This window comes from Photobacterium kagoshimensis, assembly GCF_050337045.1.
Taxonomy (GTDB): Bacteria; Pseudomonadota; Gammaproteobacteria; order Enterobacterales; family Vibrionaceae; genus Photobacterium; species Photobacterium kagoshimensis.
The window spans coordinates 1-114,794 of sequence record NZ_JAKJSO010000011.1 but is presented as its reverse complement, the minus strand read 5'-3'; the positions used below and the strand labels follow the sequence as shown (position 1 = coordinate 114,794).

The window sequence follows — 114,794 nt, the reverse complement described above, 5'->3', positions numbered from 1 at the left end:
ATAACTATTAGAAGTTATATTTCACAGAGTAGATAACAGCATTGCCGTAGTTAGTTTGGCCAAGCTTATTGTTTGAGTAACGGTATTGGATACCAGTTGTTACGTTATCCGTAACATTCCACCATGCCGCTACAGCACCGTTCATAGATAACTTGTCTGTTTCACTAGCTGCTTTTGCGTATGCTTCTTTACGAGCAAACTCTGTTTCGTGCCAGTTGCTTAGAGAGAAACTCTGACCGAATGCATCAAAGTTATAACCAGTAACCCAACCAGCCATACCACCGTTCATACCAACGAAACCAGCAGTATTTGTGTGGTGGAAGCCAGCCCAAGGGTTGAAGAACCAGTTTTCACCAGTTAGCTTGTAAGATAGACCTACAACGTTGTTACGAACGTGCCAACCGCCATTCTCTGTTGAATAAGTTTGTGCGAATAGACGAACTTCATCTAAGCCAGTTTTGTACTGGATTGAACCTTTGCTTGCAGCGCGTGTTTTATCAGCACCGTCTTGTACGTTTTCAAGATCGAAGAAACCGTATAGCTCACCCCAATCAAAACCCGCACCACCTTCAAGTTCAATGTAAGCGAAATCTTTTTTACCGCCATCTGAACGAGCTTCAGTACCCTTAGACCAATCTAGGTAGTTCACGCTTACGTTACCGAAGCCGTATAGGTATTCAGCTTGTGCTGGAAGTGCTGCTGCTGCAGCCAGTACGCTCATTGCTACTAGTGATTTACGCATTGTTCAAACTCTCGTTGATTATGTCGTCGTTATTTCAGGCTGGTTTAAAAGGGTTGCCCGATTCGATGGCGAGCATTTTATGGGTTTATGTCACCATTGTGAATGTAACGATTGCGCAAACCTTTGCTAAATGTGATCCAGATCGCCTGTAATCGGTTACATTTGGCGTTTTTTTGTGAGCTATTCGGGGAAATAATTTGAACTTTTTGAAAATAGTATGAGGTCGATGCGTTTTGTGGTGGTTTTTTGTGCGGTTTTATCGTTAGGTTAGACGGCATGAATGCCGAGATGGTTTGACATCAACAAGAATGAGCGTCTTGTTGATGCCTATTTGGGGTTATCTCTGGTTAAAGGGGCATGGCGAGCAAAAAATGTAATTGTACATCGTCTAACTAACTAGTCATTTACGACGAAAATTGCAGACATTATTTTGCATGGCTAGCTTCTGTTTGCCCCTTGTTGACTAAGTAAATCAGTACCAGCACGGGTAAACCGATTAATGCCGTCGTAAAGAAAAAGGTGTTATAACCAAAGTTATCGACATACATGCCAGAAAAACCGGCAATAAACTTAGGGAAAAGCAGCATGATTGAACTAAACAATGCGTATTGGGTTGCTGAAAAAGCGACGTTGGTGAGGCTCGACATGTAGGTGATGAAAGCCGCTGTTGCAATTCCTGCACTCAGATTATCAAGCGAGATAACAGCGGTTAGCATAGGAATGCTGTTTCCCATATAGGTAAAGGCAACAAAGAGTAAGTTAGTAAATGCAGAGAGTACTGCGCCCAAGGCTAAAATACGCATGGTGCCGTATTTGCTTACCATGATCCCACCCAGGCCTGCTCCCGCCAAGGTCATAATAACGCCGTACACTTTAGAGACTGAAGCAACTTGAGTTTTGGTAAAGCCCATATCGACATAGAAGGCATTAGCCATGACACCCATCACGACATCTGAAATACGGTAACAGCCGATCAATACGAGGATAAGTAGGGCATGGCGTCCGTAGCGTGAAAAGAAATCTTGGAACGGCATAATGGCAGCGGTATAGAACCAAGCGACCCCTTTTGCAGCCAGCGGATTCATCCCTTTGTTGAGTAAAGACAGACGGAATGTTTTTTCAACATTATCGATTGCGCTCGAGTCTATGCTTGGTTCTTTTATGCAAAGGGCGGTGATAAGCCCAACTAACATAAAACCAGCCATGATGAAGTAGGCCATTTTCCAGCCTGTTACATCGTAGAGGGTATCTGAACCAAACCAGGCGGCAAATGCCAGTGCCCCCGCACCTGCCATGATCATGGCAAGGCGGTAGCCTGTCATGTAGGCCGCAGCCAAGGCGGCTTGTAAGCGCTCTGTGGCTAACTCAATGCGGTATGCATCTATCACGATATCTTGCGAGGCTGAAGCAAAGGCAACAATCACAGCGAAAATCGCCAGTTGCATGAGGTCAACCTGCGGGTTACTGATAGCCATACCGCACAATGAGGCAATAATCAGCAATTGAGAAAATACCATCCAGCCACGACGGCGGCCTAAGAGATGTGAAAATAGTGGGATAGGGAAGCGGTCGATCAGTGGTGACCAGATCCATTTGAAACCATAAGCTAAGGCAACCCAACTAAAGAAGCCAATGTCGGTACGGCTGACTTCGGCTTCACGTAGCCAAAACGACAGGGTCCCGAAAACAAGCAAAATAGGCAGGCCCGACGAGAAGCCCAATGCCAGCATGATGAGAACTTTACGTTCTAGGTATACTCGCCATCCTAATTTTGTATTGTTTTCTAATGATTGATCCATATTTACCTCAATGACGAATAGGTACTCAGCCAATCGAGTGTAACGGATGATCAGCCTTTATCTGTAACGCTCGGTGAATAGAGCGCTACAGAGGTAATCTATTGTGAATTAAGGCAATAAAGCAAGGATGTAACGGTTATTTTTACGTTAAATGATATTTATGGTCTAGCGCCATGCGTATTTTTAGGCGCTGGCCCCAACCCGAGCAGATAATTTGCACAGCTAGTTACTTTATGCTGAACAAACATATTGCCCAGAAGTTGGTGTTCTTCTATCGCTTCGAGTAAGTGAAGTAAGTACCAGTAAGTTGATTCATAATGGTTATCGGGTTGGCCTGTTGTAATGGCGAGTCCCCACCATTCATGCAGGTGTTCAGTGCAGATCTCTTCGAGTGAGGAGAAACAAGTACGACCATGGATGGTGTTGAGTGTGGTAAGCGCAAGGGCAGGGGCGAACTCTTCCACATGAGCATGCACAGCTTGCGTAATAGCGTTGCGCGAAAGGCTGTTATCGGAGATTAATGTAAGCATAAAGTCACCAGAGTGTCGGATCACACTCTGGTGATCGTCACTTAGTTATTAATAGTTTTAATTGTCTTAATAACTATAGGTTGTTGCGGCACATCTTTCATACCCATTGAGCGAATAGTCGTGGTAGGAATTGTCGCCATTTTTTCAATTACTGAGAAGCCCTTCACAACTTTACCGAATACCGCATAGCCAGCTTGGTTAGCATTGGCATTCAGGAAGCCGTTATTTTGGTAGTTAATGTAAAATTGACGGGTCGCAGAATTTGGATCTTGGGTACGTGCCATCGCGACAGTTGCACGATCATTTTTCAGACCATTAGCCCCTTCGTTTTTGATTGGCTCGTAAGATGGACGGCGAGTTAAGTCTTCATCAAAACCGCCACCTTGGGCCATGAAACCTGGGATCACACGATGAAAAATCGTACCTTCGTAGCTACCATCTGCAACGTAACGCAAAAAGTTTTTGCTACTCACTGGCGCTTTTTGTTCGTCAAGTTGAATAGTGAAATCACCAAGGTTGGTGCTGACTTCCACTTGCGTTGCCGCTTGCACCGATAGCGGTATTGTTGCTGCCATAATGGTTAAGGCCGCTAAAAATTTGCGCATTATAGGTTTTCCTGCATGTAATTATTCAGTTCCGCATCCGCGTAAATATCGTTAAGTACGGCAGTCATCAGGCCGTTTAGTGCCAGTTCCATATCTTCAGTCGACGCACTCATCGCCCCAGTTTTATCAGATTTACCTGCGTAGCGTTTAACGAACTTACCTTTAGGCGAATCTACCACTAGTTGTAGTTGTAGCTTGCTGCTTAATTCATGGCTCATTACGCTGTGTTTAACGTTTACCATGGCTTCCAGAATATCAAGGCGCAACGTGCCTTTACTGTTTTTATCTAATTTATAGCCTTGTGCGGTTAGCTGACGCGCTAATGCATCTTCCAGTGTGACTCGTAAGTTTTGAGAAGCATGAATTGGCTCTACATTTTGGCGGCCGGTATCAACCACAGCGATAAATTGTGCAGGGCGCAAATCTTGGCTCGTCAAATTAACATGCGTACCGTTAACACTCGCTTGGGTTGCAATAACTGGTGTCGGTGCAAGTGTGAGTTGCGGTGCTTGTGGGGCGGAACATGCTGATAGCGCAAGAACAGATGCCACTAAAAAAAACTTCTTCATTTTCTTATCCTTAGCTGAAGTATCGACTGCCATGACACATAAGTACGTCGGCAAATCATAAATGCTTGTTGTTCTGGTTATTTGCCAGATTGGTAAATAATAAATTTGCTATTTTGGGCAATCTTTTTCACGTTGCCAAATATGCGTTTCATTTTTTCATCGTATCCCAGTTGGCGATTACCGATGACGATTAACTGTCCATTAGGACGAAGAACTTGCTGTGCATCACAGAACATCTGCCAAGCAATATGATCTGTGACCGCATTCTGCTGATGGAAAGGTGGGTTACATAACACTAAATCTGCCCAGTCAGCTTCCAAACCATCTAAACAGTTATTGACGATAGCATGAATTTGTTCTGGGTTATCAAGGTTTAACTTGGCATTTTCTCGGCAAGATGCCGCAGCCATATAACTTTCATCAACGCTAGTAATGTTTGCCTGTGGATTCAGTTGTGCCGCTTTTAAGCTAATAACACCATTGCCACAGCCTAGGTCGATAATTTGTTTGAGATTCGGGTCTTGTGGAATGTGATCCAACAAAAAGCGCCCACCGATATCTAAGCTTTCACCGGAAAAGACATTGGCGTGATTGGTCAGCGTAAAACCATGCTCTGGTACATCCCATGTTTTTGGGGTTGGCATCGGTTTAGCGAGTGTTTTATCTGCCTTTATAAAGACTAAACGCGCTTTTTTAACCGCTAATGATGTTTTGGTTTCACCTAAGAACTTTTCACACAGTTTTAATGTTGATGTATGGATCTCTTTGGCTTTACCTGCCCCGATGATGACACAATCATCGGGTACTAAATGACACAGCTGCTGAAGTTGCCATGTTAGCAAGCGGTTGTTTTTCGGCAGTTTAATGAGTACCAATTGTGGGTTGGCTGGCAGCGTGGCAAGGCAATCGAGTTGGGTGATTGCTGGCAGTTCGTTTGCGGCCAAATTTTGGCGACAACCTTGCTGGGCCACATAAGAGTCGCTAATGCTGGTGACTTGGCCTTTTTCAGCAAACCAACAGCTTAATGCGCCAAAGCTATCATTGAGGATGAGGATTGGCCGTTGAGGGTCTAGCGCCATGTCATGAGTATGATTGATCAGGTACTCATCTGCAGCATCCCATGCTTGCAGGGTTTCGTTTTTACGTTGCGGGTAACGGGAAAGGTGCAAGGTACGATCAAGCAGAGTTAGCGCTGGTTTCATTACGGATAACTTTCAGGTATGTTTACGAATTACTGCTATTGTCGCAAAACCTTTGGGATGCGTCACATAGATTTTTCAGCCCGTCGTCCTTTTCGGTGATTTAGATGTTGCAAGAACGTATTATTGAAAAACTAGAGCACGCATTTTCACCTGCTCATCTTGATGTAGTGAATGAGAGTTACATGCATAATGTACCTGCAGGCTCGGAAAGCCATTTCAAAGTGGTGATTGTATGTGCTGAATTTGAAGGTAAACGCCTTATAGCGCGTCATCGTGCGGTAAATAGCGTGTTAGCCGATGAGTTAGCTAACCATATCCATGCACTGGCTATTCATACTTACACTGAGGTTGAATGGAAGAAGATGATGGATGGCGCACCATTATCACCAGCTTGCCACGGTGGTGGTAAGTAAGGCGAATATGTCCTAATAAATACCTTATTAGCAAACGAATTTAGAACGAAGCACGCCATTATCGCGTGTGACAAATCAGCTGCTGTGAAGTGGCTGATTGTGCATTAAGCGAAAAACCTCTTCTTTTTCATTCCCTATTTTCTCCCTCATTACTCACTGTAATGAAAGACCATGTGTGTATTGGTACTTTTTTGTGTGTTATCGCTCAATTTGAGTTAAATGTAGACAATCTTTTTATCTTCAAGAGAGGGATCTTTGATGCCTCAAGCATTATTGCGCTAAAACATCTTCTATCATCAAAAACGAATCGTCATTCACTGGCTATACTGAGCGGGTAACGCTGTACAGCAATCTCGTCTCGATAATTATAAAAAGTGCGATACAAGGAAGATTGAATGATAAAGCGACTTTTCCGCGTAGCCCTTATAGTAGCTACTGTCTTCATTTTAGGTGCATGTGATCGTGAAGCTTCTTCCGATAGCAGTGCTGATACTCCGCTCGTTGAATGGAAACTAGTGACCTCATGGCCTAAAGGGTTCCCTGGATTAGGTTTTGCCCCTGAGTATTTTGCTGAGCAAGTCGCACGGTTAAGTGCTGGGAAAATGGTGATCAAAGTTTACGGTGCGGGGGAGTTAGTGCCTAGCTTTGAAGTCTTTAATGCGGTATCTAAAGGGACAGCGCAAATGGGACACTCTGCGGCTTATTATTGGGAAGATAAGATACCAGCAGCGCCTTTTTTTGCCGCGGTGCCCTTTGGAATGACAGCGCAAGAAATGAATGCATGGCTACACTATGGTGGCGGGTTAGCATTGTGGCAAGAATTGTATGCGCCTTATGGGGTGATCCCACTGGCTGGGGGAAATACTGGCACCCAAATGGGGGGCTGGTTCAATACCGAGATAAAAGATATTAGTGATCTTAAAGGGCTGAAAATGCGTCTGCCTGGCTATGGTGCCGAGGTATTAAAACGTGCTGGAGGCATCCCCGTTAGCTTACCGGGAGGGGAGCTATTTACGGCATTAGAAACGGGGGCGATTGATGCAACCGAGTGGGTAGGCCCTTTCAATGATCTTGCTTTTGGGCTTCATAATGCTGCACGTTATTACTACTACCCAGCCTGGCATGAGCCAAGTACCAATATGGAATTTTTAATCAACAAAGATGCGTTTCAAGCACTGCCCGCTGATCTTAAAGCCATTGTTGAAACAGCTGCGCGTGCAACAAGCCAGAATATGCTGGATGAATACACGGTCAAAAATGTTAACGCGCTTAGCGTGTTGCTCAATGAGCATGATGTTCAGTTAAAAGCCTTCCCTGAACCTGTTCTGTCGCACTTAAAAACGATCAATAAGCAGCTGCTACAGGAACGGAGCCAACAAGATCCAAGCATTAAGAAAATCCATGAGTCGTACCAGCAGTTTTTAATCGCAGTACGTGAATATGGCAGGGTGACCGATAATGCAGATGTGAATATCGATTAACAATTTGTAAAAGTTGAGACACATTCTCCCAAGCCGATTGCTGAGCACTTGTTGCCGGTGTTTAAAACTTGTTTGTTTGTTGTGGATGTTTGGCTTCAAGTGCAAATGAGATGTACAAAAGCACTATCAGTTCGAAATGTGCATTAGTTCAAATTTATTCGCTACTGAAAGTATTGCCATCTCATTCATTGCCGATTTTCGCCCCGATAAGTACGGATTAACATAGTAAAAACCGTTTGATTAATGATAGAATCGCGGGCTTGAAAAAAGCTTATCGCAATAAGTTGTGATGAGCTGGTTAATAGGATGTTGCGGCGTCGGTGTAGGATATGAAGCCGGCTTCGGACGATGGAAAGTCGTGTCTTAATTGCGCAATAGAAAATTTCTTTTTTCCCGTTAATGTAGTGCAAGTGCGTATGATTACAATAAAAAAGGGTCTGGATATCCCAATTTCAGGGACTCCTACCCAGGCGATAAATGATGGTAATGCCATCACACGTGTTGCCTTGCTTGGCGAAGAATATGTTGGTATGCGTCCTACAATGCATACTCGCGTAGGGGATGTAGTGAAGAAAGGTCAGGTTCTTTTTGAAGATAAGAAGAACCCTGGCGTTAAATTCACTGCTCCGGCCGCTGGTAAGGTTACTGAAATCAATCGTGGTGCTAAGCGTGTTCTACAATCGGTTGTTATCGATGTAGAAGGCAACGAGCAAATCACATTTAACAGCTACAATGCAGACCAACTAGCACAACTCGATCGTGCTGTTGTGGTTGAGCAGTTAGTAGAATCTGGCATGTGGACAGCGCTTCGTACCCGTCCATTTAGCAAAGTGCCTGCTATTGATGCTGAAACAAAGGCTATCTTTGTTACGGCTATTGATACCAACCCACTAGCTGCAAACCCTGAGTTAATTATCAACGAACAAAGCGATGCGTTTGTTGCTGGTCTAACTCTGCTTTCTCGCTTAACAAGCGGCAAAGTAATGGTTTGTAAAGCAGGTTCGAGCCTACCTCGTAGCTCTGAAGCAAATGTTGAAGAGCATGTATTCAACGGCCCACACCCATCAGGCCTTGTTGGTACTCACATCCACAAATTGTTCGGTGCTGATGCAGCGAATGTTGCATGGCACATCAACTATCAAGACGTTATCGCGTTCGGTCAGCTTTTCCTAACGGGTGAGCTATACACAGATCGCGTTATTGCCCTTGGTGGTCCTGTTGTGAACAACCCGCGTCTTGTGCGTACTCAAATTGGTGCTGCTATCGAGCAAATCACTGATTCTGAGATGATGCCAGGTCAAATCCGTGTGCTATCAGGCTCTGTTCTGAATGCAACGAAAGCGGTTGGTCCACATGCATACCTTGGTCGTTACCACCTTCAAGTAACGGCACTTCGTGAAGGCTATGAAAAAGAATTCATGGGCTGGATCGCACCAGGTAAAAACAAATTCTCTGTAACACGTTCGTTCTTGAGCCAATTCTTCCCTGGTCAGTTGTTCAACATGACAACCACGACTAACGGTAGTGAGCGTTCAATGGTGCCAATTGGTAACTACGAAAAAGTAATGCCACTAGACATCGAACCAACACTGTTACTTCGTGACCTTTGTGCTGGTGATAGCGATAGCGCGCAACTACTGGGTGCGCTTGAGTTAGATGAAGAAGATCTGGCTCTATGTACGTATGTATGCCCAGGTAAGTATGAGTTTGGTCCATTGCTACGTGAGTGCTTGGACAAAATTGAGAAGGAAGGGTAATTCATGGGTCTCAAGAATTTCCTCGAAAACGTTGAACATCACTTTGAACCGGGTGGTAAACATGAGAAATGGTTTGCGCTTTTCGAAGCATTTGCCACTCTTATGTACACTCCAGGTCAAGTGACGCGTACTGGTTCACACGTCCGTGATAGTATCGACCTGAAACGTATCATGATCATGGTATGGTTCGCGGTATTCCCAGCAATGTTCTGGGGTATGTACAACACGGGTCATCAAGCAATCTCTGCACTTAACCACATGTACGTTGGTGAGCAACTGGCGACGGTACTTGCAGGTGATTGGCACTACTGGCTAACACAAATGTTAGGCGGCACCCTTACAGCTGACGCTGGGTGGGGTAGCAAAATGCTACTTGGTGCAACTTACTTCCTACCTATCTACGCAGTAGTATTTGCTGTTGGTGGTTTCTGGGAAGTACTTTTCTGTATGGTGCGTAAGCACGAAGTGAACGAAGGTTTCTTCGTAACTTCTATCCTGTTTGCACTGATCGTTCCAGCAACACTTCCACTTTGGCAAGCAGCACTAGGTATTACCTTTGGTGTTGTGGTTGCGAAAGAAATCTTTGGTGGTACTGGTCGTAACTTCCTTAACCCTGCGCTTGCAGGTCGTGCCTTCTTGTTCTTCGCATACCCAGCTCAGATCTCTGGTGATCTAGTATGGACTGCGGCTGACGGTTTCTCTGGCGCAACTGCTCTTAGCCAATGGGCGAACGGTGGTCAAGCTTCTGTAATCAACACGGTTACTGGCGAAGCGATCACTTGGATGGACGCGTTTATCGGTCGTATTCCAGGTTCTATCGGTGAAGTTTCTACGCTAGCTATCATTCTTGGTGGCGCAATGATTGTGTACATGGGCATTGCTTCATGGCGCATCATCGCGGGTACTATGATTGGTATGGTTGCAGCAGCGACTCTGTTTAACATTATCGGTTCTGACACTAACGCAATGTTTAGCATGCCATGGCACTGGCACCTAGTTCTAGGTGGTTTTGCATTCGGTATGATGTTCATGGCGACTGACCCTGTATCAGCGGCATTTACCAATAAAGGTAAGTGGTGGTACGGCGCGTTAATTGGTGCAATGGCTGTGATGATTCGTGTAGTTAACCCAGCGTACCCAGAAGGTATGATGCTGGCGATTCTATTCGCGAACCTATTCGCACCGCTATTTGACAACCTAGTTGTTCAGGGCAACATCAAACGGAGACTAGCTCGCCATGGCAAGTAATAACGATAGCATTAAAAAAACGCTGATTGTTGTTGTCGCGCTGAGCCTAGTCTGCTCGATCGTGGTATCAACTGCAGCTGTTGCACTGCGTCCACTACAGCAAAAAAATGCGGTAGAAGACGTTCAGCGTAACATCTTGTCTGTTGCTGGCCTGCTTGACGGTGCTGCAAACATTCAAGAAGCATACGGTCAGTTCATCGAGCCTAAGCTTGTTGACTTAAACACTGGCGAGTTTGTTGATCAAACGCAAGCAGGTCAAACACCTGCACAGTACGACCAACGTTCTGCTGCGAAAGATCCAGCGCAATCTGTGAAGCTAACTGCTGATCAAGATCTGGCTAAGATCATTCGTCGTGCAAACGTGGCAACTGTTTACCTAGTTAAAGACGCTAACGATAACATCGAGAAGCTGATCCTACCGGTTCACGGTAACGGTCTGTGGTCTATGATGTACGCATTCGTAGCGGTTGAAACTGACGGTAACACTGTTTCTGGTATCACTTACTACCAACAGGGTGAAACTCCTGGACTGGGTGGTGAAATCGAAAACCCGAACTGGCGCGCACAGTTTGAAGGTAAGAAACTGTTTGATGACAACAACCAACCTGCTATTCGCGTAGTGAAAGGTGGTGCAACCCCTGGTGATATCCACGGTGTTGACGGTCTTTCTGGTGCGACGCTAACTGGTAACGGTGTACAACACACCTTCGACTTCTGGTTAGGCGACATGGGCTTCGGTCCTTTCCTAGCTAAGGTTCGTGAGGGAGGCCTGAACAATGGCTGATACTAAAGAAATGAAAAAGATCCTGTTTGCGCCGTTTATCGACAACAACCCGATCGCGCTTCAGGTCCTTGGTGTATGTTCTGCACTGGCGGTAACTACGAAACTAGAAACAGCGTTTGTAATGACGCTAGCGGTAACTTTCGTTACAGCATTTTCTAACTTTTTCGTATCGTTAGTTCGTAACCATATCCCTAACAGTGTACGTATCATCGCGCAGATGGCGATCATTGCATCACTAGTAATCTTGGTTGACCAAGTACTAAAAGCATTTGTTTACGATATTTCTAAACAGCTTTCGGTATTCGTTGGCCTGATCATTACTAACTGTATCGTAATGGGTCGTGCTGAAGCATACGCAATGAAGTCTGCACCGCTACCATCACTAATCGATGGTATTGGTAACGGTCTTGGTTACGGTTTCGTACTAATTACTGTTGGCTTCTTCCGTGAACTACTAGGTTCAGGCAAGCTATTTGGTATCGAGGTTCTGCCTCTAGTATCTGACGGCGGTTGGTACCAACCAAACGGCATGATGCTACTAGCACCATCAGCTTTCTTCCTGATCGGTTTCATGATCTGGGCTATCCGTATTGTTCGTCCAGAACAAGTAGAAGCGAAGGAGTAAGGGGAACATGGAACATTATCTAAGCCTTTTAGTTCGTTCGATTTTTATCGAGAACATGGCACTTTCGTTCTTCTTAGGTATGTGTACATTCCTTGCGGTATCTAAGAAAGTAAAAACCTCTTTTGGTCTAGGTGTTGCGGTAATCGTTGTACTAACGATTGCGGTACCAGTGAACAACCTTGTTTACAACCTACTGCTAAAAGATGGTGCGATTGTTGAAGGTGTGGACTTAAGTTTCCTTAACTTCATCACGTTCATCGGTGTTATTGCAGCGTTAGTACAGATTCTAGAAATGATTCTGGACCGCTTCTTCCCGCCGCTATACAACGCACTAGGTATTTTCCTTCCGTTGATCACAGTTAACTGTGCAATCTTCGGTGGTGTTTCTTTCATGGTACAACGTGACTACAACTTCCTTGAATCTGTAGTTTACGGTTTCGGTTCAGGCACCGGTTGGATGCTTGCAATCGTAGCCCTAGCGGGTATTCGTGAAAAGATGAAGTACTCAGACGTACCTCCGGGTCTACGTGGTTTGGGTATCACATTCATCACTGTTGGTCTTATGGCGTTAGGCTTTATGTCTTTCTCTGGCGTACAGCTGTAATCAGGATAATAGGAATAGTCAATGGATATTATTCTTGGCGTAGTCATGTTCACTCTGATTATCCTGGCTCTAGTTTTAGTGATTCTTTTCGCTAAATCTAAGCTAGTACCATCAGGCGACATTACTATCTCAGTAAACAACGATCCGGAAAAAGCGATTACAACCGCTGCCGGTAGTAAACTACTTAATGCTCTTTCAGCAAGTGGTATCTTCGTTTCTTCTGCTTGTGGTGGCGGTGGCTCTTGTGGCCAGTGTCGCGTTAAAGTGAAATCGGGTGGTGGTGACATCTTACCGACTGAACTTGACCACATCACAAAAGGTGAAGCACGTGAAGGCGAACGTCTAGCATGTCAGGTTAACGTTAAATCTGATATGAACATCGAGCTTCCAGAAGAAATCTTTGGTGTTAAGAAGTGGGAATGTGAAGTTCTTTCGAATGACAACGAAGCAACGTTCATTAAAGAACTTGTGCTTAAAATCCCAGAAGGTGAGGAAGTTCCTTTCCGTGCTGGTGGTTACATTCAGATTGAAGCTGAACCGCATCACATCAAATACTCTGACTTCGATATTCCAGAGGAATACCGTGGTGATTGGGACAAGTTCAACCTGTTCCGTTACGAGTCAGTAGTGAAAGAGCACTCAATCCGTGCTTACTCTATGGCGTCATACCCAGAAGAGAAAGGCCTGATTAAGCTTAACGTGCGTATCGCAACGCCGCCGCCAAACAACCCAGACGTACCACCTGGCATCATGTCATCGTACATCTGGTCTCTTAAGGCTGGTGACACTTGTACTATCTCTGGTCCATTCGGTGAGTTCTTCGCGAAAGAAACTGACAACGAAATGGTATTCATCGGTGGTGGTGCAGGTATGGCGCCTATGCGTTCTCACATCTTCGACCAGCTTCTACGTCTTAAATCTAAGCGTAAGATGACTTACTGGTACGGTGCACGTTCTAAGCGTGAAATGTTCTACATTGAAGATTTCGATACGCTTGCAGCGGACAACGAGAACTTCGAGTGGCATGTTGCACTGTCTGATCCATCTCCAGAAGATAACTGGGATGGTTACACAGGCTTCATTCACAATGTGATTTACGAGAACTACTTGAAAGATCACGAAGCTCCAGAAGATTGTGAATACTACATGTGTGGTCCACCAATGATGAACGCAGCTGTTATCGGTATGCTTAAAGATCTTGGTGTAGAAGACGAAAACATCCTACTGGATGACTTCGGTGGCTAATTAGCCCTTCGAGCACAATAAATTGGCTGACCCCATACAGGGTCAGCCTTTTTTCATCTTGGCGCTAGTTATACCAATCTACATAAGTACTTGATCATTCTCAGTAAGTTCGCTGACCAATTACTTATCCAGATTTGTATTATTGAGCAAAAATACTTTTACCCGTTCTGCCCACTATCAGAACAAGGGTGATTGGCTTAAATAGCAACAGATAGAATGTCTATTTTGTCGTGTATATACATGCAAAATATCCCCCTTCATTTTGGAGTTGATTAAATGAAGAAAATGTTAAGCCAAGCTATCGTTATGATAGCAATGGTTCTTACCTTAGCGGGCTGTGGTGACCAGCGTGAGCTGATCCATTTAAATGGCTCAACCATGGGCACCTATTACTCAATCAAGTTGATTAAGCAGGAAGGCTTACCTGATGCGGAAACCATTCAGGCGGAAATCGATCGTCGACTAGAATTAGTTAACGATCAAATGTCGACTTACCGTAAGCATTCCGAGCTCAGTCAATTTAATCAACATACTGATGGTACGCCTTTTACTGTGTCGGCTGACACCGCTAAAGTGATCAAAGAAGCCATTCGTTTGTCCAAGCTTACCGATGGTGCACTGGATGTCACCGTTGGCCCTGTGGTGAACTTGTGGAGCTTTGGCCCTGAAGCACGCCCAGAGCACACGCCAACCGCTGCTGAGATTGCAGAACGCAAGAAGATAGTGGGCATTCACCATTTAAGTGTTGAAGGTAATACCTTAACGAAAGATATTCCAGAGCTTTACGTTGATTTGTCTTCGATTGCAAAAGGCTTTGGTGTTGATGTGGTTGCCGATTACTTTGATGATCTTAATGTTGCTGATTATTTGGTTGAGATCGGTGGTGAGCTAAGCCTAAAAGGAAACAACCTTGAAGGTGTGCCATGGCGTATTGCGGTGGAAAAACCAACTGATGATGGTTCGCGTGCGATTCAAGAAATTATCGAACCGGGTGACATGGCAGTGGCAACATCGGGTGATTACCGAAATTATTTTGAAGAAAATGGCGTTCGTTATTCTCATCTAATTAACCCGAAAACCTGCAAACCAATTGATAACCATGTAGTTTCAGTCACTGTGTTACATGAATCAAGCATGACAGCAGATGCATTAGCAACAGCATTCTCTGTTATGGGTGAAGAGAAAGCGATAGAATTAGCAACAGCAGAAAATTTACCCGTTTTGTTAGTGGTGAAAACCGAACAAGGCTTTAAAGAATTCATGACAGATGCGTTTAAGACGTACCTGAAGACAAAATAGAGAAGCGTTATGGCGGTATATTTAACAACCTTCGCGGTCTTTTTATTGGTTATTGCAGCAATGGCTGTTGGCTACATTTTCCAACGTAAGACGGTAAGTGGTAGCTGTGGTGGCCTTGATGGCATCGGGATCGCTAAAGAGTGCGATTGCCCTGAGCCGTGTGATGCGCGTAAAAAACGTGAAGCGCGAGAAGCTCGTCAAGAAGAGTGGAAAAAGAACCAGATTCTTTAATTGCGCTCTCATAGAATACAAAGCCTGAGTGTTGACTCAGGCTTTTTTGTTTCACCGTCTATCCGCTCCCGCTTTATTTTTCGGAAACGATTTGGTTACGGCCATTTGCTTTGGCGCAATATAACCGATCGTCAGCAATAGATATCAGTCCATCAATATCAACACAGTCAGTATTTGCTGATACAGCCCCTATACTCATTGTGACTTGGATTTGACTATTGTTGTAACTGATTTGCAGCCCTTCGATGTCACGATGTAAAAACTCTAGCCGCTGCAGGAAGGAATCAAAAGGGCCACAGAGTTGAATACAAAATTCTTCGCCCCCAAAGCGTGCCACAATGGCGTCTTTAAAGTGCTTTTTTAATAACTGGCTAATCTGTATTAATACCGTATCACCACCATCGTGGCCGTAGGTATCATTGACCTTTTTGAAAAAATCGATATCCATCATCGCGATATTAGGCTGGTGACAGTGCGGGGTACAGTGCTGATTAAAAAAGTAGCGACGATTCCACAACCCGGTTAATGCGTCTTGATTTGCCATTTTATAGAGTTTATCTGCGGTATCTTTCATCGTTAGAATATGGTGAAGGCGACAGTTAAATTCTTCTTGATTAAAGGGCTTATAGAGAAAGTCGTTAGCTCCCGCTTTAAGAAATTGTGCTGTCATTGAGTCATCATTGCTAGCGGATAAACCTAAGATCGCAATTTGATTACGGTTATGTAATTTGCGCACCTCTCGGGTAAGGGTGATCCCATCTTTTTCTGGCATATCGTTGTCGGTAATGATCAAAGAGATGTCAGAATGTTTACTCAGTTGTGCTATCGCATCATTGCCATTTTCAGCTTCAACTGTGGTTAGATTTTGTCGTTCTAATAGGTTGACCAAGTAATTACGTACAAGGGTTGAGTCGTCGACCACTAACACTTTATGTTGGTCATTGGCTTGAAGGCGTTGTAATAGCGGCACTAAATAGGAAACAGATTCAGCACTGTCTTTGAGTAAGTAGTCCAGTACGCCTTTTGCGAGTACTTTTTCACGAATAGCTTTACTAAAATGCGCAGTAAGCACCACAGATTTAATATTACACCCTAAGACAAGATCAATAATCTCACCGTCTTGGCCATCAGGTAAGCAGTAATCGAGCACGGCGCAGAGAAAATCATGATCTTGAGCTATGAGGCTTTTTGCTTCAGCAACAGTAGCGGTGAACACTGGGGTAAACCCACCTTGTTGAAGTTGTTGTTTGAGAAAGTTACGGAAAGTTTTACTGTCTTCAACAACCAGAATTCTACTGCACAAACGACGCTCCTTGTTCTATTAGCATATCGACTCGATCCTAAGCGCGTTTATACCTGTAATGTAACTGATAAAGTGCTTTAGTTTGATGTTGGTCACAAGAAAGGGGGCTATTTCAGAGGGTGAAATCATTTCACCTTCCTGCGACTTCAGGTTTGAGCCCCGTTGCCATCAAGTGTTTACCCTTAAGCTGAAAATTGGATCCTTGCTGCTCTTTTTATGAGCGGCTTTGTTGGTTTTGTTACTTTCATTCCTGTTGGAAGTGCTTATAATTACACTGTATATATAACCAGTCTGCTTATCAGTAGGCATAGCAGTAGGTGGACCTAGGTGCAAGAAACACGGCAGCGGAAAATTATTCATGTAGACATGGACTGTTTCTACGCAGCGGTTGAAATGCGCGATGATCCTAGCCTGCGAAATATACCGATTGCAATTGGTGGCCGCTCAGAACAGCGAGGTGTGATCAGCACTTGCAACTATCTCGCCCGTGAATATGGGGTGCGTTCAGCGATGGCAACAGGTCATGCAATGAAGCTATGCCCAAGTCTGACGCTGGTTCCCGGACGAATGGCAGTATATAAAGAAGTCTCCCAGCATATTCGAGAAATTTTTTCCCGCTATACCGATAAAATCGAGCCTCTGTCGCTCGATGAAGCTTACCTTGATGTGACGGATTGCGAATTAATGCATGGCTCTGCCACTTTAATCGCTAAAGATATTCGTCGAGCCATCGAAGATGAACTACATCTCACTGCATCAGCAGGTATTGCTCCTGTTAAATTTATTGCCAAAGTCGCATCGGATTTAAATAAGCCCAACGGCCAGTTTGTGGTAACGCCTGATCAGATCCCTGATTTTGTGGCTGAGTTAAAGTTAGAGAAGATCCCCGGTGTTGGTAAAGTGACGATCCAAAAATTGCACGACAAAGGGATGTATACAGGTAAAGACGTGCAAGCTTACGATCGCCATTTATTATTACAGCAATTTGGCAAGTTTGGTCAGTCATTGTGGTCACGTGCGCATGGCATCGATGAGCGTGAAGTGATTGTTGAGCGTCAGCGTAAATCGGTAGGGGTTGAGCGGACGTTTTCGGTCAATATCAGTGAATACCACGAATGCTGGCAAGTGATTGAAAAACTGTACCCTGAACTTGAAAAGCGGTTGGCTAAGGTACGGCCTGAGCTGAATATTGCCAAGCAGGGCGTGAAGATAAAATTTGCTGATTTTCAACAAACCACTGTTGAGCATGTGCAAGCAACATTAGATAAAGCGCAGTTCGTGGGTTTATTGCAAGAGGCGTTGACGCGCCAGCAAGGGCGAGAGATCCGTTTGATTGGATTAAGTGTCGGGCTAGAAACGGGCACCAAAGCACAACAGCTATCATTTGATTGGAATTAGAAATTGCTGAGTAATAATGGTTTCAGACCAGCATAAAAAACGCCCGCCAACTGAGTTAACGGGCGTTTTTGTTTCAGTTGAGCGATTAAGCTTTAACTGGGATGTTCTTCAGAATCGCCACCATTTGCTCCCAGAATAGGGCAACAGTTTCAATCTGCACTTTCTCGTCTGGCGAGTGTGGGAACTTAATCGTTGGACCGAAAGAGATCATATCCATGTTCGGGTATGGTTCTTTAAACAGACCACATTCAAGACCGGCGTGGATCACCATGATGTTTGGTGTGCGGCCGTAAATGTCATTGTAAGTTTCACGGAATAGCTTCATCACTTCAGAATCTGCATCTGGTTTCCAGCCTGGGTAAGCACCAGAGAACTCACATTGTGCGCCAGCAAGGTTAGCAACGGCTTTTAGCATGCCTTCAACATTGCTACGACCAGAGTCGATCAGTGAGCGGATCAGGCAAAGAATGGTTACCTTGTCTTCTTCAGTTGTAATCACACCCACGTTTAGTGATGTCTCAACCACACCTGCAATGTCATCGCTCATGCGAATAACACCATTCGGGCAAGCATTTAGCACTGCCAGTAGACGCGTTTGGTCTGCTGCGGCAAATACATTGGCAGGAAGTTCAGCTTGCTCAGTAAACAGTGTAATGTCAGTTTCTACACGGCCAAGTTCTGCTGTTAGCAGCTCTTGGTAGTGGCTGAATAGGCTGTTTAGCTTATCGACGTTTGCTGCTGGTAGTGTAACCACTGCGTTAGCTTCACGAGGAATCGCGTTACGAAGACTACCACCAGTGAAAGAAGCAAGGCGAAGACCCAGTTCTTCAGCGTGAGAGAATAGGAAACGACCTAGTAGTTTGTTTGCATTACCACGCCCAGTGTGAATGTCACAACCAGAGTGGCCGCCTTTAAGGCCTTTAAGAACCAACTTAACAGCTTGATGCTCAGCAGATGCGTCTTCGCGTGCAACGTCGACAGTGATGGCACCATCTACACCGCCAGCACAACCCATGTACACTTCGCCTTCTTGTTCTGAATCGGTGTTTAAAAGGATATCACCTTCTAACCAACCTTCTTTCAGACCAAAAGCACCTGTCATACCGGCTTCTTCATCAATGGTAAGCAGTACTTCTAGTGGGCCGTGCTCTACATCTTTAGCAGCAAGTACCGCTAAACATGCAGCCATACCCATACCGTTATCAGCGCCTAGCGTGGTGCCTTTAGCTGTAACCCACTCGCCATCAATGAATGGCTGGATAGGATCTTGTAAGAAATCGTGGTCGGTATCTTCGTTCTTCTGTGGAACCATATCGATGTGAGCTTGAAGCACAACACCTTTGCGATCTTCCATACCTGGTGTAGCAGGTTTTTTGATGAAAACGTTGCCTACTTCATCACGACGTACTTCAAGGCCTTCACCTTGAGCAAATTGGATGATGTGTTGAGCGAGTTGCTCTTCATGCTTTGATGGATGAGGAATAGAACAGATTTGATCGAAGAATTGCCACACAGGTTGCGGTGACAGTTGGCTGATTTCAGACACAGAAGTCTCCCTTTGAATATCAGTAGTGGCACCGTAATAATCTAGTCGATCTATAAGGTAGCCACTGAATTCACTAGATGAATATCTATTAATAAGCCGTCTTTTGTAGCACAACTTACTATCCAAGTGCATTCAAGGATACCACTGTGGGTGTAGGGGGGACAGGGAAATATACCCTCAGTCCAGTCAGTATAAGAGCTAGGGCACGTTACAAAGCGAAGCGGGGCTTTTAGCTATAGAAGAATAACGCATGCTGTAATGACAGGCATTATAGGTATTGTTGTTACGGTGACGTGCACATGTCTTTATGGAATGGTTTTTTGATTCAAAAACCATATTGGTAGGCTTATATGCCTAATAGTAATTGCTAAACAGGTTGCTTATCTTGTTTTGGTAATTTAATTACATTTACTCAAGTGGCAACCAATTTAAATAGAAAAAGTGTGATCCACTTAAAGAAAATGCTTGTAAGTAAATTACGATTTGGTTATAGTTTCTGCATCTTATGAAGAGATGACAACAACACACTAACTGTTCAGGATGAACCCGATATATCGCCTCCAAGGAACTGAGATTAAGTGTACCAGTGAAGGTTATTGCTCCAGGGAATTGAGCCATGCTAACTGTGCATGTGTTTGGATAACTTATGAAAAGGTGATTTAAAATGAAAGTTTTTGACTCTATTGCAACATTTTGGAACAACCGCTCTGTTTACACTGCGAACTTCCAATACCCGAGCTACTTCGGTTACTAATTTTCAGAAAATAGTGAGTGATGAACACTATTTTCTTTGAACAGTATTGTTCACCCCCCCTTATTTAAGAATTTAAAATAGCGTTATGACGTTATTTGCAACATTCTATCGCCACTCCACTTTGGGGTGGCGTTTTTTTATCTTCCAACTTTCTTTTTGGTATAACGCCTCCTTATAAAATCAAGTTCGTATATATCGATTGGAATTGATTGTCGTTTGCATGCTGTATTCGATTACATTATTCATAAAGGTCCATATTAATGACTGAACTTGATGAAATGTTTGTTAATGAGAAGTAGATAACTTTTGAAGTGATGAATTAACGCACAATTACATCCACTCTAAGTTATTGATTTTATTTGTTAAGATTATTAGCTCTAATTGTTTGGTGAGTTTTTTGTTCACTTGGCGCTAAATTACAGCATTCTGCATCTCATTACTGGATCTTCATAGGGTAGAGGCATATAATTGCGCACCTAAACCCAAAATAGCAAACGTTTACCTAATCGTTTACTTAACGTTTATGCCAACGCTTGTTGATGAATTTACCTTTATAACTGCTGCGTAAATCTCCAAGGAATCGAGAGCAATGCTTGAGAAACTATTTAAACTAAAAGAACACGGTACTGACGTTCGCACTGAAATGTTGGCTGGTTTAACGACCTTCCTGACCATGGCGTATATCATCTTTGTTAACCCAACGATGCTATCGCAAACCGGTATGGATCACGGTGCTGTTTTTGTCGCGACTTGTTTAGCGGCAATGATTGGTTGTTTCATTATGGGCTTTGTTGCTAATTACCCAGTCGCTCAAGCTCCTGGTATGGGTCTTAACGCCTTCTTTACTTATAGCGTTGTATTAGGCATGGGGCATACATGGCAGGTCGCGCTGGCGGCAGTATTCCTGTCTGGTCTATGTTTCATTGTATTGAGTGTCTTGAAAGTACGTGAATGGATCATTAATGCGATTCCATTATCACTGCGAACTGGTATCTCAGCAGGTATTGGTTTATTCCTCGCGTTTATCGCGCTGCAAAACTCAGGCATCGTTGTGGGTAACCCTGCGACCTTGGTGCATGTGGGTGACTTAACCAGTTTACCCGCGGCATTAGCAGCATTAGGTTTTTTCTTAACGATTGCACTGGTTCATCGTGGCTATAAAGCGGCAGTGTTGATGGCGATTCTTGCCGTGACATTAGTGGGTATTTTATTCGGTGATGTGACGTATACCGGTGTGATGTCAATGCCACCAAGTATTGCTCCAACCTTCTTGCAACTTGATTTCTCAGGTGCGATGGAAGTGGGCTTGATTTCGATTGTATTCGCCTTCCTATTTGTTGACCTGTTTGATACTGCTGGCACGTTAGTGGGCGTTGCAACAAAAGCAAACCTGATTGGTGATGATGGTAAACTACCACGTCTAAACCGTGCGCTATTGGCCGATAGTACAGCAACATCTGTTGGTGCATTACTGGGTACATCCAATACCACCTCTTTTGTTGAAAGTGTGTCGGGTGTGGCAGTTGGCGGTCGTACAGGTCTTACAGCCGTAACGGTTGGTGTATTATTCTTCTGTGCATTGTTTTTTGCCCCATTGGCGGGTATGGTGCCAGCCTATGCAACGGCAGGTGCACTATTTTATGTTGCCATTCTAATGATGTCTGGCTTAGTAAGTGTTGATTGGCGCGATTTAACCGAAGCTGCGCCAGTGGTTGTGGTGTGTTTATTAATGCCACTGACTTACTCGATTGCAGAAGGTATTGGCCTTGGCTTCATCACTTATGCAGTTGTAAAATTGATGAGTGGTAAAGGACGCGAAGTAAACGCGAGCGTTTGGGTTATTGCTGCACTATTTCTTGCTAAAATTATTTTTCTATAACACAGGTTTACAGTGAACAATTTCGCTGATTAGAGGTTCATCGGATATGAGTAATAAGTTCGTCATTACATGGGACAACATGCAAATGTACACACGTCAGCTAGCAGAGAAACTGCTTCCTGCTGATCAGTGGAAAGGTATTATTGCAGTTAGTCGTGGTGGTTTGGTTCCTGCGGCAATCCTAGCGCGTGAGCTTAACATTCGTCATGTTGATACCGTATGTATCTCAAGTTACGACCACGATCACCAGCGTGAAATGAAAGTACTAAAACAAGCAGACGGCGATGGTGAAGGCTTCATCGTAATCGATGATCTTGTTGATACTGGCGGCACTGCTGAAATGATCCGTGCAATGTACCCGAAAGCGAAGTTTGTTACGGTTTGTGCTAAGCCTGCTGGTAAGCACCTTATCGATGACTACGTGGTTGATATTGCTCAAGATACATGGATTGAACAACCATGGGATATGGCCGTTACTTTCGTTGAGCCTATCTCAAAGAAATAATTTGCTATAGCCACAAAGCTATATTTGAGAGAGACGCTTAAGGCGTCTCTTTTTTTATCTCTGCGTTAAGGTTTGCTCTCCATCAATAAAGCCAATAAAACCAAGGTGTGATGAGTGTTATACTTGGCGTAGTCGGTATATATTATCTCTTAGGTACTATTTCTCGGTAATGACTGCTTTTAAGGGCTTGTATCTAACAGCAAGCGTCCCGTTTTATCGTTGTTATCGTTGTTGCTATGGAGAACACCGTGTCTGAACCATCAAAGTCGAATTTATCTGAAAAGTTGTTTGCACCTCGCCAGACATCTAAAGAAACTTCAAGCTTAGTACGTATTGCTCATCCAAAGGCTTCAGGTGTACACAATGCACTTGATGGCGATACTGAGCATGGTTGGTATCGTAGTTTACGCCGTCCTCAGTGGATCTGGCAGGGCGTTGATCCTATAGAGATGGAAGCACTGTTCGCGCGTTTAGCGGGAAGTGAAGCCCCTCGTACGTCGGAAGAACAGCTTGATACTGTGATTGGCTATAAACCTGGAAACTGGATCTATGAATGGTCGCAATTGGCTGGCCAACATCATAAAAAATCACGTGAATATGTTGAAGGTAAACAGCCTGAAAAAGCCATTGATGAGCTGCTAAAATCGAGTACTTATTACAGTATTGCTGCTTACCCGCACCTAAAAGGGGACACGTTAGCCGCGCAAGCTGAGGTACAAGCAAACCAAACCTACCGTGAAGCGATGGAGTTGTCGCCGCATCAAATGAAAACCATTGATGTGAAATATGAAGGTAAAACTTTCCAAGCCTTCATTCATTTACCACGTACCGATAAGCTGCTGCCCACTGTGATTGTGAGTGGTGGGTTAGACACATTGCAAAGTGATTTGTGGCCGTTATACCGTGATTACTTGGCCCCTGCTGGCTATGCGATGGTGACCTTGGATATGCCATCGGTCGGCCACAGTGCTCGATGGCCATTAACGGAAGATACCAGTCGCCTACATCAGGCATTATTACAGCAAATCAAAGAGGTACCTTGGGTCGATCATCACCGTGTTGCCATGATGGGCTTACGTTTTGGCGGTAATGCAGCGATTCGTTTAGGGTTTTTAGAACCCACTCGCTTAAAAACGTGTATCAGTGTGGGCGGAGCGATTCATAGCTTTTTATCCCAGCCTAAATTGCTCGATCAAATGCCACAGATGTATCTGGATATGATTGCTTCTCGCATGGGTAAACATGGTGTATCAAGACAAAGCTTGTTGGCCCACTTACCAGCTTGGTCACTTAAGCATCAGGGATTATTAGGACGCCGTAAGGTCGATGTGCCTATGCTTGGCATTAGCCTTAAAAATGATCCTGTGTGCCCTGAATCTGATAATCAATTAATTGCGATGTCTAGCTACGGTGGCAAGGCTGTCAGCTTATCAGAGAAACCATTGCATGATGGCTACCACCGTTCAATGCTGACAATCATGGAATGGTTGGAAGATAAGCTCGGCAAATAGCGTAAGGTTGGCAGCAGAATTGTAAATATTTTGTTGCCAACTGGTCTTTTTATAGGCTTAAATGGAGTTGATACGTTGTGAGAATAAGCAGTAAGTTATTGGTTGTTAGGTCAATAACAAATTGCGTACTGTAACTATGGATGGGAGATACGCGATGACGACTCAAACAGCTTTTCCACCTTATGGCCGCCTATTAACGAAATTGACCGCCATTGGCCCTTATTTACGTCAGCAACAATCAAAAGAGGGAGCGTTTTTCTTTGATTGTCTAGCAAGTTGCATCAGTGCCAAGAAAGAACCTGATGAGCGTGAATTTTGGGGCTGGTGGTTAGAACTCAATGCCAGCGACAAAGGTGGCTACGAATACCGCTATTTCTTTGGTCGCTATAACAGCGCTGGCGAGTGGGTTGAAGATAAAGTGCCTGCGAAACACAGTGAAGCCGTTCTGAAAACCCTTCATGATTTTTACCCCAAACTGACTAAAGCCTTGGCTGAAAACTTTGAATTGTCTGTGGCGGCAGCCCCTGATTTGAAAGAAGTGGCATTAGGCGAAAACGACTAACTAACGACTATCCTTTCTTCGGCTAAGTGCTCATTCTCGATGGCACTTCGGCCTTTCTCCTCAAAAAGAAGAAAATACGGCCTTCTTGGCAGTATTTTCTTGTGATCTTAAGGTGGGATTGATAAAACAAATGAACAAAAATTTGTTCACTAATTTGTTTGATCCCATGGCAGAAAATACAAACCTAAATGCAAAAGAGCAGGACCTCGCGGGAACTCATACATCACAGTCTGAGACCCAAGCGGTAAAGCAAAAAACAGTAGTTGTTAAACTTGGTACTAGCGTACTCACTGGCGGTACATTGAAACTCGATCGCGCTCATCTTGTTGAGCTCGTACGTCAATGTGCGCAGTTACGTCGTCAAGGTCATAAAGTTATCATAGTAACGTCTGGCGCCATTGCCGCTGGCCGTGAGCATTTAGGTTACCCCGAACTGCCCAAAACCATGGCCAGCAAGCAGTTACTTGCCGCTGTTGGTCAGAGCCGCTTGATTCAAGAGTGGGAGCACCTCTTTGGCATTTACGGGTTACATGTGGGTCAAATGCTATTAACCCGAGCCGATCTTGATGATCGCGAGCGTTATTTGAATGCTCGCGACATGATAGTGGCCTTGTTAGACAACGGTATTATCCCTGTTGTAAATGAAAACGATGCCGTTGCGACCACAGAAATCAAAGTGGGCGATAACGACAACTTATCAGCCTTAGTGGGTATTTTAGCGGGCGCAGATAAGTTACTGCTACTGACTGACCAACCTGGCTTGTTCACCGCCGATCCGCGTAATAACCCAGATGCAGAATTGATCCGCGAAGTACACACCATAGATGAAACCCTGCGTAAGCTCGCAGGTGGTAGTGTTGGCGGTTTGGGTACTGGCGGTATGGCGACTAAACTGCAAGCGGCGGATGTGGCTCGTCGTGCTGGCATTGAAGTTGTGATTGCAGCGGGCAGCCGCCCTGATGTGATTGCCGACATTGTGGGTGATACCTCGGTGGGTACGCGCTTTTTACCATTGGAATCACCGCTAGAAAGCCGTAAGCGCTGGATCCTTGCAGGTCCTCCTCCTGCGGGCGATATTATTATTGATGCGGGGGCGGCGAATGCCGTTCAGCTGCGAGGTAGCAGTTTACTGTCGAAAGGTATCACTCAGGTTAAAGGTAACTTTGAGCGTGGTGCCGTAGTACGTATTCATTCTACTGAAGGAGGGTTACTCGCTCGTGGTATCTGCCGCTATAGCAGCAAAGATATGACTAAAATTGCGGGTAAACACAGCCAAGATATTTATCACGTTCTCGGGTATGAATATGGCCCAGTAGCAATTCACCGTGATGATCTCGTTGTTATTTAATGTGATTGGTTGTGATCTCTTCACTTTTAGCCAGAAGCTAACAGTCTCGAATAGATAAGAATAAAGGGAAGCCTTGTGAACTTAGAATTAATGGGTAAAGCGGCGCAACAAGCGGCGTTTGAACTAGCAACATCCTCGACAGCGCAGAAAAATCAAGCATTGGCAATTATTGCGGATGAACTTGATGCAAACCAAGCGGTTATTTTAGCGGCGAACCAAAAAGACATAGATGCAGCCCGTGAGTCAGGCATGTCTGATGCTTTGGTCGATCGTTTATTACTGAATGAAGCGCGTTTACGTGATATCGCAAACGATGTGCGTAATGTGATTAACCTTAATGACCCAGTAGGCGCTGAGCTAGACAGCCGAGTACTTGAAAATGGTATGCGCTTAAGCCGTCGTCGTGTGCCACTGGGTGTGGTTGGTGTGATTTACGAAGCGCGTCCAAACGTGACTATCGATATTGCCGCTCTGTGTTTAAAAACCGGTAATGCAAGTATCTTGCGTGGCGGTCGTGAGACCTTCCACTCCAACATGGAGTTGGTAAAGGTCATTCAAGTCGCGCTAGAAAAAGCAGGCCTGCCAGCGGCTTCAGTGCAGTACATTGAGAAACCAGACCGTGAGTTGGTATCACAACTGCTTCGTTTAGATCAGTACGTCGATATGATTATTCCTCGCGGTGGCGCAGGCTTGCACAAGATGTGTAAAGAGAACAGCACCATCCCTGTGATCATTGGTGGATTTGGTATCAGCCATGTGTTTGTGGATCAAAGTGCTGACTTATCTCGCTCACTGGATGTGGTTGAAAACAGCAAAGCGCAGCGTCCGTCAGCGTGTAATGCATTGGATACATTGCTTGTGCATGAAAAGGTAGCAGAAGCCTTCTTACCGCGTTTGGCGGATCGCTTAAACAAAAGCAAAGTCGCGTTAGTGGCCGATGAAAGTGCCTATGATTTGCTGGAAGGCAAAGCGTCTGAGCTTCGTCATACTGTTGATGGTGATTTTGATACCGAATGGCTAAGCTTCACCTTAGGTGTGAAAGTGGTTAAAGATGTGGATGAAGCCATTGCGCACATGCGTAAACACAATGCGAGCCACTCAGATGCGATTCTAACCAATGACATTCAGTCGGCAGAACGCTTCGTCAATGCGGCGGGCTCTGCGGCGGTGTATGTGAATGCATCAACACGCTTCACCGATGGCGCTCAGTTTGGTTTAGGGGCTGAGGTTGCAGTGTCTACTCAGAAGTTGCATGCGCGTGGCCCGATGGGCTTAGAAGAACTCACCAGCTACAAGTGGGTGGGGAAAGCTGATTACTTGTGCCGTTCGTAGTCAGAATGTGATAACAAAAAAGGTTGCCTCGGCAACCTTTTTTCATGGCTGATAGCGCAGTGTATGCGATAACCTGAATACGGTAATCTGTATCGCCGCTATTTATCTGACGGTGACTGATCACTGGCTTGCTTGGCTTTTTCTTCTTCGGCTTGTCGAGCTTGTTCTCGATCGTGTTTTTCTTTTAAATATTTAATCTTATCTTTTTCGCCAAACTTCATGTTAGCCGTGTATTTCAACGCCATAATATTGCTGACCACAACACTCAAGATGACAGCTGTGATCACCCACGGATTGAGTAACCATTCCATTTAGACCTCACAGATATTAATAATGAATCTGCTATAAAGACTATCAAGGTTTGCTAAGATCTGCGACTTTCCTGCGACCTGACTGTGACTAATTGTGCGATGAAGCAACTCTGGTGTGAAGTGCTGTAGCAAGGACTGGCTGATTACATGATAACTCAGGTGCCAAGGTTCAGCTGAGACGCCGCCAAGATCGTCCCGATATGGCAAATAAAAGCCATATTTACTCATATTTTCAGCGAGCCATTGGGCAAACTCGGCTTGATGCCCCCCCGCTTGATATTCCCACGGCTCTAATTGGAGTTGAACACCTGAAGGAAGGCAATTACGGGCATAGATGTCGATATCTGTTCCCCAGTGGTGTCGACTGGCACCGGGTAGGGCTGACCAACGCAGGATCGCGATGATCTTTTCTTTATCAGACAAAAGCTCAGGATCTAATGGCTGACTGTTGTGATCTAGAATAGGGCGCAGTCCATTGAACTTATTGTCCCAAATCATCTGTTGGCGTTCGAATGACCGAAAGCCACTGGCAAGGCAGAGCTCAAAGCCTGCAACCTTAGCGGCTTGTTGCATCGCCAGAAAATCAGGCTCAATACCCTGATGGATAAAGTGTTGCTGGTGACTAACAAGGTGATCGCTTGATTGGCCTGTTAGTAGCCCATCGCTAATGCGATGGGCAAATGGAGAGGTCGCCATTAGAGCGCATTTTCCAATACTTTTTGGTACATATCGGTCAGCTTCTCAAGATCAGCGACCTTTACGCACTCGTTAACTTTATGAATGGTGGCATTCACAGGGCCAAGTTCTACAACTTGAGCACCCGTACGGGCAATAAAGCGACCGTCAGACGTGCCACCTGTAGTGAGTAGTTCAGGACGTTTATGGTTAACCGTTTCAATCGCAGTTACCACTGCATCGAGCAGGGTGCCATGATCGGTTAAGAAAGGCTGACCACTTAAGGTCCACTTTAGATCGTAATCTAAACCGTGCGCGTCCAGTACTGAGTGTACTTTGCGTTTAATGTCTTCATCAGTGAGTTCGGTGCTAAAGCGAAAGTTGAACTGTACATTAAACTCACCAGGGATCACATTAGATGCTCCCGTACCTGCGGCAAGATTGGCAATTTGAAAACTGGTTGGCGGAAAGTAGTCGTTACCGTTATCCCAGGTCGTCGCGGCTAATTCTGCTAGCGCAGGCATAGCGCGGTGAACAGGGTTATCTGCCAGGTGTGGGTAAGCAACATGCCCTTGCGTTCCTTTAATGGTGACATCGCCGGTTATTGAACCACGACGGCCATTTTTCACCACATCACCGACTTCGTGAGTGCTAGAGGGTTCACCCACAATGCACATATCGATCTTTTCGTTACGTGCTTCTAGGGTGTCAATCACACGGGTTGTTCCGTTAATGAATGGCCCTTCTTCATCTGACGTGATCAATAAGGCGATTGAACCTGCATGATTAGGATTTTCAGCAATGAAGCGTTCAATCGCAACAATCATGCACGCCAGTGAGCCTTTCATGTCAGCGGCACCACGACCGTGTAAGTAGCCATCGATAATGGTTGGTTCAAACGGAGGGGTGTGCCATAGCGCAACATTGCCTGAAGGGACCACATCGGTATGGCCTGCAAAAACAAACAATGGCGCTTCACTGCCACGTCGAGCCCACAGGTTGGTCGTATCTTCAAACACCATGGTTTCTATGGTGAAGCCGAGCTTTTCAAGGCGCGCAATCATAACGTCTTGGCAGCCTGCATCCTCAGGCGTGACAGATTGGCGGCTAATAAAATCTTTGGCCAGTGCAATTACCGGGCTTTCTGACATCCTTGTATCCTTCCTTATTTTTCTGCAACTTGAGATGCAAAGATCTCTTGATATTGCGCTGGTTTAAAGCCGAGGTAATGGCTTTCGTTGTGAACTAGTAGTGGGCGCTTGATCATGGCTGGGAACTCCAGCATTAAGCTGATTGCCGTGTCACGGTTTAGGCCTTCTTTTTGTTCATCGCTGAGCTGACGGTACGTTGTGCCGCGCTTGTTAACCATGGCTTCCCAACCTAATGCCGTTTCAAATGCGGTTAGCATGTCGAGATCTAAACCATCGACACGGTAATCGTGAAAGTCGTATTCAATATTTTCCGCTTCAAACCACTTTTTCATTTTCTTGATGGTGTCGCAGTTTTTGATGCCGTATGCAGTTGTTTTCATTGTGAGCTGACTTACCTGATGAATTATAAATATGAGGTATCGCTCTCCTTTATAACCAGAATGTGACTTAGGTGCAATATGAGAGCGGGGTTGATTGTGTCCTTGTTGGTATGCCGAGGGAATATTGCGAATGCCTATAGTCGTTGGTTGGCTTTTGCTTATTGGTTACAGGCTTTTGGTATATGAAATGAATCAATAATAGGTGGCAGGTTAACCTGAGCTAACACGCTGTTATAGCGAAGCATTAGTACTAACTCGAGCAGGAGCTGATTGCAAAGTGAGCAATTTATTGCTGCGGTGAGTAAATGCTTACTTGTCGGGGATTAAAATGGTTGCAGAGAAATACGTTGAAAGTGTGATGGATGCCCATTTATAGGATGGAATTCACGGTAAACAGGCACGCATATTGATCAAACTCAACATGTCATTTTTGATTGTCGCAATAATGAGTACGCCTTGTTCATTCAAGGTGTCTGCCAAGGATATACCTATTTGAGTAGTTATTTGTGACCATGTTTAGCGACGATCGCTTCAGATGATTACTCAAATGAGTATTGTGGAGGTCTCAATGGAATTGAATCCAGTTTTTGCACGCCGCCTTTATTTGGCTTTATTAGTTGAACATATCGAACGTCCTAACGTTCCTAAATTGATCGAGAAAACGGGCTGGCCTCGTCGAACCATTCAGGATGTACTAAAAGCATTACCCGGTTTGGGTTTTGAATTGACCTTTATTCAAGATGGTAAGCGTCATAACGATGGCTACTATAAATTGAGTGATTGGGGCCCGTTTGATCCCGCGTGGGTTGAAGATCGTGAAACGGATTTAATCAGTGCGCTGGCCTAGCTTGTAAGCATTAGTGTTATCAAAAGAAAACCGCCTCTCGGCGGTTTTTTTGTTGCTGCTAAAGACTAAGCGCTGCAGGTGAAGTCTTACTGTGCTTCACCTTATTGCGTTGGCGGGCAGTAATAGGCGTTACCGATATAGGTAACAGAAGAAGCATAAGGTACGGGTTGTCCCAGCAAAACCGTATTCGCTCCAACTAATGCCGCTTGGTTTCGTAGCTGATTCAATGCGCCTTCTACTAGCGAGTCATTGGCAAGTAGCCAGAAGTTGTACCAAGACCCTTCTGAACCGACAAGTGTGGTTTTCAATTGGCATTGTTGGCTGGTGGCTTCTACATTCCAAACAATATCTACTTGCTTACCTTTTTCTGTTATAGAGCTTGTAGTACAACCACTTAAAGCTAATAGAGCTATGCCAAGTGCAAGGTACTGCTTCATTTATAGACCCTGTGATTCAAGGTAAAGCACGGTTGCTGCAGTACGTGATTTTACCTGCAGTTTCTTTAGCAAGCTCTTCATGTGTACTTTAACTGTCGCCTCTGAAATAAAGAGGGTATCGGCAATTTGCTTGTTACGGTGACCTTTGGCAACTTCTTGCAAAATTTGTGTTTCACGATCGGTCAGACTGTTGAGTAAGCAATCTTGCTCTAAATTATCGGTCAGGTACTCTTTAACTAAGCTACTGTAGGCCTTACCGCCGCACATGGCTTCTTTCAGTAAGCGAACCAGTTCATCGGGTTCGGTATCTTTGAGTAAGTAGCCATCAGCGCCTGCTTGGATCAATGTTTTCACATCGTTACGGCTATCTGAAACGGTCAAGACGACGATACTGCTTTCGATCCCTTCAGCACGCATGGTGTTTAAGGTGTCTAAACCTGACATCCCCTTCATATTAAGATCCAGTAGGATCAAGTCGGGTTCTTTTTCATGGGCGATACCGACAGCATCTGCACCATTACTTGCTTCTGCGACTAATTCAAAATCTGGTTCAAAACTGAGTAACTGGCCAATACCACGACGCATTAGCGGGTGGTCATCGACAATCATTACTTTCCAACACGTCATTTTATTATCCTTATGGCGTTAGCAAGAAGCTGAGTGTAACGCAGCAACCTTGCTCTGGCTCTGAGGTTATTGTTACTTCACCATTTAAGCGATCAGCCCGTTCAGCCATAATGGCTAGCCCGTAATGGTTGAGTTTTTCGTTACTTTGATCGAAGCCTAAGCCATCGTCACAGATCGTAATATTGACCTGCTCATCTTGTTGTTGGCAAGTAATGATGATTTCATCAGCTTGCGCATGTTTGATGGCATTCAATGTGGCTTCGCGGATCAACTGTAATAAATGCACTTGGCGGTGTGCGTTAAGATTAAGTGATGATAACTGATTATCGACAATGATCATCGCATCACTTTGCTCATCTAATGGCTTCATCATTTCAACCAGCGCTTCACCAAAATTGGCTTCTTTGATGGTTAAGCGAAAAGTGCTTAATAGCTCGCGTAGCTGGGTATATGCCCCAGATAGACCGTTATCTATCTCGGCAATAATTTGTTCCGCGTGCTCATGTTCTTGTTTGGCTAGTTGGCGCTTTAGTAATGTGACCTGAATCTTTAAATAAGACAGTGACTGCGCCAGCGAATCATGAAGCTCACGTGCAATGGTGGCACGTTCTTCCATTAATAGTAATTGATCTGCCTGCTTTTGAGCGCGGTTATAATAAATCCCCCGGCCTAATAGCCGAGCGACATTATCAATCAGTGCATGATCAGGGCAGGGTAATGTTTCTTGCCAGTGTAGTTGGCCCATGATTTGGCCATCAAGCATTAAGTCACGATGATGCCAATGACGTTCTGTGGCTATTCCTGAATCTGCCTTTATGACGGTCTCCGCGCCACTGTTTTCAGTAATTGTGAGAGTAACAGCAGTAAGCCCTTCAATCTCGACTAATGTATCGAGCATATTTTTGAAATTTTGAGCGGTTAAGCGAGTGACGGACAGCTCTTGAGAGCAATTATACAAAACTTGGAGCGATGCATTAGCATGGCGTAATCGGCGTGTTTTTTCATTCACCGACTGTTCTAAGTTTCGGTAATGTTTGCCAAGTTCTGCCGCCATCTTCGAGAAAGTACCCGCTAAAATGCCCAGTTCGTTGTCACTCTTTACATCCATTTTTACATCAAAGTCGCCGTTTTGTACTTGCTGGCTGGCTGTAACCAGTTGGTTCAGCGGGCTAACGATTTTCCGTTGGGTAAAGTGAATAGTAAACAGCGCTATTACTAAGATAAGGCTTAGACCGACCCCGCCTGTTATCGATAAAATTTGCAGCTTTATGACAGAAAATTCCTGAAGTTCAAACACGAACCTATCAATATTATCGACGAAGGTGGCAACTTCTTGTACGAAACGGGCTTCGTTCTCGATAGCCAGTGAGGGATTCAGGCTCTCCCAACGATCAATCAACTTGTAATAATGGCGTTGAATATCGCCAGGTACTGTCCAATGTTCAAGTGCAGCCATAGAAGGTGAGAATAGCGATTGTTCAAACTGATCGAGATGTTCATTGAAAAGTGGGGAGTCAGCTTGAATGTCATAGGCTAACCGATAGCTTTGCATCCGCAGTGAACCTGACACATTGATTGCCTCTGCATCATTCAAGCTAGATGCAAGTGTCAGCAAAGCAAAGCTAGTGGTGGCAATCGAGAGTAACAATATAGCCAACATGGCACGAGCAATGGTCGTTGTAACGGGCTTTTGTGGCCTATTCTGCACGCAGCATCCTTATGTTCTATTATTTTTAGTAGCGATTGATAACTGGTTAAAAAATCAACGATTCATTCGTTGGTGAAATTGTAAGCCAAATAGTGTGAGGGTTGTCATTTCAGTTTATTGATCCAAGACAAATAAAGTCGTTAATTAACCCTAACTGGGTATTTAAGCATTTGTTAATAGTTCTAGACTTGCCGTGAAGAATAATGAGTGATTATGAACAGTATCAAAGGTCGTTAATACCTATTACTACAAGGGTTGATTATTTTAGGCCAATATCTGTTCATCTTATTTCATAAAGTGCGTTTTTGAGGTAGCAATTGATGTTTGATCGTGGACGGCGAAACTTATTATCTCGACGTCGTACCCCAGCACTACCAAGGATGCCTTGGCTTGTTGATGAAGACACTTTCGTAGATAACTGCACACGATGCAACAAATGTCTTTCAGCCTGTGAAACCGAAATTATTGTAAAAGGCGATGGTGGATTTCCTACTATCGATTTTAACCAAGGTGAATGTACTTTCTGCACCCAGTGTGTAGATGCATGTCCAGAGCCGCTCTTTCGTCCTACAACGGAAGCCGCTTGGGATGTAAAGGCACGAATAGATCAGCAATGTTTAGCTCAAAGCAATGTTGAATGCCGAAGTTGTGGCGATATGTGCGAAGTACAAGCCATTCGATTTAAGTTACAGGCTGGTGGTGTTGCACAACCTGCTCTGGAATTGGATCTATGTAATGGCTGTGGTGCATGTGTGGCGACTTGCCCAACCTCTGCCATCACCATGGTGACCAGACAATTAGAAGAGAAATAGCGTATGGCGCTGGATGAAGTACATATCTCTAGTCTTGTAGTGCATGTCAAACCTGAGTCCCTAGCAGCAGTAAAAGCTCAGATTTTAGAGATGCCAAACACAGAAATACACGGCGAGAGTGAAGAAGGAAAAATCATTGTAGTACTTGAAACGGAAAACCAAGGCTACGTGACAGACACAATAGATAAAATCAATAATTTAGAAGACGTTTTAATCACTTTTTTAGTGTATCACCAAATTGAACACTTCGATTCGCAATCTGAGGACGACTCATGAAAATGACAAGACGTGCGTTTGTGAAAGCAAACGCGGCAGCATCAGCCGCTGCTGTTGCGGGTATTACCCTGCCTGCGTCAGCAACTAACCTAATCGTTAGCTCTGACCAAACTAAAATTAAGTGGGACAAGGCACCTTGTCGTTTTTGTGGTACAGGTTGTTCAGTACTGGTTGGTACACAGAATGGTCGAGTTGTGGCAACACAAGGTGACCCTGAAGCGCCAGTGAACAAAGGCCTGAACTGTATTAAAGGCTACTTCCTATCTAAGATCATGTACGGTAAAGATCGCCTGCAAACACCTATGCTGCGTATGACAGACGGTAAGTTTGATAAAAATGGTGACTTTGCGCCGATCTCTTGGGATCAAGCGTTCGACATCATGGCTGAAAAATGGAAAGCCGCACTGAAAGAAAAAGGCCCAACAAGTGTGGGCATGTTCGGTTCTGGCCAGTGGACAGTAATGGAAGGTTACGCCGCATCGAAAATGATGAAAGCGGGCTTCCGTTCTAACAACATTGATCCCAATGCCCGCCACTGTATGGCTTCAGCGGTAGGTGCGTTTATGCGTACTTTCGGTATCGATGAACCTATGGGTTGTTACGATGATTTTGAACACGCAGATTCCTTTGTGCTGTGGGGTTCAAACATGGCTGAGATGCACCCTGTTTTGTGGACACGTATTACTGACCGTCGTTTGAGTCATCCCCATGTTAAAGTAAACGTGCTTTCTACTTACTATCACCGCTCGTTTGAGTTGGCTGATAACGGCATGATCTTCGAACCACAAACTGACCTTGCTATTGCGAACTTCATTGCTAACTACATCATCCAAAACGATGCAGTGAACTGGGATTTCGTGACCAAGCATACGCACTTTAAGCGTGCAGAAACCGATATCGGTTATGGTCTGCGTGATGAGCACCCGCTACAGCAAAAAGCGGCACACGCAAACTCTGGCAAACTTCATCCGATGGACTTTGAAGAATATAAAGCTTCTGTTGCTGAGTACACGCTAGAGAAAGCATCAAAAATGTCAGGCGTTTCAGAAGCGAAACTGCTTGAGATGGCGAAACAATACGCTGATCCAAACACCAAAGTCATGTCGCTTTGGACTATGGGTATGAACCAACATACTCGTGGCGTGTGGATGAATAGCTTGGTGTACAACATTCACCTGCTAACCGGTAAAATCTCAACACCAGGTAACAGCCCATTCTCGCTAACGGGTCAACCATCAGCGTGTGGTACTGCACGTGAAGTGGGTACATTCTCACACCGTTTACCTGCTGATATGGTGGTTGCGAATCCTAAGCACCGCGCGATTGCTGAAGGTATTTGGAAGCTACCTGAAGGTACTATCCCACCCAAACCTGGCTACCACGCCGTGGTACAAGATCGTATGTTAAAAGACGGTAAGCTGAATGCTTACTGGGTAATGTGTAACAACAACATGCAAGCAGGTCCAAACATTAACGAAGAACGTCTACCGGGTTACCGTAACCCTGAAAACTTCATCGTATGTTCTGACCCATACCCAACAGCAACAGCACAAGCGTCTGACTTGATCTTACCAACAGCAATGTGGGTAGAAAAAGAAGGTGCTTACGGTAACGCAGAGCGTCGTACACAAGCTTGGTACCAACAAGTTGAAGCACAAGGTGATGCGAAATCTGACCTTTGGCAGCTAATGGAATTCTCTAAGCGCTTCAAAATTGAAGAAGTGTGGGGCGAAGAGCTACTTGCTCAGAAACCTGAATACCGTGGTAAAACCATGTACGAAGTACTGTTCCGTAATGGTCAAGTCGATAAGTTCCCGCTATCTGAAGCGCAAGAGCTGAACGATGATGCGAAAGCACAAGGCTATTACCTACAGAAAGGCTTGTTTGAAGAGTACGCGATGTTTGGTCGTGACCATGGGCATGACTTAGCACCGTACGATGTTTATCACCAAGTTCGCGGTCTACGTTGGCCGGTTGTTGATGGTAAAGAAACACAATGGCGTTTTGCTGAAGGTTCAGATCCATATGTACCTGCTGGTGAAGGCTTCCGTTTCTACGGTAAACCCGATGGTAAAGCGCTTATCATTTTCGCACCGTTTGAGCCTGCACCAGAAATGCCAGACAAAGAGTACGACATGTGGCTATGTACTGGCCGTGTTCTTGAGCACTGGCACACAGGTACGATGACACGTCGTGTTCCTGAGCTTTACAAAGCTGTACCTGATGCAGTGTGTTACATCCACCCAGATGATGCACAAGCACGCGGTCTACGCCGTGGTGATGAAGTGAACCTTGCTTCTCGTCGTGGTGAAGTTCGTTGTCGCGTTGAAACGCGAGGTCGTAACCGTCCGCCAGTTGGCTTGGTTTTCGTACCGTTCTTTGATGCACGTATTTTGGTTAACAAATTGATTCTAGATGCAACTGACCCGCTGTCTAAACAGACAGACTTCAAGAAGTGTCCAATTAAGATTACTAAAGTCGCGTAATTGATAAGCCAATCCTGCTCCTTGCAAAAGGGGCAGGAGATTAGCCTCAAATTTAGCCATTATAGGCGGAGAAAAGAATGAAACGATTAATGCTTGCCCTTATGACGGTAGGGCTTTTTTTCACAGGTATTGCGCACAGTAACGATGCTCAGTTTGAGCGCGGTATTGGCGGAGTGGAATCACTTCGCGGTGCAAGTGAACTTGAAACAACACGTCCTGCTGATGATTTTAAGCGTTATCCGCGTGACCAAGGTGTCATCGATAGCGATTACGTTTATCAGCCACCACTTATTCCACATACTATTCGCAACTACGAAGTATCACTAAATGCGAATAAATGTTTATCGTGTCATAGCTGGAAGAATGCAAAAGAAATGGGCGCAACAAAAATTAGTGTAACCCACTATGAGACCCGTGAAGGCCAAGTACTTTCAGATGTATCGCCTCGTCGTTACTTTTGTCAGCAGTGCCACGTTCCCCAAGCTGATGCTAAGCCTTTAGTTGGCAACACCTTTGAGCGTGTTGATGCATTACGCGACAGCGTGGAATAAAAGGGGCATTTATGAACATATTAAAGGCGTTTTGGCGCCGAATGACATCACCAAGTAAGGTGGCTGTTGGTTTAGTGTTGTTTATGGGTTTTATTGGTGGTTTAGCTTTCTGGGGCGCGTTTAACACCGGCATGGAAGCGACAAACACCGAAGAGTTCTGTTCTGGTTGTCACGCGCCGATCGTTAAAGAGATCCGCGAAACCATTCACTACTCTAACCGTTCGGGCGTACGTGCCATTTGTTCTGACTGTCACGTACCACATAATTGGACGGATAAAATTGTTCGTAAAGTACAGGCATCAAAAGAACTTGTTGCTTTTGCGATGGGCACCATAGGTACCGAAGAAAAATTCCAAGCGCGTCGAGGCCACTTGGCTCACCGTGAATGGAAACGTATGAAAGATAACGACTCGCAAGAGTGTCGTAACTGTCATAACTTCGATTACATGGACTTCTCAGAGCAAGGCCCTCGCAGTGTTAAACAGCACTCGACCGCATTGGCTTCAGGCGATAAAACATGTGTAGACTGTCACAAAGGTATTGCACATAAACTGCCTGACATGAAAGATGTTGAAGGCTGGTAATAACTAAGGGGTAAATAGCAATGAGTACTTTAGAGTCGATTATCTGGCACGTACTTGGTTATGCCGCAATGCCTGTAATCATCTTATCTGGCTTTGCTGTGGTTGCCGCTATCTCAATTTGGTTGTTGTCTTTAGGTAAAGATAAGAACGCTTGATAGCATAGTATCTGCTTATAAAACCACGTCATTTGGCGTGGTTTTTTTATGGCTGCCATTATGGGTGAACATGGGGTGGTTGTGTGGTAGATATACGCTTAAACAGCCCAATAACAAGAAGCATAATCCAGACGGTATAAAGCGGTAGCCACGCTAAAATGAAATGCGCCACATTCAAGGCGTCATGGTTAAGCCAAATTTCGCCTAGATGCAGCATCGCCATTAGGAGTAAACCAATAAAGCTAAAAACAAGAAATGTTGGTCGATCCATGATGAGCTCCATCTAAATATGTTGATGGAAATACTATAGATCTAAATGAGAATTATTACCAACCCGTTTTTGATAAATCTGTTTTTGCTAAACCTGTCTAATAAATAAATGCTCTGCATCGAATGGGGCGGTATCAGCAAGTACGCCCCCTAATCGATAAGCAGCTTCGCTTGGCGTAATTGCTCTCTAAATGTATCAGCACGTTCACGGTTAACGCCAAAATCAGAGTAGCCCGTCCGGGACTCTGAGCGAACTTGTAGCTGGCTACCTACTTGGTGAATTTCAAAATCATCAACAAACTTAAATACGCTGCTGACACATTCGACGCGAATATACTGCTGAGATCGTGCGCCTAATCGAGCCCCTGGCAAGGCTAAAGCAATTTCTTCAATCTGCGGCCAATTGCTGCTGCCCGCTTCTGACAGGTTAAATGCCTCTAATTGGTACTCAGCGCGCTCATCAGAGGTCGAGACACAATTAGGCTTATCGTTGCAAGGTAAGCCAGTACGGTTATCTATGTTGATGCTATCGGCATTAGAGCAAGCTTGCAGTAATACTGTGACTGCGAGCAGAGGGAATAGAACTGCGTTCTTTTTCATACTGATCCTTGTCGTGACATTGACTAACGAAACGCGATTAGAGTAGATATACAGCGTTAGCGCTAACTTCTTGATATTACCCTAGCAGATAGAAACCAAATACACCCCATGAGGCAAGCAGTAATACCCAAGGTAGCCAATGTTGCTTATATTCAACCTGTGTTGTTGAAGTCTCTTCTGTTTTTACTTCTGACGTATTATTACTTTTAACCTGCTTTTTTCTCAACTTATCGCGTTCGCGAGCTTTAGACTTTTGCTGTTTTTTATACTGCTCTATGCCTTTCTGGATACCTTGAGCAATTAATTTAGTCTGCTCTTTGGTTTGGCCTGTCTTTTGTGTCGCACGGGCAATTTTTAAGGCTTCATCTTGGGTTTCTTGCGACGGTGTGTGGCGTTGCTTTGCGTTATTCATTGAAATCCATGCTGTTAGTTTTCATAAACGCAATTATACGTGAATTTTCATGGGATAGGGGGACGCTGGACATTAGAGAATATTTTGTGATTATGTAAGAAAGTTTCAACAAATTAATGCCGGTGTAATTTCTGTTAATTTGAATGATTGTTTTTCTAAGTGTATGAATTTAAAGTGCTATGTTGGTAATCGGTTTGTGTTTTATTCTTAAATTATAAATCTGTTACTTATGTCTAAAATTCATTTTTATTGAAAGTTTTACTCAAAATCTGTGATCTAAGCTACAACTTATTCAGTGAAAGAGTGCGATGCCCCACAGAATTGCAAAAGTAAGGTTTTTATTTGTACTGGATAATTTAAGGTGCTACGACAAACTTAATGTTGGGTTGAATATAGAGCACCGCGCCACCATAGCTTAGACATAGGTATAGAAAGACACCCGTGGTAAGTAGGAGTAATTTTGCGGTATTCATTTAGTGCTTATGATGAGCATGGGTTATTAAAGCCTTCCCCAATGTTATGGTTAGCTCTAGCGTTCAGTGCTAAAGCTTGGATTGTGTTTGTGATGGCAGGAGCCAGTCGTCAGCAAGGATCACAGCTGCTCACTCTATTCTATCCATTAAAAGAAAGCCTCTATGTTGGTCTGCTGTTAGGGTTACCAAGCCTACTGTTAGCTTGGCTAAGCGGACAAAGACATAAGCATAATAAAATAAGCAGTTATATATGGCGGCACGGAAAACTATTATTACTCGCCGCTTATTTGTCAGATTGTTTATTGCAAACGTATCACTTGTTCATGACACAGGGTGTGTTTAGTTGGCCAAATGGTGTGATGATTGTTATCACGGCTTGGCTCACTATGTATTTGCTCAGAAGCACGCGTGTGAAGAATACTTTTGCCGATAAACCTGTAGAGAGGTAAAGCAAATGAATGAATGGAGCAAAGGGCTTGTCCTTTTCAGTGCATTATTAAGTCCGTTAGCAATGGCTGACTGGCTATTAGATGTGAATTTTGAATTAACGGGTGCAGACAGTAAGCAAACCGTTAATACATCACTGTCCCTGTTACCGGGTGAAGAAACCGTATTTTTTGATACAGATGACCAAGGCACAACACGTAGAGAACTTGTTGGTAGTGCTGAGCTATTGGAAGTATCGGCTGAAGAGTTGAAGATTGCCTTTAAAGTGCAAGAGCGCTTAGATGATGGCGGTTGGAGAACGATTATTGCACCAACCTTATCAACTGGGTTGAATGCACCTGCATCGTTTGAATCTATTGATGACAGCGCCAATCAGCAAGTGAAATTACAGATTGAAGTGACATCGGTATAAAGCGCTTACTCGCGCCTAAATTGCTTCTTCAAAGCGCTCCTGACGGGAGCGTTTTTTATTGCCATACATCTGGCTGTCAGCACGTGAAAGAAAATACTCAGGTGTGTCACCATCACGGTAATAGGTCACCCCAATACTGGCACCTATGGATACGGTGTTACCTCCGATAATAAAAGGTTTTTCAGCTTGCTCCGTGATTTTAGCGATTAACTTATCGGCGTCATCAGCGCTTGATTTGGTCATTAATATGATAAATTCATCACCCGCTAAGCGAGCAAAAAACGCAGAGCCTCGCAATAAACCGTTAATTCTGAAGCAAAACTGTTGTAACACTCGATCACCGGTTTGATGACCAAAGCTATCATTGACGTTTTTGAAGTTGTCGAGATCGATAAAGAGCAAGGCGGGCGGCGATTGTTGAATGGCTTTGTTATTAATAGTTTTATGTAGCGTTTCTATTAATGCGTATCGATTGGCGACACCAGTAAGCATGTCCTTACGAGCGATTGTTTCTGCTTTTTTCTCTGATTGGATACGCCTATTGATCTCTTGCTTGAGCTTATGATTGATCCACGAGTAATACCCAACAGCGGCTAAGCAGATGATAAAAAGTACTGTGACAACCTCAAGCCACGGCTCAAGCGAATGGGGAGGATTTTGTTCTTGCAGAGGAAAAATGAACTGCGCGTCGATGTGGGTCGAAGGGATAATATCAAGCTGATATAGCTCATCGGCGATATATTGCCAGCGCGATAGGTTCATGTGGCCCAGCTCGACCAGTTCAGGCATGATCATTGACTTACTGGCTAGCAGCTCACTGTATAAGAAAGCGCGACTTTTGCCTGTATTGTATGTCTCCAATACATCTAGTGTTTCGGAGGGGTTATTAAGGGCATATTCCCAACCTTTTAAGCTGGCAGTGCGAAAGGCTGTAACAACATGTGGGCGCTTAGTAACAAGATCTTGGTGCGTGAAAATGATGTCACTATAAAAATACACGCCATAGTCGGTAGGATCAAAGATAGTTGTTTCTATCGCCTGCTGATTTAATAAGAAAGGTTCATTGGTAAGATAGCCACTATAGGCATCCACTCTATTTGTGATTAAATCGTTGATGTTAGTTGTGGTTTTTATTTGCTGAAAATCATTAATGCCCACCCCATTTTTGGTCAGCATGGCAATAATCTCAGCGTCTTCATTGCCACTAAACATCATAATTCGCTTATCTACCAACTGTTTAATCGAGCTGATCTGTTGGTCAGTTTTGGTGATTAAGACAGAAGGGGAGCGCTGATAAATATTCGCTAGTGCAACAAGTGGTAAGCCTTGGCTATAAGCAACCAGCACCTCAGTGTTACCCACGCCAAAATCGGCCTCATGAGCTAACACCGAGCCCAAAGCGCTCTTGCCCTTTCCCCCTGGCTCAATAACAACATTAAGTCCCGCATCTTGGTAGAAACCACGTTCTTTTGCCATATAAAATCCCGCAAACTCGGCTTGGTGCAACCAGCGTAACTGTAAAGTAACAGTTTCGGTTGCACCGTAGCTTGCGCTAGTAAATATGGCTAGTAAGAGTAATATGGTAGTTTGAATGTGGTTCAAAATATGAAACATCGTTAGTTGTTAGAAAGCCGTGAGTAATATATGTAAAACCAGTCATTCATGTAAAGGTTTTATCACTGCCAATGTGATGGCTGACTGTGTTCTAGAAGTTATTGATAATTGGCTTTATAATCAACAATTAAGAATGTCTTAGTTATAAATATTCGGGAGATTAATATGTCTATCGCTCAGCCTGCAATAATCCCAGATGCAGGCCCATTTGCGCTGTATGTTGTCATGAAAGTGATTGGTGACAAACAAGCTGTACTTGAGCAATGTCAACGCCTTCATTCTGTTGTTGAAAGCCTGAATACACAACAGATTGATGCAAACTTACGTGCAAGCGTGGCGTTTGGTAAAGCTTTTTGGACATCGCTTGATCGAGGTTGCCCTGAAAACTTTGATGACTTTGAAGTGTTAGGACAAGGAGATATTGTCGCGCCAGCAACAGGCGGCGATATTTTGCTACATGTAAATGCAAGCCGTCATGACCTTAACTTTTACCTACTACGTCAGTTCCTATCACCTATCGCCGCTGATGTGGAAGTGATGGATGAAACTTACGGATTCAAATACCTCGATTCTCGTGATATGACTGATTTTATCGATGGTACTGAAAACCCGAAAACTGATGAAGCACGCCAAGATGTCGCTTTGATTAAAGAGGGCGATTTTGCTGGTGGTAGTTTTGTGATGGTACAGCGTTTTGTCCACAATCTACCAGCTTGGAGTCGCTTGAACATTGCGGCACAGGAAAAAGTGATTGGCCGTACCAAACCTGATTCTATTGAGCTAGACGATGTACCTGCTCAGTCTCACGTTGGCCGTGTAGATATTAAAGAAGAAGGTAAAGGGCTTAAAATTGTTCGCCACAGCCTACCTTACGGCTCTGTAACTGGCGATCATGGTTTACTGTTTATTGCTTACTGTCATACTCAGCACAACTTTAAAGCGATGCTAGAGAGTATGTACGGTAAAACAGACGGTAAAACAGACCAAATGCTACGTTTTACTTCTGCGGTAACCGGTGCTTATTTCTTTGCACCATCAGCAGAAATGCTAGCAGGTTTATAGTTGTGAGTTGCTTAGTGTAACGAGGAGGTCTCGTCGTTAGACTGGCAGAGCAATGTAAGAAGCGAAGATACTGATACCTATTTGGATAAGTAGCTTCGCTTTTTTGTATCTGCAATGTATTTGAGCATAGCTCAGAAACAAAAACGCCACCCGAAGGTGGCGTTTTTATTTAAGATTTAAACAATCTTATTTCTTGATGCGTAGAACTGGAGTTTCACCCACAGTTGTCGCACCAGATAGCTTGTTCAACTCTTTGATTTCGTCCATGTTAGAAATAACAACAGGCGTTAGAGTTGATTTAGCTTTCTCTTCAAGAAGCGCTAGATCGAATTCGATGATAGTGTCGCCAACTTTAACAGATTGACCTTCTTCAGCGATGCGAGTAAAGCCTTCACCTTTAAGTTCAACAGTATCGATACCGAAGTGAACGAAAAGCTCGATGCCGTCGTCAGATTCGATAGAGAAAGCGTGGTTAGTTTCGAAAATTTTACCGATAGTACCGTTTACTGGTGCAACCATCTTGTTGCCAGCAGGTTTGATAGCGATACCGTCACCAACGATTTTTTCTGCAAATACTACATCTGGCACGTCTTCGATGTTTACGATTTCGCCAGATAGTGGAGCAATGATTTCAATTGCACCAGCTTCGCTGCTATCGTCAGAAACCAGCTTCTTTAGTTTGTCAAACAGACCCATATTGTTGCTCCTAAGCGTTGTTATTTTACCTGTGACTATTCTATTAGCACATGGTCTTTTCTGCGATGAATTTTTCTACGTGGGCTTCGATCTCAGCCGCAGTAGGTAGAGCAAGTGCATGCTCAGCCATTGCTTTTACATCAGCAAAGTTAGCGTTACGGATAACTTTCTTGATGCGAGGAATCGAAATAGCACTCATGCTGAACTCGTCTAGACCCATACCAAGAAGAAGTAGGGTTGCACGCTCATCACCTGCTAGCTCACCACACATACCTGTCCACTTACCTTCTTTGTGAGAAGCATCGATAACTTGCTTGATCACGGTAAGTACTGCAGGTGATAGTGGGTTGTAAAGGTGAGAAATCATCTCGTTACCACGGTCAACTGCTAAAGTATACTGGGTTAAGTCGTTTGTACCAATGCTAAAGAAGGCAACTTCTTTTGCTAAGTGGTGTGCAATTGCAGCTGCTGCTGGCGTTTCAACCATAACACCGATTTCGATGTCTTCGTCAAACGCAAGTTCTTCAGCGCGTAACTCTACTTTGTATTCTTCGATTGCGGCTTTCAGTTCGCGGATTTCCTCAACAGAGATAATCATTGGGAACATGATACGGATTTTACCGTGAGCCGATGCACGTAGAATAGCACGTAGTTGGTCGCGAAGAATTTGACGACGGTCTAAGCTGATGCGAATTGCACGCCAACCCAAGAATGGGTTCATTTCTTTAGGAAGATCTAGGTAAGGAAGATCTTTATCACCACCGATATCCATAGTACGGATAATCACTGATTCACCGTGCATAGCTTCAGCAACGTCTTTGTAAGCTACGTATTGCTCTTCTTCTGTCGGAAGTGCATCACGGTCCATAAATAGGAATTCTGTACGGTACAGACCAACGCCTTCACCGCCGTTACGGTTAACGCCGTCACAGTCTTTAACTGTACCAATGTTACCGCAAACCTCTACTTGCTTGCCGTCAAGCGTGATAGCAGGTAGATCTTTCAGTTTTGCTAGTTCTTCTTTTTCAGCTAGGTATTCGTCGCGAGTTGCTTTGAATTGCGCTAGTTCGTCTTCAGAAGGGTTGATAACAATTTTGTTATTGATACCGTCTAGCATTAGCATGTCGCCGTTTTGCACTTTAGCTGTAATATCGTTAGTACCAACGATAGCTGGAAGCTCTAGTGAACGCGCCATGATAGAAGTGTGAGATGTACGACCACCGATGTCTGTGATGAAACCTAGCACGTAATCAAGGTTAATTTGTGCTGTTTCAGATGGTGTTAAGTCGTTAGCAACAAGGATAACTTCCTCGTTGATCGCGCTTAGGTTAACAACGTTAATGCCTAGTGCGTTTTTAACAAAACGTGTACCGATATCACGGATATCTGTTGCACGTTCTTTTAGGTATTCGTCATCTAGTGATTCTAGCGTTACCGCTTGCTCTTCAATGATAGAGTGAATCGCGAAATCAGCTGATGCGTTGTTTTCTTTAATGAAGGCTATGATTTCTTCTTCAAGCTCCTCATCTTCAAGCAACATGATGTGACCTTCAAAGATCGCTTCTTTCTCTTCACCAAAGGTGACACGTGCTTTTTCTTTGATTACTTCTAGTTGCTCAGCAGATTTTTTTCGAGCGTCGAAGAAACGTTGAATTTCGTTTTCGATCTGGTCTGCAGGGATTGAAGATTTGTTTAGGACAATCTCGTCTTCTTGCAGTAGTAGTGCTTTACCAAAAGCAATACCAGGAGATGCCAGGATACCTGAAATCATAACCTTACCTTAATTTGTTCTATAAAAACTAGGGACTTAACGAATTACTTGCAACTTAGTGCAGTGTATCCATTAGAGCAACAAGGTGGTCAACTGCTTCTTGAGCTTGTGCGCCTTCAGCAGAAATTGTTACTAAAGTACCTTTTACTAGGCCTAGAGTTTGTAGTTTGAATAGGCTTTTCGCGCTTGCGCTTTTACCGTTAGAAGTAACTGTAATGTCAGCGTCGAATGCTTTCGCTTCTTTTACGAATTGCGCTGCTGGACGAGTGTGTAGGCCGTTTTCTGCAGTGATTTCAACTTGCTTCTGATACATTTTTCACCCCGATATTTGAAATATTATGTAATCTTTGCGTAAAAATATTTTAGCTTATAGTGACTGAGATGGTTTGTTTATCTCGATGAATAAATTAACCAACTGCGCGTCATAATTGCTTAATCCAAGTCAAAGTTTGATGAGTTATTTTGCCTTGGTCACATCAAATGGACTGTTTTGTGTCCTTTTATTTTGATGCTAAAAATAAAACGCATCGGTTTTATAGTAAAACCGCGTTTAAAAAGCAACAAAAAAGCCCCTCGAGGGGGCTTTTTTCGTCAACAAACTGTCATGATTCACTTAAAAGTGTGATCACTGTTGGGTTTCTTTTTCTGTGAAGATACCCGCAAATAATGCTGTCGATAGGTATCGCTCACCTGAACTAGGTAGGATCACAACGATATTTTTATCTGCATATTCTGGACGCGAAGCGATGTTATTGGCAGCGACAACCGCCGCACCTGATGAAATACCCGCCAGAATACCTTCTTCTTTCATAAGGCGTTGCGCCATTTCAATCGCATCGTCTGAACTTACAAGCTCAACTTCGTCAATAAGGTCTAATTCAAGGTTGCCAGGAATGAATCCTGCGCCAATCCCTTGGATTTTATGAGGTGCCGGTTGAACCGCATCGCCATTAAGTACTTGAGTAATCACAGGTGATTCACTTGGCTCAACGGCAACGGTTGTAATTGCTTTACCTTTGGTTTGCTTAATGAAGCGACTCACGCCCGTTAGCGTACCACCCGTACCTACACCAGAAACAAAGACATCAATTTCACCATCGGTGGCGTCCCAGATCTCTGGGCCTGTGGTTTTCTCATGAATTTCTGGGTTGGCAGGGTTATTGAATTGCTGAAGCAATAGGTAGTGGCTCGGGTTTGAGGCAACAATTTCTTCGGCTTTTTCAATCGCCCCTTTCATGCCTTTAGCTGCCTCTGTTAGTACGAGGTTTGCACCAAGGGCTTTGAGTAGCTTACGGCGTTCTAGGCTCATGCTTTCAGGCATAGTTAGCGTGAGTTTATAGCCTCGCGCAGCTGCAACGTACGCAAGGGCAATACCTGTATTACCAGAGGTAGGCTCTACCAGCTCAATACCTTCTTTTAGGGTACCTTTTTTCTCTGCATCCCAAATCATGTTTGCGCCGATACGGCATTTCACACTGAAGCTAGGGTTGCGTGCTTCAATTTTTGCTAACACCTTGCCATTACTGACACGATTCAAGCGAACCAGTGGAGTGTTGCCAATAGTAAGCGTGTTATCTTCGTAAATTTTGCTCATGAGTGCCGTTCCTTCGTAACAGGTTTCAACTTAAGACACATTAAGCATAACCTTGTTGCCGTATTTGCAAAGGAATAAATCGTTATATCTTATTGTTATAAAAAGTATAACGATCCATCGCTCTTTGAAATTAGCTGCGCTGACTTAACGGTAGTCTTTACGGTAATGATCAACCCACATTGCAGTGGCACCACATACGGCAATAGGCATTACAAACAAATTGAGAATAGGGGTCATGGTAAATAGCATCACTAGGCTACCAAAACTTAATGATTTACCGCGTTTAACTTTTAGGGCATCGCGCATCGATACGAAGGGCACTTTATGATTATCAAACGGGTAGTCGGCGTATTGAATTGTCATCATCCACGCGCTGAAGAGGAACCACAGCACAGGGCCAACTGTCTGACCTATAGCTGGGATCCACAATAAAATCAGTAACCCCAGCGCCTTAGGAAGGTAGTACTTTAGCTTTATCCATTCGCGGTGCATGATGCGAGGAACATCTTTAAGTAAGTCTTTTACGCTGGCATCAGGCAACTTCTCGCCCGTTAGCTTGGCTTCTAATTGTTCCGCTAATAGGCCGTTAAAGGGGGCGGCAATCCAGTTGGCTATGGTACTAAAGAGATAAGAGAAAGTTACTAAAGTCGCAATAGCAAGCAAAGGCCAAAGCAAGTAGCTTAACCAGTCTAACCATTCTGGTAACATCGCTAGCCACCCAGTAATCCACTGGTCGAGTTGAGAAAGGACAAAACCAAAAGCACTACCAAATAGAATGATGTTGACCAAAAGGGGCATCAGGACAAAACGGCGAGTACCTGGCTCTAATGCCAGCGATAATCCGCGAAAGAAATAGCCCGCACCGCTGATAGGGTCTTTAATTGGTGAGTGTGTTTGCATATCTGCTCCTGTTGAGGCTCGTCATTGTGAAAGAAACAAAAGAGGTTGAGCCAAACAACATGTTAACGAGGAGTAGCGCTGATAAGCAAATATTCGATCTTTTGTTAGCGCCTATCGCTAAATACCAACCCACCACTTAGCTTGAAAAATAACCAAAAGTGCGCTCAAAGGCACGATATTTGATGATTCTACGGTTAGAAGTTCTCATTATTTAGTGAGTTTTGGTAGAGTAAAGCAACCAGCATGTATTCTTTACCTCAGTCATTGGGTTGCCAGACTGACGGAAAGGTAAAGCTTAAAGTAATAAGTTGTGATCTTTATTACGCTCTGTCAATGTCAGTGTGCTAATACGTAATGTTGGATTGAGTTAGTCTCTGAGTATGGTATTACTTAGGTCTAGCGAATACATGTTTAACACGTTACCCCGATTGGGTTAACAAGCTAATTTCAGAGTATTGTATGCAGGAATTGCGTCTGGTTCTTATTATTGTTGGTGCGCTGATGATCTCCGCGCTATTGTTGCATGGCCTTTGGACAAGTCGAAAAGAAAAACCGACTAAGTTTGGTGATAAACCAAAGCCAGTGGGTAAACTTGATGGTCAAAAGTCGCTTGATAATGAAGGTTTTGATCAAGATGGTGTCGGCGCTGTTCGCGTTAAAGGTTTCGAAACGGAAGAATCTGCACCTTATTTCCAGTCGGAACCTGCCAAAGCTGGCTCGGTTAACTTCGGTGACAAAATCGAAGCCGACCCTTTGTTAGACACACCTGCACCGGCAGTCAGTCACCATAGTAATGCCAATGATCTTCCTGTGATGTCTGCGAAATCCGCTCCTGAATTTACGGAAGTTGCTCCGCAGGCGACGCTCACACCTGCATCTCAAGTTGCAAGTCAAACCGTCGCGCCACAGCCTGCCCCTGCTCAACAAGCCGCAGTACAGCCTGCACCAGTGCAACAGGTTCAGGCAACTGAGCCTGAAGTGACGACGCATAACCAACATATTGCGCCTCAACCCGCTCAGCAACCAGTAACCTCGCAGCCAGCCACCCCCAAAGCAAATAAAGACAATGAGCCAGGTTTAGGCAACCTTGATATTGTGACGGGTTCTGCGGATGTGATTCAGCAGCAACCGGTCGAAAATAGCCAACCAGCGCCTATTGCTCAGCCTGTTACAGCGACAACTACGGCTATTGATACTTCACCAGATGCTGTTGCAGAGCCCGCGCTAGATACCAACACTGTGATTGTTTCTGAGACTGAAATTGCAGCTCAAGTTGCACCACAGCAAGAAGCTCCCGTTCTAGAACCTTCACCTGAGCCCGTTGTTGAAGAAACTGTTGTTGAACAGCCAGTTGAAAACGTGGTTGAGCCTGAGCCAGAAGTTACTATACCTGAGCCTGCGCCACTAGAGCGCTCTTACATCGCTTTAAATATTCATGCGCGTAAGGGTGAATTACTTCGAGGCATGAAATTATTCAATAGTCTTGAGCAAAATGGTTTAATTTTTGGTGAGAACTCGGTTTATCACCGTCATGCAGATAAAGCGGGTTTAGAGCCTGTTATTTTCTCTGTGACCAACATGGTACAGCCTGGTAATTTCCCACAGCAGGATATCGAAAACTTCGAAACCCCTGGTATTGCCTTCTACCTAATGCTGCCATGCCACGGCCGTGCTGATTTGAACTTCAATATGATGTTGCAAACGGTTCAGCAAATTGCGGATGAGTTAAGTGCCGATGTACTCGATCAAGAGCGTAATATGATCACGCCTTATCGGATCTCAGAATACCGTGAGAAAGCGAAGTTCTACACCCAAGGTTAGTGACTTGAGTGTTACCCCAATAGTTTATGACGGGCTCCTCAGGGAGCCCGCTTTTTTGTGTATTAAACAGGTCTGCGCTTGTCCGCAGCTTGATAACAGTGTGAGTGAATAGGATTAGCCATGAGTCTTGATATTCAGCAGCAGCTAACTGAGTTGCGTCAACAGCTTACTTATCACGGGTATCGTTACTATGTAGAAGATAACCCAGAGATCCCAGATGCTGAATATGATCGTTTGATGCAACAGCTGCTTGCGATTGAAACCGAGCACCCAGAGTGGGTAACGAACGACTCTCCAAGTCAGCGAGTAGGTGGGACGCCATTAGATGGTTTTAGCCAGATAAAGCATGAACTGCCTATGTTATCGCTGGATAACGCATTTAACGATGAAGAACTCCAAGCGTTTGAAAAAAGGTTATTAGATCGTTTGCCTTCTGAGCAACAGGTAACTTTTTGTGGTGAACCTAAGCTTGATGGCCTAGCGGTTAGTCTAATGTATGAAAATGGCGTGTTGACCCAAGCGGCGACACGTGGTGATGGTACGACCGGTGAGAACATTACAACGAATGTCCGTACTATCCGCTCGATCCCACTGAAATTACGTGGTGACGACTGGCCTGCACGACTGGAAGTACGTGGTGAAGTGTTTATGCCTAAAGCCGGTTTTGATGCACTTAACGAGCGCGCTTTAAAGAAAGGTGAAAAGACATTTGCTAACCCTCGCAATGCCGCTGCGGGCAGCTTGCGCCAATTAGATTCAAAAATTACCGCCTCTCGTCCACTGAGCTTTTATGCGTACTCTGTCGGGGTCGTCGAAGGGCAAGAGCTTGCGCCTAGTCAGTATGAACGTTTGCTACAACTTAAAGGCTGGGGGTTACCTATGTGCCCTGAAATTCGTCCGCTAGAGAGTATTCAAGCTGTTATCGCGTATTACCAAGAAATAGGTGAGCGTCGTGAATCGCTGCCTTATGAAATTGATGGGGTGGTATTTAAAGTCGACACCATTAGCCTGCAAGAGCGTTTAGGCTTTGTTGCTCGCGCACCGCGTTGGGCGATTGCATATAAGTTTCCTGCGCAAGAAGAAATGACCCTGCTGAATAATGTTGAGTTCCAAGTTGGTCGTACAGGTGCAGTTACCCCTGTGGCTAAATTAGCCCCTGTCTTTGTTGGCGGTGTTACCGTAAGCAATGCCACGCTGCATAATGCCGATGAAGTCGCGCGTTTAGGTGTCATGATAGGTGATACCGTCATTATTCGTCGGGCTGGGGATGTGATTCCGCAGATTGTCTCAGTGGTTGAATCGCGTCGCCCTAATGATGCAAAACTTATTACCTTCCCAACGGATTGCCCTGTGTGCGGTTCGCGCGTTGAGCGTGTTGAAGGGGAAGCAGTCTCACGCTGTTCAGGCGGTTTATTTTGCCAAGCTCAACGTAAAGAGGCGTTGAAGCATTTTGTGTCTCGTAAAGCGTTAGACGTGGATGGCTGTGGCGAAAAAGTGATCGAACAACTGGTTGATCGTGAAATGGTCGCAACGCCAGCGGAGCTATTTAAGTTATCAGCCGGTGTGGTAACGGTTTTAGAGCGTATGGGCCCTAAATCGGCACAGAAATTAGTTGATTCACTGGCTGCTTCAAAAGTCACGACCTTACCTCGATTTTTGTATTCGTTAGGTATCCGTGAAGTGGGTGAAGCAACGGCGGCAAACTTAGCCAATCACTTTGAAACATTAGAGGCGATAAAAGTTGCAACTAAAGAGCAGCTCATTGAAGTGAGCGATGTGGGTGACATTGTGGCCGAACACATCTACAACTTCTTCCGTGAGCAACACAATACCGATGTTATCGATGATTTGCTGCAAGTGGGTATCGAGTGGCCAGCGATAGATAAGCCAGAAGAAGGCGTTGAACGACCTTTAGAAGGCAAAACCGTGGTGTTAACGGGAAGTTTGTCGCAACTCGGCCGCTCAGAAGCCAAAGAGCTACTGCAATCTATGGGCGCTAAAGTCACAGGTAGTGTATCTAAAAAAACTGACCTATTGGTTGCGGGTGAAGCCGCTGGTTCTAAATTGGCTAAGGCGCAAGAGCTTGGTATCGAAATCTGGGATGAACAAGCCTTAGTCGATTTTACACAACGTTAATTTTCGTTAAAATAATTAAAGAATTGAATAAAAAACCATTCTTATGCGCGTACCTGATTAACATCACGGTACGCGTTGTTTTTTGTAGCGCACTATAAAAAATATTCTCACCCAAAACGTCCTCATTTCATCACCATCAAGCCATCCTTATTGTTTCGTTTATGACTAAAAAAGGGGAGGAATGGTGATATTCCTCACCTGTTTTTCGCGGGTAATTAGGATCTGTGATCAAAGCGATCTTTACTGTGCAAGTGATTTCAACGTAATAACGTTTTTACGTGCCTTCTCACGTTTGATGTTTTTTTATGTTTTTAAGGTGTTGTATTTAAAGGGGAATACTCTTTATTGATAATGAAATAAGGAAAGATTTGAAGTGGATCACTGTTAGGCGCAAAGTTTGCACTGAGTCATATTTTTTAAACAATAAATTAAGTTCTAATTGATGTTTTGCGCTGCGAAAGTAGTCTAGTTACTGAAGTGAGCGGAGACGTTCATAAACTAAAAAAATATGATTTAGCTGATTTTAGAAATTTAGCTTACATATTGGGAGAGTTACTTGATGCCTTCGGCGGCCAACCTTTTCAGGCTCAAGTAAACAGCTAGTATATTTAGGAGTTATTCCATGGAAAATGTATTCAAACGTTCAGTTCTTGGTGTTGCTGTAGCAGCTGCTGCAATGGCTTCAATGTCAGCAAACGCTTACGAAATCGGTCAAAATAATGATTTTAGCGTTGAAGTATACGGTGTAGCAGCAATTTCGATTGTTAACTACGACATTACTAAAAATGGCGAAGATACTGCAACAGGCTATGACTACGAAAATGAATCTCGTATCGGTTTCCGTGCTGGTAAAGAGATGTTCGATAATGTTGAAGTATTCATGCAAGTTGAATCTGGTTATGTAGGTGAAGATGGTACAGGCGGTACATTAGGTAACCGTGATACATTCCTTGGTCTTAAAGGCGACTGGGGTAAAGTACGTTTCGGTCGTATGTTAACACCTATGTATGAAGTGATTGACTGGCCATACGCTAACCCAGGTCTTGGTGCGTCATGGGACTGGGGCGGTGACGTGAAATATAACCGTGATCGTCATGGTGATATGGCTCGCTACGATTCACCTTCATTCGGCGGCTTCAACTTTAACCTTGCGACAGGTCGTGGTGATAAGGCTGTTGAAGGTAATAACTGGTTTGGTGGTGCAGCGCACTATAGCTTTGCTGAAATGATCACGCTACATGCGGCATTCGAAACAGAATCAGATCGTCAGCTTGAAGAAGCAAAAGCAGCAACTGATGGTTCTTGGAGCTACACAGATCCTACTGATTCGACTAAGGGCGTATGGACTCCAGGCACAGCAGCTAAAGATGCAGTAATGGCAGATACTTTTGGTTACTTAGTCGGTTTTGAAGCATCACTGCCTGCTGGTTTTGGTTTATCAGGCGCATACAAGGCTGGTGAAAGTAAAGTTCAGAACGGCGATAAATCAGAGCAAGCTTCTTACGCTGTAATTGGCCAATACTGGAATGGTCCATGGGGCTTCAAACTAGGTTACACCGCTAACTTAGAGTCAGAAACGGCAGGCGTTAAGCAGAATGATGAAGATAGCATCATTTCTGGTCAGCTAATGTATGTTAAAAATGGTTTTGTTCCTTACGTTCGTGTTGCTCAACGTGACCTAAAAGCGGCTAACGATAAAACAGGTAAAATTGACGAAACTGATATCTTTGTGGTTCGTGTCGGTCTTGAATACGGTTTCTAAATCGTAATTAAAACTGGATATTATTAAAATGGAGGCTTAGGCCTCCATTTTTCGATCTGTTCTTGGTTAATGTGGTAGTAGTTAATAAGGAAAAGGGGAGTTATTATCTTATTGTTGAGTGAAGTAATTACGTTGTGTGAAAACAAAGTTGGAGAAAGATGAAGAGAGGGAGAAAGTTCCTTTGTGAAAAGGAACTTTATATTCGGTTACAGGTTTTGTACTGCCCAGCTAATAAATTCTTTTTTAGTCTCTTTATCTGCTTGATTGAAAAGCGTCTGTAACTGCTGTTTGATCGGCTCTGCATTGTGGGTGGAGTTATCAGCGCTTGGTCGTTTTGCTATCGGCTTCACTTTGTGAGTAGCTACTGTAGCTGTAGCTGTAGCCAGTGCAGCTGGACCACCTAATTTATTATATTGTTTCACATACTCATGGTAGTCATGTGAAATGGAAAGCCCCTTCAATTCAAGCTTATCATGCTTGAATGCGACGCTTTTTCCTGCCGTTGTTTGAACATCTACTTTCGCTGAATGGTTGAATTCATTTGCTTGAACAACTCCTCGGAAGTTTGGTACTTCTAATTTTAGAGCGGTGTTGCTTGCAGTAAAGGTTAGTATATAAGGCGACGAACGGAAGCGTTCACTTTGTTTATCTCCTTTATAAAAATACTGATCAATTTGGTATACGATTTGGTTTTCGCCATTTTCAAATGTTAGCTCGTCATCCGTTGAAAAAAATATATCGGTAATATTTTTTGATGGATCTTGCTCATTTACTGCTAGCAGTCGTACATTATCTGGCAATTGAAGAGTCACATCTGCAAGCACAGATGTAGCCAGCGGCAGAAGCGCTGCTGCAAGGGCGAGTTGTTTTACCTTCATTCTTTTCTCCCTGAAGGACACGCAATGATTGGGCGTTTGTCCATCCATAGTTAATTCGTACCACGATTTTACGTTGCTTGGTGCCGACAAAAAAGTTTATTCCTAGATAGAGCGGGTGAACTCAGACATCAGTCACATCCTCTTATTTTATCTGTTTTCATTATATTTCATTAGATTATCTGGTGGCTCAATGAGGCTGCTGTAGCAATACTCATTGAGCTTGGAACTTGCTTGCTATAAATCTTCTTGCTCGAAATAAGTTCAGCTTTATCTAAATGGATTCGATATAGATCACTTTTTTGACTCATAAAAAAACTAAATGATAAGTGTGCTATGTAAAAAGTTCTGATTTTTTAGTGCGTTTCATTTCTATTGCATATCAAGCTGGGAGTTAGGGCACGTAATTTGTTTTTCGTTCTTTTGTGGTGGTAATTATATTTTTTGGTCAAGCTGTTGATTTTTAATGGTTTATGTTTTTTTAGTTTGTGCCTTTTTGAAGGGGTTCAAGCTTTTCCTTTCAATATATTTGTGTGGTGAAAAAAGCTTGTAGTCTTATCTGCGTTCTCAATATGAAACATTAAATTTCATTGTGCTAACCTTCGGCGGCCACTGAGGTAAGTACATGAATTCAGCTATATTTTTTAGGAGTTTTTCCATGAGTAAATTTTTCAAACGTACTTTACTGGGCGCAGCTATTGCGACAGCTGCACTCGCAACTGTTCCTGCACAAGCAAGTGACAGCGGCGCGAAATATGAGCACAGCATTTACGGTTTGATTGCGATGCAAGTAGCGCACCGCGATTATGATCATGAAAAGAATAACGAAGGTGTTCAATTTAATAACGAATCACGTCTAGGCTGGCGTGGTACCGCTCAGTTTGACCAGATGCAAGATTGGACCTTCTTATGGCAGATTGAATCGGGTTACGTTGATGAGTCATTTGCAGGTGAAAACGGTGGTAATGGCTACCTAGGTCGCCGTGATACATTTGTTGGTTTTGAACACGACAGCATTGGTAAAATACGTCTTGGTCGTGTGTTAACACCTATCTACGAATTGATTGACTGGCCTGCAACAAACCCGGGTATGGGTAATGTTTGGGATTGGGGCGGTAACATTGGTGGTAACAACTTCAATGACCGTCAATCAGATACCATCCGTTGGGATACTAATGAGCTGTGGTCTGGTTTTACCATGGATATCGCGGCAGGTGCTGGTCAAGATCGTGCTGGCGCAACAGAGAGCGAACGTGCATCTAGTAACTACTGGCACGGTATGGCAGCGCATCAACAAGTAAAAGGAGACTGGGGATGGGCGCAGTTCGATTTAGCTTACGAGATGAACTACGACACGATGGAGGGTAGTAAGTTTTGGGATAACCAAACCTACCTCGTAGGTGCACAAGGTGGTTTCTCTAACGGTCTTGGTTACTTTGGTTACTACCGTATCGCAAAAGCGGATGATACGTTGAATAACAAAGAACGTGAAGATTCATTCTCAGTTGGTTTAACGTATACGTTTGATAAGTGGCAGGCAAAAATTGCCCATGCAGAAAACCTTGGTTTAGAAGTGAACGGTAAAGATATTGCTAACACCAAAGATAACGTGACGTCAGTACAAATGATGTACTTTGTCGATACTAACGCTGTGCTTTATGCCCGTTATGCGATGAATGACTTAGATCGCTTTAATGCTAAAGATAAAGGCTATGACGGTCGTTGGAAGTCAGATAGCTTTAACGAAGCATCTGTTGGTGTTGAATACTGGTTCTAACATGCTGAATAACGTTAAATAATACAATGACTAGGGCGAGGTTATCTCGCCCTTTGCCGTGGAGGTTTTATGAGAAAGTTGATTGTTGCCTTAACCCTTTTAGCGGGATGCCTTTCGTGGCAGGTGAGTGCAGAGAGCACACTAACGTTTAATAAAGAAATTGGTCCGCTGGTGCTTAATGGTGACGAGGTTGCGACGGATATCTTTTCATCGCCAAGCCAATTAACGCTTAAAGCGGGCACGAACCAAGTTTTGTTTGCCTTGGGGCAATTAGTGGTTGAAGACGGTCGTCGCACTAAATTCAACTCCGTTCCTTTTATTCTTCGCTTTAATGCCCCTTCCGATGATGTCGTGCTTTCATATCAGCCATTTAGAACAATGGAAGAGGCGAAAAAGTTTGATAATGACCCTCGTTTTGTTCTTAAATCAGCGTCAGGTGAAATGCTCCCCTTTCAGCTTGAATCATTGCATGTCAATGGTATGCAAGGGATGAAGAACTACGAAAAGGCAGTTCGGAAATATAACCAAAAAGGCTCGGGAATCGCGGTTATTTCAATGGAACATGCCACAACGGCTCCAGTACCTTCTGTGAAACCGAAAACGGTACATTCGGCATCATCGCAAAGAGCAATTTTAGAAGCCGGCTTTCATGAGTTATCAGCTCAAGAGCAGCAAGCCTTTATGATGTGGGCGATGAAAAACCTAAAGAATGCATCTTAACTCGGCGTCATCTTAGTCATAGAGCGATAATTAGCTAAAGGATGGTGATTGTAGAATTGAGTGACAGTGTTAAAATAACGCCCAATTATGGGCTTATAGCGGTAACGCTGTCAGTCGCTCTAGTCACTTTAAGGTAAATCAAATGACGATTAAAACTCGTTTTGCACCAAGCCCAACAGGCTTTTTGCACGTAGGTGGTGCCCGTACTGCATTGTACTCATGGTTATTTGCGAAAAAGCAAGGCGGTGAATTTGTTCTACGTATCGAAGATACCGATCTAGAACGTTCTACCCAAGAAGCAATCGATGCCATCATTGAAGGTATGGAGTGGATTGGTCTTAATTGGGATGAAGGTCCTTACTACCAAACGAAACGTTTTGATCGTTACAACCAGCTAATCGATCAGCTACTTGCTGAAGATAAAGCGTATAAGTGTTACTGCCCGAAAGAGCTACTAGACGAACTACGTGAAGAGCAAATGGCTGCAGGCGTTAAGCCGCGTTACGATGCAAACCACCCTAAAATTGTTGCGGCAAATGCTGCAGCAACTGAAGCATCACCATTCGTTATCCGCTTCCGTAACCCGAAAGAAGGTACGGTAGTATTTGAAGATAAAGTACGTGGTCGTATTGAAATTTCAAATAGCGAACTTGACGATCTGATCATTCGTCGTACTGACGGCAGCCCAACGTACAACTTCTGTGTTGTGGTTGATGACTGGGATATGGGTATTACTCAAGTTGTTCGTGGTGAAGACCACATCAACAACACCCCTCGTCAAATTAACATCTATGAAGCACTTGGTGCGCCTGTACCTGAGTTTGCTCACTGTGCAATGATCCTGGGTGATGATGGTGCGAAACTATCTAAACGCCACGGTGCAGTTAGCGTGATGCAATACCGCGATGACGGCTACTTGCCACAGGCACTGTTAAACTACTTAGTGCGTTTAGGCTGGTCTCATGGCGACCAAGAGATCTTCTCATTAGAAGAAATGATCAATTTGTTCACGCTAGAGTCTATCAGTAAGTCTGCATCAGCATTCAATACTGACAAGCTACTTTGGTTGAACAACCACTACATCAAAACAGCAGAGCCAGAATACGTTGCTAAGTACCTACAATGGCACTTAGATCAAAAAGAAATTGATACTGCGAACGGTCCAGCGATCACTGATGTTATCAAGCTAGTGGGTGAGCGTTGTAATACGCTGATTGAACTTGCTGAGCAATCGCGTTACTTCTACCAAGACTTTAGTGAGTTTGAAGCGGGTGCTGCGAAGAAACACCTTCGCCCTGTAGCAAAAGAAGCGCTAGAACTTGCACTGGCAAAAGTTGAAGCGGTATCTGACGATGCATGGACAACTGAAAACCTTCATGATGTGATTAAATCAACATGTGAAGATCTAGAGTTAGGCATGGGTAAAGTAGGCATGCCACTGCGTGTTGCAGTAACTGGCCAAGGTCAGTCACCGTCTGTTGATGCTGTAATGCAACTTGTTGGTAAAGAACGAGTAATGGCGCGTATCAAGCTAGCACTTGCTTTTATTGCAGAGCGTGAAGCGAACGCATAACGCGTAAAGTAAGCTGATATATAAACAAACGGGCATAGAGCTGACTCTATGCCCGTTTTTTTATGCTTTAAACTATATTCGGCAAACTACATTCTCAAACTATAGGTTGTTACGTTGCTTATAGTTATCGACACATACCCAGAAGTTACTGGATGTTGCGCAATATTGCATTGCACCTTCAGGGATCTCTTCTGGTGTGCCTGAAAGTGTGTAAGCCGACGTAGCAAAACTCGCAGTAAGTAAGAGTGCTGCGCATACCGAAGTTATCTTTTTCATATCGTATCTCCCTTGGATTTATCCAACATGCATCACGCTCGGTCTGGTGCCGTTTCAGTGGTACTCATAAATAGTAGGTTAAGATCATATTTTTCATATATTAATAAGCGTTTTTTTGCTTGCGTTATAAAAGGAACTGCTTTAGGGCTAATTTATTTCATCAAAAAGACACATTGGATGTAATTAACATATTTGTAGTTTATATGCTTTTGTGAGCATTCACGCATTGACAAGCATTTCCTTACTTCTTACAATCTCGCTGCACTTGTTAAAAAACAGTGTTTGATATCTACGGTTGTATTTGTAAATAATGTCTCCAAACGACTTCATGCTTATGCAGTAGATTTTTATTTTCTCATTTTGAGATGCCATTGATAGTGCCTTGTTTATTTTACAGGGCTGAGTATTGTTTAAAGGTAAAGCATGAAAATAAAGTCAGGAGTGGTTGCCCTTATATTAGCAACGACCGCATGTTCCGCGTCTGCCCATAATAAAAACCTACAAAAGTACGCAGATATTGCGCAATTCGGCATTCCTCTTACAGCTGGTGCGATCTCTTTATATAAAGGTGATACTGAAGGTTTATTTCAACTCGCAGAAGGGGCGTTATACACCGCAGTAGCAACACACGTTATTAAATTCTCTGTTAATGCTGAGCGCCCAAATGGTGGTGATCACTCATTCCCATCTGGCCATACCTCGGCGGCAACACAAGGTGCGGCATACCTACAATTTCGTTATGGCTGGGAATACGGCGTACCAGCCTACGCTGCTGCTGCGCTAGTGGGTTATTCGCGAGTAGACAGCAAACACCACTACTGGCGTGATGTTGCGGTGGGAGCGGCCATTGCAACTGGCATTCAGTATGTTGTTTCAGAGATGGGTTACTCGATGAGTAACTACGTGATTTCACCTTATGTGCAAGGTGATGAAGTTGGTTTGTACGCGAGTATCAATTTCTAATCCGTTATTTCCAAAATACCCAAAATACCCAAAGGAGCCAATAAGGCTCCTTTTTTATTTTTATAAAATAGGGTTACTATCCGATGAGCTTAATTAATTACATGCATATGAAGTCAATATTTTGGCGTATTTGTTTTCAGTAAATTAAAGCGGCTGTTAGTTTTATGACGATATTATTGATTGAAAATAAATAAGCTTATTAAAGTTGGGTAATATAGGATGAAGATTGTCCGTCTTATTTACCGTCAATATTTATGATGCCGTAATATTTAATGTGCGCTTGATTTTATATGAAGAGGCTTATTAAATCAGGCTGATGGCTAAGTAAGATAATTAGCTGCAAATCTTAAATGTTTAACGGCTTTGATTTTATTATTTGTAATTAGGTATATAGCGGCATGAACAGTATAAATGCAAAAAGGCTAGCCATCGTCAATGGCTAGCCTTTCTTATATATGGCGCTCCCTGCAGGAGTCGAACCTGCGGCCTTCCCCTTAGGAGGGGTTAAGTATTTACCATTGTAAATATAATTAATTTAATAAATTCAATTGTTTATGTGTATTTTTAAATTTATAGCACTTTTATGAGTTGTTCATATTAATGCTGATAGATATACGTGCTCTAAATTTGAGCAGATGAGAAGCATTCAGTGAGTTTGTGTTTTTTTAAAGATAAAGCTCTGATATTATGAATCTTATGCCCCCATAGCTCAGCTGGATAGAGCGCACCCCTCCTAAGGGTGAGGCCGTAGGTTCGAATCCTACTGGGGGCGCCATTTCTATATTTCTTTCTGCTTTACACTATATCAACAAAGTAAGGCACGATTACTTCAGATAAATTTACAAAAATAACTAACGCTAAAATTAAGATAATAAGCGCTAATCCGAGGTTAGCTTTACCTTTCACACCATTGAACCGAGCTAGTGTCAGCCAGCAACGCATACTCCAAGTAAACACAAGAATCGAGGCTGTGAATACTAATAGTTTGGAGCCGCCAGTATCGAGTTGAATCTGGAATGGCAAAAGCAGGCTATTCAAGAAGTAAAGCATTCCTGCATTCAAAAAAACAAGCTTTAGATTTAGCTGACTACCTCTTATCGCTCCAACAGCTTTGAAGCTGAAATGAAGCAGACCCGCAAAAAATAGGGCGTAAACACTCTGAAAAAATGCCATCGCAGAAACTGATAGAGAGCTTGACCCTATGTGGTGATCGACGATGCGTGAAAAAATAAAAAGCGAAGCAATGAGTAAAGAGGCGTAAAAGCTTAAGGTGAGCTTCCAGGAAATTCTATTCAGCTCCACAAGCCGTGTCACCTTCTTTGGATCAAAGAGTACAGAATAATAGAGTGGAACAAACTCCGCTTTGAAAAACTTAAAGAAGTCCTTCATAGATATCTCCCTAATTTAAAATAAGTACTGTGTAAATGCACATGCTGTGTTAGTGTACAGTGTGTTGCATTTATATACAATGGTGGTGATATGGAACATGATCTTCAAAGTAAATTTGGTCGTACTGCTTTCTTCAAAAATGCAGTGTTTGTGTTTACAGGCATTCTGGCAGTAGTTGGAGGGGGGAATGCGATTTTTGATTTATATAATAAATGGCAAGATACAAGAGTACCCACAAAAGCTCATGCCATCATTGAACTGGTAGATGTTCAAGATAATCAGTTAGATAGAGTCGTTATAAATTTTAGAAACGCTACTAATATTGAGGAGTCTATTAATTCTGTTGGTCTAGTGTGTGAAAGGTATGATGGGCAGACTTCGTTAGTTAATGCTTTAAACAACGAACCATTTCAGTATGAATTGATGAAGCAGCATCTTGGGCTACCAGAATTAGATGAGACGCCTAAACAACTAGCTTCGGGAGCGTCAGTAAGGTTTGAAGCGCTGTTTTTTAAGAATGATGAGATTGAGTCTATTAATAAGACATGTAAGTCCATCAGACCATATTGGACGGATAGCAGTTTTCAAAATAATATTGGTGATTCTCTTGGGCTTGAGCCAAGCTTGGCCTTTTTAAGGCAGAGTGTGTCAGTGTGAGCCGAGTAAAAACCGCTAATCTAGTATCTGATAAGAATCAAACTACCCTTATTTACAGCGAGTAATGTCTTACTCCTTGTAGGGAAGCGATTCTCTCGACAAGATGTTAAGAGGGCAGATTTTAGAAATCTACCCTTTTTCATGCCTTTAAGTTCTCACCGTATCAGAACGTAAAAAATAGCTGACTTCAAAGGAGTCACCATTGCTTGGGTTAAAGCCGCTTCGTGTTTTGGAGCAAGGGAGTGAGCCAGGTATAACTCGCCTACCAAGTTCGCGCCACTGGCGCGGTGTTCTTTTCGGTTCACACTCATCAAAGTAGAAATAAGATATACCTTTATACTGTTCATATACAGGGAGAAAGCCTGCTAGGAGGTGGTGAGTTGCCTCGCTTCGCACAGGGATCGTTTGATCGTAATGATAGTAAGTGCCACGCTTGCAAACCTTGCCGATTTCTCCCTGCCTAGGATAGCGTTTATCTTCCTGCTTAAGTGCCAACCATTGTTTAGCTGTTTTTAGTTCATTGGTGTAGTTCTGTTTATTTGTCATCTGGGAACCTTTTTTAATTATTAGTTTGAGTTCTGAGATGAGGATACAGCGATGAATAGAGTGAATACCATACTAGATAATGGATATTCTTGTTAGAATAAGTGTTTTTTTATGTTTTAACTTATAATGGTTCATTTTTTCAAAAATGAACCATTACCAGCTTGCGGTGCAAGCTGAATTCAGCGAGTGCTGCATGGCTGGCCTCTGTGTATTTCTGAGTGGTTATTTCTTAAACAAAGAAAAAGACTAGAGAATCGAGATAAGACGTGAAGATGAAGCTATTACACAGACATAATGCTTCACTTCTTACTTTCTTGTCAAGTGTTTTATTTTCAACTTATTGAAATATAACAGGTAATAAATAATTGTCAGGTTTCCTCCCATCTTAGAGTAAGCCGTTATTTAGTAAGCATAGTAACCGACTATGCTTATCATATGGCTCTCGTACCTCGAGCAATGATAAGCGTCGGTTGGGGACTTCATCCCCTAAGCCCCCTGATAACTTTTTATTATTCGCATTTTCAATGCTTTATTAAAAAGTTTGCTTGTATACTAAAAAGTAATTTTAATGTCAGCTATTTCTTTGTTTTACATGGTGTTATAATAAACAAAATAAATAATGAACGTTATGTCTGGATATCAGTTTATACGCATTGAAACATGTGCAAAAGTGTCAGCTAAAAAAGGTAAACCAGCGATGCAAAGCATCGTTAATGAAGCAATGCGAGTTGATGGGTTCTGTCCTCATGTCTATCAACCACAACCCCCACAGATCCTGCTAGGTTTAGATCCTCGCAAACTTCCTCAAATCGCTTTAGAACGTACAAAGAAAGTTAAGGACAAGCAAGGACGTAAAGTCCGCAAAGATGCACCGTTACTGCTTGCTGGCGTGATTAGTCTTGGTGCTGAATCCGATGTTAATTTCCGTGATTTTTTAAAACAATCAATTGGATTCTTGCGCAATAAGTATGGTGAAAATCTGATGTCAGTTGTTCTTCATTTAGATGAAGAGCACCCCCATTTACATTTCTACGTGTTGCCTTCAACTAAAAATGGTTCATTTAGCATGTCTGATATACACGATGGAATTAAAGCTAGAAATGAATGCGATGGTGGGTACTCAAAAAAAGCGAATGCATATAAGCAAGCAATGCGGAAATTTCAAGACTCTTACTATGATGAAGTTGGCTCTAAATTGGGTTTAACGCGTTTAGGGCCACGAGTACAGAGGTTAACGAGGAAAGAGTGGAAAGCACAGCAAAAGCAAGCCCAAGTGTTCTTACAGCAGCATAGGAAGCTTAATAAACAGCGGCGACAATTAATTAAAGATGAAGCTGTATTGGCTAATGAAAAACAAGCCATTAAGCAACAAGAAAGCGAATTAACGATGATCACTAAGGCTTCATTTTTCAGTAACAAGCATGAGAAGAAAAATGAATACTTGAGAAAGCGATTGAACAAATTGCAAAGGCAAAACATCGATATGTCAGCAGAGCTAGACGAGAAGCAACTGGGTATTACTAAACTGTACCGAGATATGAAATCACTTAAACAAGAGCATCAAGCTTACCAACATAAGTTTGATGCAATGAGCTATAAGCTCGAATTGAAAGATCAATATATCCGAGAATTAAAATTAAAAAGAGATAATGAAAATGAAAAAAAATGTAATAGAACTCAACAGTTTGCTTTCCATCCTTAAGCGGGTTGCTCCTGTGCATGATCAAGAGTATATTCGCTTGATATGGTCAATTACTAACCATATAGAGATCAGCTCAAGAAAGGGCAAGGAGCAGGAAATTGAAATTATGACTGATCTCCGCAACTTTATCAGTCTACTTAATAAAAAGTATTTAATTACTAATGAAGATATTAGCTTTGATAGTTATTTGATACCTTAGTCACAGGAAAAGATAAAAAGGCAAATAAATTGCCTTTTTTGTTCAATTATTAATCAAACATATATTGTGACAAATTTCCATATAGAAAACCATGCTGTATGATATCTTTATCAACTTAGCAAAGTAATATCTATATTAACAAGCTATATTAATTTTTAACCACTAGATTATATGTTGCTTATTGAGCATTAATTATAATAAATAACTCTTTGGGGAAAATTCAAAAATAAAGAAGTAATAAATAATGGAAAATAAAAATATATTAATTAAATCAATGAATATCTGATTAACTCTCCAATTCAAAAAGAAACTAAAAAGTTCACGTTAGAAAGCATTCAATATAGATTGAGTGATATACAGAAACGTTTAAATGATGTTCTATATCGTAGACATCAAAATGGATTGCAAGTAGTTTTTGCCGAAAATAAAAAATCTGTTAAGCATATTAATATTGAAATGAAAACAGGTGGGTGGGAACCTGTTGAATTATTTATTGGTGAACTTAAATCAGAGCTAACTATATTAAATATAAGTGATTTTGAAACACACCTTTGATGTTGGATATCAAACCGATAAAGAGCAGCAAGTATTAGATTTTTAGTTACATTAGAGAATAAAAGAGCTAAGGTGACAGTTTGTTTTTATGCGTTAATGTTATTCAAATAAAATTCGAATGATTCGCTAAAGGCGGTTAATTTTAATTTTTAAAAGTGATTAATATTATAAAAAAGATGGATTTTATGCGGCTAGTTAACTAGCCGCATTTATAATTATATTAAATTCAATATATGGTTAAGACGATCTGTGTTATGTTCATCGAGTATGGTCATATTACAGTTTATCTCATCTAAATACTCAAAATGATGCTTCTCTAACAATTCCTGTAATGAGCGATTGTCTATTCTTAATTGATCTTTTTCGATTAAGTAATTATCAGACTTTTTTGTGGAAAATATATGGTCAAAGTTTTTTAAGCTACTAATTCCTAAAGTTTTCAATTTATCCATGATTAATAAATCTTCTTTAGAGTCACCTAGGACTATCATAGTGTGAGAAATTATATCAGGTATACCTCTATCAAAAATTATATAATCATATTTGTTATCATATGAATTAATCTCATTTTCGATTTGACTCATAATAAGCCAGAAAGTTGAGTTAAGATTTTGTTCTGTATTTAATTTCAATGGGCAGCTTCTTGCTACTTCTTGGATAACAAGAACATTCTTTCCTTGCTCAATTAACCTTTCTTCAAGTAACTTGATTAAACTGGTTTTACCTGAGGCATAAACTCCTGTGATTAGTATTTTTTTCAAAATTAAACCTCTACCTTAGATGATATTTCATCATTATTCCAAATTTCATTAAAGTATGATTTGTAATATGAATAACCCTCTCCACCTTTTTTATATTGATAAGCCATTGTTAGTTGACTTAATTTTTTAATCATAAATGGGCCTGTGAAAAGATTCTTGTCGATAATCATAATTGACTGAATTGGTAAAGATGAATACTCTTTAATTTGAATTTGCTCCTCATTTAGATTTAATTCCTTAATGGTTTGTTGAGACCAATTGACTAGGTTGTTTATATTGTTCTTGATTTCATCTTTAGCTGCATCTTCATCAATTTCGCGTTGTTGAATGAAAGGAGAGTTTCTTGTAGGAATGAGAAATCGGATCTTCATTCCTTTTTTTAAACGTTGCTTAATTACATCCCCCTGATAATTTAACAACCCTTTACAACCTAAAGCAGCAATATCTAGAGCTTCTGCTTTATTTAATAGTTTATTTGTGACATCATTCATCTCTTGCCTAGTTTTAAAAATTGAAACTAGCTTCCAATCTGAAATGTATTTTAGGGTGTCTACTTCAGGGCGTGTTATGTGATATTCAAAAAAGTTAATTATTACAACAGCTAATATCGAACATCCGATACTTAATAAAATTGTATTGATATTCAAATCACTATCAGCAGATGGTTCATGATGGAATAACATTGCACCTGCAATTAGCAGCAAGCTAATCAAAAAAATAATCAGCTGCACAATTTTATGCATTTTCATTGGGTTACCTTGTATTAACAACAAAAATCAACTCATTACCATTTGTGATGGTGGTTGTCAATCAACCATGTGCCTTTTTGTGATATGAGGCCTTAGAAGTATGTAGGCCAAGGTTTCAAAAAAAGGGTGTGTAGATGATTTTCGATATGCTTAACTATTGAAGTCTTCAGATGTAATTTTACCCATATGTCATCATTTTCAACATAAGATTTTGTTTTGAAAGGGTTATTGCTTTGGCTTGCTAATGATTTTAGTCATGCATTTTCTACCGAAATCAAGTATAATCTGCACTTGTTTGATGTTAGGTAATGAGCAATGTATGTATACGGAACTCCTGAGCGATTATTTGTTAACTCTACTCTAGGCTGTAGATCTCGTTGCTCTTATTGTTACTTGCCAGCATTGAATTTAGGTATTAATGCAGATAGTCTCTTTGTATTACCTAGCACTGAAATAATTAATATGATCGAAAATCATGAATATTTTAGTTCGGGAAGAAATGGCACTATTATTTCTATAGGTTGTTACTCTGAATGTTGGGACGAACTAGTCAGAGACTCAACTTTAGAAATTATATCTTATTTGTTAAAGAAAGGAAATTCGGTACAGTTTGCAACAAAGCGATTCGTATCTTCTGAATGTATTGATGCTCTGCATTCATATATTCAATGGAAAGGACAGCTTACGATTTTTATTTCATCAACATCTATAAGTCATTGGGATAAAGTTGAGCGTAATACTGATAGTCCTAGTGTAAGATTTGAAAGCTTTAGAATATCAAAAGAGTATAATATCCCAACATACCTTTATATTAAACCTGTATTGTCTTCAATAACAATTAATGACCTGGATACTTACTCAGAAATAATGCGCAAGTATGATGTTGAGGGTGTGGTTATAGGTGCTAAATTCATAAAATCAGATGATGAAAATACAGAATTTGCGCCTGTTGGTGAACAAGTTCTCAAAGAGTGTAATATAACAAATGATGCAATAGTTATGTTTGATGCTTTTTCTTCTGAATTTAATACATTTAGAGAGAGTATAAAAGCCGTTGAGTATTGGAGAAAAATGTGAATAACTCAAAAAAAGCTTTAGAGCTTATTAAAACAGAAAATTTGAACGATTTAAGCTTTCAAACTGTATTAAGTCATAATGATTGCGTGGATATAATTAAGTCACTAATATTCATTATGGGCTACAATGTGATTAATGTTGATTATAGTGATTCTGGTGATGTTTATTTTTATGCTGGCTTATTTCCTGAAGATTTAGATGAGAAGTTGGTTTTAAAAGGTAATAGTATTGAAGGTAAATTATCATCAATACTTGAAACTACTTTTAATCTATTACTGGATATAGAAAAACAATCTAATATTCTTGATCTTTATCCTAGAGAGATGAGGGATGAGATTAGGAAAGAAATTCTTAAAAAGAATGGTGTAGAAGAAGATTTTTTTCGTCAAATTAGTATGAGATTGATTTAGCCTCAATCTAATCTGTATATAGCTCTGGCTTGTTGTTTATGGGCTAGGGCGTGTTATTACGTTAAATGATTAATTAAAGAGAAAGATATTAAATGATTATCGCAATCGAAGGTATTGATGGTAGCGGAAAGAATACACAAGCTAATTTGTTGTTAAATAAGCTAGAAGAACAAGGGAAAAAAGTTATTTTGCTTGGCTTTCCTTGTTATTCGGAAACTTTTTTTGGCAAAGAAGTCGGTTGCTATCTTAATGGTGAGTTTGGTGGTTTGGATGTTGTTTCTCCTAAGCTTGCATCAATGCTTTATGCAGGGGATCGATATGAAAAGAAATCTTCAATTATTAATGCTTTAAATGATGGTTGCATTATCATTATCGATAGATATGTGTCATCAAATATCGCTCATCAATCTGCTAAACTAGTAGGCAATGAGAGAAGTGAGCTTCAACGCTGGATCGAAAAATTAGAATATGAAGTTTATGGATTGCCTAAAGCAGATTTAAATATTTTACTAAATTTAGATGCCGATCATTCTTCTAAGTTAGTTCTAAAAAAAGATGCGAGGGACTACACCGATAAAAGTAAAGATTTGCATGAAGAAGATAGTACTTATTTAGAAAAAGTTGCTAACGTATATCAAGATATAGCATCTAAATCAGGAAAATGGACAATTATCGACTGTCTTAATGATAATAAGTTAAAATCAATTGAAGATATTTCTAATGAAGTATTTGGAGCAGTATCTTTATTATTAAAATAATTCAGCCCCTCTATTTTAAAAATGCTTATACTCTATAAGCATTTTTATTAATCTGTTTGGAAAATAAGCCAGTCATCGATATCTTCAACTTGCTTTTTTTGGTTAAGTTGACGTAATTTTTCGATAAAAACTTTCCACTGACTACGGTATAGTTTCCCCTGTTCTACTATCTCTAACCCATTCACAAAAGCCTTAAAGTACAGCTTTACTTCGTTTGGCATATCACTTTCAGACACTGTTACTACAGGGTCGTTTGCTTTGTGGCTGCGTTGGTTTCTGTGATTGTGCTTCTTGTTGTTCTGTATCTCACGCAAGGCAGGACGCACACTTTCTGCATCATGCTTAATGTAATACTTCATGACCGTATCTGGATTGTCACCGAGCAACTGTGATGTAACTTCAATTCCCTCTGTTTTAGCAAGATTTGACGCAAAAGTATGGCGAAAATCGTAAGGTCGTGACTCAGTTGGAAGCTTGAAGTGATTTTTAAGATCATGCCACGGCTTGCGTGTTGCTCCCTCGGTTATGTGTCCTGTGCGTGATCCTTTTCGCGATGGGAACATATGGTTTTGTTCATTCTCAAAGTATTCATCTGATGCAAGGTAGTCACTAATCATTTGCCAGTAGTAATCAGACTCGATTGGAATTGTGCGACTTTTACGTGTTTTGCCACTGATCAGTGAGGGAATGAAGATTATGCGTTCAGAAATACGAAAATTATCTGTGGTGTTACGGTATGCCTCTGAATTTCTAACGCCAGCGACTATCATCGTCGCGAGGACAAGCTTCGCCGCCTTTGAACCAAGTACGTCATCTTGCCACAGATAGCGTAAAACACTTTCTATGGAAAGCTCATCAAATGTAATGATTTCACGCTGGTCAGCATGCTCATCTTTGAAGCGTGCTACTTCTCCGTCTATTGGATTTTTCCTGATATACCCTGCACCAACCCAAACATTTAGCATAGCGTTAATCTGTGTGTAAGCTTTGCGGTTAGTATCAAGGCTTCTCATGGTGACTACATCATTAGTGGGGTTCACCACTTCTTTCTTCCAATGCTCGTCTAAGATCTCTAGCCAATTTTTATTAGCATCTTTTAGCCTTTGAGTGAGCAAAGGCTTGATATCACGTTTAATAGCATTTAGTGATTTTTGTGAGATAGGACGTATAGAGCCATTTTTGATTTTGTATTTAGCTCTGTCTTTTTTGTACTGCTGACTTAAGTAGTCTTCAATAGTCCATTCACGGACATGCAAAATCTCAGGTGCAAGCTCTTCTTCTGCAAGAATTTCTTTTACTTTTTTCTTGAAAGCAGAGCGGGCGAGTGATGTTGTCAAGCAGCCCGCCTCAGGTTTGATATGTGTGTTTGCATTTGGTTCTTGCCAGCGACCGAGCTTTATCATAGTGCGCTGTGCTGGCTTAATGTAGAAAGTTTTTGCTGTTTTGCTGACTCTTAGCACAAGGCTAAATTTTTTGATGTTGTTGGTGAGATCGTACAGATCTTTACTGCCGTCTTTGATTAATGGCAGCTTCTTGATAAGCCCATCTTTAAAGTGGAACGAAGTTTGTTTTTTAGGGTGCAAGAGATGGCTATCTTTCACATACCTTTTTAATTCAAAATCCGCTTTTTTTACACCAATACGACTCATCATTTTCACTCACGCTATAGCACTTCCTGTAGCACTATAGCATTTTGAATAGCACTTTTTAAGTGCGTTATATTATTAACTTGAATGGATAATTATAGCTTGTAAATAATGGATTTGACTTTAATTGTTTGATTATTAAGACTTTTAAATGTCATTTATTACTTGTGGTAAATGTTTGGGTTGAGATTTGTTCAATAGGCAACCCCTTAGGAGGGGGACGCTCTATCCAGCTGAGCTAAGGGAGCATGGGCACTATTATACGCAAATATTGGCTAATTTTAAGCTTTTTGTATCAATGGTTTATCTGTTTGGTGAGCAAATCACCAGGTTGGATACTTGCCGCAAGATCGGCGCGGTCGACGCTGAGCTCTGACGATTTGTCATAAACCCGCTCTACGGTGAGTGTCATCTCGGTTTGAACCATACGCGCGCGGCTGATCCCTTGCTGATCGATGAAGGCGGCGTTATGCCATAAGCGCAACTGATCGCCTTGTTTAACACCATGAATACGGCCAACGTTGGTTTGTACTTTGTCATTAAACACATTGATCACCTCTGGCAGACTTGAGCGACAGGCTAAGGTCGTTTCGAGATCGAGCATCATATTACGGCTTGTGCGTTGCACGGCCTGACCGTAACCCGATTGCCAGAAACGGGCACTCTTGGTATCGACCTGGCTGATCCGCGAGAATGGCCATTGCGCGATTTCACGGTAATTCTTTTGGAGTATCATTTCGCCTGTCTTGCCGTTGATCACTTCGAGCGTAACGGCAAATTGGCGGTTGTACTGGTCATCTTGCAGCAGCTTTTCATCAACCGTTGACGTTAAATCCGTGATTTCACCGCTAATTAGATACTGGGCATCGTAATCTTCCGCCAGCATAGTCAATGTATTGGGTTGATCAATACGGAAGGGAACTCGGGTAATACCTGACACCACAAAACTCTGTGATTTACGCTCAATTTGGCGTTGGAGCATCACACTAAAATCATCGCCGATTTGGTAAATTCCACCAAGCGCCGCATGTTGAGGGGCTGTGAGGGTAAACCCACTGATTAAAATTGCTTTTTTGTATTGTATTTTGTGGCAAGTATTTGCCGATGGGTAGATATCTATCCGCGCTGTGACGTAATAATTGCCGCCTGACTTTTTGGCTTTCACAATACTGACGTTACGCACTTCGTTGCCACTAAATTGGTACTCACTACGCTCTTGGCTTAAATAAGGGCGTAAATGGGAAAATGAGCTTGCATCGGCACCGGAATACAGGATCGCCTGATAGACCGCGTCTTCTAATGCATTGTTACGGGCAGCTTTATCACTTTCTAGAATTTTAGCTTGTCCGGTGACCTCTAACCAAGCGGCAAGTGCTTGTGATGGCACTGCTAACAGCATGAATAGATAAAGCGCGAGTGTTTTTTTCATCGTATTCTCAACTTCGGTATGAAAATTGCTTGGTTAGTGTAACTTACTATATAGTTTCGGGCTGAACAAAAACGGTTGTGATTCATTCAGAGTGGGTTACTAACGGGAGTATGCAAAGAGTATTCCTGAATATAAAGTCGCGAGCTATAAAGTTTTACTTTTTTTGAACGATAACAGGCTATAGGTCCTTTTGCATCCGGAGCGGGATAGAATGAAAAAGTGGATAGTCGTGTTGCTGTCATTGATGACGGCATCATGCTCATACTCGCCGATTTATAATGGTAAAGAACCATACACGGGCAACGAGTACCTGTTAAAGAAGACGCCTCGTCATACCATTGATTTTTTCATCGAAGGGATGACGGAACAATTGGTCGAATCTAATCAATACTTGACGGCAAAAACACCGTTAGCGGTTACTTCTTTTGTTGATCTTCAGCAGATGGATGAGACCAATTGGCTAGGGAACACAGTGACTGAAGGCTTTATGTACCAGATGCAACAACGTGGTTTTACCGTTGTTGATTACAAAGCAACGGGCGCAATTAAAGTTACGAAAGATGGTGACTTTACCATTAGTCGTAACTGGCGCGAGCTCGCATCAGAGCAGCCTGTCGACTATGTTTTGACGGGGACTATGCTACGCCAAGGTGGGGGTGTGTTAGTGAATGCACGTATCATTGGCATGCGTTCACGCGTTGTTATTGCATCGGCGCAGGGGTTCTTACCTGCTGATCGTTTAGGCCGTGACTTAGATACTTTGAATAAGATGCGCATGCGCAATGGTGTTATTATTCGTTCTGAAGTGAATGAATTTGATCGCGGCAATGTGGTACTGAAACCCTAGGAGAAACTATGCGTATCTGGATGGCTGCAATTTTATTGCTACTTGTTGGGTGTCAGCCTCTTGTTGAAATTCGTGATGATGATGTGATCACTGCTGTCGGTTATGCATCGATCAGTGAACAACGTGGTCGTACATTAGAAGAAAAACAAGTCCGCGCGATGCGAGCATCAAAAATTGATGCATACCGAGAGTTAACAGAACAAGTCTATGGTATGCGGATCAGTGCCCGTGCGGGAATGGAAGATCAACAACTCGGCGTTGAAAACACCGATGGTGCAGTTGACGGTATTATCCGTGGTGCACGCGTTATTCGCAGCTACCCTGTCGGTGACAGCTACGTCACTGAAATGGAAGTTGACCTTAAAACCATGGAAAGAATGAAAGACCATGGTGAGGTATTCCACGTGCCATCAAATCAAGAGACGATGTTCTAGTACGATGTGCTTGTGATACAAAAAAACGATGGCATGCCCATCGTATTTTTATGTCAGTAAGATAGCCATTTTATCCGTAAGCCAATCAAATTTGTTTGTTCCCACCCAACATCTGCTGGGAGCATTCATACAGTGGCTATCAGCGCGGTTACTGAGTTTTTGGTCGTAATGCCAGTAAATGTAATAAACGTTCTGGTGATTGCGGCCAAATAAGCGGACTGGCCACTGGGTTTCGCTCATTAAACCAACCGGTAAAGCGTTGAGTGTTGTACTGGTAAAACTGCACTGTATTGAATAAAGGTACCGTGAGTTGCTTGCTAGCGATAGTTTCGTTGAGTTGTTTAATAATGCTGGCACGCTCTTTAACTGTCGAAGCGGTAGGAAAAGAGGCAAGCAGCTGATCGATCTGCTTATCTTTATAGAAGTGCTTTGCATATCTTGGGTACTGTGGTGCTTGATAAGCACTGTTAAAGCCCGAGTTAAAGTATTTATACGGCGTTAACCCCTGCGGGTAGTTGGTAAGCGCAGTAATATAATCCCCGTAGGATAAGCGTTCAGCAAATTCTTCAAACCCCGTTTGAATATGGGTGGTATGGATCCCAACATTTTCTAACATCTCGGCCAGTAGCATGGCCGTGGTGTTGAAGTCCGTCCAACCCGACGGGGTGAGAACCGATAATGTCAGGGGTTTACCTGATGGCAAATCACGCCAGCCATCACCGTCTTTATCTTCTAGTTGAAGCGCATCGAGCATCGTATTGGCTTGCTCAGGATTGAACGTCATATAGGGGCGGTATTTTTCTGTGATAGCCGTATCCGCCCATGGGGTGAATCGTTGGCTCATACCAGATGCAAACTCAGACGGTACACCTTGGCCAAAAGCAGCAATATCAATTAATAGTTGGCGCTGGAAAACCATGGAAATAGCGCGGCGAAACGCTACATTTTCTATTACTTGGCGTAATTCATTGTCGGCAACTTTGTAATTGAAGATCAGGCTAATGGTGCTAGCTGGGGGTAACCAATAATGAAAGTCTTCGGAATATGACGCATAGTGGCGCTCGATATCGGGAATAAATGATCCCGTCCAATCAAACTCTCCCGTTACAATCCGCGCAATAAAATCATCGTTGTTTTTGACTAATGGGTAGCGTAAGCAATCTATGTGTACTTCGCGCGCTTGCCAGTAGTGAGGGTTAGTACATTGCTGGTAGTGGTCGTCGTTTAAGGATGCAATAACCGTGAATGGCCCAGTGCCAATCGGTGTTGGATTGGTATAGTGCACTGGATCTTTTACCTTCTTCCACTGGTGTTTTGGCACTATGGGTAATAGCACCAGTTGGTGTGCGGCTAATGCATTCGCCTGTTTGAGCTCAATCTCAATGTCATAGTCAGACAGCTTTCGGATTGATTTTAGTTGAGTTCGAATGGCATGAGAATCAAGTGCTGGATACCTTTGGATCAAGTTAAATGAATAAAGAACATCATCAGCCGTGAATGGTTTTCCATCTGACCACAGTACACCGCGGCGCAGTGTAAATTGAATATGTGTGAGATCCCGACTAAGGCTATAAGCTGTGGCAAGGCGATATTCTGGCTTATTATTCTGTAAAGAATTGAAGATGATCAGAGGCTCAAAAATGAACTCATGCGTAGTTGGCATGCTCAGCAGTGTGAAAGGGTTAAAATTGCGTGTAATGCGATCGCGATATTCGGGTACAACGGTAAGCACAGTTGGTGTTGAGGCCAGTTCTGAAGCCTGCTCTGAAGCCTGCTCTGCAGTATGTGTTGAAGGCTGTGTGGCGTAAACCGTCGACGGTAATAGAAAGAGCGTAAAAACAACCAGGGAAAAGGCGTGCCACAAAGGAATAAAAGAGCGTTGCATTATATTTTCATCCGAAACTACGAGAAACAAAATAAAGCGGATAATTCAGGGTGCTAACCTACCGTAAGATTGGATGATTGGCAACTAAGTTAAGGTTATGAAAAGCTGTTTTAATATTCAGATGTGGCGAGTTATTATTCACTTTGTGGCTAGTTAACAAAATGTTGCCAAATATACTTCTCGGTGATACCTTCGACAAAGCGTTAACAAAATAGCGAAAGATTTTGTTCGTAATTAAGAGCAATTTTCCTTTTGATGGAATTAAAGGAGTAAGAGCGCATGACGGATGCGGTAGCGCTTGAGGTCAAAGAATTACATAAGTCGTTTGGCCAAAATGAAGTCTTAAAAGGGATATCTCTCACTGCGCAAGGTGGTGACGTGGTGTCCATTATTGGCTCTTCTGGTTCAGGGAAGAGTACTTTTCTGCGCTGTATCAATTTGCTCGAAACACCGACTCAAGGTGAAATTTGGGTAAATGGCGAGCAAATTAAGATGGCCACCAACCGACGTGGTGAGTTCCTTCCTACCGATGAAAAGCAAGTTCAGCGTATTCGCTCCCGTTTAGCTATGGTATTCCAAGGCTTCAATCTATGGTCGCACATGACAGTATTAGGAAACGTCATTGAAGCGCCTATTCATGTACTTGGTGTGCCCAAGGCTGAAGCCATAGAAAAGGGGGAGGCGTTATTAAAGAAAGTGGGCTTGTACGAACGACGCCATTATTACCCAGGGCACCTTTCTGGTGGCCAGCAACAACGCGCAGCGATTGCTCGCGCATTAGCCGTTGATCCTGAAGTTATGCTGTTTGACGAACCGACATCTGCTCTTGACCCTGAACTGGTTGGGGAAGTACTGGGCGTCATGCAAGATTTAGCACAAGAGGGGCGTACCATGTTGGTGGTTACCCACGAAATGGCATTTGCCCGCGATGTGTCGAATCAAGTGATGTTTCTCCATCAAGGATTAGTCGAAGAGCAAGGTCACCCTGAGAAACTATTCACAAACCCAGAATCAGAACGGCTTCAACAGTTTATATCATCAATATATTAATAAGAACGGTGTATAGCACCGAAGGCGTGTAGCCGTTTTCGCGTTGTAGAGCGCCAGCGTTTGGGGTGTAGGGGCTTTGCAAGGTAAACACAACAGGAGATAGACAATGAAAAAATGGATTTTAGCTGCGGCACTGGTTTCAGCATTAGGCACCACAGCGGTACAGGCAAAAGAGTGGAAACAAATCCGCTTTGGTATTGAAGGGGCTTACCCTCCGTTTAGCTGGACTGAACCTAATGGTGAACTGAAAGGCTTTGATGTCGACATGGCCAATGCGCTATGTAAAGAGCTGAAAGCAAAATGTAAGATCGTCGCGCAAGACTGGGATGGCATCATTCCATCGCTACTTGCACGTAAATACGATGCCATCATCGCAGCCATGTCTATCACTGAGGAACGTAAAAAGAAGATCGACTTCACGGGTAAGTATGCCCTTATTCCCAACAAGTTCGTGGCGAAAAAAGGCACTGAAATTGACTTTACCGAAGCGGGTTTAGACGGGGTTAAGGTGGGTGTTCAGCGTGCTACAACGCATGATAAGTATCTGACGGATAACTTCAGCTCAGTTGAAATTGTACGTTATGGCTCATTTGATGATGCGTACCTTGATTTAAAAGCGGGCCGTATTGCAACAGTATTGGGTGATGCGTCGGCGCTAGAAGAAGGGCTATTGAACAAAGATGGTGGTGACGGTTATGAATTTATTGGCCCATCACTGACAGATCCTAAATGGTTTGGCGATGGCTTTGGTATCGCATTGCGTAAGCAAGATAAAGACCTGACTAAAAAACTCGATGCCGCTATTTTATCGCTACGTGAAAAAGGCATTTACCAAGAAATTGCAGCGAAATACTTCGCTTATGATGTCTACGGTAAGTAAGGTCGATACCCATAGTAAGCAACGCGATAAGGCATAAGCGGCTTATGCCTTATCGCTCTTACTCCCACAGCTAGATTGCCGCTAGCGAGTTGCTCTATCTACAAAATATATAACGCAGTTATCCGTGGTTTTTAACCAGCAAACATGCGCCGTTACTTATTTAGGTTGGTGTAAAGGAGTACCCAATTGTTAGATTTAAAAGGCTATGAATGGTCACTGGTGGAAGGCGCATGGGTCACATTGCAGGTGGCGCTATTGTCTTTACTGCTTGCGGCGATATTAGGGATGCTTGGGGCATTAGCTAAACTTTCACCTTATCGCTGGGCTAGAGCGGTTGCGACTGTGTACACCACGGTGATCCGTGGGATCCCAGATCTGGTTTTGATGATGCTGATTTTCTTTGGTGGTCAAATGCTGCTAAATGACAGTCTTTATAACATCAATGAATGGCTAAACAATTATTTCACCTCGTCTGATCCTAATCACGAATGGGCGCAATACCTGCCTGATTATATTGAAATCAGCCCTTTTGTTGCGGGTATCCTGACGATTGGCTTTATCTTTGGTGCGTATATGGCAGAAACCTTCCGTGGCGCGATCATGGCGGTGGATAAAGGCGAGCTTGAAGCGGCTAAGGCCTATGGTATGAGTGGCGTGCTGGCTTTTCGACGTATCCTTTTTCCACAAATGATCCGCCATGCCTTACCTGGGTTTGGTAACAACTGGCTAGTGCTATTAAAAACCACCGCGCTGGTTTCGATCATCGGGCTGGATGACATGGTGCGTAAAGGCTCGCTAGCGGCGGGGACAACCCAAATGCCTTTCACCTTTTACATGACGGTTGCCGTCATTTTCTTATTATTCACGACCTTGTCGACTTCAGCATTGAAGTGGGCAGAGCGTCGTTTCAGCATACACACGAGGTAAGTGATGGATTTTAGTATTCTTACCGAAAGTTGGCCGATTTACCTTCAAGGCTTTTACACTACATTATGGATGGTAGCCGTCGCGTTAGTGGTTGGCTTGGTGGTCGCGATTCCGATTGGTGTGGCACGAAATAGCAAACATTATTGGCTATCATTGCCTGCTTGGGGCTTTATCTATTTCTTTCGTGGCACACCATTATTGATCCAGCTCTACTTGATTTATTACGGTTTAAGTCAGCTGATTCAAGTGCAAGGAACCTTATGGCAAGAGGCGTGGTTTTGCGCCTTAGTGGCCTTTGTGCTCAATACCGCTGCGTATACGGCAGAAATTATTCGTGGTGCTATTAATGGTATTCCACAAGGTGAAGTTGAAGCGGCAAAAGCCTACGGCATGAGTACACTACAAGCGTTTCGCCGGGTGATTTTACCCAGTGCACTTCGCCGTGCATTACCAGCCTACAGTAATGAAGTGATCTTCATGGTGCATGGCTCTGCAGTGGCCGGGATTGTCACCATTGTCGATTTAACGGGGGCAGCACGTATTGTTAACTCGCGTTATTACGCACCGTTTGAATCCTTCTTATTTGCTGGTATGTGCTACATGGCACTCACCTTTGTGATTATCTGGGGCTTTAGACGATTAGAAGGGCGGTGGTTACGCCATTTAAAACCACTGAGCTGATCACATAGCGAGTGATAGATTTGGTGATATAGCGGCTCATATAGTCTCCGAATAGAAATCGTATTCAAATACAAATAACCCTCGAATACAAAAAAGGCTGAACCATACAGAAGTTCAGCCTTTTTCCTGTCATAAGTCTTTTTTGATTTTAGGACTACACCGCCACGTCATCGTACAAGCTGATGCCTGTTAGTGCGGCCACTTCATCGATGTATTTGCGAACATGGCTTGGGAAGTCGACACCCTTGATCACGGTTAAGTTGCGTAAGAACGGGAACAGATTGACATCATCACACGCGAGTTCATTGTTGCGCTCAGACGGTAAGCGTACCCAGTTCAGGTGCTCAGCCAATGCTTGGTTTAGGCCATCTAAATACTCTTCGCTACGGGCAAAGGCGTCATCAAAGTCTTGCTCAATCATCGTTGATTTTTTAGTTTCAAACCAATCTTTGGCTTCTTGGCACTGGAACTCAGGTAAATCAATCATCAACCAACGCGGGAAAAGTAAGCGTGAGCTGTAAGGGCCCGCCGCTTCGAGATAACGTGCAATATCTTCTTTATGCTTATTGGCAAGCAGTAAGGGATTGCCATCAAGCGCATCAAGATGGATCACGATATCTAAACTTTCAGCCATGAAACTGCCATCCTCTTTTTGCAGGATAGGCACGAGGTTTTCACCTACTTTTTCGATACGTGCATTAATATCGTGGTTTTGTAAGTAGACGATCTCAAGGTCGATTTTTTTCAGCCCAGCGACCATCATCGCTTTAATACAAAATGGACAGTGATCAAAAACGAACAGTTTCATAGCGTTTCCTTGTTGGTGATGGCTTATTATTTACAACTGTCTATTTCGTCAATAAGCCTGGTTGAAGATATGAACATACGCGTAGTCGCTATACTGAGTCAATAATCAGCTAAAGGTTGACCAAATTGGCGCGTGATCTGAAGGCTTTTCGATACCACGTAATTCGTAATCGACATCGGCTTCTACACAGCGTTCAGCCAGTGATGGTGTCGCAAGAATTACGTCAATTCGTAGGCCGCGGTTATCCACAAAACCTTTTGAACGGTAATCGAACCACGAGTATTTATCGTTGGTATCTGGGTGTAGTTGACGGAAGGTATCCACAAACCCCCAATCCATCAGTGTTTTTAGCCATTCACGCTCAATTGGTTGGAAAGAACATTTGCCTGTTTTTAACCAACGCTTCGCGTTAGCAGGACCGATACCGATATCATTATCGGCAGGGCTAATATTAATATCACCCATCACAATCACTTCTTCTTCATTGTTGTGGTGATCGTTTAAGTAGTGCATTAAGTCAGCGTAGAATTTTTCTTTGGCTGGGAATTTGGTTTCGTGACTAACATTTTCACCTTGTGGAAAATAGCCGTTTAGTACCGTGATCTTTTTGCCATTCTCTTGTTCAAAGGTTGCCATGATCATGCGGCGTTGTGCGTCTTCATCATCGGTAGGAAAGCCCTTTTGTACCGAAATAGGTTCTTGCTTACACAGCATAGCCACGCCGTAATGGGCTTTCTGACCATGGTGATAAACCTTGTAACCCATGGCTTCAACATCCGCTAGTGGGAAAGCTTCGTCGTGTACTTTGATTTCTTGTAAGCCAATCACATCTGGCTGGTGCTTTTCAATCAAGGCTTGTAATTGATGAAGGCGTGCGCGTAAACCATTAATGTTGAACGAAATGACTTTCATTGTTTATCCTATCTAGCTAACTCTACAGACTCGATGAAACGAGTATTATCTCCCGATGGTATCAGACCTTTACAGATTTTCCACCGATTCAAAGTAGGGGATAACGTTAGCGTCGATGAATGCTGCTTAATTAACGCTATTGGTATAACAACAAGTGCTTACTGCATTGCATTATTTGCTTGCTGACTTTTATTAGCATTACTGTGATGGTGTTCAATATATTTACATTAATATAGTGATAGTTCAGATGTATACAATGAGCGATAACGGAACTATTACTCGCTTCGCATTATTATTTACTCATCTATTTATAATGGTCGTCACTATGGTTAGGTCTTTTAATTGAGATGATTTGATTTAGCAGAACTAATATGGCTGAATCAATGTGAGTGAATAATTATAATGAAAAAAATTGACGATATAGATATTCGGTTATTGCAGCTTTTTCTGATCATTGTTGAAAGTGATGGTTTTTCCGCTGCGCAATATCAATTGAATATGCATCAATCAAGTATTAGTAAGAAGATGAATGATTTAGAAACACGGCTAGGGATGACCTTGTGTCATCGAGGGCGAAGTGGTTTCAAATTAACGCCTGACGGTCTGAAAGTGTATGAGATGAGTCGACAGTTGTTTGGCCAAATTGATGTGTTTCAAAAGCAGATCGATAATATCCGCAGTGTGTCTTGCGGTAACATTCAGTTTGGTATGGTAGATAACTTAGTTACTAACCCTGATTGCTTGATTTCTGCCGCGATCGCGTCATTTGTTGATAAGCACCCGCAAGTGCGGATTGATTGCGCAATCGCTGATTCTTACCAGATTGAAAAAGGGTTACTAGAAGATAAGTTTGATATTGGTATCACCTCATCGGAAGTCAAAAAAAGCGGATTGGATTACCATTATCTCTTTGAAGAAAAACAAAGTTTATACTGCGTACCACAACATGCCATTCTTGGTATTCAGCGACCAGCAAGCCTTGAGGACATTCAAAATAATGCCTTGGTTGAGCGAGGGTTAGCTCATCATATTACGCCAATGAGCGAGGTGATGGCAGCTTGCTGCACGGCCTATGCACCCAACATGGAAGCCACTGCCCATCTGATTTTATCAGGGCGCTTTATGGGCTATTTACCGGACCATTATGCTGATATCTGGCTACAAAAAGGGATGATGGTTAAAGTGCCTGTGGTGGAAGAACTTGCTTATTCAACCCATTTTTATTTAACCACCAATGAGCAGCACGACCTATCGTTAGCCTCGAAAGCATTGGTGAATGATTTAAAGCAATCTCACGATATAAAAAGGGTGGTGGCGGAACTATCACTTAGTTAAGTCGGTACTGGTATTCATGGTTTTGTTAAAATGATAATTTGAAATTTTATTCTGGCCAGTTGAAATGTTTTTCAGCTGGCTTTTTTATTTACGAAATATAATTACGCATCGAAATTGTTGTTTTATTTAATTGGCATGTAAACATGACAAACTAACTATTTTAACAAGTGGGCTAATTTCGGTTAATAGCACCAAGGCGTTGTACTATTAACAGGATGAAATATGCAGTACCCACAACTATCCATTAATCTCGATACGATTGAGTCAAATGCCGTCAATATGGTGAAGTCTTGTAAAGACTACGGTATTAAGCCTGTTGGCGTGACCAAATTATTACTCGGTGCACCTGAATTAGCACAAGCTATGGTAGCGGGTGGAATTGAAATTCTGGGTGATGCACGGCTCAAAAATCTTGCCCGTTACCAACATTTAACCGCCGATAAAATGCTGATCCGATTACCGTCGTTTTCGGAAGTCGATGAGGTAGTAGCGCTGGCTGATATTTCGCTGAATTCAGAATCCACCGTGTTGTGCGCCTTGTCAGAAGCCGCAGTTAAAGCTAACAAGCAACACCGTGTGGTACTCATGCATGATTTGGGTGATTTACGTGAAGGTTGCTTTGATGAAGATGAGACCTTGTGGCTAGCTGAATTAGTGCTGTCGTTGCCTAACCTTGAGTTGATTGGTTTAGGCAGTAATTTAGCCTGTTACGGTGGCGTAGCACCAAGTGCTGACAATCAAAACCAATTGGTTGCGTTAGCAGAAAAAATTGAATCGAAATACAACATTAAGTTATCTGTTATTTCAGGCGCAAGTTCTGCTGGATTAACCTTAATGCTGGATAAAGAGATGCCATCGCAGGTCAATCAACTGCGCCTTGGTGCTTCAGTGATCATGGGGATTGGCCTTAATGATGAGCCTGTTCCTCATACTCAGCAAGATGCCATCCATCTGCATGCTGAACTGATTGAAATCAAACACAAACCTTCCGTTCCAACACTCTCTACAGCGCTTGATGCGTTCGGTAACACCCCTGAGTTTGTCGATCGTGGTATCCGTTGTCGTGGCCTATGTGCCATTGGCCGCCAAGATGTCGATATCGATCAAATCATTCCAAGCGATAGCCGCATCACTGTGGTGGGCGGTAGCAGTGATCACCTTATTTTAGACCTAACAGACTGCGAGTCTGACTATCAAATTGGCAGCGTGGTGACCTTTGAATTGGGTTACGGCGGTGTATTGCAATGCGCTACCTCTGAATTCGTACATAAATCTTATGTGCGTGGTTAATCAAACTTTTCCTTGTACGTCGCGAATAATAATAATGCGAGGGTTCCATGTTTAAAATTAAGAAGTTTCCAAATGCGTTCACTATTTTATTGGGGTTAATAGCTTTCTTTGCGTTGCTGACACACATTTTGTCAGCGGGGCAGTACGAGCGGGTATTTAACGAAGCCTTAGGGCGTGATGTGCCTATTCCTGGGTCATATCATCAAATTGAAGCATCGCCTCAAGGGGTACTTGATACCTTAATGGCACCGATTTCAGGCTTTTACGATCCTGCTACCAATATTGTTGGTGCCATGGACGTGAGTCTGTTCGTGTTAATGGTCGGTGGTTTCTTGGGTATTATCACCAAAACGGGGGCCATTGATGCGGGGATCACTCGCATTATGATCCGACTAAAAGGTCGAGAAATCATGATGATCCCTATTTTGATGACCTTATTTGCACTGGGCGGTACCAGTTACGGTATGGCAGAAGAAACCTTGGCGTTCTATGGCTTGTTAATTCCTATCTTTATTGCGGCGGGTTTTGATGCCCTGGTTGCGGTGGCGGTTATCTTTGTCGGGTCAGGTATTGGTACGTTAGGCTCAACCATCAACCCATTTGGTAACGTGATTGCATCGAATGCGGGTGGGGTCGACTTCCTTGATGGCTTTGGGCTTCGTCTTGGTATCTTAGTAATTGCATTGATTATTGGCTGCGCGTACGTGATTCGCTACGCCAAGATGATCCAAAAAGATCCGAGCCGCTCGCTGATTGCGGATATTAACAAAGCCAATGCTGACCACTTTTTGTCGAATCGTAACGACAGTGATTTAGATATCGCGCTCACATTGAAGCAGAAAATTGTGCTAGCACTGTTCGCTGCCACCTTTATCATCATGATTTACGGTGTATCTACCTTAGGCTGGTGGATGGCAGAAATGAGTACCTTGTTCATTGTGATGGGGATCATCTGTGGCATCGTGGGTCGCCTGAGTGAAGACGATTTGATCAACTCGTTTGTGGCGGGTGCGGCTGACCTCATTGGTGTGGCACTGATTGTGGGTGTAGCGCGCGGCATCGTGGTGGTGATGGAAGCGGGTAATATTACCGATACTATCTTGTTCTACGCCGAAGGCTTAGTGGCCGATAAAAGTTCAGTGCTGTTCATTAATGCGGTGTACTGGATTGAAATGTTGCTGGCGTTTGTGGTGTCGTCAACATCAGGCCTTGCGGTAATGAGTATGCCTATTTTGGCTCCTTTAGCTGACTTTGCAAACACTGGTCGTGAGTTAGTGGTTACTGCCTTCGTGTGTGGTATTGGTACTGTGCTATTCGTTACACCAACGTATGGTGTGCTAATGGGCGGCCTTGCGATTGGTCGTGTTCCTTACATCACATGGTTGAAATTCATTGGTCCACTGGTTGCTTTCTTCGTGGTACTTAACACCATTATGTTGTCATTAGGTGCCAGTGTTCTAGGTTAATGGCTGGGTGAAACTCGGTAGAATGATACTCAGCAGAATTAAACAGTGAGAATTTAGACGTTAGAAACTAAATCGCCAGTAATACATACATTTATGCCTTCATGTTCAATAGTCGTCTGAACATGAGGGCATTTTTTTATTTATGCTGTACGCGTAACTTACCGTGCTATTGATTGTGATTGTGATTGTGATTGACAGGAGCGAGCTCAATGACGTTAGCGTCAGTATCGCTATTGTGAACGGTAGCAGGCTCCATATCAGGAGATAGATCTATCGATAGCAATGATGGTGTCGTGGCTGGCGGTTCACTGAACTGGGTTGGCCGATCATCAAGCTGATTGAATATACGGCTACGCCATGCTTCGTAATCGGCAGGTAATGGCATCACACTAATGGCTTGGCGACGTAGTCGTGAATAGGGTTTTAGCTGTTGTTCTGGGCTAGCACTCTGACGGCTATAAGCGTCAAGATAGCCTAAGTTCGCATCTGAACTATACGGATAACGGCTTAGTATTTGCTCATATAAGTGCATCGCTTGTTGTGGTTGAGTGACGATAAGGGCCTTTGCGTCACTCAATTGTAGCGCTAATGCTTTGATACTGTTTATCGCGTCAGTGTTGCTGCGCAGCGAATCAATGCGTTGCAAACTATGGCCATCAAATCTATCTCGCAAGCTTAAGGTCTCATGAACCTCACTGATCAGCAGCACTTCGCCAAGATTCATTAGAATAGGCAGTAGTTCAACCAAAATAACGGAAGGCAGCTTAGTGACTTTATCAAAGTAGTGGCTAAGGCCAATTAGCGCACGGCGTTTTGCTTTTAATGGTTTGCCTTCGCTGAGGTAAAAACGCGATCGAACAATATGACCATAAGCGGTTAAAAATGGTTGCTGTGCTGGCAGTAGGCGACCGAATGCGCGCTGTTGAATCGCTTTGAGCTCTTGCAGTAACTGACGGCGCGATTGGTTGGTTCGCGGTGAGAAGTATAACTGCTCAAAAATAGCGTTAAATTCCGCAAAACGAACAATCCAGCTGATATCTATGATGGGTAAATGATTAGCCAATACTCGACCAGCATTGAGTAGGTCGTCTGGCTGATTTAAGTCGGCCGCTTGCTGGGCAAGGATCAATGCACGGTGGCTGGCACTTGGGGTTAATTGGGACGCCCGTTGCGCCGTGATAAGGGCATCAAAAGGACGATGATTAAGCTGCTGATAGTGTACTAAGGTATCAAATGCCTCGACGCAGAGTGGTGCACGCTCTATCAAGCTCTCTAAATGCAGGATTGCTTGATCGAGATGGCCTTCATGGTACATCAATTTCGCTTCAATTATGGTGACTTTATGGCTTGGGTGCTTGGCATTTAAAAAAGTTAAAATGGGTTTGATTTGTTGCCAAGCCTGCTCTTCCACCATCAAATCGAGCAGTAAATCCGAAAGCTTTTGGTTATGGCCAAATTGAGTTAATTGCTTTTTACAAAGTTCTATCGCCCGTTGTGGTTGATGTGCTTCGAGCGCTTGATAGACAGGTTGACGAATTTCACAATCGATAAGTGTTTGGGTGATTTTCTGTTTTAGTGTGATATTGGTTATTGGTTTGGTCAGAAAGCAATCAGGCTGAACCGAAAGGGTGGATAAGATCACTTCGGTAGAGTGATCACCCGAAATCATCATAATGCCGCAAGCGGATGAAAGAAGGTGTTTACTGCGTAATAAGCTAATTAATTCACTGCCGTTTAGGGCTTGATTTAAGTGGTAGTCTGTTATTAGTACATTGTAATGGGTTTTACGACAAGCACGTACGGCTTCGTCATAGGTATCTGCGATATCGATATGCTTGATGCCAAGGGGAGTAAGCAAGCTCTTTAGCATGGTAGAAGCAGAGCGCTGATCATCGATAATTAAGACTTTGTTTTTTGCCCAATCAAGCTTGGGGGGAGTGTTGTAGCTAGCTGTCATCATCCTTGATCCTTACCGCCTAGCGACTGACAAAATAATTATAAGGTTTTATACCAATCTTGTATTTTTTATTATTGTTAGCAGTATATGCAATAGGTGGCAAGCTGCGAGATATATGATGAAAAGGTATGTGATCTGAGTTTGAAAAAATACGTGTTATTCGTTAGTTGAAATATTTGTCATAAAACAAATGCTCAAAGAAGCGAGATCCAGATGAAGCAGATATGAAAAAGCCAGCTGCTTGCGCAACTGGCTTGAAAGATGGTGGAGGGAGATGGATTCGAACCATCGAAGGCAGAGCCGACAGATTTACAATCTGTTCCCTTTGGCCACTCGGGAACCCCTCCACAGGGTATTACTACACTGTACATGGCTAAGCGTACAGCAATTGAAACACGCTATTGCGGATTTCAAGAAAGATGGTGGAGGGAGATGGATTCGAACCATCGAAGGCAGAGCCGACAGATTTACAATCTGTTCCCTTTGGCCACTCGGGAACCCCTCCACGGGGTATTACTACACTGTACATGGCTAAGCGTACAGCAATGAAACACGCTGTTGCGGATTTCAAGAAAGATGGTGGAGGGAGATGGATTCGAACCATCGAAGGCAGAGCCGACAGATTTACAATCTGTTCCCTTTGGCCACTCGGGAACCCCTCCACGGGGTATTACTACACTGTACTTGGCTAAGCGTACAGCAATGAAACACGCTGTTGCGGATTTCAAGAAAGATGGTGGAGGGAGATGGATTCGAACCATCGAAGGCAGAGCCGACAGATTTACAATCTGTTCCCTTTGGCCACTCGGGAACCCCTCCACGGGGTATTACTACACTGTACATGGCTAAGCGTACAGCAATGAAACACGCTATTGCGAATTTCAAGAAAGATGGTGGAGGGAGATGGATTCGAACCATCGAAGGCAGAGCCGACAGATTTACAATCTGTTCCCTTTGGCCACTCGGGAACCCCTCCACGGGGTATTACTACACTGTACTTGGCTAAGCGTACAGCAATGAAACACGCAATTGCGAATTTCAAGAAAGATGGTGGAGGGAGATGGATTCGAACCATCGAAGGCAGAGCCGACAGATTTACAATCTGTTCCCTTTGGCCACTCGGGAACCCCTCCACGGGGTGTTACTACAACTGTACTTGGCTAAACGTACAGCAATGAAACACGCTATTGCGAATTTCAAAAAAGATGGTGGAGGGAGATGGATTCGAACCATCGAAGGCAGAGCCGACAGATTTACAATCTGTTCCCTTTGGCCACTCGGGAACCCCTCCACGGGGTGTTGCTACACTGTACTTGGCTAAACGTACAGCAATGAAACACGCTATTGCGAATTTCAAGAAAGATGGTGGAGGGAGATGGATTCGAACCATCGAAGGCAGAGCCGGCAGATTTACAATCTGCTCCCTTTGGCCACTCGGGAACCCCTCCACGGGGTGTTGCTATATTGTTCTGGCTTTTCAACCAGTTGAAACCCGCAATAGCGCATTCCAATAAATGATGGTGGAGGGAGATGGATTCGAACCATCGAAGGCAGAGCCGACAGATTTACAATCTGTTCCCTTTGGCCACTCGGGAACCCCTCCACAAGTGCGGAGCGGATAATATCAAACCCTCTGATGCTGTAAACCTTTTTTCTTTAAATTTTGCGCGCTTGCTGAATTTTTCGGCATATTGTATTAGCTAGACTATTTCTTGCTTAACTTTACATTTCTTTACCGCGCAGATGACATAACTCAGATATTATTCAGCTAGTGCTAGATCTCTAGATTTATATGGTTTTTATCATGAAAAAAGTAATTGTTGCTGTTGTTGTGGCTGTCGCTTTGGCAGGTGGTAGTCAGTTCGTCTTCAATGGCGAATCGCAAGCGGCTGAAAAAACGTCGAAAAGTATGGCAGCGCAACGTGCTGTCGCAGTCACTACAGGTATTGTTGCTTCTGAGCCTGTTGTCCAGTCACTGTCGTTGGTGGGTAAGTTAGAAGCGCAACGCTCAGTCATGGTTGCCACTGAAGTCGCGGCTAAAGTAAATGCTATTGCGGTCGGCGTTAATAGCAAAGTTAATAAAGGTGATCTGCTATTACAACTCGATGATGCAAAAGCGCGTGCCAGCTACAGCGAAGCAAAAGCTTATCTAGCGGATGAAAAACGTAAATATACCGAGTTTGAACGCTTAGTGAAACGTGGCGCGTTAACCCAAACAGAATTAAACGGCCAGCTTGCAAGCGTTCAAATTGCGGATGCACGATTAGATGCAGCAAAAGCTCAGTTAGATGATCATGCGATTCGCGCGCCTTTTGCTGGCACTGTGGGTTTGATTGATTTCAGCGAAGGCCACTTAGTGGCTACTGGCACTGAACTCTTCTCACTTGATGATCTCTCTAAGATGCGTCTTGATATTCAAGTACCCGAACAATACCTCTCTTTTCTTCGTGAAGGCATGACAGTTAACGCCACCAGTCAGGCATGGCGAAATACAGCGTTTAGCGGCAAGATTGTGGCCATCGATTCTCGCGTACAGCGTGATTCTTTGAATATCCGCGTGCGAGTCAACTTTGATAATAAAGACAATAAGCTCAAACCTGGAATGCTGATGGCAGCCAATTTAGATTTTATTCCCCAAGAAGCGGCGATTATTCCTGTTCAAGCACTGGAGTATTCAGGCTCTAAGCGCTTTGTGTATGTGGTTGATGAGGCGGGTATCGCTCACCGCACCCAAGTTGAACTCGGTGCACGGATTGAAAATGAAGTGGTGATTGAGTCGGGTATCGGTATAGGCGATCGTATCGTGGTGCAAGGACTTGTGAATATTCGAGATGGCGCAACGGTGAATGATTTGACCGCGCAGCAGGCCGATGGAAAAAAGACGAAGACTGACTATCAGATTAAGGCGGGTGCCTAATGTGGTTATCTGATGTCTCTGTAAAGCGTCCTGTGGTCGCGATTGTACTGAGCTTATTATTAGTCATCTTTGGTGTTGTTTCATTTTCTAAGCTCTCTGTTCGCGAAATGCCAGACGTTGAAAGCCCTGTGGTGTCGATCCATACCTCTTATAAAGGGGCATCGGCAACCATAATGGAAAGTCGGATCACCACACCGTTGGAAGATGAACTTTCTGGTATAAGCGGGATCGACACCATTCAATCAACCACACGTAACGGCTCTTCGCGGATCAGTGTGACCTTTGAGATGAATTGGGATCTAACCGAAGGGGTCAGTGATATTCGTGATGCGGTGGCACGTGCACAGCGCCGTTTGCCTGATGAAGCCGATGATCCTGTGGTATCGAAAGATAACGGCAGCGGTGAACCTGCGGTTTATGTCAATTTAACCTCAAGCGTGATGGACCGTACCCAACTAACCGATTATGCCGAGCGGGTGCTAACAGACCGCTTTAGCTTGATTAATGGTGTAAGTTCGGTGGATTTAAGCGGTGCGCTGTACCGTGTGATGTATGTAAAGCTAAAGCCCGATCAAATGGCAGGCCGTGGTATTACCACTCAAGATATTGTCAGTGCGCTTAATGAAGAAAACGTAGAGCTGCCTGGCGGTATTGTTCGTAACGATATGACCACCATGTCGGTACGTACCGCGCGTCTGTACCGCTCTGCGGAAGATTTTGCTTATTTGGTGGTACGTACAGCGAAAGATGGTTCGCCAATTTATCTGAAAGACGTGGCGGATGTGTCTATCGGTGCGCAAAACGAAAATGCGACCTTTAAGAATAACGGGGTATCGAACTTAAGCCTTGGCATTATCACCATGACAGATGCCAACCCATTGAATGTATCTGAAAGTGTGTACGAAGAAGTCGAGCGCATGCAGCGCTTTATTCCTGAAGGTACGGCGTTATATGTCGATTACGATTCAACAGTGTTTATTGAACGCTCGATTAACGAAGTTTACAGCACACTATTTGTAACCGGCATGCTGGTTGTCATGGTGTTGTACATCTTTATCGGCCAAGCGCGTGCCACTCTGATCCCGGCGATCACTGTGCCTGTCTCGCTGATATCTGCCTTTATGGTGGCCTACTTCTTTGGTTTCTCTATCAACCTATTAACTTTAATGGCGCTGATCTTAGCCATTGGCTTGGTGGTTGATGACGCCATTGTGGTGGTGGAAAACATTTATCACCATATTGAACGAGGCGAACCGCCATTGTTAGCCGCTTATAAAGGTACTCGTGAAGTGGGCTTTGCCGTGGTTGCTACCACAGTAGTCTTAGTCATGGTGTTCCTGCCCATTTCATTTATGGATGGCATGGTGGGGCCGCTATTTACTGAATTCTCGGTATTACTGGCGGTGTCGGTGATCTTCTCTTCCATCATCGCACTGACATTAAGCCCTGTACTGGGCAGTAAGCTATTAAAAGCCAACGTCAAGCACAGCAAATTCAATCAATGGGTTGATGGCGGTTTTGCCAAATTAGAAGCGGGTTACCGTAAAGGGGTTACTGCCGCGGTGCGTTACCGTTATGCCGCACCAGTTGTGGTATTAGCCTGCATTGGTTTGAGCTTTGTCTTATTAAAGTCAGTTCCTGCCCAGTTAGCACCGCAAGAAGACCGTGGGGTGATCTTTGCCTTTGTAAAAGGCGCAGAAGGCACCAGTTACAACCGTATGGTGGGTAACGTTGAAGAAGTTGAGCGTCGTTTGCTGCCTATGGTAGGTGAGGGGGTGATCAAGTCTATCAGCATCCAAACGCCTGCTTTTGGTGGCCGTGCGGGGGACCAAACGGGCTTTGTGATCATGCAGCTTGAAGACTGGTTAGAGCGTGATGTCAGTGCGGCTGATGCCCTGAGCCAAGTACGTAAAGCATTAGCGGGTATTCCTGATGTGCGGGTGTGGCCTTTCATGCCAGGTTTCCGTGGTGGCTCTTCTGAACCCGTTCAGTTTGTTTTAAATGGCGCGGATTATACCGAGCTGTTTGAGTGGGCGACGGTGCTGAAAAACTTGGCAGAAGAAAGCCCGATGATGGAAGGGGCGGATCTCGATTATGCAGAAACTACGCCTGAACTGGTCGTGAGTGTAAACCGTCCACGCGCGGCAGAATTGGGTATTCCTGTGGCGGATATCGCCAAAACCTTGGAAATTATGCTCGGCGGTACCACAGAAACCACCTTTGTTGAGCGTGGTGAAGAATACGATGTGTATTTACGTGGTGATGAAAACAGCTTTAACAACGCGACTGATTTAAGCCAAATCTATGTTCGTTCACGCAGTGGCGAGCTATTAACCCTAGAATCTGTCGCCAGTGTTGAAGAAGTGGCGTCAGCACAAAAGCTGAGCCATAACCAAAAGCAAAAGTCGATCACGCTAAAAGCTAACTTAATGCCGGGCTATACCTTGGGTGAGGCACTGGAGTACTTAGATAACGAAGCGCTCGATCGTTTGCCGAAAGATATCACGATTGATTACGCGGGTGAGTCGAAAGACTTTCGTGAAAACCAAAGCAGTATCTTATTGGTGTTTGGTTTAGCGCTATTGGTGGCGTACTTAGTGCTAGCTGCGCAGTTTGAAAGCTTCATTAACCCACTAGTGGTAATGCTAACTGTCCCTATGGGGGTCTTTGGTGGCTTGGCGGGGCTGATTATCTTGGGGCAAAGCCTGAATATCTTCAGCCAAATCGGGATGATCATGCTAATCGGTATGGTGACCAAAAACGGTATTCTTATTGTCGAATTTGCTAACCAACTGCGTGATAAAGGGGTTGAGTTTGAAAAAGCTATTATCGAAGCGTCTGAGCGCCGTTTACGCCCGATCCTGATGACTGCCTTTACCACCTTATTTGGTTCGGTGCCTCTGATTTTATCCACGGGAGCAGGCTCAGAAAGCCGTATTGCGGTGGGTACTGTGGTGTTCTTTGGCATGGCATTTGCGACTTTCGTGACCTTGTTTGTGATCCCTGCGATGTATCGCTTGCTATCAGCGAAAACTAAATCACCGGGTTATGTCGCGGATCAGCTTGAACTGGCGCTCCAAAAAGATTTTGTTGCCAGACAAACCCATGGTGATATTCCACACACTGAACCGAAGTCATAACTTCGCTTAGTGCAGGCTAATCACTATTCTTGAAGAAGACCGCCAGCTGGCGGTTTTCTTTTAATCGTCGGCTGTTAAAAGCCCTATAATGTTAAATGCCATATAAACAGTGAATTTCTTTTCTGTTTGCGAGCAGATTAGGTAGAATTGCTGATTGCAAAAGAATTGATACCAATTGGGGCGCGTTTCGCCGCAATTGACGAATTTTGATTACGTTGAAAAACGCTCATTAATAGAAGAAAACCATGTCCCAGAATCAGACGCCAAACAATCAATCTCAGAACGATACGAAAGCCGTTCGTTTAAATAAATTTATCAGTGATACTGGCTTTTGCTCACGCCGTGAGGCGGACAAGCTTATTGATCAAGGACGTGTAACTATTAATGGCAACGAGCCAGAGATGGGCACTAAAGTTCTGCCGAATGATGAAGTTTTGGTTGATGGTCGTCCGCTACGTGCTAAAGAAGCGCCAATTTATATCGCACTGAACAAACCAACGGGTGTGACCTGTACGACTGAGCGCCATATCAAAGACAACATTGTTGATTTTATTGGTCACCGTAAGCGTATTTTCCCTATTGGTCGTCTGGATAAATTCTCTGATGGTCTGATCTTCATGACCAACGATGGCGACATCGTGAATAAGATCCTGCGTGCGGGTAACAACCACGAAAAAGAATACGTCGTTCGTGTAAACCGTATTATCACCGATGAGTTCATTACCAAAATGGCTTCAGGTGTAGAAATCTTAGATACAGTGACATTGCCATGTAAAGTTGTGAAAGAAACTGATTTTTCTTTCCGTATCGTTTTGACCCAAGGTTTGAACCGTCAGATCCGTCGTATGGTCGAAGCACTCGGTTACGAAGTTTATAAACTGCGCCGAGTTCGTATCATGAACATCACCATCGATGGCCTACCAAACGGTAAATGGCGTTACATGACAGACGCGGAAATGGCTGAGATCCATGCCATGATCGACGGTCAATCAGGTACAGAAGAAGCATCACGCACGGATGGTAAAGGCCAGAAAATCGCCAAGCCCACCGATGCTAAACTATTTGATAGCCGCCAGCAGGAAGTGCAGCAGCGTAGTAATGAACGTACTGGCCGTAACGAGCGCTCATCGTTTAAAACCTACAAAGGTAAAGGCGAGCGTAGCCGCTTTGATCGCGGAGAAGAGCGCTCTGGCAGCCGTCGTTCTAATAACGGTAGCCGTGATGGTTACCGCTCTGGGGCGAACCAAGGTTCTGATCGTAATGACCGCGATGTTCGTGGCACGCGTGATGGTCAGCGCAATGAGCAGGGACGTAGCCCAAATCGTTCACAAGGCCGTTTACAAGGTAGTGGCAACAACAATCCGCGTAGCGAAGCGCCTCGTGGTCGTAAGCCTGTATCGAGTGGTATTAAAAAATGGAAATCAAAGAAAGAGAGCGAATAGTTGCTTGCGAGTAAACTTGCTCACTAACTTGTGATATTGAAAGGCTAAATACTTTGGTATTTAGCCTTTTTTGTCGCTGCTAAACAGACAAAACCTTGTAAATTATTTGGTATAGATTAGTCCTTGCAATCCCTTCGTCGAATTTGCACTATGTACTCATTAGAGATCACAGACATAGTCGGAAAGCAGACAGGGGAAGTAATGGCTGGCAATACAATTGGACAATTATTCCGAGTGACAACATTTGGTGAAAGCCACGGCCTAGCATTAGGCTGCATTATTGACGGTTGTCCTCCTGGACTTGCGCTTACCGAAGCGGATATGCAGCACGACTTAGATCGTCGTCGCCCAGGAACATCCAAATACACCACACAGCGTCGTGAACCAGACGAAGTGAAAATTCTATCGGGTGTGTTTGAAGGCCAAACCACAGGTACGTCTATCGGCCTGTTGATCGAAAATACCGATCAGCGCTCTAAAGACTATTCCAACATCCAAGATTTATTCCGCCCTGGCCATGCTGATTACACTTACCATCAAAAATATGGGGTACGTGATTACCGAGGTGGTGGTCGTTCGTCTGCCCGTGAAACCGCGATGCGGGTAGCGGCTGGGGCTGTTGCTAAGAAATACTTGAAGCAAGTACACGGCATTGAAGTGCGTGCTTACCTATCGCAAATGGGTGATGTAAAAATCGATAAAGTTGATTGGGATCAAATCGAACAAAACGCGTTCTTCTGCCCTGATGTCGATAAAGTCGACGCCTTTGATGAACTGATCCGTAACCTTAAAAAAGACGGCGATTCGATTGGCGCTAAACTAACGGTTGTGGCCAATAATGTCCCTGTTGGTTTGGGTGAACCTGTCTTTGATCGCTTAGATGCCGATGTGGCCCACTCGCTCATGAGTATTAACGCGGTCAAAGGTGTCGAAATTGGCGATGGCTTTGAGGTGGTGGAACAGCGTGGCAGTCAACACCGCGATGCGATGACACCAGAAGGCTTTAAAACCAACCACGCTGGTGGCATCTTAGGTGGAATTTCGTCTGGCCAAGATATTGTGGCGCACATTGCACTGAAACCAACCTCTAGCATTACCGTACCGGGCGAAACCATCACCAAGCAAGGTGAGAGTGCAGAAGTGATCACTAAAGGTCGTCACGATCCATGTGTCGGTATTCGCGCTGTGCCGATTGCTGAAGCCATGCTGGCGATTACTTTAATGGATCATTTACTGCGTCACCGTGGTCAGAATGCCGATGTGCGAACGGATACGCCTAAGATTTAGCGCTTAAACATGTAGGATAATACTGTTTAGCTAAATACTAGATATAGAAAAGGCGAGTCATTCATAATGGCTCGCCTTTTTATACCAATCTGGGTAAGTAAATGTTCAGTTGATTGCGCAGGAAAAAACACTGAGAACAAGGCGTAGATTGCAGATAGCTAGTTGTTCTATCTACAAAATCTATAACGCAGTTATCATTGATTTTAACCAGCAAGGACGATCAGTTACTTAATTAGATTGGTATTAGTTGGTACTGTTTTATCGATAGGTAGTTATAACATTAAGAGCTATTTAGTGTCAGTTACTGACTCTTTTGGCGCAACAACAATGCCTGTCTCATCATCAAGCTTGAACACAGGTAGGCTCCAACCCAGTTGTACCGCTGCCATTCGCGCGATAAAGCCAACCACTAAGGTTGCAACTGTCGCAATAAGCTCTGGCACTTCAAAGTACATCATGCCGAAATACATACCACCTGCAAGGAAGGCCACTGAAGCATACAGTTCTTTATGCAGCACCATAGGTTGGCGACGGCAAATTAAATCACGCAGTAAGCCACCAAAAATACCCGTTACAACTGCAGAGACGATACAGATAAGTGGGGGTAACCCCATGTCCATCGCAACACGACAGCCAATAATACTAAATACGATCAGACCAACAGCATCTAAAATCACGAAGATTTTGTGATAACGCATGACCCATTTAGCCACTAGCGTAGTAAATAAGCCCGCAAGGCAAGTGATCACTAGGTATTGTGGGTTTGCCACCCAGCCTAATGGGTAGTGACCTAATAGCACATCGCGCACCGTACCACCGCCGATTGCCGTTGCACTAGCAACTAACATAACACCAAACCAGTCCATATGACGTTTGCCTGCTGCAATCGCGCCAGTCATGGCTTCTGCCGTAATACCTATAATGTAGAGAGTTGTTAATAGCATGAGAAATAATCACTGAAAATAAGAAGGCTAACAATGGCTTGAATTGTAATTGTGATGCTGGTCATTATCGAATGAAAAGAAAAAGCGCATACATGAATTGAGCTCATGCTTAATTTGTCTTTTTATAAAGTGAGTTAATTGATTGAAGCTGCATATTTAAATTGAAGAATATAATTTGAGCGCTGGTCATACAATTTTGAGCTGCAGTAGACTTTAGCACGGAGTTTCCGCATCATAGCCGCAGTTATTGGCCACCTTACGCAGTAGAATGTCACACGATTACAACAACCTTATATCTGTATTTAATTGCACTTTTTTAGAACTGTACAATACAGAGCTGATTCTGGGCGGTGATGAGCCTATTTACCTTCCTGCTGACGATGAGCATCGCCACCACCGTATTATCTTCGCGCGTGGTTACTTTGCGTCAGGGCTGCATGAGATCGCACATTGGTGTATTGCAGGTCCTCAGCGCCGCTTATTGGAAGATTATGGCTACTGGTATGAACCCGATGGTCGAACTGAAGCGGTACAGGCTGAATTCGAAAAGGTCGAAATTAAGCCGCAGGCTATTGAGTGGATTTTAGCGGCCAGCTGCGGATTTGCGTTTAGCGTGAGTTGCGACAACTTGAGTGGTGATTGTGAGCCTGATAGGGTAGGCTTCACAGCGAAAGTACGAGAGCAGGTGTTTACCTATTTGAGTAACGGCATACCAGATCGAGCTAAGCTGCTATCGGATGCGCTGCGTAAACATTACGGTATTGCACCGCTAACGCAAGCGTGCTTTCCTGAACTAGTTTTATAAATATTTACGGTATCAAAGTAGAGAAATTTCTATGATCCAGCAATACGAAGAAAAATTGCTTACTCACATCGACCACATGGTTGAAACCGCTTCTGATGACGAGCTTTTTGCTGGTGGCTACTTACGTGGACACATCTCTTTATCTGCGGCGAACTGCGAACAAAATGACATTAACTGCGTTGAAGAAATGAAAAAAGCCGTTGAAGCGAGCATCGCACAGGCACAATCAGAGCTAAGCCCAGCCGATCAAGTGATCGTAAAAGCAATGTGGGAATCTTTGAAGAACGCTTAACTGCTCTACTCGTTTTTAGTGGTGTGTGTGCTCTGTTCAATACCGCTAAGCATTAAAAAAGCCAGACTCGTTAACGCGAGTCTGGCTTTTTGTTATTTTACGCTTAATCAAGTTGTCGTCAGTGCGATCTAGACTTATTGCGCCGCTCGGCTATACCAAGGTGATCGCGCATCTGTCATATCGTATAAGCTGTACTTACGATTTAGCATTTGGCCACCATCGCGAGTGAGCGGTACCCAAGAAACGGTCGCACGGTTGTTACTCGGTTTCACTGTCATCAAATCAAACGGAATCGACACATAGAAGCCTTTAGTAAAGCTACCTTCACCGAATTCTTCTGCTGATAGATTAGTGAAAGATGCAAATGCCCCCGCAATAACGCCGCTATCAAACTGTTTCGAGAAATCCACCGTCATCCCTTTATCTTCGGTTAAGTACTGGCCAGCACTTACTTTCAATAAAGTATCAGGCAAGAGACTCCACTGCGGTGTGTAATACACACTGGCATGACCAGTAACCGTGCCTGTTTGTACGCGATACGTTCGATTAGTACTTGGGTCGGTTTGAACTTCGTCTGTAAAGAAACCAAATTGTGAATTAGGATCACGCTGTTTCACATAGTTAACATCAAAACCAACTGCCCAGTTACTGTTCATTGGGCGATACAAGACTTCACCACCGATACCGCCAAACATCATTTCAAGATAACCGCCATAGGCTTGGCTATAGAAGTTATCACCAAAGTGATCCATCCAAGTTAATTGTAAGTTATCAAGGCGAATCGGGTTATCGCTGATATAGCTACGTACTAAGGTACGGACACGTTTCAGATCTGTACCATCAGGCGGTGGACCTTGGTACTTAAACTGGTCGTAGTTATCGTAGATGTTGAAATACACTGAGCCACTGGCTTCAATATGGTTGCCTAACCAGTAAGACGCATTAGCATTAATACCAACATTGAATAAGTAGAAAGCTTCTGGGCTACCGAATGATTGTTGTAGCGTAGGTGCGATACCCCAATCAAAGTCATTGTCTGCATCAGCGACTTGTCGTCCGTGTACTGACATAGGCGTTGTGGTTGAACTGCTGTCTTCTACTTTGGCGTTAATGTATTCATGATTAGCCACTTTAGCAAACTGCTCTGCATCAATACGGGTTTCAGTGGTAACTTGGTTATTATTAGTTTCAACCAAGCGGTATTCATCAACCTCAACGCCAGTATCTGCCAGCACCAAAGCAGCACGCTCATGGGCTTCATTGCGGTCACGGTATTTAGTTTGGTTACCAATAACGGTAATCGAGGACTTGTCGCCGGTTAGTGTGTCTTTCTCTTGTACGTAAATAGCAGCATCATCATAACCTGCATTGGTCGCAAGTTGCTCTTTCACGCGCTGCCAATCTGTTGTGCTGATATTGGCTTGTTGAGATGTCGGAGTGTAAGCTACTTTAGGCTCATCGTGCCAGGTGGTGGTTAAATCATTAAAGTTGGTACTTAAGTTAACCCCAAAGGTCCAAGTATTACCGCGTTCATAACTTAAACGCATGTCACCCCAGTTACCTAAACGATAGAGCGCACCATAGTTAATTTGGCTATCTTGTGGCATGTCGATACGACCACGAGTAACAGGGAAATCACTCTTATAGTCATTACCATCCCACTCGGCTTTTAAGCGAAGTGGCGACCAAGGTGTTTGGTATTCAACGCCACCAAATACAGCGGCGCAGCCAGTGAACCAGCGTTTATAATCGACTTGACCACCTTTACCTTTATAAGAAGTATCACGACCACAATCTCGGCCTGCTGCTTTATCGCCACTTAGATTCGCGCTGTTACCGATATAGCCCCAACCCACCCCTAAGGTAAAATCCAGCGGACCAACATGTTTGCTGGCGGCAATAAATTCGCCATCAAATAGGCCTGTGCCACCAATGTCTCGAAAACCAATCGAGGTTTCTGGTAGCCAGTAACTTTCTTCTAGCAAGCGAAATTTAACGTCTATGCCTTTATCGGTATATTTTGTTTGGCCACTAAACCCTTCGTCACCGCTATACAATAAATCTTGTACTAAGGTATAGCGGATGGTGGTTTCCATCCAAGGGAGCAGCTGAAGTGAAACCGTATAATGATGATATTCATCGTTATAGGTAGCGCCTAAGGTAAATTCACCTTCTTTGGCAACGCGCCCTGTTGGCATTTGCATCAAACCCACGCCACCAAAATCAGATTGTGAGGGGGTAAATGCAGGGGAATCAAACTCATCAGCTTGAACATGGCTAAGAGGCGCTAACGCAAGTGCTAACGCCGAAAGCGCAAAAGTGTTTGTTTTTTTCATTACAGTACTCGCTCCCTTAATAGGGAAACAACCGCTTGGTTTATATTATTAAACCCTGAAGCGTCAAAACCCAAATTATCCAATGGTGCCAGCCAGCCGCCAGTAAACGGTAGGTAAATAATTGCACCAGGGGCGACATCGTGGTGACGGTCATTCCAATAAGCAATAGGGTGTGTCTGAATTTTGCCATCAGGTTGGATCACAACCGCAGTATCATTTTCAGCAGTAGAAATAGCCTTAGCTTGATCTAGGTATTTGGCTGTCGATTGGCGTTGTTGCCACTTTACCGCCCCTACTTCTTTTACTGCGCCTAACACCCAAACTTGTTGCGAGCGAGCAGGTAATTGCAGTGTTAATTCACCTGATAATAACGGATTAGCACTGCTGATAATTCGGGCTTTATCGTAATCTAATTGAAGCGGCGCACGCTTTGCAAAGTGACTGTTAGCAATAAACTGATGCAATGCTGCTAGCGTTTTGTAGCGCTCATCATCTTGGTTAAATTCACTTTGTTTTTCTGCAATTAAAGCTAATAAAGCAGACTTTTCTTGTTCTAAAGGGTGAGTAAAAATAGCGGCTTGTAACCAATATACTGGCGTCGTTAGCAATGCGTGTTTAGCTATTTGTAATTGCGCATCTTTTAATACTTGCTCGGTGCGTACAGCACTCGCATAGTTAAGCGTGATTTGCTTGCGCTGACTTTTAACTTGGCTTTGGCCTTGATTTTGATCCTGAGCTTGACCTGTATGTATCTGTACTCTGGTATTTGCTGTCTCTGCATAAGTGGTTGAAGTTGCCAGCAAAGAAAAAGCGAGGATCAGCAAAGGGGTAAGTAACGATTTCATGATATTACCCTTAAGAAAATGGTTTCAAGATTGAAAATTCGACCACAGGCAAACCAGGCGCGAGCTGTTGGCGGCTTTTTATAACGGCCCCAGTTTTAGGATTTAGCCAAAATTCATTTTGGTAGCCTTGTCCTAAGCTTGGTACGTTAACCTCTTCCGTAAAGTACAAACTCTGAATCGGTTTTTCATTAACGACGATGACTTGCTCAGAACCGTTTGAGAATGTGGAATTAACGGTATAGCCAAAATGGTAACCTGGCTGCCAATCAAGGGTGCGAGTCCAAGTTTTAGGCGTTGAAGCTTGGTGTAAGCCCAACGCTAATGGATCCATGGTCGGGCTGGTGGTCGCCTCTAGGTTCCCTTGGGCGAGAGAGCCTGTTTTGGTAATACGGCCTGCTTGAGTAACAATTAAGCCACGATCGGCTGATAGCCATTTTAATTGTGGAGCAGTGCGGTCATTAGTCGAGTTCTGTGCGCTTACTATAATATCTTGCTCGGCAAAGGCTAATACCATGAAAGCTTGAGGGCCGTCACCGATACGCGCATACATACTGGCATAAGGCAGCTGGTTAATTGCTTGGGCTGTAAGCTGTGTATCATCGTCACCAAACAATGCTAACTTCGCAGTGTCGTTGACATCTTGGAACTTTTGACTACAGCCAGTGAGTAGTGTTAGGCATAAAAAAATCCCACCAAATGGGATTGTGAAGTGAGATCTTCGCATCCTAGCGCAACTTAAATTTTAAAAGGGTAAGAAAATAACCACACCCTATGCGATAGGGGTTTTATCGATAGTTAGAGGTGTGGTTCATTATATTCGTCGCTTGCTGACGGATTAATTAGTCAATCCGTCTGTCAACCTAGCAACTAGCAACTAGCAACTAGCAACTAGCAATTATGCTGCAGGTGCAGATACTGACGTTGTAGAGTTGTTGCTACCTGAATCAGCAACGGCAACTACTGCCACTGCTGCTGCTACGCCTACAGCGATACTTGTAGCAGTAACACCACCAACGGCTGCTGTTGTCGCTGCGGCTGTACCAGCTGCTGTGCCTGTTGCTGCTGTCGTTGTGCTTGCTGCTGCCGCTGTTGAAGTGGCTGTAGATGATGATGCGCCTGCAACACCTGCTGTCTCTGTTGCAGCAAGTGCTGAACCTGACATAGCAAGTGCCGCTAATACCACCAATGCTGTCTTTTTCATAAGTTGTCCTTGTTGTTCTAAAAACGTTATAAATAAACATAAAAAGAAGGAAGCCTTCTACCCACAATAATATGCGGTTATGCAGTGTTAAGCAATCACGTCTCTCATTCCTCTTGTGAATCATTAACTCAATTCAAAACATGTATTTCGTTGTGTTTTTTTAAAATAAGAATAAAAGCAAGGTGTTATTTTTAAATTGGATAATCAGCTGTCAATATGAAGACATTAAGGCTGAAAATAGAGAGGGTGTTTTGAGACCGAGCTCTAAAAAGTGGTTTTGATAGTCCTTTATTTTGGTAATTAAATTACGTAAAATACAGCCGTTAATTTGTTGTATCGAAAGATATGTATAACAAACTAGTTTAGATAAGAGGGCTAAATTTTTTAAAAGCCTTTTTTGTAGCACGACAAATTGGCAGGTTAAGGTCTAGTACTGTTCTTTAAGTGAAGATCAAGTGAAGACATAAAATATGCAGATTCATTTTCGATAGCAGATTGGGGGCTGACATCCCAAGGGCGGTAGCGTACTTAAATTGTGGGAGCTGGTGTATAAGCCTCAGTGTAAAGAGTAACTAAAACCCCCTGCTAATCCCTTCATCATCTTTACTATAACGATATAATCTCATGGATTTTAAGAAAAAATTACTCATTACTGCAATGACATCCTCCTTGCTGGTAGGCTGTGCTGTGCCTGGTTCACATCTAGAACTTGATAATAAAAATATTATTGAGCCAGAGCAGACGGATACAAGCACCGAAAATAGCATTGATGATCGCGTCAATGTTTACCCTTTAACCACGCAGTTAGTTGGTCAACTTAAAGCACCTAAAACCCAGTCTAGAACGAATCCTAGCTTAGATGCCCAACTAACCCGATACCAATACCGCGTAGGCCCAGGGGATATCCTTAATGTCACTATTTGGGACCACCCTGAACTAACCATACCTGCGGGCTCTTACCGTAGTTCAAGCGAATCAGGTAACTGGGTTCATGCTGATGGCACTATTTTTTACCCCTATATCGGTTTAGTGAAAGTCGAAGGCAAAACCGTTACCCAAATTCGTGATGAAATGGCACGCCGATTAGCCAAGTTTATTGAAGCGCCGCAAGTCGATGTGAACGTTGCCGCGTTTCGCTCTCAAAAAACCTACATTACAGGCGAAGTGAATAAACCTGGCCAACAAGCCATTACTAACGTGCCATTAACCCTGCTTGATGCCGTTAACCGTGCGGGTGGCTTAAATACCGATGCGGATTGGCGCAATGTGACCTTAACGCGCAACGGTGTTGAACAAAGCCTGTCATTACATGCGCTGATGCAACGTGGTGATTTAATGCAAAATCGCCTGCTTGAACCTGGCGATATTGTGCATGTACCGCGTAACGATGCACAAAAAGTCTTTGTTATGGGCGAAGTGAAAGAGCCTAAATTGCTTAAAATTGATCGTGCTGGCATGAGCTTAACGGAAGCATTAAGTGGTGTAGGTGGCATTAACGAACTTGAAGCCGATGCGACAGGTATTTTTGTTATTCGTAGCACCCTAAATCAGCAAGCGGCTAATCAAGAGCTGCAAGAACAACAAACAAGTAATCAGGGAACAGTCGCCAATATTTATCAACTAAATATTAAAGACGCGTCAGCATTGGTTATTGGTACTGAATTTGATCTACAGCCTTACGATATTGTCTATGTGACAGCAGCGCCAATCTCGCGTTGGAACCGTGTAGTAAGGCAATTAATGCCAACAATTTCAGGGTTTAATAACCTAACCGAAGGTGTTAACCGAGTGAGGGTTTGGTAATGTTTGATAAAATTTTGGTGGTATGTGTGGGCAATATTTGCCGCTCCCCCTCTGGCGAGTACATGCTCAAAAAATTGCTGCCAACAAAAGATATTGCTTCCGCTGGGGTTGGCGCCCTAGTTGGTAAGCCTGCCGATAAAATGGCAGCGCAAGTCGCACAAGAACATGGTGTTAGCTTAGACGGGCATATCGCACAGCAAGTGACTAGTGATTTGTGCCGTGACTATGACCTGATTTTAGTGATGGAAAAAGGCCATATCGACGCAGTGGCCAATATTGCACCTGAGGCGCGTGGTAAAACCATGCTATTTGGACAATGGATAGGGCAACAAGATATTCCTGATCCATACCGCCAGAGCCGAGAGGCCTTTGATCATGCTTATGCATTAATTGATGATGCCGCACAAGCATGGGCGAAAAAGTTATAAATAGCGTCTTGTTTAGTTAATAAACAAGCCTCTAGTTATTGCAAAAAAAGATTGTAAGAAAGATTGCAAAAAAACACGAAAATACAGCTTAGCTGTGTTTACACAACAATACTCATTATTGGAATTAACAATGAGCATTTCTCAAAACTTGCCACCGAAACAACCTGAGTCTGATGAAATTGATTTAGGGAAATTGTTCGGTATTTTAGTTGATAGTCGCTGGATGATTATTGCTATCACCATTATTTTCAGTGTTGTTGGGGTATGTTATGCCTTACTCGCAACGCCTGTTTATAAAGCGGATGCGTTATTGCAAGTCGAAACAAAAAGCAGCGGTATGCCAGCGCTTGGTGACATGGGGGAGCTATTTGCCCAAGAGTCATCGGCGACCACAGAAATTGAGATCATTAAATCTCGGATGGTATTAGGTGAAACAGTTGATAAGCTCAACCTAACAACGGTTGCTGTACCTAATTATTTCCCTGTTATTGGCAAAGGTTTAGCGCGAATTACGGGTAATGAGTCATCTATTTCGATCGCTCGTTTTGACATTCCTAAATACGTAGAAGAGCCAAACTTCACTTTAGTGGTTACTGATTCAGAGGCTGGCGCATTTACACTGATTGACAGCAACGAGCGTGAAGTGCTGACCGGTAAGGTTAATGAATTAGCGCAAAATGGTGATTACCGTCTGTTTGTGACAGCGCTAGTTGGTGAGCTTGATAGTGAGTTTACGCTTGCTAAGCGTTCACGTTTAGATGCCATTCAAGCTCTACAACAAGGTTTAGCGGTTAGTGAACGCGGTAAACAAACGGGTATTTTACAGCTTTCACTTACCGGTGAAAATCGCGCTAACATTGAACGTGTTTTAAATGATATTAGCCAAAATTATTTTCTACAAAATGTAGAGCGTAACTCTGCTGAAGCAGAAAATAGCTTGGCATTTTTGCGCACGCATTTACCTGATATTAAATCACAATTAATTACAGCTGAAGATAAGCTAAACCGCTTTCGCCAAGCCAATGACTCGATAGATCTCGGCTTAGAAGCGAAATCAACACTTGAGGTAATGGTAAAGCTAGAAGCGCAATTAAACGAGCTGACATTTAAAGAAAGTGAAATTTCACAACGCTTTACCAAAGAACACCCAGCTTACAGTGCTTTATTAGAAAAACGCCAAACCTTATTAGGTGAACGTGAGCGATTAAATAAGCAAGTACAAAAACTGCCTAAAACCCAGCGTGAAATACTGCGTATGACGCGTGATGTTGAAGTAAACCAGCAGATTTACGTTCAACTGCTTAATAAAGTACAAGAGCTGAATATTGTTAAAGCCAGCACTGTCGGCAATGTACGCATTTTGGATGTAGCACAATCTTACACTCGTGCGGTTAAACCGAAGAAACCTCTGAGTGTAGTTCTAGCTACTTTATTGGGCGGTATGCTTTCTGTTGCGATTGTACTACTTAAAGCAGCTTTCCACCGTGGTGTTGAAAACCCTGATGATATCGAAGCCTTAGGCTTGCCTGTATACGCCAGTGTGCCTATGTCGGATTGGCAAACTGAGATAGAGAAGAAACGTGGTAACAAAAAAACACTATTACCGGTAGATCAAACTTTGCTTGCCGTTTCTAACCCTGCTGACTTATCCATTGAAGCGCTGCGAAGCCTACGTACCAGTTTGCACTTCGCAATGATGGAAGCAAAAAACAATATTTTAATGATCTCGGGCCCAAGTCCTGGCATTGGTAAATCGTTTGTTTCGTCGAACATGGCTGCAGTCGTTGGCAAAGCGGGTCAACGCGTATTGGTTATTGATGCCGATATGCGTAAAGGCCGAATGGAGCAGCAATTAGCAGTAGAGAATAAAATAGGTTTGTCCGATTTTCTTTCAGGTCAAACAAGTATTGAAAGCCTGATTAAAAAACCAGGCGTTGATAATTTAGACTTTATAACCCGTGGTAACGTACCACCTAATCCATCTGAGCTTTTAATGCACCCGCGTTTTAAAGAGCTAATGGATTGGGCTTCTGAAAATTACGACATTGTTATCGTCGATACGCCGCCGATTCTAGCGGTAACCGATCCTGCTATTGTAGGTGCTCACGCTGGTACTACCTTATTGGTTGGTCGCTTTGGTCAGAATACAGCGAAAGAAATTGCAGTGACAAAACAACGCTTTGAGCAGAACGGCATAGAAGTGAAAGGCTTTATCCTGAATGCCGTAGTACGCAAAGCAAGTAGTTATTATGGTGGTAACTACGGGTACTATAATTATAGTTATGAGTCCCAAAAATAACGTAAAGCTATGGGTTTAATACAAAGAGAGGTGCTATATGCGCCTTTCTTTTGGCTGTTTTTTGGTGTGACCTATTGGGACCCTTACTTAAAAACAAGCAAAACCCAAGGTTTATAAGGGCTAGCTCGCAATGGGCTGTCTCAAAATGAAATAAATCTGTCTCAGTCTTAAATGAATAACTGAGAACAACTTTTCAATAAATACAATGAAAAATCCCCTTCAGCGCAAAATATGTTTTTGCATCATGGATAGTATCAATTTAAAGTAGGCTTAAATTAGTGAAAATTCTAGTTACCGGAGGCGCAGGTTTTATCGGCTCTGCAGTCGTGCGTCATATTATTGAAAACACAACAGACAGTGTTGTGAATGTGGATTGCCTGACATACGCAGGTAACTTAGAGTCGCTTATCTCTGTAGAAACAAGCGAGCGTTATACGTTTGAGCAAGTTAACATTTGTGACCGAGCGGCGCTTGATCGCGTGTTTACTCAACATCAACCTGATGCGGTCATGCATTTGGCGGCAGAAAGTCATGTAGACCGCTCTATCACTGGGCCAGCTGCGTTTATTGAAACCAATATTGTAGGAACGTACACCCTACTTGAAGCGACGCGCGATTATTGGAATCAGTTGGATGATTCGACAAAACAAGCGTTTCGTTTTCACCACATCTCGACCGATGAGGTGTATGGTGATTTACCACATCCTGATGAACTGGAAAGTGGTACTGAGCCTCCAGCAAATGAAAAGCTGCCGATGTTTTTGGAGACGACTTCGTATGAGCCATCGAGCCCATATTCAGCGTCAAAAGCATCAAGTGACCATTTAGTACGCGCATGGTTAAGAACCTATGGTTTACCAACAATGGTTACCAATTGTTCTAACAACTATGGCCCTTATCATTTCCCTGAAAAACTGATCCCACTAGTGATCCTTAACGCTCTTGAAGGTAAAGATCTTCCGATTTACGGTAAAGGCGATCAGATCCGTGATTGGCTGTTTGTAGAAGATCACGCTCGCGCACTGTACAAAGTAGTAACCGAAGGTAAGGTTGGCGAGACTTACAATATCGGTGGCCACAACGAGAAGCAAAACCTCGAAGTAGTGCAAACCATTTGCTCAATTTTAGATACGCTAGTGCCAAAAGCAACGGCGTATGCGCAGCAAATAACTTACGTGCAAGACCGCCCTGGTCATGATAGACGCTATGCGATTGACTCAAGCAAAATGCAACGTGAGTTAGATTGGACGCCAGTAGAGACTTTTGAAACAGGACTAAAGAAAACGGTTCAATGGTACTTAGATAACAGTGAATGGTGCCAACATGTCCAAGATGGCAGTTATCAACGTGAGCGCTTAGGCGTCGAGTCAGCAGAAATTAAGGGAAGTAAATAATGAAAGGGATTGTTCTAGCTGGTGGTTCAGGTACGCGTCTTTACCCATTAACGCGTGGTGTATCAAAACAATTGCTACCTATCTACGATAAACCAATGGTGTTTTACCCGATTTCTACGCTAATGCTGGCCGGGATTAAAGACATTTTAATCATTACAACCCCTGAAGATAATGCCGGTTTTAAGCGCTTATTGGGTGATGGCTCTGATTTTGGTATTAACCTTGAGTATGCAATTCAACCAAATCCTGACGGCTTAGCACAAGCCTTTATTATTGGTGAAGAGTTCATCGGTGATGATCGTGTGTGTTTAGTGCTTGGCGATAATATATTTTATGGGCAGTCATTTTCAAAAACATTGAAAAAAGCAGCTTCGTGTGAATTAGGCGCAACGGTATTTGGATATCAAGTTAAAGATCCAGAACGTTTTGGAGTGGTTGAATTTGATAAAAATATGAAGGCTCTCTCAATTGAAGAAAAACCAGAAATACCAAAGTCAAATTATGCAGTCACAGGTCTCTATTTCTATGACAACAATGTCGTTGAAATGGCAAAGCAAGTGAAGCCCTCTCATCGTGGCGAATTGGAAATTACCACGTTGAATGAGATGTATCTTAACGATGGTTTGTTAAATGTAGAGCTGTTAGGTCGTGGTTTTGCGTGGTTAGATACTGGAACACATGAAAGCTTGCATGAAGCATCATCGTTTGTTCAAACTATTGAAAATGTTCAGGGTTTAAAAGTGGCCTGTTTGGAAGAGATAGCTTGGCGTAATGGTTGGCTAAGTGATGAAAAACTATTGATGATAGCTAAACCAATGATTAAAAATGACTATGGAATATATTTAACAAACTTAGTTGAGACTAGAAAATGAAAATAGAAAAAACAGGCTTAAATGACTGCTATTTAATCAAGCCGAAAGTTTTTAGCGATGCAAGAGGTTTCTTTTTCGAAAGTTACCAAAAGGAGAGGTATTCAAATGGCTTAGGTATATTGTACGAATTTGTGCAAGATAATATTTCAAAATCAGATAGAGGCGTACTTAGAGGTCTTCATTTTCAAATAAATAAGCCACAAGGTAAACTGGTTAGTGTGATTCAAGGTTCCGTTTATGATATAGCTGTTGATCTTAGACCTGAATCATCAACATATGGAAAATGGATTGGTGAAGTGCTAAGTGGAAACAATAAAAATCAACTATTGATACCGCCAGGTTTTGCGCATGGATTTATTACTTTAGAAAATGATACAGTTTTTAGTTATAAGTGTACGGACTATTACGATTCAAATGACGAAGGGGGAATAATTTGGAATGACCCAACGTTGAATATAAATTGGGGAACTAACGAACCAATAGTATCAGAGAAAGATAATACTCTTCCTTATTTCAAAGAGATTTTTTGATATGAGTAAAGTTACAATATTCGGAAGCAGCGGGTTTGTGGGTTCCAATCTTAAAACTAAATTAGATGAACTAGGTTTTGATGTATATTGTCCAAGCCGTGAAGATTCAGATTTCAACTCAAATGAAGATCTAGGTGTAGTTGTATATTGCTCTGGGAACGGGAATTGTGGGAGTGAACCATTAAGTGTATTAAATGCAAATGTTAATAGATTGACAGATGTATTATGCCTTGATAATTATAAAAGAATAATTTATTTGTCATCAACAAGAATTTATATGGGATCAAATTCATCTAATGAATTTAGTGATAATGTAGTAAAGGAAAGTGATGATAGAATTTTATTTAATTTGACGAAAATGATAGGAGAAGAACTTTGTCTTAAGTTAGGTAGAGATCCAATAGTCCTTCGACCGTCTAATATATATGGATTAGCAAAGAATAGTAAATTGTTTCTTCCTTCGATTACACGAGATGCAATTAATAAAAAAGAAGTTAATATGTATGTATCTCCAAGTTATTCAAAAGACTATATATCTGTGAATGATTTAGTTTCTGTGATTGTTCAGCTTATAATTAAAGAAAAAATAAACAAAAGGGTGCTAAATGTTGCTTATGGTAAGAATGTAACAGCCCAAAATATTGTAAATGTCTTGATTGATAAAACAAAATGCAATGTAAATTGGATAACAAAGAGTGAAGATGATTATTTTCCTGAAACAGAAATAACTGAACTTAAATCAGAGGTATCATTTGAACCATCATCAGTGATTGAAGATCTAGAAAAATTAATAGATGATTTTAAGGAAGTAATCTAAATATATTATAAGTTACGTATCAGGGAAACCGCATGAAGGTCGTTGATATATAAGGGCTGCGGTGATGCTCAGGGCAAGATCATGAAGAACCCTTATTCTGAAAGGGCTCTGCCGCTGTTGAAGTTTAATTAAAACTACAGTTTACTGCACAAAACTGCAATCCCAATTAGGATCAATTTGACGATCTATATCAGCTGTGATCATATACTTATCTTTCAGTATATGGATATCATTCATGAACGGACTTAGCCTTTTGGATCATATTTCAATAATCAAAGACCCACGGCAATAGTGGAAAATAGAACACAAATTGACAGACATTATATTTTTGTCGATTGTCGATTGTCGCTGTTATTGGTGGTGCTGATGGTTGGGAAGAAATACAAGATTTTGGTGAAGACCACCTTGATTGGCTCAAGCAATATGGCGATTTTGAGAGTGGCACTCCCGTCCATGTCACTATTGCTAGAGTGATGGGGATGATATCAGCTAAACAGATGCAAAAGTGCTTTGCTCTGTGGATGGATGACTGTCACCAAGCGACTGACGGTGATGTCATTGCGATTGATGGTAAAACTCTGCGAGGCACTTATGATAAAGGAAGGCGTCAAGGCGCAATCCATATGGTGAGCGCCATTAGTGCAGCTAATCAAGTTGTTATTGGGCAGGTTAAAACATCAGAGAAATCGAATGAAATCACCGCTATTCCTGAACTTCTGAAGTTACTCGACATACATGGATGTCTTGTCACTATTGATGCTATGGGCTGTCAGCGTGATATCGCTAAGACCATAGTCGAGAAAGGTGCAGATTATTTATTGGCGGTAAAAGGTAATCAAAAGCGCTTAGAGAAGGCCTTTAATGACTACTTTAGAATGGAGATGCTGCAAAACTTCGAAGGAAGTTCATACAGTACTCAGGAAGAAGGGCATGGTCGTAAAGAAACCCGCGTAGCGTTAGTTAATGAAGATTTATCGGTACTGGGTGATATTGCTTATGATTGGCCAGAATTAAAAGTAATGGGTATCGTTGCATCTATTAGGCAAGTTGGAGATATTCCCGCAGAGGATATATCGATTCGATATTACATTAGCTCTAAGAAACTAGATGCAAAAACGTTGCTTGAATCTAGCTGCTCACATTGGTCGATTGAGGTTCAATTGCATTGGAAACTGGATGTTGGCATGAATGAAGATGCATGCAGAATAAGGCGAGATGAAGCGGGTGAAAACTTTGCTGCAATTCGTCATATTGCATTAAATCTATTAAATGCAGATAAATCCTTTAAAGCAGGTTTAAAAATAAAGCGAACACGGGCAGGTAGAAATAATAGCTACCTATCTGGAGTCCTTATGGGGCAAGGAGCTTCGTAATCTTGCCCTGAGTTCGAAGTTATTTCAATTATATTGGATTGTTGATTTTATGATTTCCCAAATAATTTTCTTTCTAATAATGAACATTAGGAGGTTAACATTAAATTTTTTAAAAATTCAGCAGCGAATGTTATAAGTGGGTTTTCATCTGTTATTGTTAATCTGACTATTTCACCAATTCTTGTTCGAAATCTGACAATTAGCGAGTTTAATTCATGGATGTTTGTTGCACAGGTTTCAAGTATTGTAGCATTATTTACATTTGGATTGCAGACTGCTGTTGGACGATACATAACATTAGTTGGAGATAACGAAGAGGATAGTAAAGAAATATTATCAATCTCAACATCTCTAGCTATAAAGTTGTCGATGATTGCAATTGCGATATCTGGTTTGATCACGTTGGGTGTATATGTTTTTGGTGATAGTGTAGAATATAAACCACTAATAGAAAACTGGTATATAATGTTCATTTTTTTACTTGGTACGGTATTGTTTATACCTTCATCAATAACAAATGGTTACTATATTGGTTTGCAAAAAAATGTAGTTATTGCCAAAATTAATATATCTATAAGAATTATTCAAGGGATTCTTATTGCATATACTTCAAGTTTTGGATTAATGATGATGAGTGTTTCATATTTCATTTCTCAAATAATGTATTTTAGCATATCTTTGGTTTTAGTTAATTCTGAAATAAAAGTAAGAGAATTGCTAACATATAGTGTCGATGTAAGAAAATATACAGACTTTGTTGGTTTTTGTACAACGTTGGCATTTTGGAATCTTTCGCTATATCTTACATCAGGCATAGATGGGTTTATTGTTGGTGTGTTTGATGTGAAAAATATTGGTTATTTTTCACTATCATCCATGCTCGTTATGGCTTTTGTGGCTTTTTGCAATTCAGCATATAGCCCTCTGATTCAAACCTTTACAAAAAAGTATAATGCTAATGATGAAGAAGGGGTTATTAAAATATTTAAAATGGCAACGATTTCTATAGTTGTTGTTTTTGTAATTGCTAATGTAATTAGCATGAATGCATCTAATTATTTCATTGATTTTTGGTTAGGTGTTAATGCTAGTGAATATGTGACTCCAATATTCATTTTAGCATTTTTGGCTAATTCAATTCGTTTGATAGGTATACCTTTTGGGTTAATGTTAATATCACATGGTGAGCATAAAAGAGTTAAGAATCTACCGCTATTTGAAGGCCTGTTTAATTTGGTTGTAAGTTTGATTCTTGTTAATGTTTATGGTGTTTATGGGGTCCTTATTGCAACAACAATATCTTCACTTGGAATACTTCTTTTATATTCTACAAAGATATACAACAGTGTGTTCAAATATAATATTTCAAAGTATGAGTTGATGGCTTATATGTTTATCACTCCATTGTTAATTTCCTTATGGTTTTTGTTTCATGATTTTAATAAATAAAATATTTAGACTAATATATGATAATAAAAAAAATGTCTTTTTAGATAAAAGCTCTTTTTTACATAATTGGGGGAGTTTTTATACAAAGGATCTTAGTGATGTAGAATTAAAAGGTATTAAGGTTGGTCGACGGAGTTATATCGGTCGATATTTTAACTTACACACATCATCTCAAATAATAATTGGTGAAGATTGTGTAGTGAGCGATTATGTTTATATTTCTACTGTATCTCATGGAATTGATCCCCAAAAAGGGCCGATCATTAAGCAAGAATGGATTGATGAAGGTGAGATTATAATCGGCGATAATTGTTTTATTGGATTTTCAGCGAGGATACTTCCGAATGTAAAGCTAGGTGAGTGGTGTATAATTGCAGCAAATGCAGTGGTAACAAAAAGCTTTCCAAGCTATACGATGCTTGCTGGTTGTCCAGCTAGAGTTATCAAAAAGTATAATCTGGAATCAGAAAGATGGGAGGCTATAAATGAAGATATTTAGGAAAATTCATACTCGATTTGTTTTTCTGTGGTCTAAGTATTATTGGGCCAATAAATTTAATAAATTTGGTGAGGGAACTAAAATTTATTCTCCTTATATGATTTCAAATAGTTCGCGTATTAGTTTGGGGCGAGGTGTGCTAATTCGGAAGGGGGTACGTCTAGAAGTTGTTGATCCTCAGGACGATATTGTGATTTTTATTGGTAACAACGTAAATGTTGAGCAAAATGTGCACATCGTAGCTAGAGGGAGGATCGATATTGGAGATAATGTTTCAATTACTGGTAATTCATCAATAGTTGATATAATACATCCATATTCATCGGAAGAAAAATTAGGGAAAAAAATTGGTGAGTTAATCTTAGATAAAAGGAATGATGTTAAGATTGGGAGTGGAAGTTTTTTGGGGTTTGGCTGCCATATATGCCCGGGAGTAACCTTAGGAAAGGGCTGTGTTGTGGGTGCTAATGCAGTAGTTACAAAAAGCTTCCCTGATTACTCAGTAATAGCTGGTGTTCCAGCAAAATTGATAAAAAAGTATAAGTAGATGTGTGACCATATAGCTTTAATAATTGTGTTGTATAATGCAGAAGAATGTATTGATGACTTTGTAAGTAGCTTGAATATCCAGTGCTTTAAGAAATATACAATTTTTGTTGTCGATAATAGTGATGATGACAATGCAATTAAAAAATTAGCAGCTCTTTGTTTGGAAAATAAGCTGAAACTAAATAGCTTTCAAATGGATGAAAATGTAGGCGTTGCGGCGGCAAACAACTTTGGAATTAAAAAGGCTACAGAATATGGATTTAGTCGTTATTTAGTTCTTAATTACGATATTGAAATAAAAGATCCGTTTTTTCTAGATAAAATAATAAAGCGTGCAAGTGAAGGTAAGAAGTTAATTACCACACCAAGTTATTTTTATGGCACAGAGGATTATTGGTTTGGTGGTGGGGTATTTCTAAGGAATAAAGGTAATACACAGCATCTGCATTTTAAAGAGAGTAGTGATAATGTTAAATTAGAAAGTAATACTGAATATGCACCGACTACTATGATGTATATAGATAAAGATGTTATCGAAAAAGTTGGATATTTTGATGAAGATTACTTTGTGTATTTTGATGATAGTGATTTTATTTTCAGGTGTAACAAAATGAAATATCAGGTATTTATGGAGAACGAAACCTCATATTATCACAAGGTTAGTCAATCGACAGGTAATGATAGTTGCTTTTATACATATTATATGTCTAGAAATAGACTCATCTTTATTAATAAAAACTATAATGGCATTAAAAAAATTGTTCCATTGCTTTATACTCTTTTAACATATATATAC

General features: G+C 42.8%; 107 protein-coding genes, 11 tRNA genes and 1 pseudogene. 68 read left to right on the top strand and 51 right to left on the bottom strand.

The genetic code is table 11. From position 1 onward, the window contains the following. Positions 1–7: 7 nt before the first annotated feature. The 6 genes from L4C35_RS08295 to L4C35_RS08270 form a co-directional block, all read right to left on the bottom strand. Positions 8–742: an outer membrane protein OmpK gene (locus tag L4C35_RS08295; RefSeq protein WP_428462444.1), complete on the bottom strand. Its 735-nt coding sequence runs from the start codon at positions 740–742 to the stop codon at positions 8–10. A 425-nt stretch (positions 743–1,167) separates the two neighbouring features. After that, on the bottom strand, positions 1,168–2,541 hold the full coding sequence (locus tag L4C35_RS08290; protein WP_428462443.1) for an AmpG family muropeptide MFS transporter: 1,374 nt from the start codon (positions 2,539–2,541) through the stop codon (positions 1,168–1,170). A 158-nt stretch (positions 2,542–2,699) separates the two neighbouring features. Next, a complete protein-coding gene (locus tag L4C35_RS08285) occupies positions 2,700–3,071 on the bottom strand; it encodes a hypothetical protein (protein ID WP_428462442.1) in 372 nt (123 codons plus the stop codon). Between the two features lie 41 nt (positions 3,072–3,112). Next, complete coding sequence (locus L4C35_RS08280) at positions 3,113–3,676, bottom strand: peptidylprolyl isomerase (protein ID WP_428462441.1); 564 nt, start codon at positions 3,674–3,676, stop codon at positions 3,113–3,115. Then, positions 3,676–4,245, bottom strand: coding sequence for a YajG family lipoprotein (locus tag L4C35_RS08275; RefSeq protein WP_428462440.1), 570 nt, complete (start codon positions 4,243–4,245; stop codon positions 3,676–3,678). Before L4C35_RS08275 ends, L4C35_RS08280 begins: the two co-directional genes overlap by 1 nt. Before the next feature lie 77 nt (positions 4,246–4,322). Then, entirely contained in the window at positions 4,323–5,447 is a 1,125-nt protein-coding gene (locus L4C35_RS08270; RefSeq protein WP_428462439.1) for a methyltransferase, read from the bottom strand. 104 nt (positions 5,448–5,551) lie between these two features. Between L4C35_RS08270 and bolA the strand changes: the two genes are divergently transcribed. The 10 genes from bolA to nqrM all read left to right on the top strand — a co-directional run bounded on the left by bolA (position 5,552) and on the right by nqrM (position 15,134). Continuing rightward, positions 5,552–5,860, top strand: a complete 309-nt coding sequence (bolA, locus tag L4C35_RS08265; RefSeq protein WP_428462438.1) for a transcriptional regulator BolA — start codon at positions 5,552–5,554, stop codon at positions 5,858–5,860. Between the two features lie 395 nt (positions 5,861–6,255). After that, positions 6,256–7,341 (top strand): TRAP transporter substrate-binding protein, encoded by a 1,086-nt coding sequence (locus tag L4C35_RS08260; protein ID WP_428462437.1) that lies wholly within the window; start codon positions 6,256–6,258, stop codon positions 7,339–7,341. A gap of 416 nt (positions 7,342–7,757) precedes the next feature. Next, the gene (locus tag L4C35_RS08255; RefSeq protein ID WP_428462436.1) at positions 7,758–9,098 is read left to right on the top strand and encodes a Na(+)-translocating NADH-quinone reductase subunit A; all 1,341 of its coding nucleotides are present in this window, start codon (positions 7,758–7,760) and stop codon (positions 9,096–9,098) included. 3 nt (positions 9,099–9,101) lie between these two features. Further along, complete coding sequence (locus L4C35_RS08250) at positions 9,102–10,346, top strand: NADH:ubiquinone reductase (Na(+)-transporting) subunit B (RefSeq protein WP_428462435.1); 1,245 nt, start codon at positions 9,102–9,104, stop codon at positions 10,344–10,346. After that, positions 10,336–11,130: a Na(+)-translocating NADH-quinone reductase subunit C gene (locus L4C35_RS08245; protein WP_428462434.1), complete on the top strand. Its 795-nt coding sequence runs from the start codon at positions 10,336–10,338 to the stop codon at positions 11,128–11,130. Before L4C35_RS08250 ends, L4C35_RS08245 begins: the two co-directional genes overlap by 11 nt. Then, positions 11,123–11,755 carry an NADH:ubiquinone reductase (Na(+)-transporting) subunit D gene (locus tag L4C35_RS08240; RefSeq protein WP_428462433.1) on the top strand — a complete coding sequence of 211 codons (633 nt, stop codon included), beginning with the start codon at positions 11,123–11,125 and terminating at the stop codon, positions 11,753–11,755. Before L4C35_RS08245 ends, L4C35_RS08240 begins: the two co-directional genes overlap by 8 nt. 7 nt (positions 11,756–11,762) lie before the next feature. Further along, the gene (gene nqrE / locus L4C35_RS08235) at positions 11,763–12,359 is read left to right on the top strand and encodes an NADH:ubiquinone reductase (Na(+)-transporting) subunit E (RefSeq protein WP_048898159.1); all 597 of its coding nucleotides are present in this window, start codon (positions 11,763–11,765) and stop codon (positions 12,357–12,359) included. A gap of 21 nt (positions 12,360–12,380) precedes the next feature. Beyond that, a complete protein-coding gene (gene nqrF, locus L4C35_RS08230; protein ID WP_428462432.1) occupies positions 12,381–13,604 on the top strand; it encodes an NADH:ubiquinone reductase (Na(+)-transporting) subunit F in 1,224 nt (407 codons plus the stop codon). 276 nt (positions 13,605–13,880) lie between these two features. After that, positions 13,881–14,903, top strand: a complete 1,023-nt coding sequence (locus L4C35_RS08225; RefSeq protein WP_428462431.1) for an FAD:protein FMN transferase — start codon at positions 13,881–13,883, stop codon at positions 14,901–14,903. 9 nt (positions 14,904–14,912) lie between these two features. Then, complete coding sequence (gene nqrM / locus L4C35_RS08220; RefSeq protein ID WP_048898162.1) at positions 14,913–15,134, top strand: (Na+)-NQR maturation NqrM; 222 nt, start codon at positions 14,913–14,915, stop codon at positions 15,132–15,134. 73 nt (positions 15,135–15,207) lie between these two features. Here the strand turns inward: nqrM and L4C35_RS08215 are convergent, their stop codons facing one another. Beyond that, positions 15,208–16,437: a GGDEF domain-containing response regulator gene (locus L4C35_RS08215; protein WP_428462430.1), complete on the bottom strand. Its 1,230-nt coding sequence runs from the start codon at positions 16,435–16,437 to the stop codon at positions 15,208–15,210. Between the two features lie 327 nt (positions 16,438–16,764). Between L4C35_RS08215 and dinB the strand changes: the two genes are divergently transcribed. Continuing rightward, positions 16,765–17,835: a DNA polymerase IV gene (gene dinB, locus L4C35_RS08210; RefSeq protein ID WP_428462429.1), complete on the top strand. Its 1,071-nt coding sequence runs from the start codon at positions 16,765–16,767 to the stop codon at positions 17,833–17,835. A gap of 85 nt (positions 17,836–17,920) precedes the next feature. Here dinB and L4C35_RS08205 read toward each other — a convergent pair whose 3' ends face one another. Continuing rightward, positions 17,921–19,381, bottom strand: a complete 1,461-nt coding sequence (locus tag L4C35_RS08205) for an aminoacyl-histidine dipeptidase (protein WP_428462428.1) — start codon at positions 19,379–19,381, stop codon at positions 17,921–17,923. Positions 19,382–20,724: 1,343 nt separating this feature from the next. Between L4C35_RS08205 and L4C35_RS08200 the strand changes: the two genes are divergently transcribed. The 6 genes from L4C35_RS08200 (at position 20,725) to L4C35_RS08175 (ending at position 27,272) form a co-directional block, all read left to right on the top strand. Next, complete coding sequence (locus tag L4C35_RS08200) at positions 20,725–22,014, top strand: NCS2 family permease (protein WP_428462427.1); 1,290 nt, start codon at positions 20,725–20,727, stop codon at positions 22,012–22,014. A gap of 46 nt (positions 22,015–22,060) precedes the next feature. Next, positions 22,061–22,519 (top strand): xanthine phosphoribosyltransferase, encoded by a 459-nt coding sequence (gene gpt, locus L4C35_RS08195; RefSeq protein ID WP_428462426.1) that lies wholly within the window; start codon positions 22,061–22,063, stop codon positions 22,517–22,519. 248 nt (positions 22,520–22,767) lie between these two features. After that, the gene (gene frsA / locus L4C35_RS08190) at positions 22,768–24,030 is read left to right on the top strand and encodes an esterase FrsA (protein WP_428462425.1); all 1,263 of its coding nucleotides are present in this window, start codon (positions 22,768–22,770) and stop codon (positions 24,028–24,030) included. A 154-nt stretch (positions 24,031–24,184) separates the two neighbouring features. After that, positions 24,185–24,592, top strand: coding sequence for a sigma factor-binding protein Crl (crl, locus tag L4C35_RS08185; protein ID WP_428462424.1), 408 nt, complete (start codon positions 24,185–24,187; stop codon positions 24,590–24,592). Between the two features lie 166 nt (positions 24,593–24,758). Continuing rightward, a complete protein-coding gene (proB, locus tag L4C35_RS08180; protein ID WP_428462621.1) occupies positions 24,759–25,940 on the top strand; it encodes a glutamate 5-kinase in 1,182 nt (393 codons plus the stop codon). Positions 25,941–26,030: 90 nt separating this feature from the next. Then, positions 26,031–27,272 (top strand): glutamate-5-semialdehyde dehydrogenase, encoded by a 1,242-nt coding sequence (locus L4C35_RS08175; protein WP_428462620.1) that lies wholly within the window; start codon positions 26,031–26,033, stop codon positions 27,270–27,272. A gap of 98 nt (positions 27,273–27,370) precedes the next feature. Here the strand turns inward: L4C35_RS08175 and L4C35_RS08170 are convergent, their stop codons facing one another. Genes L4C35_RS08170 through L4C35_RS08155 form a run of 4 tightly spaced genes read right to left on the bottom strand, consistent with a single transcriptional unit; the run spans position 27,371 to position 29,789 of the window. After that, complete coding sequence (locus L4C35_RS08170; RefSeq protein ID WP_428462423.1) at positions 27,371–27,583, bottom strand: DUF2897 family protein; 213 nt, start codon at positions 27,581–27,583, stop codon at positions 27,371–27,373. Further along, on the bottom strand, positions 27,584–28,279 hold the full coding sequence (locus tag L4C35_RS08165) for a M15 family metallopeptidase (RefSeq protein WP_428462422.1): 696 nt from the start codon (positions 28,277–28,279) through the stop codon (positions 27,584–27,586). It lies immediately after the preceding gene. Further along, positions 28,279–29,409 carry a succinyl-diaminopimelate desuccinylase gene (gene dapE, locus L4C35_RS08160; protein ID WP_428462421.1) on the bottom strand — a complete coding sequence of 377 codons (1,131 nt, stop codon included), beginning with the start codon at positions 29,407–29,409 and terminating at the stop codon, positions 28,279–28,281. Before dapE ends, L4C35_RS08165 begins: the two co-directional genes overlap by 1 nt. Before the next feature lie 14 nt (positions 29,410–29,423). Then, positions 29,424–29,789 (bottom strand): ArsC family reductase, encoded by a 366-nt coding sequence (locus L4C35_RS08155; protein ID WP_428462420.1) that lies wholly within the window; start codon positions 29,787–29,789, stop codon positions 29,424–29,426. 568 nt (positions 29,790–30,357) lie between these two features. Here L4C35_RS08155 and L4C35_RS08150 point away from each other — a divergent pair. Beyond that, positions 30,358–30,636 (top strand): winged helix-turn-helix domain-containing protein, encoded by a 279-nt coding sequence (locus L4C35_RS08150; RefSeq protein WP_428462419.1) that lies wholly within the window; start codon positions 30,358–30,360, stop codon positions 30,634–30,636. Between the two features lie 101 nt (positions 30,637–30,737). On the opposite strand, the gene L4C35_RS08145 is transcribed toward L4C35_RS08150, so the two are convergent. From L4C35_RS08145 to narQ, 3 genes are read right to left on the bottom strand one after another with little or no spacing between them, the layout of a single operon-like run. Beyond that, positions 30,738–31,073, bottom strand: coding sequence for a DUF4156 domain-containing protein (locus L4C35_RS08145; protein WP_428462418.1), 336 nt, complete (start codon positions 31,071–31,073; stop codon positions 30,738–30,740). Beyond that, positions 31,074–31,700, bottom strand: coding sequence for a response regulator (locus L4C35_RS08140; protein WP_428462417.1), 627 nt, complete (start codon positions 31,698–31,700; stop codon positions 31,074–31,076). A gap of 10 nt (positions 31,701–31,710) precedes the next feature. After that, the gene (gene narQ / locus L4C35_RS08135; RefSeq protein ID WP_428462416.1) at positions 31,711–33,408 is read right to left on the bottom strand and encodes a nitrate/nitrite two-component system sensor histidine kinase NarQ; all 1,698 of its coding nucleotides are present in this window, start codon (positions 33,406–33,408) and stop codon (positions 31,711–31,713) included. Between the two features lie 320 nt (positions 33,409–33,728). Here narQ and napF point away from each other — a divergent pair, with 320 nt between their 5' ends. The 6 genes from napF to L4C35_RS08105 all read left to right on the top strand — a co-directional run bounded on the left by napF (position 33,729) and on the right by L4C35_RS08105 (position 38,272). Then, positions 33,729–34,220: a ferredoxin-type protein NapF gene (napF, locus tag L4C35_RS08130; RefSeq protein WP_428462415.1), complete on the top strand. Its 492-nt coding sequence runs from the start codon at positions 33,729–33,731 to the stop codon at positions 34,218–34,220. Positions 34,221–34,223: 3 nt separating this feature from the next. Then, positions 34,224–34,496, top strand: coding sequence for a chaperone NapD (locus tag L4C35_RS08125; protein ID WP_428462414.1), 273 nt, complete (start codon positions 34,224–34,226; stop codon positions 34,494–34,496). Continuing rightward, positions 34,493–36,982, top strand: coding sequence for a periplasmic nitrate reductase subunit alpha (napA, locus tag L4C35_RS08120; protein WP_428462413.1), 2,490 nt, complete (start codon positions 34,493–34,495; stop codon positions 36,980–36,982). Before L4C35_RS08125 ends, napA begins: the two co-directional genes overlap by 4 nt. A 77-nt stretch (positions 36,983–37,059) precedes the next feature. Further along, positions 37,060–37,533 carry a nitrate reductase cytochrome c-type subunit gene (locus tag L4C35_RS08115; protein WP_428462412.1) on the top strand — a complete coding sequence of 158 codons (474 nt, stop codon included), beginning with the start codon at positions 37,060–37,062 and terminating at the stop codon, positions 37,531–37,533. A gap of 11 nt (positions 37,534–37,544) precedes the next feature. After that, the gene (locus L4C35_RS08110) at positions 37,545–38,117 is read left to right on the top strand and encodes a NapC/NirT family cytochrome c (protein ID WP_428462411.1); all 573 of its coding nucleotides are present in this window, start codon (positions 37,545–37,547) and stop codon (positions 38,115–38,117) included. A 20-nt stretch (positions 38,118–38,137) separates the two neighbouring features. Beyond that, positions 38,138–38,272, top strand: coding sequence for a TIGR02808 family protein (locus tag L4C35_RS08105; RefSeq protein WP_428462410.1), 135 nt, complete (start codon positions 38,138–38,140; stop codon positions 38,270–38,272). Positions 38,273–38,330: 58 nt separating this feature from the next. Here L4C35_RS08105 and L4C35_RS08100 read toward each other — a convergent pair whose 3' ends face one another. The 3 genes from L4C35_RS08100 to L4C35_RS08090 form a co-directional block, all read right to left on the bottom strand. Further along, a complete protein-coding gene (locus tag L4C35_RS08100; protein ID WP_428462409.1) occupies positions 38,331–38,543 on the bottom strand; it encodes a hypothetical protein in 213 nt (70 codons plus the stop codon). A gap of 149 nt (positions 38,544–38,692) precedes the next feature. Next, complete coding sequence (locus L4C35_RS08095) at positions 38,693–39,142, bottom strand: DUF1499 domain-containing protein (RefSeq protein WP_428462408.1); 450 nt, start codon at positions 39,140–39,142, stop codon at positions 38,693–38,695. A gap of 76 nt (positions 39,143–39,218) precedes the next feature. Further along, complete coding sequence (locus tag L4C35_RS08090) at positions 39,219–39,554, bottom strand: DUF2956 domain-containing protein (protein WP_428462407.1); 336 nt, start codon at positions 39,552–39,554, stop codon at positions 39,219–39,221. 460 nt (positions 39,555–40,014) lie between these two features. On the opposite strand from L4C35_RS08090, the gene L4C35_RS08085 reads away from it, so the two are divergent. Both L4C35_RS08085 and L4C35_RS08080 read left to right on the top strand, forming a co-directional pair. Further along, positions 40,015–40,476: a DUF2919 domain-containing protein gene (locus L4C35_RS08085; protein ID WP_428462406.1), complete on the top strand. Its 462-nt coding sequence runs from the start codon at positions 40,015–40,017 to the stop codon at positions 40,474–40,476. A 5-nt stretch (positions 40,477–40,481) separates the two neighbouring features. Further along, positions 40,482–40,886, top strand: coding sequence for a hypothetical protein (locus tag L4C35_RS08080; RefSeq protein ID WP_428462405.1), 405 nt, complete (start codon positions 40,482–40,484; stop codon positions 40,884–40,886). Between the two features lie 15 nt (positions 40,887–40,901). Here the strand turns inward: L4C35_RS08080 and L4C35_RS08075 are convergent, their stop codons facing one another. After that, a complete protein-coding gene (locus L4C35_RS08075) occupies positions 40,902–42,500 on the bottom strand; it encodes an ABC transporter substrate-binding protein (protein WP_428462404.1) in 1,599 nt (532 codons plus the stop codon). 165 nt (positions 42,501–42,665) lie between these two features. Between L4C35_RS08075 and L4C35_RS08070 the strand changes: the two genes are divergently transcribed. Next, positions 42,666–43,562: a Dyp-type peroxidase gene (locus L4C35_RS08070; protein ID WP_428462403.1), complete on the top strand. Its 897-nt coding sequence runs from the start codon at positions 42,666–42,668 to the stop codon at positions 43,560–43,562. Positions 43,563–43,748: 186 nt separating this feature from the next. On the opposite strand, the gene crr is transcribed toward L4C35_RS08070, so the two are convergent. The 5 genes from crr to cysZ all read right to left on the bottom strand — a co-directional run bounded on the left by crr (position 43,749) and on the right by cysZ (position 48,523). Next, positions 43,749–44,258, bottom strand: a complete 510-nt coding sequence (gene crr / locus L4C35_RS08065) for a PTS glucose transporter subunit IIA (protein WP_048898183.1) — start codon at positions 44,256–44,258, stop codon at positions 43,749–43,751. A 43-nt stretch (positions 44,259–44,301) separates the two neighbouring features. Next, positions 44,302–46,029: a phosphoenolpyruvate-protein phosphotransferase PtsI gene (gene ptsI / locus L4C35_RS08060; RefSeq protein ID WP_428462402.1), complete on the bottom strand. Its 1,728-nt coding sequence runs from the start codon at positions 46,027–46,029 to the stop codon at positions 44,302–44,304. Positions 46,030–46,084: 55 nt separating this feature from the next. Then, complete coding sequence (locus L4C35_RS08055; protein ID WP_048898185.1) at positions 46,085–46,342, bottom strand: HPr family phosphocarrier protein; 258 nt, start codon at positions 46,340–46,342, stop codon at positions 46,085–46,087. Between the two features lie 312 nt (positions 46,343–46,654). Continuing rightward, positions 46,655–47,623, bottom strand: a complete 969-nt coding sequence (gene cysK, locus L4C35_RS08050) for a cysteine synthase A (RefSeq protein WP_428462401.1) — start codon at positions 47,621–47,623, stop codon at positions 46,655–46,657. 144 nt (positions 47,624–47,767) lie between these two features. Continuing rightward, on the bottom strand, positions 47,768–48,523 hold the full coding sequence (gene cysZ / locus L4C35_RS08045) for a sulfate transporter CysZ (RefSeq protein WP_428462400.1): 756 nt from the start codon (positions 48,521–48,523) through the stop codon (positions 47,768–47,770). A gap of 459 nt (positions 48,524–48,982) precedes the next feature. Between cysZ and zipA the strand changes: the two genes are divergently transcribed. The 3 genes from zipA to L4C35_RS08030 all read left to right on the top strand — a co-directional run bounded on the left by zipA (position 48,983) and on the right by L4C35_RS08030 (position 54,242). Further along, a complete protein-coding gene (gene zipA / locus L4C35_RS08040; protein WP_428462399.1) occupies positions 48,983–50,344 on the top strand; it encodes a cell division protein ZipA in 1,362 nt (453 codons plus the stop codon). 120 nt (positions 50,345–50,464) lie between these two features. Next, the gene (gene ligA / locus L4C35_RS08035) at positions 50,465–52,480 is read left to right on the top strand and encodes an NAD-dependent DNA ligase LigA (RefSeq protein WP_428462398.1); all 2,016 of its coding nucleotides are present in this window, start codon (positions 50,465–50,467) and stop codon (positions 52,478–52,480) included. A gap of 622 nt (positions 52,481–53,102) precedes the next feature. After that, a complete protein-coding gene (locus tag L4C35_RS08030; protein ID WP_428462397.1) occupies positions 53,103–54,242 on the top strand; it encodes a porin in 1,140 nt (379 codons plus the stop codon). A gap of 206 nt (positions 54,243–54,448) precedes the next feature. Here the strand turns inward: L4C35_RS08030 and L4C35_RS08025 are convergent, their stop codons facing one another. After that, positions 54,449–55,120: a DUF2057 domain-containing protein gene (locus L4C35_RS08025; protein ID WP_428462396.1), complete on the bottom strand. Its 672-nt coding sequence runs from the start codon at positions 55,118–55,120 to the stop codon at positions 54,449–54,451. A gap of 655 nt (positions 55,121–55,775) precedes the next feature. Here L4C35_RS08025 and L4C35_RS08020 point away from each other — a divergent pair. The 3 genes from L4C35_RS08020 (at position 55,776) to gltX (ending at position 59,187) form a co-directional block, all read left to right on the top strand. Further along, positions 55,776–56,894: a porin gene (locus tag L4C35_RS08020; protein ID WP_428462395.1), complete on the top strand. Its 1,119-nt coding sequence runs from the start codon at positions 55,776–55,778 to the stop codon at positions 56,892–56,894. Positions 56,895–56,963: 69 nt separating this feature from the next. Further along, positions 56,964–57,614: a YccT family protein gene (locus L4C35_RS08015; RefSeq protein WP_428462394.1), complete on the top strand. Its 651-nt coding sequence runs from the start codon at positions 56,964–56,966 to the stop codon at positions 57,612–57,614. Positions 57,615–57,756: 142 nt separating this feature from the next. Beyond that, complete coding sequence (gltX, locus tag L4C35_RS08010; protein WP_428462393.1) at positions 57,757–59,187, top strand: glutamate--tRNA ligase; 1,431 nt, start codon at positions 57,757–57,759, stop codon at positions 59,185–59,187. Positions 59,188–59,286: 99 nt separating this feature from the next. Here the strand turns inward: gltX and L4C35_RS08005 are convergent, their stop codons facing one another. Then, complete coding sequence (locus tag L4C35_RS08005; RefSeq protein ID WP_428462392.1) at positions 59,287–59,463, bottom strand: hypothetical protein; 177 nt, start codon at positions 59,461–59,463, stop codon at positions 59,287–59,289. Between the two features lie 423 nt (positions 59,464–59,886). Between L4C35_RS08005 and L4C35_RS08000 the strand changes: the two genes are divergently transcribed. Beyond that, entirely contained in the window at positions 59,887–60,426 is a 540-nt protein-coding gene (locus L4C35_RS08000) for a phosphatase PAP2 family protein (RefSeq protein WP_428462391.1), read from the top strand. Between the two features lie 456 nt (positions 60,427–60,882). Here L4C35_RS08000 and L4C35_RS07995 read toward each other — a convergent pair. Continuing rightward, positions 60,883–60,950: transfer RNA gene (locus tag L4C35_RS07995), tRNA-OTHER, on the bottom strand. A gap of 174 nt (positions 60,951–61,124) precedes the next feature. Between L4C35_RS07995 and L4C35_RS07990 the strand changes: the two genes are divergently transcribed. Continuing rightward, positions 61,125–61,201: transfer RNA gene (locus L4C35_RS07990), tRNA-Arg, on the top strand. A 20-nt stretch (positions 61,202–61,221) separates the two neighbouring features. On the opposite strand, the gene L4C35_RS07985 is transcribed toward L4C35_RS07990, so the two are convergent. Further along, on the bottom strand, positions 61,222–61,815 hold the full coding sequence (locus tag L4C35_RS07985) for a hypothetical protein (protein WP_305406294.1): 594 nt from the start codon (positions 61,813–61,815) through the stop codon (positions 61,222–61,224). Between the two features lie 90 nt (positions 61,816–61,905). Between L4C35_RS07985 and L4C35_RS07980 the strand changes: the two genes are divergently transcribed. Next, entirely contained in the window at positions 61,906–62,472 is a 567-nt protein-coding gene (locus tag L4C35_RS07980; RefSeq protein ID WP_258483709.1) for a hypothetical protein, read from the top strand. A gap of 147 nt (positions 62,473–62,619) precedes the next feature. On the opposite strand, the gene L4C35_RS07975 is transcribed toward L4C35_RS07980, so the two are convergent. Beyond that, a complete protein-coding gene (locus L4C35_RS07975; protein ID WP_428462390.1) occupies positions 62,620–63,018 on the bottom strand; it encodes a hypothetical protein in 399 nt (132 codons plus the stop codon). 628 nt (positions 63,019–63,646) lie between these two features. Here L4C35_RS07975 and L4C35_RS07970 point away from each other — a divergent pair. Together L4C35_RS07970 and L4C35_RS07965 are read left to right on the top strand one after the other, a co-directional pair. Further along, on the top strand, positions 63,647–64,720 hold the full coding sequence (locus tag L4C35_RS07970) for a plasmid recombination protein (RefSeq protein ID WP_428462389.1): 1,074 nt from the start codon (positions 63,647–63,649) through the stop codon (positions 64,718–64,720). Between the two features lie 544 nt (positions 64,721–65,264). Continuing rightward, positions 65,265–65,474 carry a hypothetical protein gene (locus L4C35_RS07965; protein ID WP_428462388.1) on the top strand — a complete coding sequence of 70 codons (210 nt, stop codon included), beginning with the start codon at positions 65,265–65,267 and terminating at the stop codon, positions 65,472–65,474. Positions 65,475–65,689: 215 nt separating this feature from the next. Here the strand turns inward: L4C35_RS07965 and L4C35_RS07960 are convergent, their stop codons facing one another. Both L4C35_RS07960 and L4C35_RS07955 read right to left on the bottom strand, forming a co-directional pair. Then, a complete protein-coding gene (locus L4C35_RS07960) occupies positions 65,690–66,235 on the bottom strand; it encodes an AAA family ATPase (RefSeq protein WP_428462387.1) in 546 nt (181 codons plus the stop codon). Positions 66,236–66,237: 2 nt separating this feature from the next. Further along, the gene (locus L4C35_RS07955) at positions 66,238–66,984 is read right to left on the bottom strand and encodes a hypothetical protein (RefSeq protein ID WP_428462386.1); all 747 of its coding nucleotides are present in this window, start codon (positions 66,982–66,984) and stop codon (positions 66,238–66,240) included. Positions 66,985–67,299: 315 nt separating this feature from the next. On the opposite strand from L4C35_RS07955, the gene L4C35_RS07950 reads away from it, so the two are divergent. From L4C35_RS07950 to tmk, 3 genes are all read left to right on the top strand, one after another. After that, positions 67,300–68,061: a radical SAM family protein gene (locus L4C35_RS07950; RefSeq protein WP_428462385.1), complete on the top strand. Its 762-nt coding sequence runs from the start codon at positions 67,300–67,302 to the stop codon at positions 68,059–68,061. After that, entirely contained in the window at positions 68,058–68,471 is a 414-nt protein-coding gene (locus L4C35_RS07945) for a hypothetical protein (RefSeq protein ID WP_428462384.1), read from the top strand. The genes L4C35_RS07950 and L4C35_RS07945 overlap by 4 nt, the downstream gene beginning before the upstream one ends. Before the next feature lie 92 nt (positions 68,472–68,563). Further along, positions 68,564–69,229, top strand: coding sequence for a dTMP kinase (gene tmk, locus L4C35_RS07940; protein WP_428462383.1), 666 nt, complete (start codon positions 68,564–68,566; stop codon positions 69,227–69,229). Between the two features lie 47 nt (positions 69,230–69,276). On the opposite strand, the gene L4C35_RS07935 is transcribed toward tmk, so the two are convergent. Then, entirely contained in the window at positions 69,277–70,881 is a 1,605-nt protein-coding gene (locus L4C35_RS07935; protein ID WP_305406303.1) for a tyrosine-type recombinase/integrase, read from the bottom strand. A gap of 289 nt (positions 70,882–71,170) precedes the next feature. Beyond that, the gene (locus L4C35_RS07930) at positions 71,171–72,304 is read right to left on the bottom strand and encodes a flagellar assembly protein FlgT (RefSeq protein WP_428462382.1); all 1,134 of its coding nucleotides are present in this window, start codon (positions 72,302–72,304) and stop codon (positions 71,171–71,173) included. 211 nt (positions 72,305–72,515) lie between these two features. On the opposite strand from L4C35_RS07930, the gene L4C35_RS07925 reads away from it, so the two are divergent. After that, positions 72,516–73,151 carry a FlgO family outer membrane protein gene (locus L4C35_RS07925; protein ID WP_428462381.1) on the top strand — a complete coding sequence of 212 codons (636 nt, stop codon included), beginning with the start codon at positions 72,516–72,518 and terminating at the stop codon, positions 73,149–73,151. An 8-nt stretch (positions 73,152–73,159) separates the two neighbouring features. After that, positions 73,160–73,585 carry an LPP20 family lipoprotein gene (locus L4C35_RS07920; protein WP_428462380.1) on the top strand — a complete coding sequence of 142 codons (426 nt, stop codon included), beginning with the start codon at positions 73,160–73,162 and terminating at the stop codon, positions 73,583–73,585. Positions 73,586–73,733: 148 nt separating this feature from the next. Here L4C35_RS07920 and L4C35_RS07915 read toward each other — a convergent pair whose 3' ends face one another. Next, positions 73,734–75,470, bottom strand: a complete 1,737-nt coding sequence (locus L4C35_RS07915; protein ID WP_428462379.1) for an ABC transporter substrate-binding protein — start codon at positions 75,468–75,470, stop codon at positions 73,734–73,736. A 279-nt stretch (positions 75,471–75,749) separates the two neighbouring features. Between L4C35_RS07915 and L4C35_RS07910 the strand changes: the two genes are divergently transcribed. The 4 genes from L4C35_RS07910 (at position 75,750) to L4C35_RS07895 (ending at position 79,008) form a co-directional block, all read left to right on the top strand. Continuing rightward, on the top strand, positions 75,750–76,520 hold the full coding sequence (locus L4C35_RS07910) for an ABC transporter ATP-binding protein (RefSeq protein WP_428462378.1): 771 nt from the start codon (positions 75,750–75,752) through the stop codon (positions 76,518–76,520). A 106-nt stretch (positions 76,521–76,626) separates the two neighbouring features. Further along, complete coding sequence (locus L4C35_RS07905; RefSeq protein ID WP_428462377.1) at positions 76,627–77,400, top strand: ABC transporter substrate-binding protein; 774 nt, start codon at positions 76,627–76,629, stop codon at positions 77,398–77,400. Between the two features lie 186 nt (positions 77,401–77,586). Then, positions 77,587–78,327, top strand: a complete 741-nt coding sequence (locus tag L4C35_RS07900; protein ID WP_428462376.1) for an ABC transporter permease — start codon at positions 77,587–77,589, stop codon at positions 78,325–78,327. A gap of 3 nt (positions 78,328–78,330) precedes the next feature. After that, positions 78,331–79,008, top strand: coding sequence for an ABC transporter permease (locus tag L4C35_RS07895; protein WP_428462375.1), 678 nt, complete (start codon positions 78,331–78,333; stop codon positions 79,006–79,008). A 154-nt stretch (positions 79,009–79,162) separates the two neighbouring features. Here L4C35_RS07895 and grxB read toward each other — a convergent pair whose 3' ends face one another. Both grxB and xthA read right to left on the bottom strand, forming a co-directional pair. Continuing rightward, a complete protein-coding gene (gene grxB / locus L4C35_RS07890) occupies positions 79,163–79,816 on the bottom strand; it encodes a glutaredoxin 2 (RefSeq protein ID WP_428462374.1) in 654 nt (217 codons plus the stop codon). A 105-nt stretch (positions 79,817–79,921) separates the two neighbouring features. Then, a complete protein-coding gene (gene xthA, locus L4C35_RS07885; RefSeq protein WP_428462373.1) occupies positions 79,922–80,728 on the bottom strand; it encodes an exodeoxyribonuclease III in 807 nt (268 codons plus the stop codon). 402 nt (positions 80,729–81,130) lie between these two features. Here xthA and L4C35_RS07880 point away from each other — a divergent pair, with 402 nt between their 5' ends. The 3 genes from L4C35_RS07880 to L4C35_RS07870 all read left to right on the top strand — a co-directional run bounded on the left by L4C35_RS07880 (position 81,131) and on the right by L4C35_RS07870 (position 84,819). Then, positions 81,131–82,063, top strand: coding sequence for a LysR family transcriptional regulator (locus tag L4C35_RS07880; RefSeq protein WP_428462372.1), 933 nt, complete (start codon positions 81,131–81,133; stop codon positions 82,061–82,063). 222 nt (positions 82,064–82,285) lie between these two features. Then, entirely contained in the window at positions 82,286–83,353 is a 1,068-nt protein-coding gene (locus L4C35_RS07875; protein ID WP_428462371.1) for an alanine/ornithine racemase family PLP-dependent enzyme, read from the top strand. A gap of 47 nt (positions 83,354–83,400) precedes the next feature. Then, a complete protein-coding gene (locus tag L4C35_RS07870; RefSeq protein WP_048898206.1) occupies positions 83,401–84,819 on the top strand; it encodes a YfcC family protein in 1,419 nt (472 codons plus the stop codon). A gap of 166 nt (positions 84,820–84,985) precedes the next feature. Here the strand turns inward: L4C35_RS07870 and L4C35_RS07865 are convergent, their stop codons facing one another. The 10 genes from L4C35_RS07865 to L4C35_RS07820 all read right to left on the bottom strand — a co-directional run bounded on the left by L4C35_RS07865 (position 84,986) and on the right by L4C35_RS07820 (position 88,379). Beyond that, positions 84,986–86,779, bottom strand: coding sequence for a response regulator (locus L4C35_RS07865; RefSeq protein WP_428462370.1), 1,794 nt, complete (start codon positions 86,777–86,779; stop codon positions 84,986–84,988). A gap of 259 nt (positions 86,780–87,038) precedes the next feature. Beyond that, positions 87,039–87,123 (bottom strand) — tRNA-Tyr (locus L4C35_RS07860). Positions 87,124–87,196: 73 nt separating this feature from the next. Continuing rightward, positions 87,197–87,281: transfer RNA gene (locus tag L4C35_RS07855), tRNA-Tyr, on the bottom strand. A gap of 72 nt (positions 87,282–87,353) precedes the next feature. Beyond that, positions 87,354–87,438: transfer RNA gene (locus L4C35_RS07850), tRNA-Tyr, on the bottom strand. A 72-nt stretch (positions 87,439–87,510) separates the two neighbouring features. Beyond that, positions 87,511–87,595 (bottom strand) — tRNA-Tyr (locus L4C35_RS07845). A gap of 72 nt (positions 87,596–87,667) precedes the next feature. Then, a tRNA-Tyr gene (locus tag L4C35_RS07840) sits at positions 87,668–87,752 on the bottom strand. Positions 87,753–87,824: 72 nt separating this feature from the next. Beyond that, positions 87,825–87,909, bottom strand: a tRNA-Tyr gene (locus L4C35_RS07835). A gap of 73 nt (positions 87,910–87,982) precedes the next feature. After that, positions 87,983–88,067 (bottom strand) — tRNA-Tyr (locus L4C35_RS07830). 72 nt (positions 88,068–88,139) lie between these two features. Further along, positions 88,140–88,224 (bottom strand) — tRNA-Tyr (locus L4C35_RS07825). Positions 88,225–88,294: 70 nt separating this feature from the next. Beyond that, positions 88,295–88,379 (bottom strand) — tRNA-Tyr (locus L4C35_RS07820). A gap of 201 nt (positions 88,380–88,580) precedes the next feature. On the opposite strand from L4C35_RS07820, the gene L4C35_RS07815 reads away from it, so the two are divergent. The 4 genes from L4C35_RS07815 to aroC all read left to right on the top strand — a co-directional run bounded on the left by L4C35_RS07815 (position 88,581) and on the right by aroC (position 95,562). Next, entirely contained in the window at positions 88,581–89,693 is a 1,113-nt protein-coding gene (locus L4C35_RS07815; RefSeq protein ID WP_428462369.1) for an efflux RND transporter periplasmic adaptor subunit, read from the top strand. Then, positions 89,693–92,833, top strand: coding sequence for a multidrug efflux RND transporter permease subunit (locus tag L4C35_RS07810; RefSeq protein ID WP_428462368.1), 3,141 nt, complete (start codon positions 89,693–89,695; stop codon positions 92,831–92,833). The genes L4C35_RS07815 and L4C35_RS07810 overlap by 1 nt, the downstream gene beginning before the upstream one ends. Before the next feature lie 245 nt (positions 92,834–93,078). After that, positions 93,079–94,275 (top strand): 23S rRNA pseudouridine(2604) synthase RluF, encoded by a 1,197-nt coding sequence (gene rluF / locus L4C35_RS07805; RefSeq protein WP_428462367.1) that lies wholly within the window; start codon positions 93,079–93,081, stop codon positions 94,273–94,275. 201 nt (positions 94,276–94,476) lie between these two features. After that, positions 94,477–95,562, top strand: coding sequence for a chorismate synthase (aroC, locus tag L4C35_RS07800; protein WP_428462366.1), 1,086 nt, complete (start codon positions 94,477–94,479; stop codon positions 95,560–95,562). A 287-nt stretch (positions 95,563–95,849) separates the two neighbouring features. On the opposite strand, the gene L4C35_RS07795 is transcribed toward aroC, so the two are convergent. After that, the gene (locus tag L4C35_RS07795; protein ID WP_428462365.1) at positions 95,850–96,506 is read right to left on the bottom strand and encodes a trimeric intracellular cation channel family protein; all 657 of its coding nucleotides are present in this window, start codon (positions 96,504–96,506) and stop codon (positions 95,850–95,852) included. Between the two features lie 268 nt (positions 96,507–96,774). Here L4C35_RS07795 and L4C35_RS07790 point away from each other — a divergent pair, with 268 nt between their 5' ends. Both L4C35_RS07790 and L4C35_RS07785 read left to right on the top strand, forming a co-directional pair. Continuing rightward, the gene (locus tag L4C35_RS07790; RefSeq protein ID WP_428462364.1) at positions 96,775–97,311 is read left to right on the top strand and encodes an elongation factor P hydroxylase; all 537 of its coding nucleotides are present in this window, start codon (positions 96,775–96,777) and stop codon (positions 97,309–97,311) included. 31 nt (positions 97,312–97,342) lie between these two features. Next, the gene (locus L4C35_RS07785) at positions 97,343–97,603 is read left to right on the top strand and encodes a YfcL family protein (protein ID WP_048900947.1); all 261 of its coding nucleotides are present in this window, start codon (positions 97,343–97,345) and stop codon (positions 97,601–97,603) included. A 134-nt stretch (positions 97,604–97,737) separates the two neighbouring features. Here L4C35_RS07785 and L4C35_RS07780 read toward each other — a convergent pair whose 3' ends face one another. The 4 genes from L4C35_RS07780 to L4C35_RS07765 form a co-directional block, all read right to left on the bottom strand. Further along, entirely contained in the window at positions 97,738–99,939 is a 2,202-nt protein-coding gene (locus tag L4C35_RS07780; protein WP_428462363.1) for a YjbH domain-containing protein, read from the bottom strand. Then, positions 99,939–100,784 (bottom strand): capsule biosynthesis GfcC family protein, encoded by an 846-nt coding sequence (locus L4C35_RS07775; protein ID WP_428462362.1) that lies wholly within the window; start codon positions 100,782–100,784, stop codon positions 99,939–99,941. Before L4C35_RS07775 ends, L4C35_RS07780 begins: the two co-directional genes overlap by 1 nt. 10 nt (positions 100,785–100,794) lie before the next feature. Next, the gene (locus L4C35_RS07770) at positions 100,795–101,508 is read right to left on the bottom strand and encodes a YjbF family lipoprotein (protein ID WP_428462361.1); all 714 of its coding nucleotides are present in this window, start codon (positions 101,506–101,508) and stop codon (positions 100,795–100,797) included. Positions 101,509–101,679: 171 nt separating this feature from the next. Further along, positions 101,680–101,985, bottom strand: coding sequence for a hypothetical protein (locus tag L4C35_RS07765; RefSeq protein ID WP_428462360.1), 306 nt, complete (start codon positions 101,983–101,985; stop codon positions 101,680–101,682). Positions 101,986–102,609: 624 nt separating this feature from the next. Here L4C35_RS07765 and L4C35_RS07760 point away from each other — a divergent pair. The 12 genes and pseudogenes from L4C35_RS07760 to L4C35_RS07705 form a co-directional block, all read left to right on the top strand. Beyond that, complete coding sequence (locus L4C35_RS07760) at positions 102,610–103,788, top strand: polysaccharide export protein (protein ID WP_428462359.1); 1,179 nt, start codon at positions 102,610–102,612, stop codon at positions 103,786–103,788. Continuing rightward, on the top strand, positions 103,788–104,216 hold the full coding sequence (locus tag L4C35_RS07755; RefSeq protein ID WP_428462358.1) for an arsenate reductase/protein-tyrosine-phosphatase family protein: 429 nt from the start codon (positions 103,788–103,790) through the stop codon (positions 104,214–104,216). Before L4C35_RS07760 ends, L4C35_RS07755 begins: the two co-directional genes overlap by 1 nt. Positions 104,217–104,346: 130 nt before the next feature. Then, complete coding sequence (locus L4C35_RS07750; protein ID WP_428462357.1) at positions 104,347–106,515, top strand: polysaccharide biosynthesis tyrosine autokinase; 2,169 nt, start codon at positions 104,347–104,349, stop codon at positions 106,513–106,515. A 278-nt stretch (positions 106,516–106,793) separates the two neighbouring features. Then, complete coding sequence (gene rfbB, locus L4C35_RS07745; protein WP_428462356.1) at positions 106,794–107,909, top strand: dTDP-glucose 4,6-dehydratase; 1,116 nt, start codon at positions 106,794–106,796, stop codon at positions 107,907–107,909. Beyond that, on the top strand, positions 107,909–108,781 hold the full coding sequence (gene rfbA / locus L4C35_RS07740; RefSeq protein ID WP_428462355.1) for a glucose-1-phosphate thymidylyltransferase RfbA: 873 nt from the start codon (positions 107,909–107,911) through the stop codon (positions 108,779–108,781). The genes rfbB and rfbA overlap by 1 nt, the downstream gene beginning before the upstream one ends. Continuing rightward, a complete protein-coding gene (gene rfbC, locus L4C35_RS07735) occupies positions 108,778–109,311 on the top strand; it encodes a dTDP-4-dehydrorhamnose 3,5-epimerase (protein ID WP_428462354.1) in 534 nt (177 codons plus the stop codon). The genes rfbA and rfbC overlap by 4 nt, the downstream gene beginning before the upstream one ends. Position 109,312: 1 nt before the next feature. Then, entirely contained in the window at positions 109,313–110,128 is an 816-nt protein-coding gene (locus L4C35_RS07730) for an SDR family oxidoreductase (protein ID WP_428462353.1), read from the top strand. A gap of 235 nt (positions 110,129–110,363) precedes the next feature. Next, positions 110,364–111,501: pseudogene (locus tag L4C35_RS07725) on the top strand (ISAs1 family transposase). A 219-nt stretch (positions 111,502–111,720) separates the two neighbouring features. Beyond that, positions 111,721–112,950, top strand: coding sequence for an MATE family efflux transporter (locus L4C35_RS07720; protein WP_428462352.1), 1,230 nt, complete (start codon positions 111,721–111,723; stop codon positions 112,948–112,950). Then, positions 112,934–113,449 (top strand): acyltransferase, encoded by a 516-nt coding sequence (locus tag L4C35_RS07715; protein WP_428462351.1) that lies wholly within the window; start codon positions 112,934–112,936, stop codon positions 113,447–113,449. Before L4C35_RS07720 ends, L4C35_RS07715 begins: the two co-directional genes overlap by 17 nt. Then, positions 113,436–113,996, top strand: coding sequence for an acyltransferase (locus L4C35_RS07710; RefSeq protein WP_428462350.1), 561 nt, complete (start codon positions 113,436–113,438; stop codon positions 113,994–113,996). Before L4C35_RS07715 ends, L4C35_RS07710 begins: the two co-directional genes overlap by 14 nt. Continuing rightward, the coding region (locus L4C35_RS07705; RefSeq protein ID WP_428462349.1) for a glycosyltransferase family 2 protein at positions 113,997–114,794 on the top strand (798 nt) is incomplete at its 3' end.

What these genes read in the sequence shown, in the direction of transcription:
- L4C35_RS08295 (WP_428462444.1), bottom strand. Translation starts at nt 742, where the DNA reads ATGCGTAAATCACTAGTAGCAATGAGCGTACTGGCTGCAGCAGCAGCA.
- L4C35_RS08290 (WP_428462443.1), bottom strand. Translation starts at nt 2,541, where the DNA reads ATGGATCAATCATTAGAAAACAATACAAAATTAGGATGGCGAGTATAC.
- L4C35_RS08285 (WP_428462442.1), bottom strand. Translation starts at nt 3,071, where the DNA reads ATGCTTACATTAATCTCCGATAACAGCCTTTCGCGCAACGCTATTACG.
- L4C35_RS08280 (WP_428462441.1), bottom strand. Translation starts at nt 3,676, where the DNA reads ATGCGCAAATTTTTAGCGGCCTTAACCATTATGGCAGCAACAATACCG.
- L4C35_RS08275 (WP_428462440.1), bottom strand. Translation starts at nt 4,245, where the DNA reads ATGAAGAAGTTTTTTTTAGTGGCATCTGTTCTTGCGCTATCAGCATGT.
- L4C35_RS08270 (WP_428462439.1), bottom strand. Translation starts at nt 5,447, where the DNA reads ATGAAACCAGCGCTAACTCTGCTTGATCGTACCTTGCACCTTTCCCGT.
- bolA (WP_428462438.1), top strand. Translation starts at nt 5,552, where the DNA reads ATGTTGCAAGAACGTATTATTGAAAAACTAGAGCACGCATTTTCACCT.
- L4C35_RS08260 (WP_428462437.1), top strand. Translation starts at nt 6,256, where the DNA reads ATGATAAAGCGACTTTTCCGCGTAGCCCTTATAGTAGCTACTGTCTTC.
- L4C35_RS08255 (WP_428462436.1), top strand. Translation starts at nt 7,758, where the DNA reads ATGATTACAATAAAAAAGGGTCTGGATATCCCAATTTCAGGGACTCCT.
- L4C35_RS08250 (WP_428462435.1), top strand. Translation starts at nt 9,102, where the DNA reads ATGGGTCTCAAGAATTTCCTCGAAAACGTTGAACATCACTTTGAACCG.
- L4C35_RS08245 (WP_428462434.1), top strand. Translation starts at nt 10,336, where the DNA reads ATGGCAAGTAATAACGATAGCATTAAAAAAACGCTGATTGTTGTTGTC.
- L4C35_RS08240 (WP_428462433.1), top strand. Translation starts at nt 11,123, where the DNA reads ATGGCTGATACTAAAGAAATGAAAAAGATCCTGTTTGCGCCGTTTATC.
- nqrE (WP_048898159.1), top strand. Translation starts at nt 11,763, where the DNA reads ATGGAACATTATCTAAGCCTTTTAGTTCGTTCGATTTTTATCGAGAAC.
- nqrF (WP_428462432.1), top strand. Translation starts at nt 12,381, where the DNA reads ATGGATATTATTCTTGGCGTAGTCATGTTCACTCTGATTATCCTGGCT.
- L4C35_RS08225 (WP_428462431.1), top strand. Translation starts at nt 13,881, where the DNA reads ATGAAGAAAATGTTAAGCCAAGCTATCGTTATGATAGCAATGGTTCTT.
- nqrM (WP_048898162.1), top strand. Translation starts at nt 14,913, where the DNA reads ATGGCGGTATATTTAACAACCTTCGCGGTCTTTTTATTGGTTATTGCA.
- L4C35_RS08200 (WP_428462427.1), top strand. Translation starts at nt 20,725, where the DNA reads ATGCTTGAGAAACTATTTAAACTAAAAGAACACGGTACTGACGTTCGC.
- gpt (WP_428462426.1), top strand. Translation starts at nt 22,061, where the DNA reads ATGAGTAATAAGTTCGTCATTACATGGGACAACATGCAAATGTACACA.
- crl (WP_428462424.1), top strand. Translation starts at nt 24,185, where the DNA reads ATGACGACTCAAACAGCTTTTCCACCTTATGGCCGCCTATTAACGAAA.
- proB (WP_428462621.1), top strand. Translation starts at nt 24,759, where the DNA reads ATGGCAGAAAATACAAACCTAAATGCAAAAGAGCAGGACCTCGCGGGA.
- L4C35_RS08175 (WP_428462620.1), top strand. Translation starts at nt 26,031, where the DNA reads ATGGGTAAAGCGGCGCAACAAGCGGCGTTTGAACTAGCAACATCCTCG.
- L4C35_RS08170 (WP_428462423.1), bottom strand. Translation starts at nt 27,583, where the DNA reads ATGGAATGGTTACTCAATCCGTGGGTGATCACAGCTGTCATCTTGAGT.
- L4C35_RS08165 (WP_428462422.1), bottom strand. Translation starts at nt 28,279, where the DNA reads ATGGCGACCTCTCCATTTGCCCATCGCATTAGCGATGGGCTACTAACA.
- dapE (WP_428462421.1), bottom strand. Translation starts at nt 29,409, where the DNA reads ATGTCAGAAAGCCCGGTAATTGCACTGGCCAAAGATTTTATTAGCCGC.
- L4C35_RS08155 (WP_428462420.1), bottom strand. Translation starts at nt 29,789, where the DNA reads ATGAAAACAACTGCATACGGCATCAAAAACTGCGACACCATCAAGAAA.
- L4C35_RS08150 (WP_428462419.1), top strand. Translation starts at nt 30,358, where the DNA reads ATGGAATTGAATCCAGTTTTTGCACGCCGCCTTTATTTGGCTTTATTA.
- L4C35_RS08145 (WP_428462418.1), bottom strand. Translation starts at nt 31,073, where the DNA reads ATGAAGCAGTACCTTGCACTTGGCATAGCTCTATTAGCTTTAAGTGGT.
- L4C35_RS08140 (WP_428462417.1), bottom strand. Translation starts at nt 31,700, where the DNA reads ATGACGTGTTGGAAAGTAATGATTGTCGATGACCACCCGCTAATGCGT.
- napF (WP_428462415.1), top strand. Translation starts at nt 33,729, where the DNA reads ATGTTTGATCGTGGACGGCGAAACTTATTATCTCGACGTCGTACCCCA.
- L4C35_RS08125 (WP_428462414.1), top strand. Translation starts at nt 34,224, where the DNA reads ATGGCGCTGGATGAAGTACATATCTCTAGTCTTGTAGTGCATGTCAAA.
- napA (WP_428462413.1), top strand. Translation starts at nt 34,493, where the DNA reads ATGAAAATGACAAGACGTGCGTTTGTGAAAGCAAACGCGGCAGCATCA.
- L4C35_RS08115 (WP_428462412.1), top strand. Translation starts at nt 37,060, where the DNA reads ATGAAACGATTAATGCTTGCCCTTATGACGGTAGGGCTTTTTTTCACA.
- L4C35_RS08110 (WP_428462411.1), top strand. Translation starts at nt 37,545, where the DNA reads ATGAACATATTAAAGGCGTTTTGGCGCCGAATGACATCACCAAGTAAG.
- L4C35_RS08105 (WP_428462410.1), top strand. Translation starts at nt 38,138, where the DNA reads ATGAGTACTTTAGAGTCGATTATCTGGCACGTACTTGGTTATGCCGCA.
- L4C35_RS08100 (WP_428462409.1), bottom strand. Translation starts at nt 38,543, where the DNA reads ATGGATCGACCAACATTTCTTGTTTTTAGCTTTATTGGTTTACTCCTA.
- L4C35_RS08095 (WP_428462408.1), bottom strand. Translation starts at nt 39,142, where the DNA reads ATGAAAAAGAACGCAGTTCTATTCCCTCTGCTCGCAGTCACAGTATTA.
- L4C35_RS08090 (WP_428462407.1), bottom strand. Translation starts at nt 39,554, where the DNA reads ATGAATAACGCAAAGCAACGCCACACACCGTCGCAAGAAACCCAAGAT.
- L4C35_RS08080 (WP_428462405.1), top strand. Translation starts at nt 40,482, where the DNA reads ATGAATGAATGGAGCAAAGGGCTTGTCCTTTTCAGTGCATTATTAAGT.
- L4C35_RS08075 (WP_428462404.1), bottom strand. Translation starts at nt 42,500, where the DNA reads ATGTTTCATATTTTGAACCACATTCAAACTACCATATTACTCTTACTA.
- L4C35_RS08070 (WP_428462403.1), top strand. Translation starts at nt 42,666, where the DNA reads ATGTCTATCGCTCAGCCTGCAATAATCCCAGATGCAGGCCCATTTGCG.
- crr (WP_048898183.1), bottom strand. Translation starts at nt 44,258, where the DNA reads ATGGGTCTGTTTGACAAACTAAAGAAGCTGGTTTCTGACGATAGCAGC.
- ptsI (WP_428462402.1), bottom strand. Translation starts at nt 46,029, where the DNA reads ATGATTTCAGGTATCCTGGCATCTCCTGGTATTGCTTTTGGTAAAGCA.
- L4C35_RS08055 (WP_048898185.1), bottom strand. Translation starts at nt 46,342, where the DNA reads ATGTATCAGAAGCAAGTTGAAATCACTGCAGAAAACGGCCTACACACT.
- cysK (WP_428462401.1), bottom strand. Translation starts at nt 47,623, where the DNA reads ATGAGCAAAATTTACGAAGATAACACGCTTACTATTGGCAACACTCCA.
- cysZ (WP_428462400.1), bottom strand. Translation starts at nt 48,523, where the DNA reads ATGCAAACACACTCACCAATTAAAGACCCTATCAGCGGTGCGGGCTAT.
- zipA (WP_428462399.1), top strand. Translation starts at nt 48,983, where the DNA reads ATGCAGGAATTGCGTCTGGTTCTTATTATTGTTGGTGCGCTGATGATC.
- ligA (WP_428462398.1), top strand. Translation starts at nt 50,465, where the DNA reads ATGAGTCTTGATATTCAGCAGCAGCTAACTGAGTTGCGTCAACAGCTT.
- L4C35_RS08030 (WP_428462397.1), top strand. Translation starts at nt 53,103, where the DNA reads ATGGAAAATGTATTCAAACGTTCAGTTCTTGGTGTTGCTGTAGCAGCT.
- L4C35_RS08025 (WP_428462396.1), bottom strand. Translation starts at nt 55,120, where the DNA reads ATGAAGGTAAAACAACTCGCCCTTGCAGCAGCGCTTCTGCCGCTGGCT.
- L4C35_RS08020 (WP_428462395.1), top strand. Translation starts at nt 55,776, where the DNA reads ATGAGTAAATTTTTCAAACGTACTTTACTGGGCGCAGCTATTGCGACA.
- L4C35_RS08015 (WP_428462394.1), top strand. Translation starts at nt 56,964, where the DNA reads ATGAGAAAGTTGATTGTTGCCTTAACCCTTTTAGCGGGATGCCTTTCG.
- gltX (WP_428462393.1), top strand. Translation starts at nt 57,757, where the DNA reads ATGACGATTAAAACTCGTTTTGCACCAAGCCCAACAGGCTTTTTGCAC.
- L4C35_RS08005 (WP_428462392.1), bottom strand. Translation starts at nt 59,463, where the DNA reads ATGAAAAAGATAACTTCGGTATGCGCAGCACTCTTACTTACTGCGAGT.
- L4C35_RS08000 (WP_428462391.1), top strand. Translation starts at nt 59,887, where the DNA reads ATGAAAATAAAGTCAGGAGTGGTTGCCCTTATATTAGCAACGACCGCA.
- L4C35_RS07985 (WP_305406294.1), bottom strand. Translation starts at nt 61,815, where the DNA reads ATGAAGGACTTCTTTAAGTTTTTCAAAGCGGAGTTTGTTCCACTCTAT.
- L4C35_RS07980 (WP_258483709.1), top strand. Translation starts at nt 61,906, where the DNA reads ATGGAACATGATCTTCAAAGTAAATTTGGTCGTACTGCTTTCTTCAAA.
- L4C35_RS07975 (WP_428462390.1), bottom strand. Translation starts at nt 63,018, where the DNA reads ATGACAAATAAACAGAACTACACCAATGAACTAAAAACAGCTAAACAA.
- L4C35_RS07970 (WP_428462389.1), top strand. Translation starts at nt 63,647, where the DNA reads ATGTCTGGATATCAGTTTATACGCATTGAAACATGTGCAAAAGTGTCA.
- L4C35_RS07955 (WP_428462386.1), bottom strand. Translation starts at nt 66,984, where the DNA reads ATGAAAATGCATAAAATTGTGCAGCTGATTATTTTTTTGATTAGCTTG.
- L4C35_RS07950 (WP_428462385.1), top strand. Translation starts at nt 67,300, where the DNA reads ATGTATGTATACGGAACTCCTGAGCGATTATTTGTTAACTCTACTCTA.
- tmk (WP_428462383.1), top strand. Translation starts at nt 68,564, where the DNA reads ATGATTATCGCAATCGAAGGTATTGATGGTAGCGGAAAGAATACACAA.
- L4C35_RS07935 (WP_305406303.1), bottom strand. Translation starts at nt 70,881, where the DNA reads ATGATGAGTCGTATTGGTGTAAAAAAAGCGGATTTTGAATTAAAAAGG.
- L4C35_RS07930 (WP_428462382.1), bottom strand. Translation starts at nt 72,304, where the DNA reads ATGAAAAAAACACTCGCGCTTTATCTATTCATGCTGTTAGCAGTGCCA.
- L4C35_RS07925 (WP_428462381.1), top strand. Translation starts at nt 72,516, where the DNA reads ATGAAAAAGTGGATAGTCGTGTTGCTGTCATTGATGACGGCATCATGC.
- L4C35_RS07920 (WP_428462380.1), top strand. Translation starts at nt 73,160, where the DNA reads ATGCGTATCTGGATGGCTGCAATTTTATTGCTACTTGTTGGGTGTCAG.
- L4C35_RS07915 (WP_428462379.1), bottom strand. Translation starts at nt 75,470, where the DNA reads ATGCAACGCTCTTTTATTCCTTTGTGGCACGCCTTTTCCCTGGTTGTT.
- L4C35_RS07910 (WP_428462378.1), top strand. Translation starts at nt 75,750, where the DNA reads ATGACGGATGCGGTAGCGCTTGAGGTCAAAGAATTACATAAGTCGTTT.
- L4C35_RS07905 (WP_428462377.1), top strand. Translation starts at nt 76,627, where the DNA reads ATGAAAAAATGGATTTTAGCTGCGGCACTGGTTTCAGCATTAGGCACC.
- L4C35_RS07895 (WP_428462375.1), top strand. Translation starts at nt 78,331, where the DNA reads ATGGATTTTAGTATTCTTACCGAAAGTTGGCCGATTTACCTTCAAGGC.
- grxB (WP_428462374.1), bottom strand. Translation starts at nt 79,816, where the DNA reads ATGAAACTGTTCGTTTTTGATCACTGTCCATTTTGTATTAAAGCGATG.
- xthA (WP_428462373.1), bottom strand. Translation starts at nt 80,728, where the DNA reads ATGAAAGTCATTTCGTTCAACATTAATGGTTTACGCGCACGCCTTCAT.
- L4C35_RS07880 (WP_428462372.1), top strand. Translation starts at nt 81,131, where the DNA reads ATGAAAAAAATTGACGATATAGATATTCGGTTATTGCAGCTTTTTCTG.
- L4C35_RS07875 (WP_428462371.1), top strand. Translation starts at nt 82,286, where the DNA reads ATGCAGTACCCACAACTATCCATTAATCTCGATACGATTGAGTCAAAT.
- L4C35_RS07870 (WP_048898206.1), top strand. Translation starts at nt 83,401, where the DNA reads ATGTTTAAAATTAAGAAGTTTCCAAATGCGTTCACTATTTTATTGGGG.
- L4C35_RS07865 (WP_428462370.1), bottom strand. Translation starts at nt 86,779, where the DNA reads ATGATGACAGCTAGCTACAACACTCCCCCCAAGCTTGATTGGGCAAAA.
- L4C35_RS07815 (WP_428462369.1), top strand. Translation starts at nt 88,581, where the DNA reads ATGAAAAAAGTAATTGTTGCTGTTGTTGTGGCTGTCGCTTTGGCAGGT.
- L4C35_RS07810 (WP_428462368.1), top strand. Translation starts at nt 89,693, where the DNA reads ATGTGGTTATCTGATGTCTCTGTAAAGCGTCCTGTGGTCGCGATTGTA.
- rluF (WP_428462367.1), top strand. Translation starts at nt 93,079, where the DNA reads ATGTCCCAGAATCAGACGCCAAACAATCAATCTCAGAACGATACGAAA.
- aroC (WP_428462366.1), top strand. Translation starts at nt 94,477, where the DNA reads ATGGCTGGCAATACAATTGGACAATTATTCCGAGTGACAACATTTGGT.
- L4C35_RS07795 (WP_428462365.1), bottom strand. Translation starts at nt 96,506, where the DNA reads ATGCTATTAACAACTCTCTACATTATAGGTATTACGGCAGAAGCCATG.
- L4C35_RS07790 (WP_428462364.1), top strand. Translation starts at nt 96,775, where the DNA reads ATGTCACACGATTACAACAACCTTATATCTGTATTTAATTGCACTTTT.
- L4C35_RS07785 (WP_048900947.1), top strand. Translation starts at nt 97,343, where the DNA reads ATGATCCAGCAATACGAAGAAAAATTGCTTACTCACATCGACCACATG.
- L4C35_RS07780 (WP_428462363.1), bottom strand. Translation starts at nt 99,939, where the DNA reads ATGAAAAAAACAAACACTTTTGCGCTTTCGGCGTTAGCACTTGCGTTA.
- L4C35_RS07775 (WP_428462362.1), bottom strand. Translation starts at nt 100,784, where the DNA reads ATGAAATCGTTACTTACCCCTTTGCTGATCCTCGCTTTTTCTTTGCTG.
- L4C35_RS07770 (WP_428462361.1), bottom strand. Translation starts at nt 101,508, where the DNA reads ATGCGAAGATCTCACTTCACAATCCCATTTGGTGGGATTTTTTTATGC.
- L4C35_RS07765 (WP_428462360.1), bottom strand. Translation starts at nt 101,985, where the DNA reads ATGAAAAAGACAGCATTGGTGGTATTAGCGGCACTTGCTATGTCAGGT.
- L4C35_RS07760 (WP_428462359.1), top strand. Translation starts at nt 102,610, where the DNA reads ATGGATTTTAAGAAAAAATTACTCATTACTGCAATGACATCCTCCTTG.
- L4C35_RS07755 (WP_428462358.1), top strand. Translation starts at nt 103,788, where the DNA reads ATGTTTGATAAAATTTTGGTGGTATGTGTGGGCAATATTTGCCGCTCC.
- L4C35_RS07750 (WP_428462357.1), top strand. Translation starts at nt 104,347, where the DNA reads ATGAGCATTTCTCAAAACTTGCCACCGAAACAACCTGAGTCTGATGAA.
- rfbA (WP_428462355.1), top strand. Translation starts at nt 107,909, where the DNA reads ATGAAAGGGATTGTTCTAGCTGGTGGTTCAGGTACGCGTCTTTACCCA.
- rfbC (WP_428462354.1), top strand. Translation starts at nt 108,778, where the DNA reads ATGAAAATAGAAAAAACAGGCTTAAATGACTGCTATTTAATCAAGCCG.
- L4C35_RS07730 (WP_428462353.1), top strand. Translation starts at nt 109,313, where the DNA reads ATGAGTAAAGTTACAATATTCGGAAGCAGCGGGTTTGTGGGTTCCAAT.
- L4C35_RS07720 (WP_428462352.1), top strand. Translation starts at nt 111,721, where the DNA reads ATGTTTGTTGCACAGGTTTCAAGTATTGTAGCATTATTTACATTTGGA.
- L4C35_RS07715 (WP_428462351.1), top strand. Translation starts at nt 112,934, where the DNA reads ATGATTTTAATAAATAAAATATTTAGACTAATATATGATAATAAAAAA.
- L4C35_RS07710 (WP_428462350.1), top strand. Translation starts at nt 113,436, where the DNA reads ATGAAGATATTTAGGAAAATTCATACTCGATTTGTTTTTCTGTGGTCT.